Genomic DNA, 114,070 nt, shown 5'->3' on the forward strand with positions numbered 1-114,070 from the left:
GCCACCGGCAGAAACGATCACCATATCTGTGAGGCACTCTTCAAAACCTTCGGTGTCGCTTTCAGAATGGCATCAGAGGAACTGCCCGGACGGACTGATATCCCGAGCACAAAAGGAATAATCTGAACTTTTTTTTATTCTCCAAAAACGTGCATGAAACAGATGTTTCAGGCCCCGTTTTTATGAGACATAATTTTTGAAAAAAGATGTTTAAAGGTTCAGTTCATTGACTGCAAGGTCAACATCTTCTTTCTTGATCGTCTTTCGGCCAGCGTGCTTTGCGTACTTGCTTGCTTCTTTGGTCAGCTCTGCAATGTACTCCTGAGCAGCATCTGCGATTGCCTGTGCGGCATCGCTGCCAACTCTCTCAGCACCGTTGTTTTTTGCAATCCTCACGACTGCAGCGATAGGTAGATCATTCGCCATTTCAATTCCACCTCAAGAAGAAAATTGGCAAGTTAATATAAAAACTTTCTGGAAATCCGGGATAAAATACCCTGTAAAATCAACAATAGAGAGAATATGAACAGTATTTCAATCACCCTTTGCAAATCGGACATGTATTAAATAAAACGATTTTAAACGGATTATTCGTAGATTTGATTGTGTAAAAATCCGTATTTATTTTTTTAACAACGAATTGGCAATGAATACCGAATTGGAATAATCTGAAGAGGCGCGCGAAGTATCGACAAAAATTCTATCGATATTTGCCACCGGTGCTCCATGCGCAAAGCCCTCTCCGAGGAGGCATAATGTACGGAAAATGAGGTTCCCGGATATCCCGTCCGGGGCGATGATAATCCCGTGGGAACAGACCGCCGACTCGATCAGAATCTCTGCATGGAAAGCACCGGTGCGGGCGGCCACCGCCTCTGCATCGGCAATCGTTTTGTCCACCGCCGGATGACGTCCCACGTCTCCGAGGCGGCCCCCGGAAAGGACGGCGACACGGTCGCTCACCCCGAAGGCAGGCGCCATCTTCCGTGCCCGTACAATGAAGGAGACCTTCTCGTCAACGGTCCATCCTTCATCCACCCCGACCGGTGCCAGGAGAAACCGTACCCCGCCTGCCGTTTCAAGAAAGGCGATCCGCTCCAGTCGGGGGACGCCTGCCACCCGTTTCAGTGCAGAGAGTGTACTGTTGGACGGCAGACTCCCCCGTATGGCCGCAGCAATATCGCCTGAGTAGAGGGCCTGCACCAACGCCTCTTCCGGCGTATCGGAAAAGACGGCATCAAAACCGGCAAAGGCATCCCGATTGCGGGAATGCGTAAAACAGCGAAGTGGAATTGTTTCCGAAAGCCTCTCCATGGTCGCCCGGACAGATTCCGGGTCTGTCCCGGCACCAATCCCGATGACCACCGAATGCACCCCCTCAGTTATCAGTGGGAATCCCCATGATTCCCTGCTTTTTCAGGTCAAAGACGGTTGTTTCCGCATCGCCATGACGGATAATGAGTTTCTGCGAATCCGTTACGACCCCGATATCCGCTGCGGCCATGCCGACACCGGAAAAGAGCTCCAGAACACGGTCAACCGATTCGGCAGGGACGGTTACGACAAATCCCATTCCCGGATACATACGCACCCAGTGGTCAAAGGTGATCCCGATGGCATCCAGGTCGGGCCGCGGAATATCATCGAGACAGACAGAGGCACCCTTCCTGCTGGTCTCAAGCAGCATTCCCAGCGTACCGATAACACCGGGATTGCTGATATCCTTCCCGGCACTCACCAGCTTATCGGTACCGAGAGTGTGCATCACACGAATCTGTGCCCGCACCTCCTCTGCCGTTCTGAGCGTGGCGGAATCCCAGTTCAGCGCACATGACGGATGTATCCGCCCTTCAAGGTCAATCGCTGCGACAATCCGGTCACCCTCCCCTGCGGTGTGAGAAAATATTGCATATTCAGGGTTGACTGAGCCGAGGATCGCCACGTCGATGACATTCATCTCCGCATCCGGATGGAGGTGTCCTCCCACCACCGGTACACAGAACTTGGCAGAGGCCTCATACATGCCTCTCAGCACTTCATGACAGACATCGGAATCTTTTACTGACAAAATATCCACAATAGCAAGAGGAGTGCCCCCCATCGCAGCAATATCATGTACGTTTACCAGCACTGCACAGAACCCTGCCCAGTATGGATCCGCATCCAGAAGACGGCTCCAGATGCCGTCAGCTGCAAGGAGCAGGCCGGAATCTCCGTTCTGTATAAGCGCCGCGTCATCCCCGAATGAGACCGGGACGTTTGGTGTCACCAGACGGAGTGATTCAATTATTTCTCCGATTGCACGTTTGCGGGTAACGCCATCATAGGCGCGTATGGCATCAGCAATCTCGTCTGTGGAACATTCTACCACATTAACACCATCTTTGATCAAATCATCAGCGTCAGTTCAGTTAATAATATGCATATTATCCCCGGTTACCGTCGCAATGGCGAACACTGCCACCCCCTCCGGGCAGATACATTTCACTCCGGAAAACGGGTAGACAGGGAGTCTCAGGACGGTGGAAAATCTCCGGGACATTCAACCGGTATCACTGCATTTTTCACCCTTTGCGACAGAGAATATACCATGGACTGGGCTGCACAGTACAGACCTCAGCACCTGCAGGATATTGTTGGCAACGGCTCGGCAATCCGGCAGATCGCGGAGTGGGGACGTTCCTGGCATACCGGCGTGAGGCCACTCATCCTCTACGGAAAACCCGGAATCGGAAAGACAACCGCAGCCCATGCTCTCGCCCGTGACATGGGATGGGACGTCATTGAACTCAACGCAAGCGATCAGCGCACAAAAGGTGTCATTGAGAAGATTGCCGGCGCGGGCAGCACCACCGCAAGTCTCACCGGCACCGGACGGCGGCTCATCATCTTTGACGAGGCGGACAATATTCACGGCAATGCCGACCGGGGCGGCGCCCGTGCAATAGCAGAGGTCATCCGGTCGTCCCTTCAGCCCATCATTCTGATCGCAAACGATCTCTACGGCCTTGACCAGTCAATCCGCCGTCTCTGTGACACGGTGCAGTTTCGGGCGCTAACAACAAAGACCATCGCTGCCCACCTGCACTACATCTGTTCGCGGGAAGGGGTGGACTGTGACGCTGCCGCATTACAGCAAATCGCAGATAATTCCGGCGGGGACATGCGCTCGGCCGTAAACAGTCTGTCTGCTGCGGCAATCGGTACCGACCATGTGAGCACAGCCGAAGTGCAGACTTCACAGAAAGACGAACGCACATCCATATTCGAACTCATCAAAGCGATCCATGCCGGTGCGGACGATGACATCCTGCTGCGCTATGCACGTGAGGTGAACGATACACCCGACACCATTGAACAATGGATAGAGGAATCGATTGGCTCGGTGAAAGACACTGAGGATAAAGCGTATGCCTATGAAACCCTGGCCAGAGCGGACCGGTTTATCGGCCGCACCTACCGCCGTCAGTATTACACACTCTGGAAATATGCATCTGCCCTGATGGTCATGGGCCCTGCCGAGGCCGCCGGAGGACGGGGCATACACGCCCGCATCATGCCGCCGGAACGCTGGCGCAAAATGGGCACCGGACGCAAACAGAAATCGCTGAGAAGCAATATCATGGGAAAGCTCGGGGAGACATACCATATTCCCGGAAATGCACTCCGCGAGGACTTCTTCACCCCCATAACCAAACTCATCGAGGCGGATCCCGAAGTGTACGCACGCGCCCTGTACCTTGATCGCGACGAACTGGAATTCTTTATCGGAGATAAGACGCAGGCAGCCTCTATCGCCAAAACTCTTGCAAAAGAGCGGCGCGAGGAAGAGCGGGGCTACACAAAGAAGAAGGTGAAAAAGGGGCAGAAGGCAGAAAAAGAGACGCCGAAAAAAGCGCCGGACGTGCAGCCGACCCTCACCGCAGAGGATGACCCGCCGGAAGCACCCCCGGCACAGGAGACCGTGAATGAGGTCGCAGACCCGAAACCGGCAGCAGCACCCGAACCCGTGCCGGACACATCACAGAAGACACTCTTTGACGGGTTCTAGATCAGGGAAACACTCCACCCCATGCATCTTTCCAATTTTGACTATTCTTCCCATTTCTGACCACAGACATCACAGAATTTTGTCCAAATTATGTCCATAATATAACAAAAAATGGAGCAAGGGGGAATGCTTGCCCATTCCCCCTGCGACCATCCCCTGAAGGGGTGGGTCTGGCAGGGAGGGGAACCCTCCCTTGCCTCAGGGAATAGGACACTTCAATGTCACACAAGCCTGATTTAATAAAAAGGATTCAATAAAAGAATTGAAAGGCAAGGGAGGGGGTGCCCCCCTTGCTCCTGTATTCATTCAGAGAATCATTAGGATACATTCACCCGCACCAATTCGTAAAGATCCGTTTCATCTACGCGAATAATACTGGTGGAGCACGACTCCGCAGTCAATGATGCGTCCGCCGCGTTCGTAGATCTCATTGCCCAGATGATAGATGACACAGTCCGCATTCACCGACCGGGCGAGCGCGATGATACAGGGCATCATCTCGATCCCCGGACGAACCGCATAGATGAGTTCACTGCCGCGATACCACGCCGTATCGGGTGCACAGACATCATCGCGGAGGAAGGCAATACCCTCCGGCGGCTCCTGTGGGAATATATCCGTTGTCCGAACAGCGACTCCGGCCTTCGCAAGCGACTCGGCCACCGTGAAATTTCTTCCCACCCCTACTTCGGTCGCTGACCGGTAATGTTCGATGATAAACCGGGAAAAATGCTCTTCAATATGCTTATAGTTCCCCATTGACAATGTTATTTCGGATGAGTTTCCTTATCTTTTGGGATAGAACAGCACCAAATGGCCTTCAGGTCCCGGTAGCACAGGCCATCGGGGCAGTTCTGGGAGTCCCCGTCTTACTGGAGGAAAATCCGGTTATGCTCCGTGGCTTCGACCGTGGACGGAACCAGTATAACGCATCAAAAATCCTTACCGACATGCAGGACATCTATACCCGCCAGCACGGCATCGGGGACTACATCCTCATCGTAACCGGGAAAGACCTCTATATTCCGGGCCACGATTTTGTCTTTGGCCTCGCCCGTCCTTCAGTGCGTGCAGGTATCATCTCCACAACCCGGCTGGAAAACAGCTACTATCAGCGGAAAGGTGACATATATGATACGATTGACCGGGCTGTGAAGGAAGGCACCCATGAATTCTGCCACATGCTGGGTCTTGACCACTGCGCGAACAGCGAATGCATCATGTTCTGTCCGACGACACTGGACGAACTGGACCGAAAACGAAAGACCCTCTGTCCGGCATGCCAGAGGAAACTGGAAGCCGCAAAGAAATATTTCTGATTTTCCGTGTTGTTGCTATGGTAACAACACACTTATCTGCTCCGGGGAGAGAATTACCAATATATCCTTTCAGTTAGTCATAGTGTACTAATCTGAGGAGAAAATGCATGGCATACTATCAGGGACTCATTAAGCGTAAATTCAAGGATGTGGTCGGCTCAAAATACGAGACGATCCAGAAGGAATACAGCGAATATATTCTCACAGAAGAGGAGATGCGGCCGCACGAAATTAAAACAGTGCTGCTTCCGCTGGACTATTCTGTCACTGACGTATCGGAATCAATCTGTGAACTGCTTTCAACATACGAAAACGCGACGGTTACCCTGATATATGTCACCGATGCACATATCGCAGAGATCATAAGATCCTCTCTGGATGACGCCGCAGCCGACGAATTTGTCAGGAAAAAGGAGGAATATGGCGCCCGCCTTCTGGATGACTATGAACACTGCCTCACCTCTCGCAGCATTCGCTGCAAAAGGCGCATACTCCACGGAGACAAACAGCAGGACATCCTGAAACTGGCACCTGAGTTCGACATGGTCACCCTTCCGAAATGCTATGCGAGCAACCATCCCGACTCCTGTTCGGTGAGCGCAAACGCCATCCTTCTGGCCCAGTCCCTTACCCAGCCGGCAATTGTATTCTGACGTGATCTACAATGTTAACAACTGTACAGCTCCTTGCACTTGTCGTGTTCATTGCGACATATATCCTCATCATCGATGAGCGCATCCACCGGGCCGTTGCCGCGATGGCAGGCGCCGCGGTGGTCGTATTTCTGGGTATCGTCCCCTGGGAATCGATGCTTGAGCACATCGATTTTGGCACGATATTCCTGCTGATGGGCATGATGATCATCATCAATGTGGCCCGGCACAGCGGCCTCTTCGAGTATATTGCCATCCGCACCGCAAAGATGGCCAAAGGCAGTCCGATCATGGTGCTGATCCTGTTCTCGGTGGTGACAGCCATTGTCAGTGCCTTCCTCGACAATGTTACAACGGTGCTGCTCCTGACACCGATGCTGCTCTACATCACCAAACTGATGGACTTAAATCCCGTGCCCTTCCTCCTTGCAGAGATCATCTCATCCAACGTGGGTGGGGCGGCAACGCTCATCGGTGACCCCCCGAATATCATGATCGCCTCCTCAGCAGGCCTGACCTTCAACGAGTTCATCACCACGATGGGCCCGATTGCCGCAGTCGACATGGTGCTGGTCCTGATCCTCTTCCTCGCCGTCTACGGCAGGTCGATGAAAGTGACACCCGAGGAGAAGGGAATCATCACAAAGACCATCAACAGTCTTGATGAAGAAGGTGCGATCACCGACAGAAAGCTCTTCAAAAAGTCAGTGACAGTCATTCTCCTCGTGGTCTTCCTCTTCTTCATCCACAGTTCCATCGGCGTGTATCTGCACGTGATCTTCCCGTTTGTCGACCCCTCGCTTGCCCTTGAACCCGCGGAAGTCGCCCTCATCGGTGCGGCCATCATCCTGATATGGAGCAGGGTGCAGCCGGACGAGATATTTGAGAAGATTGAGTGGACGGCGCTCTTCTTCTTCGCCGGCCTTTTTGTCATCGTCGGTGCACTCGTGAATACGGGAATCATTGAGATGGTCTCTCAGTTCATGATCAGCATGGTCTCAACCCAGTTTGAGGCGATGTTTGTTATCGCCTGGTTCTCGGCCTTTGCCTCTGCGATTGTTGACAATATCCCGCTCACCGCAGCACTGATACCCCTCATTCACGATATGAGCGGCACGATGGACGTTTACCCCCTCTGGTGGGCGCTCTCCCTGGGTGCCTGCATGGGCGGAAACGGAACGGCCATTGCCGCCTCGGCAAACGTGGTCGTGCTCGGTGTCGCAGAACGGGAAGGAGTGGCAATTACCTTTATGCAGTTCCTGAAGATAGGAATGGCAACGCTGGTGATCACGGTCGCCGTTGGTCTTGTGATGCTCTATGCCATGTTCGGAATGCTCTAGGAGATGGAAAGAATGAAGATACTGGTATTACTGGACGGCTCCATGTGGAGCCACAAGGGAGCGCTCTATGCACTCCGGATTGCACGGGAGAAGAAGGCGGAGATCGTTCTGTTCTCCGTACTTGACAAACGGGACTCAAAGTCCATGGCATTTAATTTCTGCAACCAGTCAAATATGTGCAACAGAATCACAAACTATGAATCCCAGATCTGGCGGGATATGCACAAAAACATCAACGATGAAATGATGCAGCTTCTGCTCTTCTTTAACCGGGAAGGCATCGAGACTGAAACAAAGGTGGTCGAAGGAACAGCAGCGGATGAGATCATCAAAGAGGCGGAAGGCGACGGATACGGCCTCATCGTCATGGGTGCATACGGGAGAAATCCACGATATGGCGGAAACAGCCTCTTCACACAACTGGTATCCGAACTACAGGTGCCCATCTTCCTGGCGCGCTGACCTTTTTTTGCGCAGACAGTTTTTCTTCCTCCTAACCAGGCCCCTTTCAGACGGAAGAGGTATCCCGGCGATGGCATTCTCCCTTCCCGTATTCCCGTCCTTGCCGCTGCACCCTTCTGCACCACAATGGTTCAAGGCATACAAGAGATTGCGCCATCACCCGGATGAAGAGAGATGTTCCGGACGCCACCCCCCAACACATATTTATGCACAAATGTACAAACATATACATTAATGATTACTACACATCCGCACAGACCAACCAATGATACCCCAGGGGCATCATACGGAGGGGATTATCATCAAATCACGTGATATCGCCATTGTCGGAATTCTTCTGGCAATTGGCGCCATTCTCCGGTATTTATTGAATATTCTCCCCACCGCGATTGTATCGAATCCCATCATCGCACTCTACTGCCTTGCAATCATCCTGATCCGTCCAAATGTCAGGGACACCATCGGCATCGGCATCGTGGCAGGGATTGTATCCGCATTGATCAGCCATTCGATATTCCCGCCGGCAAACCTCATCTCGGAACCACTGGGTGCACTCGTCTGTATGGCCCTGTATTCAGCGACACGAAAACACATACCGGTTGCACCCACAGTGGCCACCTTCGGCGCCACTCTCGTGAGCGGATTCACGTTCCTTGCCGTTAGCATCGTGGTCATCACTGCAGGCTTCATATCCGCACCCGGAGACGGGTTTACCGTGAGTGCCTTCATCGTCGCGGTGTCACCCATCGTCATCCTCACCGCCGTTGCAAACGCCATCATTACGCAGGTGCTCTACATCCCGTCCGCAAAGATCCTGATGCGGGGGGCGAAAGGAGAGGACAAACAGGTGCATATGGCGATGGCAGAGGAAGAATCGGATGACCCGGAGACACCGGCATTCCGGTTCGCGGACTTCTCCTATACCTATCCGCAGGGGAACGCCCCCGCACTCAGTGACATAACCCTCACCATACCAAAGGGCGAGTGTGTCCTTGTGAACGGGACCACCGGAGCGGGAAAGACCACTTTCTGTCTTGCAGCAGCGGGTGTGCTCTGCCACGAATACGAAGGAACGATGGAGGGTACACTTTCCCTCTCCGGGCGGGATGTACGCAGCTACGAGGACATGGGAGACATCGGACGCAGGGTCGGCGTTGTCTTTGACGATGCCGATGCGCAGCTGATATTCACCACCGTCGAAGAAGAGATCCTCTCCGGCCTTGAGAACCGTGGACTCCGGCCGGAAGATGTCCGGACACGCCTGGAAGAGATGCTCACCTTCACCAACCTCACCGACCTCCGTTACCGTGCCCCCCATTCACTCTCCGGAGGGCAAAAGCAACGGGTAGCCCTTGCCTCCACTCTTGCATCCGGCACAGAATGCCTGATTCTGGACGAGGCAACCGCAGAACTCGATACCTCCGCAACAGAGAGCATTATCGGTATTCTTGCAAAGCTCAAAGAGGCGGGCAAGACCATCATCGTTGTCGAACAAAAACCCCGCGAACTCGCTTCCATCGCGGACCGGGTCGTAACAATTGTTGGCGGCCGCATGACAAAAGACGAAACAGCAGCGGAATTCTTTGCTACCTATCCCGATGAACAGGAGCGTGAAGAGGAACTGGTGGACACCGCATCGGTTGCCCGCACGGGCGAACCACAGGTTACGGTGCGGGATCTGGTTCACCGCTACGGGAAGGCGGCACCCGCCCTCTCCGGGGTCAGCCTGGACATATACGCCGGTGAACTCACCGCCATCATCGGTGAGAACGGGTCGGGGAAGACAACCCTTGTCAAACACTTCAACGGCCTGTTGCGCCCGACATCCGGAACCGTAACCGTCTGCGGACTCAATGCAGCGGATGAGACAGTCACCCGTCTCGCACAGCAGGCGGGCCTCGTCTTCCAGAACCCCGACACCATGCTCTTTGAAGATACAGTCGTCCGGGAGATGCAGTTCGGGATGAAGAATATCGGGATTGACCCGGCAGCATCCGAGAAACGGATCCGGGAGGTCCTTGCCATGGTCGGTCTCGAAGGACGTGAATCACAGTTCCCCCGCGCCATGAGCAGGGGGGAACGCCAGCGCCTCGCAATCGCCTGTGTTGTTGCAATGAAACCTGACGTCATCATCCTCGACGAACCGACCACCGGGCTTGACACCGAAGAGGCCGAACGGATTATGGGCATCCTGCAGTCCCTTGCGGGTGCCGGACATTCGGTGATCATGGTCAGCCACGACATGTCGATTGTAAAACAGCACGCACAGCGCATCATCCGGATGGATGGCGGGCAGATCATGTCAGACAGCACACGCATGCACGGAGGTGCAGCATAATGGCAGAGATTCTTCAGTATAAACGAATTGACGGTGTCTTTCACCGGATGAACGCACTCACCAAGATCTGCTTCCTTCTGGTGGTCATTGCGATTGCCATCATCTCAACAGAACCACTGGTCGTTGCCGGACTCATCCTGCTCGTCTTCGCCATGGCTGCCATCGGACGCTTCGCACGCGAACTCCTCGCCCAGGTGCCGATGCTCATATTCCTGAGTGCGGGACTGATGCTTCTCACCATCCTCACGATGCAGAGTGGCGATGTCGTCGGATACCTCATCCCCGCAGGCGTCCCGGTCATCGGAGGCCACATCCCCATCACCACCGGAGCACTGCACTTCGCCGCCATACTCTCCCTGCGGTTCTTTGTGATGCTCTTTGCATTCCAGCTGATGATCATCTCCACCCAGCCCCGTGATCTTGTGACCGCCCTGCAGAAGATGCACCTCCCGGTGGACTACTCCCTGATGCTCCTGATTGCCATCCGGTTTATCCCCAGCCTTCAGCTGGAAGGGAAACGCATATCAGAAGCACAGCGTGCCCGGGCATACAACCCCGGCACCGGCCTGAAAGGTAAAGTCCGTGAACTGACACCCATCATCATCCCGCTTGTCGCAAACGCCCTCGGGAAGGCCAATGTGCTTGGACTCACCATTGACCTCCGGGGATTACGGACGATGGCCCGCACCCCCGGACTGGACCGGCCGTTCGGGACACCGGACTACCTGATGGGTGTCGCCATCATCCTGCTGGCCATTGCAGGTGCTGTGGTGACACTGGCCTGAATCTCTTTTTATACATTTTTAATCCTCCGGACTTCCACAGAACACCCACAGCGGGCGTATTACTCATCCGGTTCATGAGAACATCACAACCTCGTGCGAAGATCCCTGCCCAATCTTATATAAAGAGCAGAGGGAGTGTACAAAAAACTCTCCATAGTATTAGCAAAATCGAGATGGGATGAATTCTGCTTCCTTTTATAATTACATACCAAAAAACCCGTGCCCCCCATCAGACGCGCATTTTGGTTCCGGAGGACCACACAGGGACGCAGACAGTGCGAAAAACACGGAAACAAAACCATCAATTTGAGCCCTGCCCGCCTGAGGAATATTCTGAGATGAACAAGGAAGCAATTACGAAAAGAACATCCAGAAGCGAATGAATAAAAATAGTATTATTATTCTCCGACGCCGGAATTGAGACGGAAAAATCGTCCATCACGACAGAAAATATCTTCACCTGGCAGAATGCAAACGGCGAAAATACCTGATGGATCTTTATAAATAGGGAGACCAAAATTTCGTACAGCCCCTCTGCACCATTGTAAATATATATATACTACACCCATATCGTCCATGAATCTGCAATAAAGAGGATATTCCCACCCTAATTTGAAAATGAATAAATAATATAGCTTACAACCTGTATTATCGCATGAATTAGCCCCCATTCATACCACCCAATTATAGTAATATTTATTAATACAATGTTTAAATATCGTATTAAATAGTATACATCATAATTTTAAAAAAAATTCATTCGTATGGAAATATTGATTTTTTAAATAATCCCAATATTTCCATTATTTCACTATAGATCCAATTATTGAGATTATATACACTCCAACACCGATCCGGCAAATAATATTATTCTAGATAAATATTCACACAAATTAAGAAAACTTATATTCTCAATTATGGAAATCATATAGTCTCGCTGCGGGGACCTGCAGTAGAGATCTTCTAAGATACCGGCAGGAGAGTGCCGGTTGATTTCTATTAACCCAATTGCACTAACTGAAAAGGACGGAATAATATGGCAAAATATTCAGAAACAATCGACCTCTACTCAGACGACGGGAAGTTGCTGAAGAGTGATGTATCACTCGACAAGGTTAGCCCACTGGTCAACCCGGCAACCAGCAAGATCGTCGATCTGACAAAGAGAACGATTAACGTCAACCTTGCGGGCATTGAAGCTGCCCTCAAGACAGGAAAGCTTGGCAAAGGAAAGATCAAGGGTCGTGAACTTGACCTTCCAATCATGGAGAACAAGGACGCACTCGTTGCACAGATCAAGGAAATGGTCCAGGTCGAAGAAGGCGACGACACCGAGATCCTCGAGTTCAACAATGGAAAGCTGCTCCTCGTGCAGGTACCAAAGAAGCGTCTCGACAATGCAGCAACCTACGATGCGGCAATCACCGCTGTTGCATCCGCAGCAACCTACGCAATTGTTGACCAGTTTGACATCAATGCATTCAACGCATCAACTGTCAAGGCAGCATGCTGGGGTGGATACCCACACACTCAGGACATGAACGGCGCACTGGTATCCTCGATTCTGAACATCCCACAGAACAACGAAGGTATCGGCTACGCACTCCGTAACATCTCCGTTAACCACTACGTCATGATGACGAACCGCAATGCACTCCAGGGTGCAGCACTTGCAGCTACCCTCGAGACAGCAGGCGAGTTCGAGATGGGAATGGGTATCGGACCATTCGAGCGCAACCAGCTCCTCTGCTACGCATACCAGGGCCTCAACGCAAACAACATGGTCTACGACCTTGTGAAAGCAAACGGTGAGAACGGTACCGTCGGTACTGTTGTTCAGTCACTCGTCGAGCGGGCACTTGAAGACAAGGTCATCATGCCCGGAAAGAAGGGCGACTACTTCCAGTTCTACGACACCAAGGACCCAATGATGTGGAATGCATATGCAGCAGCAGGTTCAATGGCAGCATCCATTGTCAACTGTGGTGCAGGACGTTTCGCACAGGCAGTCTCCTCGACCCTTCTGTACTTCAACGACCTTCTCGAACACGAGACCGGTCTTCCAAGCGCAGACTTCGGTCGTATGATGGGAACCGCAGTCGGATTCTCCTTCTTCAGCCACTCCATCTACGGTGGCGGTGGTCCAGGTATCTTCAACGGAAACCACGTTGTTACCCGTCACGCAAACGGTATCGCAATCCCATGTGTGGTTGCAGCCGCAGCACTTGACGCAGGTACACAGATGTTCTCACCGGAGAGCACTTCCAAGATCATGGGAGAGACCTACGGTCAGATTGACGTGTTCAACAAACCAATGCACCAGATTGCAAAGGGAGTCTGAAATACTAACCGTTGATTCGAATGACAGAAGCCACATATCCACAGTGCAGAATCGTACCTCTTCGCATGCTAAGTCCTGAAACCGCCGAACGTCTTCTCAATGCAGTCGTCGGCATTCCCGGGATCCGGCGATTGATGGTGAACGGACCCAGTCTGCCTACAATAGTCCCATACGGCCCCGCAAGAGGGAAACCGAACCCGAACACCAACCGGAAAACAATCACCGTTGGTGGATCAGACGTGCAACTCCGTGTGCAGGTCGGCATGGTCACCGTAGAGGTCACAGATGAATCCGTTATTGATACGATCAAAGCGGCTTGCGATGGTATCTTCACACAATTCCCGTGCCAGGTACAGGTCGGGAAGTTCATGAAGACCCAGGCCACACTCGTGGACTACGCAAAATACGGACCGGATGCGGATGAGATAATGATCGGGCTCACCGATCCAAAACGAACCGAACCTCCTGTCATCATACAGGGGCTGCACAAATAATCGGAAAACGGCTGAAATCATTCAAACTGAAATCAGGTTTAACAATCAAAACAGGTGAAAAAATAATGGCATACACACCACAGTATGGCCCCGGTACATCCGTTGTCGCTGAGAACAGGCGTAACCAGATGAACCCGGACTATAAACTGGAAAAAGTTCGCGATATCACTGATGAAGATATTGTAATGGTACTTGGTCACCGTGCACCGGGTTCCGCATACCCAACCGCACACCCACCTCTTGCTGAACAGCAGGAGCCTGACTGCCCAATGCGCAAACTCGTCAAACCAACAGACGGCGCAAAGGCAGGAGACCGTGTCCGCTACGTACAGTTCGCAGATTCAATGTTCAACGCACCATCACAGCCGTACCAGCGTACCTACGCAGAGATGTACCGCTTCCGTGCAATCGACCCCGGTACACTTTCCGGTCGTCAGATTGTCGAGTGCCGTGAGCGTGACCTCGAACAGTACGCAAAACTCTTAATCGAGACTGAGATGTTCGACCCGGCCCTTGTCAGCATGCGTGGCGCAACCGTCCACGGACACTCACTGCGTCTCTCAGAAAACGGTATGCAGTTCGATGCACTCCAGCGCTGTATTCTTTCCGACGACGGTGTCGTCAAATACGTGAAAGACCAGATTGGTGTCCCACTCGACCGTGAGGTTGCAGTCGGTAAGCCAATGGATGACGAATGGCTCAAGGCACACTCCACAATATTCCACTCACTCGTTGGAACCGCATTCCGCGATGACAAGGAATATGTCGAATACATTCAGCGCATCCACACGCTGAGAACAAAATACGGCTTCATGCCAAAAGAGGAGTGATTTAAATGGCAAAAATCGAGAGAGCACAGAAACTTTTCCTTGATTCACTGAACCAGAAGTTCAAAGGTCAGGATATTGAAGCAGAGAAAACCACATTCTACAACTTCAACGGTGTCCGTCAGTCTCCGCGTAAGCGCGAATTCATGAAGGCAACCGAGGCAATCGAGAAGGAACGTGGCATTTCAATGTACGACCCGGAACGCTGCCACCTTGGCGGTATCCCAATGGGTCAGAGACAGCTTATGACCTACCAGGTCTCCCAGTCAGGCGTTTACTGTGAGGGTGACGATCTTCACTTCGTAAACAACGCTGCAATGCAGCAGTTCTGGGATGACATCCGCCGTACCGTTATCGTCGGTATGGACATGGCACACGCAACACTCCAGAAGCGTCTCGGTAAGGAAGTTACCCCTGAGACCATCAACGAGTACCTCCACATCCTCAACCACGCAATGCCCGGTGCAGCAGTGGTTCAGGAACACATGGTCGAGACCCACCCGGGCCTTGTCGATGACTGTTACGTGAAGGTCTTCACTGGTGACGACGAGATGGCTGACGACATTGAACCACAGTTCTTAATTGACGTCAACAAACTCTTCGGCGAGGAGCAGGCAGAGGCACTTAAGGCTGAAGTCGGCAAGTCGATGTACCAGGCAATCCACATCCCAACAATCGTCTCCCGTACCTGTGACGGTGGAACAACCTCCAGATGGTCTGCTATGCAGATCGGTATGTCCTTCATCGCAGCATACAGAATGTGCGCCGGTGAAGCAGCAGTCGCTGACCTGTCCTACGCAGCAAAGCACGCTGGCGTCGTCCAGATGGGTTCACTCCTTCCTGCACGTCGTGCACGTGGTCCTAACGAGCCCGGTGGTATCAAGTTCGGTCTCTTTGGAGATATCATTCAGGCAGACCGCAAGCACCCCAATGACCCTGCACGTGCATCCCTCGAGGTTGTCGGTGCTGGTGTTATGCTCTTCGACCAGATCTGGCTTGGTTCATACATGTCCGGTGGTGTCGGGTTCACCCAGTATGCTACTGCAGCATACACCGATGACATCCTCGATGAATTCACCTACTACGGTATGGACTACCTGAAAGACAAGTACGACTTCGACTACACTACTCCATCTGCAACAGCAACCCTCGAGCCTACCCAGGACCTCGTCAACGACCTTACAACCGAGGTCAACCTCAATGCAATGGAGCAGTACGAGCAGTTCCCAACACTCATGGAAGACCACTTCGGTGGTTCACAGCGTGCTGGTGTCATGGCTGCAGCCTGTGGTCTTACCTGTTCCATCGGTACCGGAAACTCCAATGCCGGTCTGAACGGATGGTACCTTTCCATGCTTATGCACAAGGAAGGATGGTCACGTCTTGGTTTCTTCGGATACGATCTTCAGGACCAGTGTGGTTCAGCAAACTCACTCGCTATGGACGCAGACCGCGGTCTCATGGGCGAACTGCGTGGACCTAACTATCCGAACTACGCCATGAATGTCGGTCACCAGGGAGAATACGCAGCTATTGTCTCCGGTGCTCACTACGGACGTGGTGACGAGTTCTGTTACAGTCCTCTTGTGAAGATCTGTTTCGCAGACCCGTCACTCAAGTTCGACTTCTCCGACCCGCGTCGTGAGTTCGCACGTGGTGCAATCCGCGAGTTCATGCCCGCCGGAGAGCGCTCACTCGTCATACCAGCACGGTAAGACGCACAATTTCTCCAATTTTTTTTGCACGTTCCCGCATAAACAATACAAAAAAAATTGAGCTTTCTTACATGAATAGAGATCGGGGTAATCCATTTTACACCCCGATATTGTGAAGAACGGCCTATTTTGTGTTATATTATATTAAGCATTGTTACGGTGTCTGATCAGTGTGGTAAAGCACATATTCCCGGTTCACCGATGATTCAACACCAGAAAACGAGACCGGTATTCTAACCATATATCCATCCCATATCTATCTCCATGCGATCAGTGGTCTGGACAACAAACACTCTGGCGCCTTTTTAACAGAAGATATATCCTGCCGGAAAAATCACCGATATCGTTACACGGAAGAGAACGACAACACGGTTCGGGTATGACATTCTCACGTGACGAGTCCCTTTCGCAGTCTCTTATTCTATTTATTTCCACTCCGGGATACAGTTAGAAGATGGAGGGAATCGATGCGCAGTTTGGGGGAAAAACAAAAGAGAAAGAAGAGAAGAGAAGAGGGAACTCAGTCTTTTCTGCGCCCACAGACAAGAACCGCTCCAACAATGGCAAAGGCTGCTACCACGGGAAGAACAGGTGCAGGACCCTGTGTTGTCGGGGGAACAGCATCAAGACCTACTACCACCGGCGTGCTCTCGCCTCCGGTTACCGTTACCGTCTTTGAGGCATCGGTATATCCGGTCTGCTTCACGGTCACAGTATGTGAGCCTGCGGGGATGTCCGAGAGAGTCACCGGAGTGATACCGCGGAACACATTGTCAAGGTACACTTCCGCTCCGGCCGGTGTTGAGGAGACGATGAGCTGCCCGGTGGTGTCCGGCGTGGGTGACGGTCCATTCGGCGTAAGCTGCGCATTTACGGTCATGACACCCCCGCCTTTCACGTACACAGCCTGGCTGTAGTCCTGGTAATCCGGATGGGTAATGCGGATCGTGTGCGAGCCCTGCAGCACACTTGTCAGATCGAAATAGCTGTTGACCGGGGTCTGCCCCATATACTTCCCGTCAAGGAAGACGGATGAACCGCCCGGCGTTGAACCCACTTCAATAGACCCGAGAGATGAGTGCTGTTGGGTAAATGTGACCGTGATAGGTGTCTGCTGCCCTGCATTCACGGTGACCGTCCGGAGGTACTCATCATACCCTGCCTTGTGCAGGCGCACGGTGTGCGAACCGGGGGCAAGATTGGTAACGACAAACGGACTTTCCGCGAGGAAGTGCCCGTCCACATAGATGTCCGCTCCGCTGGGCACAGTATTGATATTGAGTGACCCGGTCTGCTGAGGATTGCGGGTCAGGTCGGCATTCACGGGGGCAGTCTGGCCTGCATTCACATATACCGATGTATCATACACCTGGTACCCGCTCATCGTAATACGAACATCATGACTGGTTCCCGCACGGACAGATGAGAAGGTTGCTGGAGTTTTCTGCGGGCTCCCGCCGTCAATCGTTACGATTGCACCGGTCGGGCGGGAGGTTACGGTGACTGTTCCATATGTTGGGGTGGGATTCCGGTTCAGGGTTGCATACAGGTTCACGGTCTCGCCATTCCCCGGCCATGATGTTACCGGCCCGGTGACGGTCTGATAACCGGATTTTCGGACGGTAAACGTCTTGTATGGCGTGCTCGTAGTCCCGACTTCAGCATAGCAGTATCCGTCCACAACGGTGTATTCGGTGGAGGATGCGTCAAAGGTAACCACGGCCCCATTCACGTTGCAGTTCACTCGTATCCACCCCTTCTCAGAACCAACTGGTGGCGCAGTAGGTGTCGGAACTGCTGTCGCCTGGGTGGTTGGAACAGGTGTTGGTACCGCTGTCGCCTGGGTCGTCGGAACGGCGGTTGGTTCTGCCGTGACAGGTATCAATTTCAGTGTTGCATCGAGAGAAGCCTGCTCGCCGACACGGAGATCCTTTTCTGCAGTATACCGCTCATATCCCGTCATCGTGATCTCGATGGTATGCGAGCCGGATCCCAGTTCCCTGCTGTTGATTGGAGTGACCCCTGCTGCCTTCCCGTCAATAGAGACCTCAGCTCCGGAAGGCGAGGACAGTATGGTCAGCCATCCCACCTGTGGTCCCGGCTTCTCTGTGGTAGGTACTGTAGTGGCAACCGTAGTCGGTGCTGCTGTGGCCACTGTGGTTGGTACTGTGGTAGGTACTGTGGTGGCTACCGTGGTTGGTACTGTGGTAGGTACTGTGGTGGCTACCGTGGTTGGTACTGTTGTGGCCACTGTAGTTGGTACTGTGGTAGGTACTGTGGTGGCTACCGTGGTTGGTACTGTTGTGGGTACTGTAGTGGCTACCGTGGTTGGTACTGAGGTGCCCGTGTCATTGCCCACAACCGATTCGGCCCCGACTGCCGGGGGAATTATCAGCATGGCAACAACGAGAATTGTAAGAAACACTGTGCGAATATGCATATATCGTCTGATTATTTTTTCGGGTAATGACGTTTAATCATATCTAAATAATGATCACACAGGATTATTGGCGGGTGGACAACCGATCGGCCGAATATTTCCCGAATGAGAATACAAATCGAGGAGAGTAAAGCCCCGGACAGAATAAAAACTCGTGCTCCGACAACCCGGTCCGGGAAACAAGAGAGACAGAAAAGAAATTGAATTATTCCTTCAGACCGGCAATTGCCGCATCTACGATGGCACCAATCTCATCAACCCCCCAGACCTCAGAATTGATGACGAGGTCATAGGGCGTGAGATCATTGATATCAATATTGTAATATTTATGGTATCTGCCAGCCTCACAGTCCTCACGCTCGATCGTGAGTTCAACTGCTGTCTGTGGGTCGATCTCTTCTCTATCAGAGATGCGCACAGAACGGCATTCAACAGACGCCGCCACCCAGATCCGGATATCCGCGTTATCAATCATATGCCCCGCAAGGCGTCCCTCTATGATGATATTATCGCGTGCCTCGCCAATCTCTTTTTGGCGGGCATCAATCATCCGGTCAACGGATTCATCAACTTCCGCAAGCCGACCAAAGTCAGCAAGCTCCATATTGCGCTCAGCAGCAAGCCCCCGAAAGACTTCCCCTGCTGATATCAGACTGAAATTATGTTTTTTTACCAGATATTTGGCAAGTGATGTCGTTCCGCTGCCCGGCGGACCGCTCACGGTAATCCGCATTAGAGCCCTCCGATATTGAGGGCCTTACGGATTACCTGCGAGAGACAGATGGAGCAGATCATATACCAGAGAATCCATGACGGGAGGAAGAATGCAACCGCATTAATCGCAACCTCTCCAATATATGGAAACGTGATGGTCGGCAATGCTGCAATCGTGCCGGCATCAAATGCTGCCTGGAGATCCGACATGGACCAGAGCAGCCAGATAAAGATCGGAACCGTTACAATCAGGATCCATCCCATCGGCTTAAACTGCTCCTGGGACATCTGCATCTGTTCTTCCATCATTCGTGCACGCTTGTCATTGAGTTTTTTAAGTTTCTTTTCATCGCCTGCAAGCTGTGCTTCACGGTAGATCTTCTGGAATTCTTTCATCTTCGCCTGAACTGCCTGCATCTTCTCATAGTCGATGGTATACTTCTGGAGAAGGGATGAATAACAGCCGGTAATCGATGCAAGAATCAGAATCATAATTACCCAGAGCTGGGGATTATTCGTAACACCGATGATACTTGCCATCGGTCCGAAGATATAATTTGCACCTACCCCTATTGCATCACGAACGGGGGGTATGGAATATGCCCCCATCGCAATCAGCATGACGATGAAAAATGAGGTCATGCCACCCATGGCCTTCTTTCCTGCCGATTTGCCGGTTGTTGCGATACGCCTCACCTCAGAATCTCTTTGAGTTCTTCAACTGATTTATCAAGAAGATTATCAGCATTGACAACGATTTTGACCGTGCATCCGGTCAGCATCGCATACGATGCCGCCATTGCACGGTTGAACTGCTGGTGTTCACAGAGGGCACGGTATCCTTCTGCATCACGGACCCGTGTCTCGTCACTCATGCGCCGCATCAGGATCTGGTCCTCATCGGTCTCAACAAGGATGAAGGTATCAGGCATCAGTTCTTTGAGCACCCACTCGGGAAGACCCGCAAGATATCCCTTTGGGGTCTTCACCGTGCAGTGTGTGTCAATGATGACATTTCCTTCTGTCTTTGCGATGAACTGGGCAGCATTACGCTGCAGTTCACGCTGCTTTGCCTGTTCAAGTTTGCGCATCTCGTCACGGTCCTTTACAAGACCCTGACCGGATGCCACCTCGAACATGCATGATCCAAAGTTAATGTCCTGATACTCCACACCCTCTGCTGAAAGTTCCGAGATTGCCTGGTTGATAACCGTCGTCTTGCCGACGCCAGGCACCCCGGTAATTACTACCTTTTTACCCATTCTCCACTTCACTCCTTTCCGAAGAACCCGCGCATGAACGGGTACATCTCCATGATCTGTTCGCTTGCAATCTCCTCATACAGACGGTAGACAATACTGACTGTCAGCAGAAGACCGGTTCCTCCGACCATCCCGATGACACCAAAGTAGTTTGCGATCACACTGAGGAGACCCACAAAGACACCACCAATGACGGTGACACGCGGGATGTAGCGGTCCAGGTACTTGACAAGAACCTGTTCAGATCTCCGGTATCCGGGGATCGACATCCCGCTCATCTGGATCTGCCGTGCCACATGAGACGAGTCAAGGCCAGCCGTCTTCACCCAGAAGAGTGCGAAGATTGCACCACCGACCACCATCACAAAGAGGTCAAGACCCATCCTGATAACAATCTCCCATATTGGGTGACCAACATCATAGGCCCACCACATCCAGTCCGACGGACCGTTGATGGGTGCGAGGTAATACATGATCCCATTCAGCGGGGTATTGCCCTGATACTCACCGAGGATCGTAATCCCAAGATTGTTCAGGAACAGACCAAGCATCTGGATGTTTGCCTGCAGCACACGGACAAGAATCATCGGCAGCACACTGGCATAGATGAGTTTCACCGGGAAACGCCCGCGGGCACCACGCACAGACGCATGGGCAAGCGGGATCTCAATCCGTGTCGACTCCACGTAAACGATCACAAGGAAGATTGCGACAGTCGTAATCAAAGCGAGCAAATCTGTGCCGAAATATTCCAGGAACGGAGCGCCGTCCATAACGACTGAAAACAGTCGTGGGAAGAACCCGACAGGGTATGCGTCCTGCACCGCGTTCCAGTTCAGGAACCCGTTAACAAGACCCTGGGAAACACCAGCGATAATAAAGAGACCGACGCCAGAGCCGACCCCCCATTTTGTCACCACTTCATCCATAAAGAAGATCAGTACCCCTCCGATACAGATCTGCAGGAAGATGAGGAACGTGACAGCACCGAGGCTTCCGCCAAATAATGCATTTGCAACGACCGGGTCTGGTGAAAGGAATCCACCGATAACATTCGGTAGTGCTTCAAGCACGATCATGACAAAGATCAGGAGCTTCTGTAAGCCCATGTACATGACCTGTCCGCGTGCATCGCTGGTATCCAGATCCAGCAGATCAGCACCCTTGAGGAGCTGAAGCACAATGGATGCGGTGACGATCGGCCCGATACCCAGATGGGCAATGGAACCACTCGCACCCGCAAGGAGGGCACGGTAGAACGAGAAAATATCCTGAGAATTCGGATCAAGCCCAAATACCGGAATGTTGGTCAGTACAAAATACAATATCAGAATAGCAGCAGTCCAAATTAATTTGTTTTTAAAATGGACGTGCCCTTCCGGACTTCTCACTGCAGGCATCGCTGCAAGCAGTGGTTCTAATCGATCCAGCATCGCTCCCATAGTACAATTCCCTGAAAAAAAAGAGAATCAGGCGTCCAGTGCCTGGCCGCCATTCTCTTCAATCTTTTGTCGGGCTCTGTCAGTAAATGACACAGCAGAGATGTTCATCTTCTTGGTAACTTGTCCGCCTCCAAGTATTTTATCAATACCGATTTGGCCTGCGTCAATGACGATGGTATCTCCATCCATCTCTGCGTTCCCGGATGCCACAAGAGCATCAGCCATCTGGTCGATATCCCCAATGTCCAAGGCATCAACAGCAGACGGATTTTTGTTCACAAACCCGTGCTTTCCGTTGTGGACCTTGTTGTTGATGAGGAAATGGGAGAACCGGTGGTCACGGTGACCTGCCCGGCCTCTTCCACCACGGTTTCCTGCACCACGACGGTTCTTGTGTGTACCGCCGCCGCATGTCCGTGATCCACGATATTTTGAGCGTTTGTTTACTGGCATCTGATTCACCGCATCCTATAGAGAAGTGAATTGATCTCACTTCCGTAGTTTCCGAGTGCACCGCCCTGCTGGTAGGTCCGCTTAATGGACTTGAATCCCTTTCGCGGTGGGTGAAGCCGAAGAACCGGTTTGAGTTCCGGCACATCTTTCATGGATGCCTCACCTGCACAGAGTGCGGTTGCAAACGCATTGATATCCTCGAATTCTGAGTTCTCCTTCACATACTCATCGGTCAGACGTTCATTTCCGGTCAGTCTGCCACGGGTAGAGAGGACAGTTCCCAGTATTTCAGGGTCAGCTTCGCCGTATGCCACGTAATCCTTAACCTTCCGGATCATCCCGAGGTATTCGGGGGTGTCCGGAATAAGGACACAGTGATTGATATGATGAAGACGGAGCATCTTCAGGGTGTCTTTAATCTCCTTGCGGCAATTAACGACACCACGAACCTGCACTACCACATACATTACTCCATCACTCCTGTCCGGATGAGGTTCGAGTTCTTCAGTGCATCGAAGGTTGCCTTTGCAAAGTTGATCGTCGTCCGGGTCTGGCCGGATGATGACGTCCAGATATCGGTGATACCTGCAAGTTCAAGGACCTTCTTTCCAATGTCACCGGTAACAAGACCGATGCCCTGGGGTGCCGGAATCAGCGTGATGGTCACACTGCCGGACTTCCCTTCGACACGCATTGGAATAGAGTGTCCTTCACCGCAGCCACATTCCCAGCTGCCACATCCGCGCTTTACACAGATGATGTTGATCTTTGCGTGTGCAATTGCCTTCTTGATAGCATTGCCAACCTGTGCGTCCTTTGCCTGTCCGTATCCGATGAAGCCGTCACGGTTTCCCACAACGACAACAGCACGGAACTTGACACGACGACCACTGTCAGTCATTCTCTGAACCATATTGATGTCGAGAACTTCATCTTCGAGGTCGGGAAGGAAATAATCGACAATACCAGGTTCTTTAATAGGTCTGCCGATGTCAAGCACTTCTTTGAGGCTTGTAAACTCGCCGGCAGCAACCCGTCTTCCAAGGCCTGTTATAGGAACCCATTCTTCCTGTTCATAGGCCATTTTACTTCAGCTCCTTCATGATTGCTTCTGCTGCCTGTTCCACATTGGCAACAAGGTCTGCTGCACGCTCAGGTGCATATGCCGCAATGTGTGCGCCCTTTACCCTGTCCTCGTCCGGAAGAATCGACTCACCGTGCGGGACGTCAAGGCCTGCATCCACAGCGCCCTTCAGTGCACCAAACACCTTCCCTCCGGGGGTTGCACGGGTCAGACCGATGTCGAGGTTTGCCTCTCCATAGCCTGCATTCTGTGCACGCACCGCAAAGAGCATGCCAGTGAGATATGCTGCGGGAGTGTTCCCGGCAGCGCCGGTGAAACCGAATTTTTCCAGTTCATTTGAGTATGCCGCAACCAGTGTCCGGTCACCCTCAAGTTCAGCCGCGACCAGCTGAATAATGATCTGCCGGTTGGTCTTGCGTACGACCATACGCGGTTTCTCGGAGAGGAGAAGCCGCATCCGGGCGTAATAATCTGTTTTGCCCTCGTGTCTCCTTCTGAACGGGACAAAATACCGTGGTCCGGTTGCCATTAGTTCATCCTCCCCTGAATCTGCTCAAGCTGTGCTTTCATATGTGCCACACTGCGGAACTGTCCGCCCGCTGCTTTCCGGTACATTTTCCGATACATGGTGACATCGATATTGCCGGTGTCACGCATATCACGGAGTTCGCGACGGATTGCACGGATTTTCTTAATCCATACCCGCTTGGACGGTGTTCTCGCGTTGGAAGCTCCTTTCCTGCGTCCGTGACCCTTACAGTGACCGTAAGAGCGTTTTGCAGTGAGAGCCCGTGCACGACCGCGGCTTACGCCTTTTACCGGCTTTGCACGGATTGCGCCATCCTCAATGAGGCCGCGGATATCCTCACGTGAGATAGCATTTTCAATATCATCCTCGCGTTCGCTGTCCATCCAGACACGGTGTACACCGCACTTCAGAACAGCTGCTGCGATACGACGCTGGTTTTTGAGGTCACTCATCTGAATCCACCTCTTCTTCAACGTCTTCAACGTCTTCTTCAACGTCTTCCACTTCTTCAGGCTCCTCTTCAGCAGCCTTTTTGGATGCATCCTTCAGGTTGAATACCTTAAGACCAAGCCCAAGAGCTTTCTCCTGAATGACTTCGCGTTTCCGGTTTCCAACGGTACCTGCAACACGGACAGCCTGAGTCTCAGGGTTCAGTCCTTCAAGGTCTGCGGGTGCGAATACGAGCACTTCCTCATATCCGCTGGGGTGGAATCCACGTACAGCGGCCGGACCTCCGTACCCGGGTCTCGGGAGACGACCCTTTGCACGGATGTTTTTGCGCAGTTTGCTCTGAAGACCGCGTGGGCGTCTCCATACGTCATCCAGTTTCTTCTTCTGGTGAATACACTGGCGCTTAAAGGTTGCCCGCTTTCCATTGCGTGCACGGATAAGTCTCATCTTTTCGTCAGCCATCTTGGATCACGCCTTCTCAATGATGTATATTCCATCCTGGAACACACGGGGATCACGGTTGCGCACATGCGTAGCCCGCTCAATACGGGCGGCTGTGGTGCCCACGAGTTCTTTGTCGATGCCTGATACGGTGACCTCATCACTACCGGTTGTAACGGTGACTCCCTCTGAAATCCGTGCAACCCGTGGCTGCTTCTCGCCAAGGAAATTGACGATCTCAAGAGCTGTGTCAGTCTTCTTGAGCTGGATCGGGAAGTGACTGTAGACCACTTTCATCTTGTATACGTACCCTTCTGAAACCCCGCCGCACATGTTGCGTGCAAGAGCTGCATAGGTTCCGACCATTGCAGATATTTTCTTCCGTGTTGACGCAGTTTTCGCGGTGAATACCGTGCCATCACAGGAGATGTCAATACCCGGGTAGCGCATATCACGAGTGAGCTTTCCCTTTGGCCCCTCAACAACGAAGGTAGTACCCTCCATTCTTGCGGTAACGCCTTCAGGAATCTCAACAGTACGTTCACTCAGCATTTGAACACACCTCAGTATACATACCCGAGCAGTTCTCCACCGACGCCTGCCTGTCTTGCCTGCTCATGTGACACCACGCCCTTGGACGTGGAGATGAGCAGAAGACCAAAGTTCTTCGCCGGAAGGTACTGTGTCTCCCATTCTTCAAGCTCTGCAACCTTCACGGAAAATCGTGGTGAAATTACACCGCATTTGTTGATGTTCCCGTTCAGTTTCACATTGAACTGGCCACCGCGGCCATCGTCAATGAGTTCAAATTCTGCAATATAGCCCTTCTCTTTCATGATGCCGAGCATTGCACCGAGAAGCCTGCTTGCCGGTTCAACGATACAGTTCGTCTTACCGACATCGGAGGCGTTCTTGATTGTGCTCATTGCATCTGCAATCGGATTTAATCGTGCCATAACCCTGTGCCTCCTAGTTCATCTTTTTAAAGCCGATTTTTGCGGCATTTTCCCGGAAGCACTGACGGCAGAGCATAATATTGTACCGGCGGACAAGCCCCTGCTTTCTTCCGCACATCTGGCACACATTTGCACCACGGCCGAATTTCTTCGGGGATGCACCGGATTTCTTTCCTTCTTCTGCCATTAGTATACCTCCACATTGAATGCTTCACTCATGTACGCCACAGCGTCTGCTTTTGTGACACGCTGCTTTGTCGGGAGTTTCCTCTTCTGAATTGATCTGCGCGCAATGCGGATACCCTTGCGCTCAAGAACAACCGTGACATCCATACCATAGATACCGATCATTGGATCGTAGCTCTGGCCGGGGAAGTCGGTGTGTTCCTCAATACCGAATGAGAAGTTGCCTGTCGCATCGAACTGGGATGCGGCAAGAGAATTCTCCACAATGCCAAGTGCAGTACGGACGAATTCCTCTGCACGGGCACCACGGAGAGTGACACGACATCCGATTGGCTGTCCTTTCCGGACACCAAAAGCGGGCTGGGTCCTCTTCGCATAGGCACGGATCGGGGACTGACCGGTGATTGCCGAGACAATGTTTTCTGCCTTAACAAGTTTTTCACCGGCCTCGCCGACTGCCATGTGAACGACGACCTTATCTACATAGAGTCCCTGCATTGGGTTCACTGTTCAATCCCCCAATCGCTGATAACGGGCTCCTCACGTCCGATCATAAAGACATAGCCTTCAATCGTCTCGAAGACCTCACCAGTGCCTTCCTCTTCCAGGGTGACACGGTTTGGAATACTTCCGGCGATGACATCGATCTTCGTGATCTTGCCGGTCTTTCCGGAGTGGCGTCCGCCGATGACCATCGCGGTGTTGCCCTCTGCAAATGCAAAGTGGTCAATCACTTCGAACTTGTTCTCCGGCTTCAGGGACAGAACCACAGAGTCCTTGGGTGTATAGTCCTGTGTGTCGACGATGATGTTTGCGCCGTAGCGGAGGTTCAGCTGAATCTTTCCGCCTTTAACGATGGTCTTGTCTGCAATCTTGCACAGACGGCTCTCTGCAGCCTCTGCGGAGATCGGAATTGAGACAATATCACCGCGCTTTGCACGGAGAAGACGGAAATACTTGTCCACAGACGGGAGAGCAACGATGTCAAACACACCGAGACCCATCTTCGGGTCAGTGCAGACAGCACCGTTCACAATCACTGCACGGCTCTTGAGGACACGCTTGACCTCTTTCATCGTGAGTGCAATTCCCATATGGTCACGCAGCCACACTGCCATAGGCATTGCGCTTGCATTGTGGGGACCTGCTGCGGTCTTGGTCACAAATGTATTCGTCTTCTTGGCAATACGCCATGAACCCGGACTGTTGAGCCTCTTTAAGTGGTTCGACATTATTTCTTCGCCTCCAGCTTTTCCTCACGGCGTTTGTCTTTCAGATTCAGTTTCACAATGCAGACATTGGATGCTGCAACCGGGCGCGGAACTTCGGTTCCGTCTGCACGGGTTGATGCAACACCGTGGACAATGATCCGTGAATTCTCAAGATCAACGATGTCAACAACGCCCTCGTCACCGGCGAAATCGCCCCGGGTGACACGGACGGTGTCACCGGTGACAACACGCACGTTGCGGCGGCTGTACTGCTCCCGGAGTTCTGTTGAAAGCGGAGCATTCAGGAAACGACCCCTCGCGTGAAGGGGTGCATTGTAGCGGAATTTGCGCTGTTTGCGCGGCTGTTTGCTTGCAATACGTACCATATTTCCTTCACCTCAGACGATAATCGTCGCCATAGAACCGATCTTGGGGAAACGCTCTGCCACTTCACGTGCGACAGGGCCCTTAATCTCTGTTCCCTTGGGTTCTCCGCGTTCGTTCACTACTACCATTGCGTTGTCCTCAAATGACAGACGAAGACCGGAAACTCTCCGGATCTCTTTCTTCTGTCTGATGACGACTGCCTTCACGAGCTTCTTACGCATGTCGGGAGTGCCTTTCTTGACCGTGACCGTTCCCATATCGCCAAGACCCAGTTTGGGCTGGCGGCGGCGTACGCCATGGTAGCGGTCGACAGAAACAATTTCCACCTGCCGTGCACCGGTGTTGTCGGCGCAGGTAAGGCGGCTGCCGGTTGAGATTGCACGGGGTGTACGCGATTGTTTCGCTTTCATTCCGTCATCACCTCAACGACAACAAATTTCTTGGTCTTTGAGAGTGGGCGGCATTCGGCAATCTTTACCATGTCGCCTACTCTGATATCGATGCAGGGGGGATGATGTGCATGAATATTTGAACTGCGTTTTTCGTAACGCTTGTATTTCTTCACATAATGCAGATAGTCACGGGTGACTACTACTGATCCCTGCATCCGGTCACTCACGACCTTACCGGTAATCACCTGGCCGCGCACCGGTAAAGTGCCGTGAAATGGACAGTTCACGTCATCACATTCCTTTTCCGGAATGGGGACGTTCAATCCTGTGTTTTTAGCCATTATTTACCTCAGTTTCTGATTCGCATGCTGATTCTTCTTTCAGGCTTCATAACCAGCACCGACCCATCAACCCTTACCTGGGTATCATCGGGAAGGTGCATGTCAAAGGTTGCATATTTCTTTGCAACCCGGAGGGTACGATCACCGGCACGGATCTCTAACATCTGCCTCGTCTCCCCGCAGACAATACCGGTGATACCGGTCTGTGCGGGGTTCGTGGAGGCATACACCGTCACCGGTAACCCGATGAGTTCATGCCGGCAGATGTTTTGTGCGGTGATCATATCTGTTCCCTTATGTATGCCTGAAGAGAGAATCAGGCGTTGCGGCGCTTGTTCTGCTCAGTGCTGATCCGGGCAATTGTTCTCCGGATTTCACGGATGCGTCCCGCATTCTCGGGCGCGCCTCCAGCACTCACTTTTCCGTTATTCTCAACCAGTTCAAGCCTGAGCTTTGCAAGCTGCTCCTGGAGTTCCACATCACTGAAGTCAGCGACTTCTGCTGCACGAAAGATTGCCATAATCAGATCTCCTCCTGAACGGGGACATCCTCAGCTTCCTCGAGTTCAGCGTCAATCTCTGCACCAATGATATCCTCATCGATATCCTCGCCTTCGTATACCGGCTCTGCAGGAACCTCGGGTTGAGGTTCGAGCACTTCAAAGGTATCGGGGAGACGTGCTCCCGGCGGGATGATCTTGACCTGGACACCAATGGTTCCGAGCTTCTTTACTGCGAGAGCAAATCCATGCTCGACAATTGTCTCGGACGGTTCACCACAGTGCTTGACGTAGCCTTCGGTGAACTTCTGGACACGGGACCGTGCACCAGTTAGTTTCCCGGAGAGGACAACCTCACAGCCGAGTGCGCCGGATTCCATCACACGACGGAGAACACTGTTCCCTGCCTTGCGGAAATACCAGCCGCGCTCAAGTGAGTTGGCAAGTCTCTCTGCCATAATCTGTGCATTGAAACTTGGCTCGTCCACCTGCTGGACTTCAATCTGCGGAGACTCGATACCATAGTCATTCTGAAGGTCAGCGGTCAGCTGGCGTACAACCTTTCCGCCCTTACCGATGACAATACCGGGTTTTTCCGCATAGATGGTGATCTGGGTACCGAGTGGGGTCCTGATAATCTCCATGCCGCCGTAGCCTGCACGTTTCAGCTCTTTTACGAGGAAGTTCTCCACACGTGCTGCGCGGATTCCATCCTCTACAAATCTCTTCTCGATTCCCATATTCAGGCCTCCTTCACTGCAATCTCGATGTTGACGGATTCTGCGTATTTTGGTGTGGCACGCCCCATTGCACGGGGGAAAATGCCCTTCATTCTGCGGCCACGGGCGGCAGAGATGTGTGTAATTACGAGATTCTCGGTGTCAAGACCGATGTATTCTGCATTCTTCTCAACTGATTTGATCAGTTTGATGAAGTAGGAAGATGCCTTGACAGGATACCGACCGGCATCCCAGCCATTCAGACCGCGCTTGTGTGCAACATCTCTGTTGAACCGGCGGAAGGGCACTGCACGCTTCAGTGCGACAACATCCTCAAGGTATGCAATTGCATCCCCTGTCTTCATTCCTCTGACCTCACGGGCAATCTCAATGGAGTGCTTGGGGGAAATCGGAAGCTCGTTCGCTTTTGCACGGGCCGAGTCTGCCTCTGGTTTAATAGAATATGCTGTTCTTGCCATTTCCATCACTTCAGGGGTACGAATTTACTCGACCGGGTTGCACCGATACCGGCACTGCCGTGGCTCACGCGATGACGGGTGAGTGCAAACTCTCCCAGGTAGTGGAAGACCGCCTCAGGCTGAATCTCTACCGGGACAAAGTCCTTACCATCGTGAATCTCGATTGTCTTTCCAACCATCTCAGGGAGAATGATCATATCGCGGAGGTGAGTCCGGATACGCTCCTTGTCTTCCCGGATTTCCCGGAGCAGTTTATCATGTCCGGGGGAGAAGCCGCGGTTGACCCGGCGGCGAATCCGTGCAGGCATAAGAGGCAGGAGTTCGCTCATGCCCATCTGCTGCAGGTCCTCAATTTTGTAGCCGTGGTAGGTGAATTCCTCTTTCCGCCGCGGCAACCTTCTCTGTGTCTTTTTTGCCATATCTGATCACTCCCGCCTATTTCCTTCCGGTCCTCTTCGGGGCGATATGTCCTACTTTCCGTCCTGGTGATGTGCCACGGGAAACACTCTTTGGTCTGCCCACGTGCTGGTGTCCACCGCCACCGAACGGGTGGTCGATAACATTCATACAGACAGCCTTTGAGCGCGGCCACTTCTGTGCCTGTGACTTCATCTTGTGGTATTTCTTTCCTGCCTTGACAAACGGTTTTTCACCGCGTCCGCCACCGGCAACGATACCGACCGTTGCACGGCAGTCCGCATTGAACCACTTGTGCTTGCCGGAGGGCATCTTGATACCGACGCGGCCTTCGTCTTTGCCAATGACCTGTGCCTGAACACCGGATGCACGGATGAACTTGCCACCGTCATTTGGCCGTGCCTCGACATTACATACGTAGGCACCGACAGGGATTGAACCCAGAGGCAGGGTGTTTCCGTTCTTCACCGGAGCTTCAGGGCCCCATGCGACGCGGTCACCAATGCCCACACCTTCGGTGACGAGCATGTACATCTTCTTTTTGCCGTCATCAAGCTCGACCTTAGCAATCGGTGTGTGCCGTGCGGGGTCGTGCTCGATATCGATCACAACACCGCCGACAGTCTCACGGATACTGCCGGGATGCTTGAGTTCAGCCTTATACTTGTGTGACGGTGCACGGTATGTTGGGCCTCCACGGCCACGGTTCTGGGATATAATGCGTTTACCCATTCAAACCACCTCAGAGGATTCCCAGCCGTGAAAGAATCTCTTCACCGGCCTTACTGTCAGCAAATGTAACAGTGGCTTTCTTCTGACCCTTCATTGTCATCATGGTTGTAACAGATGTCACTTCGTGAGCAAACATCTCCTCAACTGCACGGGCAATCTTGGTCTTGTCTGCGTCGCGGCGGACAAGGAACTGAAGTTTGCCGTCAGTGTCGAGCATCATGGATGCCTTTTCTGAGACATACGGAGTTTTAATTGTCATCTCACATCATCTCCAGTTTCTTCAGTGCACCGGCAGTCCAGACGGTCAGGCGACCTGCGTGTGTACCGGGTGCGAGAAGCTCAGCGTTCAGTGCATCGACAGTGACAGTGTCCACACCGGCGAGGTTGGCTGCTGCACGCAGCGGTGCTTCACTGGTGACAATCAGCAGGCTCTTGCGCTGCTTGTACCGGCGGCCACGGGTCTTGCCACGGCCTGCACGCACTTTTTTGCTTGCTGCAGAGCGCTCCACATCGGAGTATACGCCGGCAACGGAGAGTGCGGCGACAACGTCCTTTGCGGTGGTGAGTCCCTCAAATGCGTCATCAAAGACAACGGGAACCGTGCCTTCATAGAGATGACCACGTGCAGAGATCAGTTCCTCGTTCATGGTTGCTGCAATTGCAGACCGGATGGCGAGGCGCTTTTCCTGTTTGTTCATCTTACGGACCAGCTTCTTCTCCACTTTAGGAGGATGAGCTGCGCGTCCACCGACTGACTGCGGGATACGTGCTGCACGTGATCCGTTCTTCAGACGCGGGAGCTGTGCAACACCACGGCCACTTCCCCAGGAGACTGCGGAGGTGTTCAGTCCTGCACGTGGACTGGTACCGTGTGGCTGGTAGCGCTCGCTCTGGAGTGCAAGAACAGCGTTTTTAATAAGATCCGGGCGGTAGCTTTCTTCAAAGACTGCAGGAAGCTCGATTTCTCCTGCTGAACCACCATCAATTGTTGTAATCTGTGCCTTCATTCAGTTCACCCCTGTTTGCTGGCAACGCTCACATACTGGATTGCCGGTACGCGCTCGACGTGTACGCTCTGCCTGATTGCAGGTCGCATTCTGATAAGACGCTTGCATGGACCAGGGACTGAGCCCTTGATTGCAACATATCTGCCCCTGACAAGACCATAGTTGGTAAATCCACCTGCGGGGTTAATTTCCTCACCGGATTCGCCGATCTTTAAGAGGCGCTTGTTGAACTCAGTACGCTGCTGGTATCCCATCTGACCCATCTGCGGGACCTGCCACCTGACGTGGTGCGGGAACCACGGACCAAGGTTACCGATATGACGCTTCTTACCGCCGCGGGAGTGTTTTCCACTACGGGTCTGAATGCCCCAGCGTTTCACAGGACCATTTGTCCCCTTACCGGTGGTAATTGCAGTAACATCGAGGTACTGGCCGGTCTTGAGAACCGAGTCGATCTCGACTTCGGCGCCAAAGAGGGAAATTGCATACTCAACACGTTCTTCAACGCTGCCGCCTGCGACACGCATCTCCATGATGTCGCCGGACTTCTTGGGCACACCGGTAAGGACAGCAGGCTGCGTCCGTGTGATCGCGAATACTTCCGTCACTTTCCCGGATGCTGCTGCATCACGAACTCTTTCGATGCCTTCTTCGGACCAGGCTTCTGCGTATGCACGCTTGCCGTAGGTGTCCTTTGTGTACAGGCGGATGCCGGTCACAACCATCGCCGGAATTTCAACGATAGTAACAGGAACCATGATGTCCTTGCCCTCTGTAGGGCTCTTGTTGTGGTCATCGACCATGACCATGTGAGTCATGCCCACCTTGTAACCGGCAAAACCCTGCAACACCGGTTCCCCGTCATGCTGGGGCCAGGAATGGTATTTTGGTACCTGGCTTTTCGCACGCTTGCGGGGACTGTATGCAAGTGAACCTCTGCGAGGTCTGTTTATCTCGGACATTGCTTAATCAATCCTTATTCTTGGTTTTCAGTTGATGCTTCATTCTGAGAGCGGACAGAAGCCGCCATCGAGAATGTCTCCGAGGAATGAATTGGTTTTCAACTCAGGTATGAGCTGACGCCGAGGTCTGATGGGCCGATGTCGACATGCCTGAACCTGCGGTACGGAGTAAGTTTACCTTCATCCGCCGCCATCTTCAGGCACCGGGGCCCTTCACATATCTGAAAGATTCTTCCGGTGTGAACCAGAAAGACTCATTCTCTCAAATTGATCCTGACAGTTCCCGTTTCTGCGCGCACATCAGTGCGCCAGATTTGGGCTCGTTCCACAAAACGTCCACCCATACGGATCCATCAGATCCTACGTCTTTCACCTGGTGTGTGTAAACACAACCATATCCCGGTACCCCTCCCTGTAGCATGCCACAGGGAAAGTCACCATATAGTGATGTTCCGACGGAAACGGTGATGACAGCACCACCTTCCGTTTATCGGACCACCATATATGTTTCCTAAATATTTCTGTAAAAAGGTAATAAAGGTATTGAAAAAAAGAACTGATTCAGTAGAGAAAATCACCCGAAACAAAGCTCTCCATCTTCGTTGATATAAACCTCAACATCTTCGCGCACAAACCGGCCCTTAAACCTGCCAGGATTTGCCTCTTTCAGGCGATTGATAAGATTGATGGAATCATAGCGGACTTTTATCCTCAGTTTCTCTGCCTCTCCATAAATTTCACCGACCGCGTCAAAGAGATCCGTTCCGGTTTTAATCGTGCACAGATGAGTGGCATCAAGCGTATACAGAAATTCAAGGGTTTCTTTCGCTTTCTCAATATTCTCATATGCCGCCTTTTCAATGGTGCACACATTTGCCTTTGATGTGTGAATAATATCTGCAATCTGCTGTTGAGTCAGGCCCTGTTTCCGGTACCTGAGCACTTCTTTCTGCCGACCAGTAAGAAGACCCTGTTTCATTAACATCAGTATCTATTTCCATAATTTAAACATTTTTCCTTAACTGCCGGAGAAAGATCCCACCCACGAAGGAATTCACAATATTTATTACCGAACATTCTGATAGTAGAATGTTCTCAAATTTGAGAGGTTTAGTTATGGTAGTTAAAGTTGGAGTTGCAAAACTGGGCAACATCGCAAGCGGTGTTATGGTCGAGCTTCTGCTCGACGAGCGTGCAGACCGTGAAGACATGCAGACCTTCATGGCAACAAGCGGAACAAAACTTGAAGTCGAGGATGTCGACCGTGTGGTCAGCAACCTTATCGCATACAAGCCGGACTTCGCAATCGTTGTTTCACCAAACGGTGTCCTCCCTGGGCCCACCGGCGCACGTGAAGCACTGAAAGCAGCAGGCATCCCTGTTGTCGTCATCACTGACGATGTCACCACCAAGAAAGAATGGGCAGACCTCAAGGAGAGCGACTTCGGATACATCATCCAGAAGGCTGACTCCATGATTGGTGCACGCCGTGAATTCCTCGACCCGACAGAGATGTCCGACTACAACGGCAATCTGGTAAAGGTCCTCACCGTCACCGGTGCATTCCGCAAGATGCAGATCGCGCTCGATGCAGTCATCGACCAGGTCAAGGCAGGTAAAGCAGGCGCAGACCTCGAGCTCCCAAAGATCGTCATGACCGCAGACAAGGCAGTCAAGGACGAATTCACCAACCCGTATGCATACGCAAAGGCACGTGCAGCATTTGAGATTGCAGCAGCAGTCGCAATGGTCAACGTCAAGGGTTGCTTCATGACCAAGGGATTCGAGAACTACGTTCCAATCGTTGCATCCGCACACGAAATGATGCGCTCTGCAATGATTCTCTGCGAAGAGGCACGTGAGATCGAGAAGGGCTGTGACGGCGTCGTTCGTATGCCACACAAGAAAGACGGCACCATCGTCTCCAAGACCACCCTCATCTCCAAGCCGGAGTAAAACCCTAATACTTTTTTTTCCCGGTTTCTTTCACACCACAGAAAGAAGAGCCGTAGCCATCAGAATTCAGAGAGACCATGCAGGAGCAAATAATTGAGCCTTTGCCATTCTGGGGGTATTTCGGAAAACGGGGATCCCATACCATACTGAATTCAGCACGAAACCCGAAGTGATTCATAGTGCCGTTTTCAGCACCTACCGGAGCAATGGGGGTGCCGGTCCACCCCCATTGCGACCCATCCTCTGACGGGGAGGGTCGGGCAGGGAGGGGGCACCCCCCTCCCTTGCCTTTCAATTCATTATACGAAATTCCCACAGAAAACAGCAGGGAACCAAAGAGTGGATGCTGAATGTGTCACAGAGGGCGGTTCCCACCCGCACCAACACCCGATTTCACTGCAGAAAATTCCCGACATCTTCCGGGAGGGTCAGCACCACCGGTTCAAGATGCATGCGCTCCATAAACGCGGAGTCGCTCATTGCCGCAGGCCCCGGATTTATCCGTGCAATAAGGGAACAAAATGCGCGGAAGCCCCCGTCCGGCCGGTTTGCCGCATCACAGAAAAGTGCCATATTAAAGGCATAGTGCCCCGCACGCCTGTAGAGGGAGAGCACCCGCCCGATCCCTTCCGCAAGAAGGCCGCACCAGGGTTCCAGTTCATCAACGGTCCTCACCGGAAGGTATGCCCGCACCTCCTTTTCACCCAGCGGAACCGCGTGCGCGAAGAATGGCAGTTCCTCCCCAAAGAGGTGACGAGGGCCGCCCATCTCCTGTTCCACAAGGCAATCCCGGCACATTCTCCCGGTTTTGCTGAAGAAGTTCTCTGAGCGTTCAATCGCAATGCCCGCATGAACGGTCGGCAGAGCATCGGCGATCCCCTGCATATGCGGGTGAAGCATGCTGGCGCCTGCCGACGGAAGAGAATTCCAGTTGCAGGAAGCATATCCCCCATCACCTGAAAGAGCAGCAATCTGTCCGTACAGGGCATCCTCGATCTGCCCTGCCAGAACCTCCGGAGGATTATGTGACGCGGTTATGACGGTCACCACATGGCTCCGGCCAAAAGGATAAAGATTCGGGAATGTGACACTCTCCCCTATTGTGATGCGCGTACCGTCAGAGAAGACCGGCGTCTCAGTAAAAATCCGTTCCGGGCAGAAGACACAGGGAAGATCACCGTCCGATACAGAAGCCCGCGGAGGATCAATACCCCGGTGGGTTCTGCCGGGTGCGATACGGCACTGCAGACCGGTTAAGAGGTCCCTGCGGTACTGAAATACGCCATTATCGGTCTGATATTCCTCAATCTGAAATAATTCATCCATATCATTCACGATTGTCCTTTTGCATCCATGGAGAACCTTTCAGACCCATAAACACACGGGAGAGCACCGGAGAAAGGCACCCCTGCCTGCAAATGTCGCGTAATCGTTAGAACGATAAAAGAAAAGAAAATGGTTTGGATATTGATCCGCAGTTCTCAGATAATGTACTTTCCGAGAAGACGGATAGAGTTTGTCATGTCAGGACCAAGTGGAGAACCGAAGATAATCTGGGTAACACCAGATGCAGTCAGGTCTTCACACTTCTCCTTAACCATCTCAGGGGTACCTGCAATGGTGAATGCGTCAATCTCTGCGTCGCCAACAAGGCCGCCGACTGCACCGAAGTCAAAGCGTGAAAGTGCGTCTTTGATCTTGCCGACATTGTCAAGGTCAAGTCCGTGGCGCTCCAGCAGGGGTGGAGGCGAACCAGCTGCGATGAATGCTGCAACAATCTTTGCTGCATTGCGTGCCTTCTTTTCGCTCTGGTCGATGGACATTGCGGTGTATGCACCAACATCGAACTTCTTGAACTTCTTCTCATCGACTGCATCACATGCTTCTTTGATCAGTGGGATTGCAATTGCAAAGTCCTTCGGGTTGGATGCATTGATAAGTGCTCCCTGACCGATTTCACCGGCAAGTGCGAGCATCTTAGGGCCCTGTGCACCGATGTAGACAGGGATCTGCTTCTTCTTTGCTGGCAGGGTCACACCGGTGAGCTTTGCACCATCGTAGTCGAAGAATTCCATGTCGCCGGTCTTCTTGACTTCCTCTCCGGCACAGAGAGCCTTAATCTGCTGGACACCTTCTTTCAACCGTGCAACAGGCTTTGATGCCTCAATTGCAAGTTTTGGGAGGGTTGACAGGTCACCAGGTCCGATACCAAGGACCGCACGGCCGTCAGAGATCTCGTTTAAGGTGCACATGAAGGAAGCAATTGCTGCCGGTGTGTCAGTAAACGTGTTCATGATACCCGGGCCCATCTTAATTGAGTCGGTTGCCTCAGCAATAGCGGCAAGGGTCGGGTAGCAGTGACGGTTGTTGTAGTGATTAGTAATCCAGGCAAAGTCAATATCTTTCTGCTCTGCAAGTTTGCAGTAGTTAACTACCTGCTTTACAGTGATATTTCCTGGCACAAATTCGATACCATAACTCATAGGTCTTTCACCTCAACTTCATATTAACACACCGAGATTAATATACGTTACCATTTAATGAGAATATCTGAGACAGATTCATAGCTCTTGCATCAAAACCCGAAATATCTATTTTAATTTTTCCTGTGTCTCCATATTTTGGGCAATTTGAAACGAGCATCAACAGATTTTATTATTTACATGAACTTATCATAAACAAAGAGAGTACACCGGTACCAATGGGTCTGCATAATGACATCCAGCACCGGACCGGTGTAACATATACGGAGTAATAATGAGAATACTTGCAATCGGGCTCGGCGGGGCGGGCACACGGATTGTTGATCTTCTGTATAACCACGACATTAAAAGCAGAGTAGGATGCGTTTCTGCAATTGCTGTCGATATAGACGGAAACAGCCTGCGGCAGCTTTCACATATACCGGATAATGCGCGAATGCATTTCCCGGCAATTGACCCTGAGATCCATTTTGATGTAACATCCACCATCAATGTGGAAGAGGTGATGACCCTCATCCAGAAGATGGACACCTTTGAAATAGACTCAATTATGATCTTTGCCGGCCTGGGAGGAAGTGTAATCGATGCCATCCCACAGCTTACCGAAGAGCTGCGTAAATCCTATATCGAACCGATATTTGGAGTCTGTGTTCTTCCGATGCGTAATGAGGGGAAGCGTCGCTCTTCAAAGGCCGCGGACGATATCAAACGGATAAACAGTGTGCTTGATGCGGTAATTGTCTTTGATAACGAGACCTGGTTCGAACGCCTGAAAGCCGAGTATGACGAGTATAGCATGGCAAAGGACGGTCCGTCCATCAGTGCATACAAGCGCAAAGTATTCCCGGAGAATCCACGGGACATCTATGCCATTCTGAATGAGAAGATAGCACGCCAGATCGGCCTTCTTCTCCGCGCGGGCGAATTCAGTGAGACCGGGGTAGAAGCAGCAGAGATTGTCCTTGACGCCGGAGAAGTCTTAAACACCCTTAAGGGGAACGGGCTTGTGGCAATCGGATATGCCACCGAACCCCTGCAGAGCTCATTTCGCGACCGGTTTAATCAGTGGCGATCAGATGCATACTTCTCAGAGACCTCCCATAAGCGGGCAACACGTATTGTAACGCTTGCCAAACGCGCTGTCTATGAGGAAATCTCTGTCCCCTGTGATATTACCAGCTCAGACAAGGCACTTGTCCTCATCGCAGGGCCTTCACAGGAACTGTCCATGAAAGGGTTTCAGACGGTGCGCAAATGGATTGACCGAAGCATCTCCGGCCTTGAGATGCGCTCAGGTGACTATCCGGTGATGAACACACGATTTGTGGGTATTATCATCGTCCTGTCCGGCATTGGAAATATTCCCCGCATTACTGAACTCGGTGAGATCCGTCGCGAATATGAATACGAACAGGAACATGCGCCAGAACCCGTCGTCGATATTCCGCAGGAGGACGAGGAGGACAGGGAGGACATGTACCCGGAGGAAGATGAGGCGGCATGGGCTCCTTCTCCTGTTCAGCCAGAGGACGAACAAAAAGAGGTCCACGATTTTGAGATCAGCGATCTCTTTGAAGATGAGTCGGCCGAAACCGAATTCATGCAGGAGCGGGAATCTGAAAATTCACCCTGCGAAGAATATATCTGCCCTCAGGAAGGGAATGAATATTCCACATATTCCCCGTATCCATCATCGGGAGAAGAAGACGAACTGCAGGACGAACCTAAATATGAGGTGACCATGGCAGCAAAAGATGGCAAACAGGTGCTGAATGATGAAGTGCTTACCCTTGAAGGGGTGGCGCGCCGTGATAAAAAAACCGAAAAGAACCACGATGATAAAATATCCATCGGAGTAAAAGCCCAAAATAACGGTCCTGATGAAAAACTCTCACTTCCGGGACGCGAGGAGAGAACGATCGCTGATATGACACGAATGACAGATGGAGGAGGACAAAAACCACCAAAGAACTCTGTCTTCGGTCTCAAGGACATACCGGGATCGGACAACAGGGGACCACGTGATACCGCGCTTGTCGGTGAGAAATTACGCTTCGGGGAAAAGGAAAAACGACCGAATGATTCATCCTTTAGCGGGAAAGATGTCAAGGTTTCATTTGTCAAAACACCGGACGAGTCCGCATACATGGGACGTTCCTTCTCCGTTACGTCTGCACCAAAGGCAAACGACAGTGCACTCATGGGAAAAAAAATCTCCGTGAAATCCTCCGGAATACGTCCGAACGATAGTGCACTGATGGGAAGTTCTGTACGGCTTTCCCGTGGTCCGCCAAAAACAAAGGAGATCCTCAACGGAGATGTGAAGATGTCTGCACGGGTACCTGCGCCGAAAGACGACCTCCTCACCCGTGCAGAACGGCGGATGCAAAAAACCAAGGACGCAGCAAAAGAACCGGAAACAGAATCACCGTACAGAAAGGGTACCATTTCAAGTGGATATGAAAAGAAGACGGAACCGGAAGAGAACGACCAGGATGACGACCTCTTCTGGATAAAATAGGATTAGCGGCAGGAGACAGCACCATTGCTGTCTTGGTACCGCCCCCCATATTCCCGTCCCCCTGCTTTTACTTCATGCATGATGATCTGCACCACACGTTCACCTACAGAAAGAGAAACATCTTCCGGCCCCTGATTCACCAGACAGAGAGTCAGTTGTCCCCGAAAACCGGGATCAACAAACCCACCGCCGATGAGCACGCCCCGCCGACCGAAGGACGAGCGGCACATGAGGGTTGCGGCCACATCCGCCGGAAGTTCTACCCGTTCAAGCGATGCAACAAGGGTGCATTCACCTTTCCGTAGGAGATAGTCTTCTGCTGAGCGCAGGTCATAGGACGCAGGTTGCTGCGATTCTTCGCTATATGGCGTGATCACAAGATTGTCTGATGCTATTCGTTCACAGATGTCTGACTCCGAGAGAATCATCATATGAAAGTTATCCCTGTGAGGGGAAAACTGCTCTTACCCGGAAGAGAGCATACGGGCAGGAACATACGGGAGAAGGGAGTGTTCATCCAGAATGGTTATCTTCCTGTACCACGAATAAGATGGGTGGATCCATAGGGTAGAGGATATCCTCTTGGGCTTCGAACCCAAGGACGCGGGTTCGATTCCCGCTGGATCCGTTCATTTTTAAACCGTATCTGATCCCGATGAAGTATTGTCCATCATCCCGATCGTACGTTCATATGATGTCCTGATAACCAGGTCAGGTGCTTCCGGTGCACCGCTCCCGCCCCGGATGTAACGTTCCCACAGGGAAATCCAAAACGATACCGTTGACAGGTTTCAGGGCAGGCAGGATCAACGTCCCATATACTGCCACGGCACATCTACACACAGAAATTGTTGTTCCCCGGAAAAAAGGACCAGATCAAATGGTTAGGTTCCGGTAACCATCACACCATGGTATTTTTCAGAAATAAGAAAGGAGAGAGTCAGAGATGCCGGGTTTTCGGTGGACGTTTGCCCCGCCGTTTCAGGGAAATGTTGCCCCGTTTCAGGTAAAGGACCGCCACAACAAGAATCACTGCGATTATTATTCCGAAATATAGTGGGTTAAAAGCTGAATTGATCCCTATATCAACCGTTATCTCTGTGGCACCCAGAGGGATCTCCCGCGAGACAGAAACGGGCGTATACCCATCTTTTTCAACAGATATGCTGTACACCACATTACTCTGCAATGATGTCGTAAATGTGCCGTCCGCCTGGGTTATCCCATAGTATTTGTCATTGACAGAGATGCTGGCGCCGGGAACCGGTTGAAAATCGCTGTCATGGACAGTAAGCGTAACAGCGGTATCTGCATATTCCAGTTCAATGATGACGTCCTGCTGTGTATCATCCGCATCCACCGTTTTTGTGACCGTGGTGAACCCTTCTTTTGCAACCTGTACTTCATGCTGCCCCGCATCAAGATAGACAATGCCTGTCCTCCCATACTCATTCGTTGTACCGGAGTTCGTACCATCAATAAGAATGGACGCACCTCCGACAGGCATCTTGTCCACACCATACACCGAGACTGTTACCGGATAGAGGGTCTTTGAAAGCTCTGTTGTATAGACCAGCATGTCACTCCCGATATAGACCTCATCCGTGTATGCCAGATATTCATCACTGGTTATACGGATGGTATGGGACCGTTCCCGTTCGACAAAGGAGGTCACTTTCCCTTCAGCATTCGTTTCACCATAGAGGAACCCGTCAATATAGACATCCGCACCGGATATGGATGTGCCCGTATCTATGTCCACCACCTCTACGATGAACACATCATTGCGGATCAGGCGGTAGTCAACCGCTTTGGCAGTATTCTCCACCTCAACGGTCTTGTACAGGGGATCATAGTTGGTCGCACGAACTTCTACGTTGTAGATGGAGCCCGCTATAAGATTAAAGACTGCTTCCCCCCCAACCCCTGTGGTAATCGTGTTGAGATACTCTTCACCAGTTACTTTGACCAGTGCATCCGGGACCGGTTCAAGCGTGTCTGCATCATAGACCGTAACCGTGAGTCCGGTTGCCTGCCGGGACATCTCTGCACGCACACTGGTCTGTGTTTCAGATATGAGCGACTGCCAGGGAACGTATCCGGTCTTCTCCAGACCCAGCCGGAATGACTGATCCAGACCATGTTCAAAGACATACTGCCCAGCCGAATTTGTCTCTCCCTCATAGATCCCATCAATATATATGCGGGCACCGGATAGCGGACTCGCAGAAGTGTCGTCGACTGCAGTAACTGTCAGAACAACAGCCTGCCCACACCCACAGAGAACGCCCAGCAGAAGCAATACAGAAACGGTGCGGAACCAGTTCATAACAAAAAATATAATGATACTATAATTTAGTCCATTCGGTCGAGTTCAATAGAATCCTGTGGAATTCTGTCGAGGAGCATCCCTTCCACCACAACCGGATAGAGACGGCGTGCCTCCTCGAGGGCACGGTTCAGAAGTTCCTGACTTTCCGCATAAATAGTATAGATGGTCTCACCTTTCCGTACCTGGGTCCCGATCTTTGCGTTGCAATAGATACCGGCCCCTTTGTCATGCGGTGCACCTGCGATACGGGCGACAGTAACAAGTCCGGAATTGTTGAGACTGACGACATACCCGGATACGGGAGCAGGAATTTCTGCTTGATATGCCCCAGGAATAATGTCTGATGAACGGACATCAGGTTTACCACCCTGTATGGCAATAATCTCACGGAACTTTTCGAGCGCCGCACCGGAGGCAAGAAGGGAGCGTGCCACCTCTTCCCCCTCTCCGCGTTGTGCCTTTCCTGCCATTTCAAGCAGAATGCCTGCAACTGCGACACTCTTTTCAATAAGTGAGTTTGGTGTCTCTGCCCCTTCCAGAACTGAGAGAGCTTCTGCCACCTCAAGGTTCGGCCCGATGGCACGGCCCACCGGCGAGTCCCCATAGGTAACAGCACACTCAACCTGCATGCCAAGACGGCTGCCGATCTCGATGAAATCCTGTGCCAGCCGGCGGGCATCCTGCATGGTATGCACTTTGGTTGTGGGGCCTACCGGAATGTCAATCACCACGATCTCCGCACCCACGGCAAATTTCTTCGCCATGACGCTTGCAATCATCTGGCCCCGTTCATCTATCTTGAAGGGATATTCTACCCGGATGATTAGATCGTCTGCCGGTGCAATGTTTGTTGAACCGCCCCAGACAATAACTCCACCCACACGATCGGTCATCATCTGCACTTCTTCAGCGGTGAAGTTAACAGGTGCAAGGACCTCCATCAGGTCTGCAGTGCCACCTGCACCGGTGATCGCACGTGAACTGGTCTTCGGTATGGTAAGCCCCGCAGCAGCAATGATGGGTACGACGAGGAGCGTGATCTTGTTGCCCGGTACACCACCGATTGAATGCTTGTCCACTACCGGGTGGCCGGCAAACTCTATTTTTTCCCCTGTCTCCACCATTGCCCGGGTTAGTGACTCCACCTCATCAATATCCAGGCCATTGATATAACTTGCAGTGACAAAAGCCGTAATTTCATTGAGGGAAAGGGCCTCATTCACCATATCACGGACAATAGTCAGGACCTCTTCAGCGGTGAGCCGGCCGTTATCCATCTTCTTGCGGATAAAGCGTATTGATGACGGAGGAATCGCCGTGTGTACCTCAACCATATCCCCGTCACCGAGACCCAGATCAGTGCATGTGACATTATAGAGGGAAATTGTCCCGGGAGTAAGGAGGGATGTTGTAATGTCGACTACAATGGGAGTGGATTTCCCGGTTTCCGGGTAAAGAACACGGAGACGATCTCCATCAAAGACACCCAGGCGGCGTGCATCCTCTTCATGGATAAACGCTCCCCGCCCCGCAATATCGACTCGTTGTACTAAAAGCTGCATACCTTCACCTGGCAGGAGTAAATCTCTGCCATCCAGTGAGAGAATTGCAGACGAATGATTATAAGATTACCTGATTGCAGCAGATATGAACGTTCCAAATCTTAAGAAAATCATTGAAAGACGTGAAAGGAAAGACTGCTACCAGAAATGCGGCCAAAAAAAATTTGGGTTAATTTAGTCCTTGCGGACAATGAGAGCTGCTACAGCGCCAAGACCGATGAGTGCAACAAGAACACCAAATCCAGGTGTTGCGGTTGATTCAGGGGTAGGCTCTGCAGTTGGGACCGGGGTAGCGGTAGGCTGTGCGGTCTCAACAGGGGTAGCGGTAGGCTCTGCGGTAGGCTCTGCCTTCAGGACATTGAAGGTCTGGGTTGCAGTCTGCTGTGCCTCAACACCCTCGACGGTAACGATGTACTCGTCAGGAGTGAATGTGGATGCGTCAACTGCGAATTCCCAAACGTTCACGCCATCTTTGTCACCTGCGGTAACAAGGACAGTGCCGGATGCACCGGAGAATCCACCAGCCTGAGTCTTCTCAGTTGGCTTGAATGAGGATGAGGTAGCTTCAACAATAAGCTGGTCGCCAACAGCGAGGTTGGTGGTACCGGTGATTGAGAAGGTCTCTCCAACATACTTGTCGCCGATTGCATCGATCATGATCCAGGGTTCCTCAACCATGAAGGTGAGTTTGTAGTAGGTATCATCGATGTCAGGGCTGTCCATTGCGTTGACAAGAGCGGTTGCTGCGTCAGATCCCTGGAGACTGCCGGTGCCTTCGAGGATGAAGACAGGTGGGAAGTTACCAGTAATCGGGTCAATAAGCTGTGCGTCAAGGATTGGGCGGACAACTGCGGTCTGGCCTCCTGCAGGGTTACCTGCCTGAGGAGCAAGGTCGAACTGGTCGTTGTACATCGGGTGCTGAACGACTACGAAGTACTGTCCTGCTGCAAGGTTTGCAGTGTTGGAGAACTTGTACTCGAATGCACCGTTGTCCTCAACGGTCTCGGTTGTCTGTAAAGCATAGTTCTTACCGAGGATCCAGACTGCAATTCCCTGTGTGGGGTCGCCTTCTGCGTTACCGGTAATGTACATGTCATCTCCCTTTGCAACAGTTGCTGAGGAGGTGGTTGCTGTAACGAATGGTTTCTTGATGACGATGGATGCAGTGCCGTAGGTTGCGTCTGCTGTGCCAAGGTCATCCTTGTTGGTTGCGGTGGTGACTGCGTAGATGGTGTAGGTACCTGCATCGAGGTTCACACCTGCGGTGTCCCACTTGTATTCCCAGGTGTCGTCTGTCTCAACGTTCTCGCCAGTCCATGCGGTTACAGGGACGGTGTCGAGAGTTCCGTCAGGATAGAAGATACTGGTAACGACTGCAGTGTTTACTCCAACACGGGGGTCCTCGATTGAACCGCCTTTGTTAGGCAGGTTTGGACCGGTGATGAACACCCAGGTGAAGTCACTGTCGGTGTTTGTACCGGAGATAACGATCTCCTCACCAATGTAGTATGAGCTGTCGCCGGATGCGGTGATTGTAACGTCACCAGCTTCGACCTTTACCTTGACAGTGTCATAGGTTGGGTTGTTTGCAACAACTGCTGGCTGAGGTACAGATGCATCGAGTGGATAGTAGTCAGTCCGGATGGTGTAGGTCTGATCCTTTGTGGTTTCGTCAGTGCCGAAACCGACTGTGCGGGTACCGGAGCTGGCGAGTTTCACCATTGCATAGTAGTCGTTTGCACCAATAGCGCAGACATCAGCTGCAACAGCCTGTCCTGCACGGAACTGGTAGATACCTGCGTTTGTACCTTCAACGGATGTCGGGTCATAGACGCTGTTCTGGTTCGGTTTGATGTACGGTGCAGTGTCAGGTGCAGTGATACTGCTGGTTCCCTTCACCCAAAGAACGTAGTATTCGTTAGGACGTCCGGTGATGGTGACAGAGAAATCGTTGTTGCGGACAACAGTGTCCTTGTTTGCCTCGATCTTCACGTCATCTTTACCGAGTTCAATGGTGTATACATCTGACTTGGTGACACCGGTAATAGTACCGAGGTTGTCCTTTAACGAGTTCAGGTTAACCTGTACGTAGAAGGTGTAGACACCAGCCTTGTAGTCTGTCCGGTCAAGAGCCCAGTTGGACTGGAGGGGGACACCGGCAATTACAGCACCTGGAAGGTTAAACTGTGAAGTTGTCGGAACAAGATTTGTCAGACCAGTGGTAGTAACTGCAGGTGCAACATCGTTGTAGAGTGCAGTGTAGGTTGTTCCTTCTCCGTCAACAACAACGATCTTGATGTCAGTTTTATCTCCAGCAACGAGTGCACGCTGGGTGACAACTGTGTAAAGGTTACTGTCAACACGGAAGTTGATATATGTGCTATCTTTAACAACACGCTCATTGGTCATGTCCTCTTGTGTACCTGCATTGTATGCCTTAACATCAATTGAGGGCATCTGAACGTTCATAACGACCGTACCAGTGTTTGGTGCAAGATACCAGTTCCCGGTGCGGGTCTGGAATGTGGAAGGGTCAATCACGTTTGCGCCAGCGGCCTGTGTAATATAGGTGTACGCTGGTGTATCTGTAAGTGGATTGGCACCAGATTCGAACCACTCAAGAGTGGTGCCAGCTGGTATAGCACCTAAGGTGAGGCCTTCCTCACCAACTAATGCGACTCCACCCGCTGGGACAGTGCCCACAACAGCAGCTGCAGGTGCAACTGCGACAAGTGCCACTGCCACAAGGGCAAGGAGCATAATACTAATTTTTGCTTTCATTCTAGCCTCCATACGATTAAGTTGAGGAACAGTAACTCAATTTCGTCATATGACGAAAAACGATTCACTTTGCTCCATACTCCGAACGACGGAATATACCACAATATTTGACAAACACTTAATATATCCTTTGTGGTTGGAGAGTTCATCCAAACCCAATAAGGCGGCGAAATCTTCCGCCAAAACTCGAATTTATCGGGTTTTTCACGAACAATGTACTTGCAGGATGCACCCTTCCGACCAGTAGGATGTCAGGAAGAGAGCAAACTGTCGATGAGATGATCAAAACCAATGGGAACATGCGCCCATGAGGGGTAGGAAGACATACCGCAGATATAATTCATTGTACACCCGCCCCCACCCCACGACAATATCGTCAGATTAATTAGGGGACAGTGCCAATTTAGTAGAGCAATACGATGCATTGCACAGTCCGGTAGTGTAGCGGTCAATCATGTGAGACTCTGGATCTTGCGACAGCAGTTCGAATCTGCTCCGGACTATCATTCCTTCTTTTGTGAAAATTATCCACAGACCATTGCACCCGTACTATCCTGTCCATATCTTCCATACCCGGATGTATTCCACCCACATCTGAGAACCTGCAATAAGATACCAACGAATTAATTACGAAAAACATCACAGCGATTCGGGATCATACACAGCGAACATTGTTTTATTCCGGCATAGTGATTTATGCCAGAAATGCCGCGAGAATACCGCTCAGAAATATCCCGTCAAAGGTGCCAGCACCGCCAATGCTTATCATAGGGGCACCAATTTTATCCAGATGCCGCCAGTTCAGGAGATCTGCACCGATCAATGTACCCATCGTGCCTGCAGCAAACGCAATCGGCGGAGCTGCGAGCGGATCACCAAAAGAGAAGAGAATCCCACACAGAAGGGCACAAAGCGGCGGAATGAAGATAGGGGTCGTGATGCCAAGACCGGGAACCACCTTTGCCACACTGTGCGTAATGCCGGCAACGAGAAGAATTCCTGCACCCCCCCCCATTATAACTGCCAGAGGCTGCGGAAAGAACGCAGGTGATGAGAGGACATAGTACACCAGATAGAGCGTCACAAGAAGCGGGACAACCACCCCACCCACATTAACAGCAACAATTGTATCCGGACGGTCGTGCACCGCATATATTCTGCCAAACCGGTCCCGGAACGGATATGCCTGGTTTCGGGCGCCCTCAATCCGGGTTACCGGAATATTGATAAAACTCCCGATAACAGATACAAGAATCAAACAGAATATCGCCCAGCCTGAAAATCCCAGGCTTTTAAGTGCCCCGCCGACAATCCCAAGGAAGAGCAGCGGGAGAAAGAGCAGAAGGAGAAGTATCAGTACAAATATCAGAACGAGGGAGAACGGATTGAAATAATACTGCCTCATTCCACCAGCCCCCTCACCCTATTCTTTCATACAGAGTATGGCCATATGGTCACGATGATACGGATTCAACGTGCCGGTCCAGAGTATTGTCAGGCCCATCTCCCGGAGTGCGGCGCAGGTCTCCTCTGCAATCTCCTCTGTTGGTTTCCGGACATCCACGCTCCGTGCTTTCAGCATCAGGACCGCTATCCCACCGTCTTTGAGGAATGGCAAATTCTTTCTGAGGATATCTGCCTGATTTGGCTGTGCCACATCCTGATAGATCATATCCACCAGCTCCACAAAGCACCCATAAACCTCTGGGCGGTTTACGTCCGCCATAATGGGCACAATATTCGGTCTGCGGCGTGCCACCTCGATAAGGTCCTGCATCGGGCGGGGAGCAAATTCAATGGCATATATCGTCTCAACGTAATCTGCAACGTGGGAGACAGTGGTCCCGTTCGCCGCACCCATATAGAGCACCCGCATGTCTGCGGTAAGATCCAGCGGAGCACCATTAAGGATAGCGGCAGGGAGTTTGCTGCGGTGCGGATCCCATACCCGGCATCCGTTCATCATCCGCTCGCCATAGACGCCGCCTTCCCCCTCTGAAACAATCGTCCCACGGATTACTTTCATTCCTTCTCACCTACCGCATCAATTCTCTGCTGGGCACGTTCAATGAATTCAGGGTCCGGTTCACCCCGATAATAATCAATCCTCGCTGCAATCGCAAGTTTTCCTGCAACCGCACGCGACACCTTGCCCCGAACATTGCGGGGAGCATTATGTACGCGACGGTGCTGGAAGATGATCCCGTGTTTGGGCGGCGGACTTCCTGCCCGGAGATGGGTAAAGAGGGCCCCCTCCGCACCCAGCACCTGAATGGTGGAGGCAGGAAGGCCCGCCAGTGTCGAAAGACCACCGGCACGCTCCATCAGGCGTGCTGCCACAAGCCCGCCCACCAGAGCACTACAGTTGGGCATCACTGCATCAGTTCGCTTTGATATATCCCGCATCAGCGTGGCACGGTGATTTGAGAGGGCATCAATCTCAGCACAAATTTTACCAAGGGGACCCCTCTCTTTCTTCATCACCCCAACCATCCGTTTCGCACTCATTGATTTGTACTTACGGGAGAACCCGGGATTCTTGACAAGATACCACTCCCCTGCCTTCTCGGTCAGGAGGTTGATCACCTCGTCCATCTCATCAAGCATCCGCACCATCTGTATCAGTTCGGCATCGCCTTCACTGAACGCTTCGACAATCTTCTTCCGGGCATCCCTGATAGTGATACTGCGCAGCCGTGCAAGATATTCCGCACGGTCTGCAAAAAAACCGCAGTTACATGCCTCATCCACAGAGAGCGGGACAAAGCCGACATCCACCTTCTCCCGTATCGTATCGCACCGTTCCAGGATTCTGTCTTCATCCCCCTGGGCGGGCGTGCATACACTCCCGTCAATGTCACCGAACCAGTATCTGCGCATCTACCTTACCATTGCATATATGTCATAATAAATAGGTGGGAGAAGGCGGAATTCAGACACAAATAGGCTTAAACCCGGAGCACACATTCTGTTCCCACAGAACATATCCATGATCGCTGCCGCAATACTCCTGTTTCTCTTTGGCATGGGGCTCCTTATCAAAGGAGCCGACTACTTTGTGGAAGGAGGAGGAGGACTTGCTGCACGCTATGGAGTATCCTCAGCCACCATCGGGTTTACGGTGATCGCGTTCGGGACATCCCTCCCGGAATTTGTGGTGAGTGTAAATGCGGTTATCTCCGGCAACTCCGGTGTAGCACTGGGCAATGCACTGGGCAGCAATATCGCCAATATCGCCCTGGTGCTTGCACTCTGTGCCCTCATCAGTCCCGCCATGTTCATGACAGGCCCTTCAGGCAAAGGCCGGGTGCAAAACGAGACCATCCTGATGATCGCAGCGACTGTCTTTTTTGCGCTCCTGGCACTGACAGGGGAGCTGACCCAAATTTCCGGGGTGCTGATGCTCGCAGGATTCGGTGTCATCCTCTATATCATCTGGAAGAAACTCGGCACCGAACCGGTGGAGAAGATCGAGGTGCACGGGAGAATGGACTGGGCGCTGACCGCCGGCGGACTTGTCGCTGTCATCATCGGGTCACAGCTGGTTCTGGACAGTGCAATCACCATCGCAGAGGCATTTGGCATTCCGGAATTTGTCATCGGCATGACCATCGTGGCTTTCGGGACATCCCTCCCGGAGCTCGCCACCTCCCTCATGGCCATCCTGCGTGGTGACCTCGGCATATCCGCAGGCAACCTGATGGGCAGCAATATCTTCAACCTGCTCCTCGTCCTCGGTACCGGTGCCATCATCCGACCGATTCCCATTCCGTCATATACCGATGTCCTTGTCGTGTTGGTCTTCTCGCTTGCAGTCATCCCAATTGTGAAGGGCAAACCAAAGGTGATCCGTGCCTGGGCTGCGATTCTTGTGGTGGCATACTTCACCTATGTGATCAGCCTCTACATCGGGTTCTGATACCAGACGAACACATACTGGCAGAACCGGCATCCAGCAGACACTTTTTTTTGAAAACTCGATTCCGGTTCATCCCGTGAAACATCTGAAAAAATCATCACAGAATATTCAGCGAAAAGAGAATCACCGGTACCATCACCGCACCCATACAGGTGACCCGCCGGACGTTCACGAGGGATGGAACGAGCCCCACCATCGTGGCGCAGACCAGAATGAACATACCAAAGATCCCGGTTAAGAGGAAGGCTAAGAGTGTTACCACCCCTATCACTGCATAACTCATCGCCCGCACCGGGACGCCCCCCAGAAACCGGGCACCTCGCCCACACACCAGTGTGATGACAAAGCCACAGAGTGCCGCAGCGACTCCCCCGGCAATAATCAGGAGTGGAGACGGCATACCGATGGTGTCCAGCACCACCATCACCCCGTTTCGCATCCGCCCAAGGGCGATGAGGGCCGCAAGACCGAGGAAGGCATTCGCCGTGTTCGCCGCACTGGTCGCAATGATATACCCCTTTCCCTCGCTCCCCGCCCGGAAGAGCGGTGAGAGGAGGGCATTCCCTGTGGCATTGGAGAGGCCCGGCAGCCAGCCGACCACCGCACCGGCAGTCGTCCCCAGCCCTGCATGCCATGCAAGGCTTTTACCTGCCACGGACGGGCCACAACGCACCTGCTCCGGCATCTTCCCGCCGGATGCACGCAGCAGGACAGAGATACCAAAGAGCCCGGTCAATAGCGGCATCAGGACCGAAGAGACACCGGAGGTATGGGAGATGAGCCAGGCATACCGGAAGGCAAAAACACCCAGAAGGCCGGAGAGGAGAAATACCGCGGCAGACCATTCCGGCGATTCTGAACTGAGAATGAGCATTCCTGCAATAATGATGAGGATGATGCCCAGCCACCAGTCGATATATCCCTGCAGCCCCGGCAGAAAGAACATAAAGATCGCAAAGAGCGGCATCACGAACGCCATCGAGACCGCACTCCCCAACGCAGAGAGACGCACGGCCTCCTCGCCCCGGCCCTGCATACAGAGGGCATGCGCCGGAAGAACAGAAATCGCCGTGTCTGCGTCCGGGACACCAAAGAAGGTGCTCGGGACACAGTCAGTGAAGGTATGAACCACAAGGGCACTAAAGAGAGCCACCCCCACCGCCGGCGCACCGAGAATCGCGAGCAATCCGCTTTCGGCTGCAACCAGCATGCCTGCCATGGTATTCGCATGAATTCCGGGGATGAGGCCGCTGATGGTGCCGAGAATGGTGCCGATGAGAATACCTGCGATAATCTCTGCTGCCACAGATATTCTGTGGCATGCAGTGAGGGAAAAAGCATCCGATACGCAAAAAGCAATGATACCTCAGGGAGCATGCATATAGTACCATGAAGATTGCAATCACCAGGCTTCCGGAGAAGGCGGGATCAGACCAGTCGCTCTGCCGGGAATTCGGCCACGAATGCCTCATTGTCTCGCCCATGCAGGCACGGGTGTACGACGATGCCGTGCAGGCCTTTATCGCTGCCGCAAATGAGGATACCTATGACTGCATCTTCTTCACGAGTGCGCTCCCCGCCCGTCTCATCGGGCCGCACCTGGAGACTGCTGCACGCATCATCGCGATCGGCCCGCAGACCGCCGAATATTTGGAGATGGCAGGGGTCGCCCCGGAAACCCTGCCATCCCATTACTCCCGCGACTTTGTACCGTTCCTCGGAGACTGGATCGAGGGAAAGAAGATCGGAATTCCCCGTGCGGATGTCCCCAACCCTATTCTTATGAATGCTATCGCAGCGGCAGGTGCTGACGGTTACGAAGTGCCTGTCTATGCATTGGAACCCACAAATGTTCCTCTCGATACCGACGATGCGGAGGCCATCCTCTTCACAAGCGCCAACTCCTACACCTATGCCTCCTATCAAAAAGAGGGACTGCTGCCGATCGCAATCGGCGAGATCACCGCCGACCGGATGCGCGGGGACGGAACCGTGCCGGTGGCTGTTGGGGACGGCACCCTGATGGGAACCCTCGCGGCACTGAACCACTACCTGGAAGAGAACGGGGACTCAGCACCGGGGTTGGATATCGACCTGCCACGGGGAGGTATCATCGCAGTGGATAAACCACGGGGGCCGTCCAGCCACGAGGTGGCCGCCTGGGTGCGTGATATGCTGGGGATGCCCTGCGGTCATGGCGGAACCCTTGACCCGGATGTGTCCGGCGTCCTTCTCGTAATGGTGGGCAGGGCGGCTCGTCTGGCACCGGTGATCCTCAGTCACGAAAAGGAGTACATTGCCCTGATGCGGCTCCACGGCGATGCGACAGAAGAGCAGATCCGGGAAACCGTAAGAGAGTTTGTCGGGAAGAACTACCAGCGCCCGCCCCGCCGGAGTGCCGTCGCAAGGGCCCTGCGGATACGGACGATGTATGAAATCGAGGTGCTCGATATCGACGGCCGGGACGTGCTCCTCCGGGTCCGCTGTGAAGCAGGCACCTACATCAGGTCCCTCTGCCGTCATATCGGATTTGCCGTCGGAACCGGCGGACAGATGGTCGAACTCCGCCGGTCTCGCTCCGGGGGATACGATGAATCGATGTGCTGCACGCTGCACGCTCTCCGGGATTCGGTTGAACAGGCAAAAGAGGGAGACACCGAAGAACTGCGTTCATACATCCGGCCACCGGAATCGGTTTTGGAAGGCATTCCTACCGTCACCATCCGTGACACGGCAGTGGATGCCCTCTGCCACGGGGCATCCCTTGCCGGAGTGGGCATCACGGCCACCGATACCTTCAAAAAGGATGCAGATGTCGCGGTGATGACCGCGCAGGGTGAACTTGTCGGTATCGGCAGAGCACTTGTCCCGTCAGATGAGATCGTGCCCGGTACAACAGGCATCATGGTCCGGCCAAAGATGATCATCATGCAACCTGGCACCTATGAAAAGGGTTGGATCACAAAACCACCTGCGGTACGTCCGGCAAAACCACCGGCACCCACCCCCACCCCCTCCTATCAGGACGGAGTGATAGCAGAGAGCCGGGATACTACGCCCGATAAACGGAAATCGTTACACCCCGGACCGAAGAGACGCCCGGCTGACAGTAAAAAATACCTGAGCACCAGCAAAAACGGCAAACGACGGGGTGCCGGAGAAAAACCGTCCAAAGGCAAAGGAGCAGGGGCAAAAAGTGCACAGAAGGGCCGGAAAGATGAAAAGAACCAGGGAAGTAAGGGAAGCAAGGGCACCTACAACAAAAAGAAATCAATACAGCGCAAGAAGGGAAGCCGCTGAGGTTCTATAAGCCCATCCGGCATTATCCCCCATTTTTGTCCAATTTTCAGCATGAATCCCCCGAATGTTCGGGAACGTCCGTTAACATTGGTTAGGCTTACTGTCAAAATTCATACAGACCTCCCCAGATCTGCGCACACACAATCACAGACAGGAAGACTTTCCGGTTCCGGGTCCGTTTCCAGAGGATTTCACCAGCAGAAAACCCATACCATTAAGAAATGCTGTCCCGAATATAGTAGGGCAGCATTCTGTGCTGAGGTAGTCTAGTCTGGAAGGGCGCAGGCCTGGAAAGCCTGTGGGGTTCTGCCCCTCGGGAGTTCAAATCTCCCCCTCAGCGTTTTGACATTTTTGGGCTTTTTTCTCGCAGTTTTATATTGATCAGTATCGGTTGGTTTTTCAGTTCTGTTCAGCGTCAGGACATATACCCGGCTAAGGAATACAGAGAAAAACCGACCTCACGGGAAGAGCACAATTCCTGCAATCCCTTAGACTCCCTTATTCTCAAAGAAGTCATTTCAGAGAGAAGCTTATTTTCCACACCTGTGAAAGAGCTCCCGCAATCAAAGACCGCATGGGACCCCACCTGAAATAAACGAAAAACGAATTCACCTCAGGCACCTCCATCCGGAACAGGGAATACGGATCTCAAACCGGGCACCTTTCCCTTCAGTTCCCGTCTCAGATATTTCTATATCGGTGACGGAAAGGATTTCAGAAGAAAACGCCAGCCCGAATCCGGTATTTTTTCCGTACCCGAACCGAAAGATCTTCTCCTTCTCGGAATCACCCACCCCAATGCCGTCATCTTCGAATACGACCACCAATGTGCCGTCAGCCTCCACGTTCGTGGAAATAGAGACGCGGGTGACCGTTTCTCCATGCCGAATTGCATTTTCCAGCAGATTGTACATCACCTTTTCAGACAGGGGATCCGCATATATCTCCACCGGGATGATTTCCACCCGTATATCAACCCCCCCATGGGGAAGGTTCTCTACCGCACGGCCAATCATTGTTCCGAGCATCTCCCAGACGGGTTTTTTCGAACCAATCTCCTGATACTCCTGAGAGTACTGCAGGTGCTGAATGATTTTATCGACGATATCAATAGATTGCGAAAGATATTCACCCCTTTCCTCGGCATTGCAGCCATCTTCAAGGATGGTCAGGTACCCGGAGAGGCCGGTGACGAGATTGTTAATGTCGTGCCGTGTCAGTTGGGAGAGCAGAGATATTTTTTCATTCGCGATCCTAAGAGCAGTCTCTGACGACTTCCTCTCTGTGATATCCCGAATGATGAGGACAGTACCGGCAGGCTTCTCATCCCGGTCCATGACCATCGACCCCGCAATACTGACAACACGGGGAATCTCATTGGGGAGAGTCGCTTCGAAGTCCGAAACTCTCGCCCCCCAAAATATCGTCTGCCGAATGTCCTCATAGGCACCATCCGGGATGAGCGACCCAATATCTCTCCCGACAAGGCCGGCCTCCGTGTCTCCGAAGATCTCTGTTGCAGACTGATTCACCGCGATGATATGCCCATTCTGATCCACGAGGACCATTCCATCGGGCATGGTCCCGAGGATCTCGGTGACCGCGGTCTCCGGACTCAGAACAAAGAGCCCGTACCGGCGAATTGCATAGGCAATGAGCATAGAGAATATAACAATCCCAATAAAGACCAGATTGGGTGCATAAATGCCATATGCCGGGAAGAACACAGCTGAGAGAAAGCCAAAGGCGATCACAGTGGCAACGCCGACACAGACAAGATAGTTTTGGCGACGGATCCTCCCGTGAGGTGCCCGCCGCCATGAAAGGAAAATGGCATAGACAGCCCAAACCATGAGACAGATGTAATAACCGATTATAATCTGGCATACGGGATTCGTCAGTACCGGCAGATAGACATATCCGAAACCTGGTTCGTAGGCAGCAATATAGATCCAGTCGGTAAGGATCCCGATAAGGGCAAAAATAACGGCAGGCAGATACAGGCCCGTACCCAGAATAAAAATCCGCTGCATACCCTTCGAAGGGATAGCATCGGTAAATGCAATGATGAAATGGACGGTGAGAGCGAAGACGATAGTCCATACAGAGCTTGCCTTCAGCCAGAAGAGGAAACCATTAAAGTCAGTAGCCTGCCAGATAAAGAACTCCCCGAGGCCCCAGTATGTCGCAGCGAGCGTCAATACGAGAAAGAGGCGATGAATCGGTGACGCTGTTTTTTGCGCATATACAAAGATTCCGAGACTATAGGTGATAATGGCGGAAAGGAGACAGAACCCGACAAGGGCATCTAAGACGAACGGGGAGAGAAGAGGCATCACGCCCACCAGAAACCTGCAGTTTGTGGCCCCATCTTTGAAATGCCCCAACCTGACCAATAAGGAATCTTTATTCTCACCATCCGGCACCTACGCAATACAAAGAGCTCTGTTTTCCATTATGAAAATGCTTTCTTCCTGACGCTTTATTTTATCCGCCAATCAGAAAACGAGAAAATATTCACAGCATAACAAAAATAATGTCTTTTCGTTGAATTGTAGCGCTAATGTACCGGAATTCCCCTTTACACAGATCGGGAACACAATTGCAGCACACGCAAAATACCCGGAATGGGCAGATAGCAAGGATGCCCCGACCCTCCCGGGAACCATCACATCCGGGAAAGGGCTTGTAGCTTGAGGGTGCCCCATCTCACTTTTTGCCGGAACAAAAAACCAACAAAAATCCGGCATCTAAGACACCATGTTGAGATACCTGCGAAAATCACCCAATAGTAATAGACCATGAAATGAAATCAGACTCCCCATCAGACGAAGTAACAGCCGGATATGGACAACCATCGCAATCCCCAGGAGGGCGGGGGAACAACACACACCGAAAGATTGCTGGCAGAGATCCACTCTGCTTTCACACCACCATCACAAAATCCTTCTTATCAGCGCCACACCGGGGGCAGACCCAGGTGTCGGGCAGTTCTTCAAACGGAGTATTCGCCGGGATACCCTGAGACTGATCCCCCGTCTCCGGAAGATAAACATACCCGCATCGTGTGCATTTATACTGCTGCATGCCCCTGAGTTGCCCGGCAGACCAGATATGTGTTTTGAGAAACACGGTGAACATAGGATAGATCTCCCACAGGAGAAAAACAGCACCTCAACTCAGGTTCATCCGTCCAAAATATGTAACCATCTTCAGGATAGGATACAGGAACAGAAAAGCGTCGAACACGCAGAATAGAACTATCAAACACCTTTCAGCAACTGACCGCCAGTAGTGAATCGTGTGTGGTGGCACGGGGATTTGTGCAGTTCTCAGGAATATATGCTGCCTTTCCCGTATCAAGGAGGCAGATGAGAGAGTTGTCCCGACTGATCAGGCATAAGCCACCACATCTTCGTTCTTTTACTAGCCGCACACTATGTGCCATACCCGCATCAGTAATTATTCGAAGAGACAGCCCTAAATGGTTTGTGTGTCAGAGGGAAACAGAGCATGGCAATACTCCATAATCCAGATAAAATATGGAGAGGTTAGATTGCACCATCTCCTTCTTCACCGGTTCGCACCCGGATCGTTCTCGTAACCGGAACAACGAATATCTTTCCGTCGCCGACTTGCCCGGTGCGGGCCGCCTCACAGATTGCGTCAACCACCGGGTCCACATCCCCGTCAGGAACCACAATCTCTATCTTTGATTTGGGGATAAGGTCCAGGACATACTCCGAACCCCTCCACTGCTGCTTAATGCCCTTCTGCTGTCCCCGCCCTTTCACATCGGTGATGGTCAGGGAGACTTTGCCGATGCCTTCAAGCGCATGCTTCACGTCCTCGACTTTGCTGCTCCTGATGATTGCATGAATCAGCTGCATCTACTCCACCTCCACAAATGGTTCGGTTACGACATAATTAGGGTATGCCGACATACCATGTTCACTGATATCCAGTCCTTCAAGTTCCTCTTCAGGTGAGACACGGATGCCGATGGTCTTCCTAAGAATCCAGAACACGAGGACACCAAGTCCAAATGCCCAGGCGAAGTTTACCACTACACTAAGAGCCTGCACGAGGAAGAACCCGGAATCTCCATACAGAAGCCCTGATACCCCGCCGTATGTGCCGTCGGCAAATATTCCCAGCGCCAGAAGTCCCCAGGCACCACAGATACCATGGACACTAACCGCACCTACGGGGTCATCGATATGCAGGACCCAGTCAAGGAACCACACACCCAGAACCACGAGCACACCGGCAACAGCGCCGATGATTACGGACGAGAGCGGAGTCACCCAGGCGCAGCCCGCAGTGATTCCGACAAGACCGGCGATAGCACCGTTCCCTGCCATACCCACATCCGGCTTGCCGTGCCACTTCCAGGTGATGAGCATTGCGACAACAAGACCTGCTGCTGCAGCAAGCGTTGTGTTCGCAGCGATTACTGAGATCCGCAGATCGGTGCCGACAAGGGTTGAACCACAGTTAAAGCCGAACCATCCGAACCACAGGATGAAGACACCCAGGGTGGCCATCGTGATACTGTGGCCGGGTATGGCATTTGGTGTACCGTCCTTCTTGTACTTCCCAAACCGTGGCCCGAGCACAAGAGCACCAGCCAGACCAATCCACCCGCCGAGAGCGTGAACCACACCGGAACCAGCGAAATCGAGTGCTCCCATCTGTGAAAGCCAGCCGCCTCCCCAGATCCAGTGGCCATAGAGGGGATAGATGAACGCCGTGACGACGATACTGATGAGGATATATGTGCTAAACTTACAACGTTCCGCAACGCATCCGGAGACAATGGTTGCTGCTGTCGCAGCGAATACCATCTGGAAGAACCATGACTGTATGGTTACCACATCATAGGCATCCCCCATCAGGAAGAACCCGGACCAGCCCATCAGCCAGTTGAGTCCCTCCATCGTACCATACATGATGGCAAATCCGATTGCCCAGTACGAAAGAGCCCCGATGGAGAAGTCCATCAGATTTTTCATCATAATGTTTGCTGCATTCTTTGCCCGGGTAAAGCCGCTTTCAAGCATGGCAAAGCCAGGCTGCATGAACATCACAAGGAATCCACACATCAGTACCCAGATAAAATCCAGGGGTGCAGAGGGGTTCTCAGCAAGAGTTGTCTCCCCGGAAGGATCAGCAGCTCCAACAGGACCTACGATCATTCCCAGGAAGATGAGAACCATAATAATCAGGAATGGTGATTTATTCGACATGTTGTTTCGTCCCATCCCCATGTAATATATAGGGATAGAAAGAAGATTCCACCCAATAATTTATAAATTTATCGTACAATCCATTCTGAGATATATAGTAATGCAATAGATCTATAGTGGACTATAATTTTTCATCTGCTACCGGATATACTCTTCAGCCCCTGTTCGAATATATTCGATCGCCGTGCGGATCGGAAAGATAAAACAGACAAAATACGATGAAATACGCAGTTATCAGGAAATATAAAAGAGATTACCCGGACAAAATCTTCTCACGGTTCCTGCTGCGTGAAGCGGTGAATGTCCCGCCACCAAAGTTGTGGAGAATTGTTTCAATCATCACAATCCCCCTGTACGGGAAGACCGATTTTTGGACGGCTTCCGCCTGCCTGCCCCGTCCCGAAGGATCTCCGGTATCCCGGCAGAAGAGCACTTTCTGTTCATACGGCAGTTGCACACCACCATTATCACCGGGGAACCCATACCATATAGCCATATGAGCACACCCGTCCCCCTCACAGAACTGCAACAGCGAATGACCCGGTTCCGCGAGAGAATGGATACCAGAGAACCGGACTGGGAATGCACAGTGATATTCAGCAATATCAACCTCTACTACCTCACCGGCACCATGCAGGACGGCATGCTCCTCATTCCCCGGGACGGCGAGCCCGTATTCCGGGTGAGGCGCAGCTATGAACGGGCCTGTGATGAATCGGTATTTCCCCGGATTGCACCGATGCGGAGTTTCCGCGATGCGACAGGAGACATGGCAAAGATGTCTGCCTCCATCCACCTCGAAACAGAGATCGTGCCGCTCGCCCTTCTGGAGCGTTTCCGCAAACACTTCCCGGTCAAAACCATTCTCGCAGCAGACTCCCATCTCGCCGCAGTGAGAGCGGTAAAAAGCCCATACGAACTTGCCAAGATGGAAGCCGCGGGAAAAGTTCACCAGAGAGTGTTTGAAAAACGGGTGCCCGAACTCCTCCGGGCAGGAATGAGTGAAGCGGAGTTTGCCGCACTCCTGTATCCGGTATTCATTGAAGAAGGGCACCACGGCATCGTCCGGTTCGGCATGTTCGAAACCGAAATCATCATCGGCCAGATCGGATTTGGTGTGAGCAGCCTCTACCCAACCGCATTCGACGGGCCGGGGGGCTCACGGGGCCTCTGTCCCGCTGTCCCCCTGCTTGGAAGCCGGAAAAAAACCCTGCAGGACGGAGACCTGGTCTTCGTTGACACCGGCTGCGGAGTTGACGGCTACCATACGGACAAGACCATGACCTATGTCTTTGGGAAAGACCTGCCGGATGAGGCCGTGGCAGTTCACCGGCAGTGTGTCGAAATTCAGGACCAAATGGCTGCAATGCTCAAACCCGGTGCTATTCCTTCAGAAATATACCAGACCATTACTGAATCACTCTCCCCGGAATTCCGGGAGAATTTCATGGGGTTCGGTGACCGCCGGGTGAACTTCCTTGGCCATGGGGTTGGCCTCCTCATTGACGAACAGCCGGTGATTGCTCGCGGATTTGACGAACCCATCACCGAAGGCATGGCCTTTGCCCTCGAACCCAAAAAAGGAATACCCGGAGTCGGCATGGTGGGTATAGAAAACACCTTTCTGGTCACCCCGACAGGCGGGCGGTGCATCACCGGCAGCCACCCCGGACTTCTCCCGGTGCCATTCCGGTAACCTTCCACAGACACCTGATTCCTCCCATTTTTCCCCGTACACCGCCCATCGCCCACATCCCGATGACAGGACCACACCCTCAACCATCGCCACCACTATTAAATATCACACCACCGTATTCCGGGATCATGACGGCACCATCAGGTGCCGGAAGAGAGGTTATACAAATGGAAGAAGGTCCCCGAGGAGCAATCCTCCAGCGCGACAAAGAGTCGTATGCGATCGTCCCCCGTACACCCGCTGGCATCGTCAGCCCCGAGCATCTGGAGAGCATCGTGAAAGTAGCTCGGCGATACGAGATTCCGGTTATAAAGATCACGTCCGGCCAGCGGATGGTTCTGGTTGGTATCAAAGAAGAGGATGTGGAACCGATCTGGAACGAACTCGGCATGACCGTCGGTGAAGCAACAGCACCCTGTGTCCATTACGTGCAGGCATGCCCCGGCACTGTCGTCTGTAAATACGGGCTGCAGGATTCGCTGACCCTCGGGCTTGAACTCGAGGAGATGTACCTGGACATGCATCTGCCGGCAAAACTGAAGATGGGAGTCTCCGGTTGTCCCCGGTGTTGTGGAGAGAGTCACCTGCGTGACGTCGGGGTGCTGGGCAAAAGAAACGGATGGACGGTGATCTTTGGCGGCAACTCCGGCGGCAGGCCACGGATTGGTGATGTTGTAGCAAAAGACCTCTCCGCGGATCAGGTCAAAGACCTTGTGAAACGCCTCCTCGTGTATTACCGCGATGCGGCAAACCCGGGTGAACGAACCGCACGCTTTGTTGAACGCGTCGGGCTGGATGCGATAAAAAGCGATGTGCTCTCACAGGTGCCCTACATCCCAATAGAAGACCTGAACCTGAAATAGGCATCGGGGACCCGACATCCCAAAATCCCAACCCTCATTTTCACCAAAGAGAGAAGGGTGGCACCCCCACATGCTGAACAATCAGGCAGCCCGCCCCCCGTTTTTTGATAAGAAAGCGCACTCTGATGACAATACAGCAGGTCACAACAGTGTACGTTCAGAGCCTGCTTCCATAACGCGCCGTGCATAGAAGAATACCGGAAGAGCGATGCACTGAACCAGTGCCATGATTGCAATGACCAGCGGGACGGAGATCTCATAGACCCACCCCAGAAGCAGGCTGCCTGCAAACCATGACGCTCCATAAATGGTATTGAAGATGCCATATGCCAATCCTCGTTTTGATACTGCGGTATAATCTGCAACAGCGGCCCTGAGGATTGTCTCCTGGATACCCATCACTGCTCCCCAGAGAATGGCTGCAAAGAGCGCCGAACCATACGATGCCCCAAAGGCGAAAAAAGGAATGACAAAGCTCACCACCGGCGCTGCGGCAAGGACAATGAGCCCGTGCCGGTCATACAATCGTCCGGCAACAAGTGCCACTACCGCATCAACACCCATTGCTATCGCATAGAAGAGCGGGATCTGGGCATTCGAGACAATCCCTGTAGATGAATAATGATATGCAATCAGCGGGAATACGGCAAAACCGGCCATTGTCAGCGCCGTAAATATGCCATAGGGCACCAGTGCCTGCGCGGAGAGATGCTTCCCGGACGTACCTGATACCATCTCCATCTCCTCAGGCACCGGCGCCTTCATACGGGTGATATACAGTGCCGCCATCATCAGGAAGAAAGGAATGAGAAGAAGTGCGAAGCCTCCCCGGTAGTCTCCCTGCACCAGAAATACCGCAGAAAATATGAGCGGGCCTGCAATGGCCCCTATCTGGTCCATCGCCTCGTGGATGGCAAACCCCCACCCTCTTCCGACAGTGACCGTCACGTTCGAGAGGATCGCATCCTTCGCGGGTGCCCGGATGCCTTTCCCCATCCGTTCGATTATATAAAGGACAGCAGCAATCTCCCATGACCCGGCAAGAGCAAGGAACGGTACTGCAAGAAGCATCCCATACCCAAGAAAGGTCAGTGTCCAGTAATGACGTGTGGCATCCGCAACATACCCGGAGATGAGACGGAGGCCATACCCGACAAACTCCCCAAAACCGGCAACAAACGCAACAACAAACGCACTGCCCCCAAGGATGTACAGGTACGGGCCTGCCACACTCCGTGCCCCCTCATAGCACATGTCCCCGAAAAGGGAGACAATGCCAAAAAGAAGGATAACAGCATATGCATTCCGCCTTGTACCCGCCGGGAGAGGAGAAAACGGCCCCATACATACTATTCTCAACCACCATCCGTAATCAAACAATGTGTCCACCCTCCAGAACACCCGTACATTCTCACCACCAAACCATTTATGAATCAATACCGAAAATACAGTGACAGGGAGGCCGTTCCCACGGAAAAATCTCAGAACAACCGAACAACGAATATTGCCCCGTCACAAGGGCTGCAACAGAGAGCCGTATTTATCATTGGAATAATCCTGGTTTCGGCCATATTTACCAGCGGATGCATGAATAATACGACAACACCAGCAACGCAAACAGGCGGTATCACTGACTCTGCACCATTCACGGTTGCAGTCACCATCCCGCCATACCGGGAATTCGCGGAAGCCATCGGAGGGGATCACGTCACGGTCATGGTCATGGTGCCCGCCGGGGCAAGTCCCCACACCTATGAACCCACGCCCGGTCAGTTGCGGGCGCTTGCAGATACACCACTGTACCTGGCAGTGGGTTCCGGCATTGAATTCGAGGAGGCATGGATGGAGAGCCTCACCGCAGTCAACCCCGGTATGCAGGTCGTTGATACCTCTGCGGGCATCACCCTTCTCCACACCGACGAGGGGGATGCACCCGTCACTGATACTACAGTAGGTACAGATGGCGACATCCGCTATGACCCCCACATCTGGCTGTCACCTGCAAACGCCCGCGTCATCGCACGCACTATCGCTGACGCCTATATCACGTATGCACCGGCAGACGCTGCATATTTTGAGGGGCAATTTGCATCATACGATGCAGAACTCGAACAGCTGGACCAGGAAATAGAGGAGACTTTTGCCGGAACGGATAAAAAAACGGTACTCGTCTATCACCCGGCATGGGGATACTATGCCGACCGCTACGGACTTGACATGCACGCGGTTGAAACAGACGGAAAAGAGCCCTCGCCAGCCAATCTTCAGAAAATCATCTCCACCGCAAAAGAGAACGAAATCCCGGTCATATTTGCCTCACCGGAGTCCCCGACACGCAACGCAGAGGCCATCGCAGATGAAATCGGCGGGCAGGTTGTCTACATAAGTCCCCTTGCAGAGGACTACACGGACAATCTGGTACAGGTGACAGATGCGTTCAGGACGTGGGGCGTATGAATACGAAACCGCCGGTCATCGAAGTTGAGCAGGTAAACCTCTTCCAGAACGGGCATCCGGTTCTTGAGGATGTCAGCCTGACGGTGAATGAACATGAGTTCCATGCGATCATCGGCCCGAACGGTGGGGGAAAGACCACACTCCTCAAGGTGATCCTCGGCCTCATCCGTCCGGATTCCGGCACGGTCAGAGTAATGGGCGGCACACCCCACGCGATGCGGGCACATCTCGGGTATGTGCCGCAGTTTCGCACCTTTGACTTCCAGTTCCCGATATCGGTAGAGGACATGGTGGTATCAGGACGTCTCGGCCATCTTGATAGTCCCTTCCGGCGCCTGTCACATGTAGACAGGGAGGCAGCGGACGAGGCGATGGCAACAATGGAGATCACCCATCTCAGGGACCGCCCCATACACGACATCTCAGGCGGGGAACGACAGCGGGCAATCATTGCCCGTGCCCTTGCCGGAAAACCCTCCGTCCTGCTCCTTGACGAACCGACCGTCTATGTGGACAGTCCGACCGCAGAACGTTTTTATGATATTCTCAGTCGTCTGCGCGAAACAATGACCATCGTGCTCGTTACCCATGACATCACCGCCCTCTCACCGGATGTCACCCACATCTCCTGTGTCAACCGGCGTCTCTTTACGCACCATGACAACCAGATCACAGAAGAGATGATCACAGGCGCCTACCACTGTCCGGTAGACCTCATCGCCCACGGTATCCCTCACCGGGTCATCCCCGACCACGACAACCGAGTATTCGGGGGCAGATAATGATAGAAGCACTGGGATTTGAATTCTTTCGCAATGCCCTCATCGCAGGGGTGCTTGCTGCGATCGCCTGCGGCGTCATCGGCAGTTTTGTGGTTGTGAAACGGATGGCCTCCCTTGCAGGCGGCATCTCTCATGCAGCATTCGGCGGCATCGGTCTGGGGTATTTTCTCGGAATAGATCCGCTTGCAGGTGCTGCAGCAGTCGCACTCGGCACGTCTGCTGCCACCGCGTGGATACGAATGAAGGCGCACCAGCACCTCGACACCCTCGTTGGTGCAGTATGGGCCACCGGCATGGCGGCAGGTATCCTTTTTATCTACCTCACCCCTGGGTTTGCCCCCGACCTGTTCAGCTATCTATTCGGAAATATTCTCCTCGTCCCGCGTGACACACTCCTCATTATGGCTGCACTCACCGCAGGTATCTGCATCGTTGTGGCGGCCCTCTATCCCCGCCTTGTGGCGGTAAGTTTTGACGAGGAGTACGCCTCAGTAATGGACCTGCACCCCGATTGGATCATGGTCATCCTTCTGCTGTTGACCGGCCTCACGGTAGTGATGCTCATCCAGATTGTCGGAATCATCTTGGTGATAGCACTCCTGACACTGCCGGCGGCAACCGCACGCCTCTTCTCTAATAGTATGAAAGAGATGATCATCAGTGCGTCCCTCCTGGGCATTCTCTTCACCACCGCCGGCATATGGCTCTCGTACGCCTTTGACATCCCATCCGGAGCGACGATTGTAATGGTGAGTGCGTGTGTGTATTTTGGAGCACTGCCCATCCAACATCACATACGGGGCGGGAACCGCGGCGAATCCCAATAATATCATCTATGAAACTCCGGATGGATGAGAACGAACCCGATTAACAGAAAAGAGGGAGACTGATGAAGGTCAGACCTCCTGCATAAACCGGACACAGGTGCTGTCGTCTTCTGTATGCAGTGTCAATTCATTCCCGCTCATCCGGTAGGAGACCGCCTGTTCCAGCGCCGCAAGATACCCACTCTCCTGATCCATCACCCCAACAGGCGTTTCACAGTACATCATCGTCATACCCAGCGGGCCAATGGAGATTGTCGGCCCGTCTGTCGTGTATGAACCAAAATAACTGTTGCAGCCGCTCTTACCCGTCACCTGTCCGTCTTCACCGAAGACTGCGGTCACATCGGTGCCCGCCAGTGCAGATACCGTATTCCCGCCCGCATCCCGGTATGAGACCATCTGCCACTCACCTGCGGTCAGTTTCGGCTGTGCAATGGCATAGGTCACGAGAATACTACCGTCTTCATCCCGCAGGGTGAGCGTCTCCGGCGCCCGTTCAAACGTGGAAACATCACCCAGAAGGGCCAGATACTGAGACTCCTGCTCCATCACTCCTTCAGGCGTTTCGCAGGACATCCGGGTCGAGCCGACAGGGCCGATGGTTAACTCCATCCCACTCACCGAATATGACGCAAAATAATTGTTGCAGCCCGCACTGCCGGTCACCTGCCCGTCTTCACCGAAGACCGCGGTGATGGTGGTGCCCACGAGTGGGGAGATAACACCACCCTGACCATTATTGTAACCAGTCACTTCCCAGTCCTCCCCCTGCGGAGCCGGAGTGTATCTTTTGTATACCGCCATTCGCGTACCGTCTGCATCCGTGATGGTCAGATCACCAGGTCCAACACGGAAGGAGGCAGCCGCCTGCACAGCCGCAAGATACGCACTCTCCTGTGCCATCACACCTTCAGGGTCCATGCAGTACATCTCCGTCATGGCAAGCGGCCCGATGGAGATGGCACTACCGGTCACGACATATGCTCCGGAATAGCTATTGCATCCCGCCGTCCCGGATATCTGCCCGTCTTCACTGAATGCTGCCGTGACAGCAGTCCCTGTGAGAACAGAGACAAAACCGCCCGCCCCATTGTTGTAGCCAGTGAGCATCCATTCTGTTCCACCCAGGTTCTGGTTCACCGCACGGTAGACAAGGATTTCCTGCCCGGATGAGTCCGTTATTGTAAGCTGATCACCTGAGACCATGTATCCTGCCGCTGTCCGGAGGAGTGACAGGTAGCGTGACTCCTGGTCCATCACACCCGACTCACCGCAGTACATCATCGTCACTACTGGCATTTCCACTGTAAGCGACTGCCCATCCGTGACATATGCCGCAGTATACGTGTTGCACCCGGATGTGCCCCCCACAGAACCGTCTGCGAACTCAGCGGTGACAGGTGCTGTTGCAAGCGATTCTGTCATGGAACCGTCCATATTCATATAACTCTCCAACATCCAGACTGTGCCGGTCAGGTCGCCCCCTCCCATCGGTTCCTCTGTACATCCACAGCAGAACACGACGCCAAGGAGAATAAGAACCGTCCCCACAGTCATTGTCCCTCTTCTCATACGTCCCTGAATATCATTCAGACCATATATGTACTATGGTAAAAAGATGGATTTCCGGTTCACACAACCGGTATCAATGACCCATATTCCATCACACACCATGAGGATTTCATGAGATCCCGCACAAGAACAGGAATAACCGAATCTCCAACCATGGAAGAATCGGCCGGATGATATGAAAAATATGGTATGATTATGGATTCAGGGCTTCGCGACCCAGTTCAAAGGCACGGATATTGGTCTCGACGGTCTTTGGCGGGACAGACCGGGAGATCGCTTCCCTGAGGGCCTCAACACTCAGTGGCAGCACGTGTGACGCCGCACCAAGCATCACCACATTCTGTGCGAGAATCGTGCCCGCCTCGATCGCAAGACCTGCCGCATCAATAGCGGTGCAGGAGACATCCGCGAGTCGCTCCATGACTTCAGCCTCTGTCGGCACCTCAGCGCCTGCTGTGAAGGCCGATGTAGGCACAATGACCGAATCGCTCGTCACGATGGTGCCGCCGGGTTTCAGGAAATGGCGGTACCGGAGCGCCTCAAGGAGATCAAACGAGATGATAAGATCAGCAGTACCCGGTGAGATCAGCGGGCCATATACCCCGCCGATACGGATATGGGTCTCCACAGATCCACCGCGCTGTGCCATCCCGTGGGTTTCAGCTCCGCGTACAGGCACTCCCGCAACGAGGCATGCCGTGCCCAGAATGTTTGACGCAAGAATCGTGCCCTGTCCGCCGACACCGACAATCAGCACATCAAAGGATTCGGTCATTTCGCACCCCCCTTGTGAATTGCCCCCGCAGGACAGATGTCAGCACATACCGAACATCCGCTGCAGAGACTCGTAATCAGCGCCTTTCCGTCATGGAATTCAATGGCCGGACACCCGAATTTTACACAGAGGCCACAACCGGTGCAGACCTCCGGGTCCACCACATACGGTTTCCGGCGGATACCCTCACGGCGTGCGGCAATCACACACGGCTGGCGGGCCACAATCACCTTTACACCGTCGCGTCCCTTCGCTGTTTTCAGTGCCTCGAGAAGACCGGTGAGATCATAGGAGCTGACCGTCTCAACCCAGGTCGCACCGACGGAGCGGCAAATCGCTTCAAGGGAAACGGGGGGAGAGGCCACACCGGTGGCAGTCACTCCCGTATTCGGGTTGGGTTGGTGACCGGTCATCGCCGTGATACGGTTATCGAGAATGACGACCGTTATATTGGCACCGTTATAGACCGCATTCAGGAGTCCCTGAATACCGGTGTGCAGGAATGTCGAGTCTCCGATGGTGCAGACCACCGGACGTGTCTCACCAGACTGCGCGATCCCGCTTCCGACAGTGATGGACGCACCCATACAGATGGTAGTGTCCACCACTCCGAGCTGGATGCCGAGGGTATAGCAGCCGATGTCACTCGGGAAGATGCCGTCTTTAAACACCCTCTTCATTGCATAGAAGACCGCACGGTGGCCACATCCGGCACAGAGAAGCGGCGGGCGGGAAGGGATGCCGGCCTCAGGCTCTACCACGGGGTAGGTCTTTGTGGGAACATATCCTGCAGATACCATCGCCTGCGCCACCGCCGCAGGAGATAGCTCCCCTTCCAGCGCCAGATGACCATCCATCTTTCCGTGGACAACCGTTGTCGTCGCAGCCATGCGGACTGACTCTTCAATGACAGGCGAGAGTTCTTCGATGACAAGCACCGTCTCATGCTGGTCCACAAACGCTTTGAGCCATTCGGCATCAATCGGGTAGGCACCGATTTTTGCAAAGGAAACACCCTCGGGAATGAGTTCTTCCACATAAGATGCGGCAATACCTCCACTGATGATGGCTGTTTTCCCGCGCACCTCTGCGGAATTAAACCCGCCTTCAACAAGCATCTTTGCAAGGGGCGCCTGTTTTTCATTGAGCGTTTTGTGCAACACACGCGTATGGACAGGGATGACCACATACTGCTGCGGGTTTCTGACAAACTCACCCGTCCGGTGCCCGGTGCCGACGTCACCGGGTTCAATATCACTTTTCGAGTGGCATATGCGTGTTGTCGGGCGGAATAGCACAGGCAGTCCCACCTTTTCCGATAGAGTAAATGCCGCCTTCATCATTGAATGCGCATCACGGATACTTGCAGGGTCAAGACACGGGATCTTTGCGAAGAGTGCATATCGCCTGCTGTCCTGTTCATTCTGTGAACTGTGTGCATAGGGATCATCGGCAGAGAGAATCACAAACCCGCCTGTCACCCCGGTGTAGGCACTGGTAAGGAGCGGATCTGCTGCCACATTAAGCCCGACATGCTTCATCGTGACAAGAGAGCGGATACCCGTCCATGCCGCAGCAAGGGCATTTTCAAAGGCAACCTTCTCATTTACCGACCATTCAACGTAGAAATCACGGTCTTTCTGGTGGCGGAGGGAATCAATCACTTCTGACGACGGAGTCCCCGGGTACCCGCTTGCAAAGTCAATCTCTGCTTCCAGGCACGCGTGGGCAATCACCTCGTTCCCCAGCATATATCGAGTATTCATACCTGACAGAAGATATGAGTAAGAACCGGTTTATACTATTCTGATCCAATTGGCACTTGCCGCCCGAAAGGGGAAATTTGAGACCGACGAGACGTGAATCAAAACTGTTAATTACCCAGGAGTCCCATCTAATTAGGTAATTCTACGAGTGGGCCCGTAGCATAGTCGGTGGTGCACCCGGCTGATAACCGGGAGGTCGTGCGTTCGAGTCGCACCGGGCCCATTATTCTTTCATATTTTTGGTGATGAGAGTCATCCTTTAATGCATCTTTTCGGATTATGCCCGGTATGTTCGCCATTGTTAATTCATTTCCTTAATAAGGGGGCGCTTCCCAATACACTGTATGGACATACGACAGGCCGCGGCGGTCGCTCTTGCAGGGGTTGTGCTTTTTATATACCTCTCAATCATTGGCCAGTATGCGGCAAGCATCGCAGTTATGATCATCCTGATCATCGGCATGACCATCTACATGACCAGGCTTGGAAAAATAATTGGAGACATACCTGAACTGACCGCAAAACTCAGCCCGGATGCAAAAAGCGTTATCATCAGAAACTCTGGAAATACCAGTGCCGTGCAGATTCATGTCGCACTCGTCCCGCTTGATATTGAATATGATATCACAGAGATACCGGCAGAGGAAGAGCACACACATTCCCTTGACACGATGATCAACGAGGCGAAGGCATTCATCACATGGAAAGATAGTGAAGGCCACACATTCAGCCATGAAAGTGCCATCTCCGCGCTGGGGAAAGGAGAGGACGACCTTCTCAAACCGATGTTCCCGATGTTTGATATCAAAAAGTAATACGGAAGAGAGCAGCCGCTGTCACTGTATTGGTATGGAATCACCTGAAAGGTCTTCTCCTACAGGTTCTGAAACATTCGTTTATCCTTTTTTCCCTGTCTCAGACTGAAGCTTTGAAAAGAGAGGAGGTGGAAATCCCCTCTGAATGATAATCGTATGAAATTAATTTCCGGGATGCAGAATATTGCATTTCCTCTCAGGAAACAATAACCCTGCAGGAAGGATATGTTCTGGTAATGACAGGTATTGCACCGGTGCGATATGCAATCAGGCAATCCATCCGGAATTATCAGGGAGAGATTCCCCGTCCGGCCATTCATCCCGACTGGTATGTACAAATACTGATAGGTATCTGTCCCGGTTCATTTCCGGACTCACTCCAATAAATCCTCACTATTTATATCCGGATACTCTGTAAACCGCTGACATTGGTCATTTCCGGCAGGAAAATCTTCCTGGAGTTCCGTAAAGAACGTGCGGACTGCATCCATATCCCCCCGTTCAAAGGCAGCACGGATTTCTGCCACATCTACTCCCCACTCTTCGAGGATGGAAATATGGCCCTCGATCTGCTCATTACGTTTTCGCTCACCAGTCTGGTCACGGCCACATTCACCGTCTCCGGACCCGGGGTCATGCTCTTCACCGGTACCGATTAGACCCTCATCCTGGAGTTCTTCCACCAGAATATGGATCGCATCGGTGTCTCCCGATTCAAAGACAGCCTGTATTTCTGTTACATCTATACCCTGCTCTTCAAGAAGAACAAGACAATGCACCAGTAATTGATCCGGGTCACTGACACTGTTTGTATCAGTGCCGGGACCTGCGCTCGCCGGGAAGATGACAAGTGCAGAGAGACAGAACGTCACGAAAAGGCCTGCCAGTAGTATCTTCGAATGTCTGATCATCTGTGAACTTCCTTTTTCTTTTTCATTGCCGGGTGTGCCGAACCGAAACATCTCGGACACATCCTGCTCTCTCCATACATCAGTCAGACAAAGGATAAATGAACAAAATGATAATGATTGCACGACAAAACCGGACGGTTAAATTCATCCGCTCTGCGTTCATCAGCGGTGAAAAAAATAGTTTGCAGTATGGACTGCTCTGCTCTGCAAGATTATCAGTTTTCGGCGTCTTTCTGTTCAGCCAGAAGGAACTCAAGAACCGTGCCCATCGCCTCATGCAGACGGGATTCATCCGTTGCATACTGCTGGACTGCCTTATAGAGCATCACAATCGCTTCAAATCCGTACAGGTCGGCGGCATCCTCTGCAGTGAGGTCTTTTTTGTATGAATCGACTAAAAAACCGTCACTGCTGTACATCAGTTCTGAGAATACACCGTCTTCCCCCAGCACAAGATACTGGTTGTCCACCTTCTTTGTCATGTTGTCCGGACGGTAGGGCAGAGGCTCAGTCTTTCCCAAAATCAGCATCTTCTGGTCAAAATAGACAGTATCATAGAGTTCTCCTTTCCCATCCCGTTTTCCCCGAACCATCATCATGAGACCCGCCTGGGGAACAATCTCTGCGGCATCCTTTGTCAGACGCACAATCATGGGCACTACCGCCGCATGCATCTCCGGGGAGAGGGCGTCGACCCCTTCTGTGCTCTTCTTTGCACAGGCAACTGCTGCCTGAAATCCTTCTTCAATCTTCTCCAGATCGCATGAACCCTGCATAGATGAATGATTATTCAAAAGAAGCATTAATTCTTCCCCAACATTAACCGGAAATCCGGAAAAATGAGTGATGAAAATGCCAGATCCAGAACCCGATCAGAGTGGTTCAGCCAGCAGGTAATGGCGGCGGTGCCCGGTCACTTTTACCCGGAGACGGGTCCCCATGGCGATTTCAGTTGGAATGACAATATTCTGATAGGTGGCATCCCGTGCAATGACCGTCCCGTCCTTCTTCTGTTCGGTGACAAGCACCGGGAGTTCGCGCCCGATCCAGCGAAGATTCTCTTCATCATAGATCCGTTCGGTGAGGCGCGTGAGAGCACGGGACCGTTCTTTTTTCACCCAGTCAGGGAGATCACGGTGAAGGGCAGCAGGTGTCCCCTTCCTCATTGAGAAACGCGTGATGTTCACCTTGGTCGGACGCACCCGGCTAATCATCTCAAGGGTTTCGTCAGACTCGCGGCATCGTTCTGTGGGATAACCTGCAATGATATCTGTTGACACACGCACATCCGGAATCTCTTTGCGGAACGCCGCTACAATCGCCTCAAACTCTGCTGCTGTGTAACCGCGGTTCATGGATGCAAGGACCGCATCAGACCCCGACTGCACCGGTAGATGCACAAACCCGAAGATCTTCTCGTGGGCAAATGCGGGCGCAAGTCGGTCAATGATCCGGCCCGCTGTCGCAGGATTCATCATCCCCACCCGGAGGCGGAAATCGCCCTTCGCACCGGCAATCTGCTCCAGCAGGTATGCTAAGTCCAGCCCGATGTCCATGCCCCATGCACTTACATCCTGACCGGTGAGCTGAATTTCATAGGCACCTCCTGCTGCAAGCCGCTCTACTTCTGAAACAATTGCGTCAGCGGAAAAACTCTTCAGTGGGCCGCGGGCCTGCCGGGTGATGCAGTACGCACATGACCCAAGGCAGCCGGTGCCTGTCTGGACGACACCCGTATGGGGGTCGGTCATCGCTCCTACCTCCGGGCATGTCCGATACATCTCCTCCGGCAAAATCAGGTGAAGAGTTGGATCGGTCTCAAGGAGGAGATTACGCTGCACCACCGGCATGCACCCCGTCACAACGATTTCTCTCCCGGCAAATGCACGGATACGGCGCAGCATCGCCCGCTCGGTTGCCCCCACAACCGTGCAGGTGTTCAGGATAATGCACTCCGCTTCCTCAGCAGGCACCTGCACACATCCCTGCCGCTTTGCAACCGCGACAATCTTTTCCGTATCGGCGTGATTGAATGTACAGCCATATGATTCAACGTGGATGGTCTTGTCTCGAAGGGTGTCCATATCTGCTCCGTTTCGTGGAATAACGTTTCACCGGCAGGGTGATAATGATGAGGATAGAGCAGTATCAAGATTTTTTTTCATGATAAGCCGGTCTTCCCCTTCTCCAAAATATGCAGATCTTATCTCTGTGACCATATAGCCGAGGGTGTCATATAAAGAGCGTGCCGGGAGATTTTCGGGATGGACTGAGAGATATAGTTCCCGGATCTCCAGAGCCGCAAAACGCTCTTCAAGGGCCTGCATCAGGGCACGCCCAATTCCCCGGCCACGATGGGACGGCAACACCCCGAGGCGGATGACCCATGCCACGTTCCCGCCGGTTACCGGCGCACCGATGGCATATCCGCAGATCACATCATCACAGACGGCACAGAGAAATGTTCCCCCGTACAGAACCCCCGCCTGACGGACGAAGACTGCTCCCTCATAAGATTCGTGCTGCTCATCCCCGTTGAGGGTCCGGACAGCGCCAAAGTCATCGTCAGTATACTGCCGGATGGAAAAACCACGTTCTTCGGCCATCATCTTCTTCCTCAGGTTATCCACTCCGGGAGCGAAATCCCTGCACAATTGTCTGTTCGCAGAGGGCCTCTGTGAGAACAAGAGCCAGCATACTCTCTGCAACTACCCCTATCCGCGGCACAATACAGGAGTCATGCCGACCCTCAACGGTGACCATCGTATCTTTCAGATCCATCGTGACGGTCTGCTGCGGTTGCGCGATAGACGGGGTCGGTTTCACCGCGATCCTCACAACAATGGGAGCGCCGGTCGAGATACCGCCAAGAATGCCGCCGGCGTTGTTGGATACATATCCGGCAGAGGTGATAGGGTCATTATGCTCAGAACCCCGCATCCGTGCTGCGGCAAACCCGGAGCCAATCTCCACACCTTTCACCGCACCGATGGAGAACATCGCATGACCCAACTCCGCATCCAGTTTCCCGGCCGCAGGAGCCCCAAGCCCAGGAGGACAACCGGTGGCAGTCACTTCCAGAATGCCGCCAACCGAATCGTGCTCCCCTTTCGCACGAAGGATGACCTCTGCAAAACGGTCCGGGTCCGTCTCCCCGCCAACCTCACAGACTCTGCTATCAATGGTGATCCCGCGGGTGGCAAGCACCTGCATTGCAAGAGCTCCGGCCATCACCCGTGAGACCGTCTCACGACCGGAACTTCTGCCGCCACCCCGGTGGTCCCGGTAGCCATACTTCTGGTGATAGGCAAGGTCGGCATGACCCGGCCGGGCAGTATCACGAAGAGTGTCATATGCACTGCTCTGCGCGTCACGATTGCGCACGATCATCGCAACAGGCATACCGGTTGTCTCCCCCTGGAAGATACCCGAGAGGATCTCCACCTCATCCGCTTCATCACGTGGTGTGGAGAGCGGGCTCTTACCGGGCCGTCGTCGTTCCATCAGGGGTTTCAGGTGTTCTGTACCAAAGGGCACCTCCGGCGGGCAGCCGTCAACAACCACACCCAGTGCCGGCCCGTGACTCTCACCAAACATCGTGCAACGAAAATATCGTCCAAAGGTATTCATTCCAGTATCTCCCGTATTAATGCAGCTTCAGCAGCAACGCCGGTGAAAAGGCGCATCTGTTCCTGCGCCTGGTGCACAAACATTTCCGTGCCCCGGATACACCGGCAGCCTGCGTGCCGTGCATTCCGGAGAAGTTCTGTCTCAGGCGGGGTGTAGACCAGGTCAAAGACTGTCTGGTGCGCCCGGAGGGCATTAGCCTCAAGAACCGTCCCTTCACGTCCCTCCATCCCCACCGGGGTTGCGTTCACAATCACATCTGTTTCCTCCGGATCATATGCATCCGGGGTCCCGTATTCACATCCAAAGTGGTTGGCAATCCTTTGGGCCCGTTCCGGGGTCCGGTTCAGCACCGTGACGTCCATCCCGAGGTCCTGCAGGGCATATACTGCCGCACGGGCCGCCCCGCCGGCCCCGAATACCACCGCATGACCGGCCATAACGCCTGCAAGCGGCTGCCGGATACCCACCCAGTCGGTATTTGCACCGACAACCCGGTCGCCGCACCGGACCACCGTGTTCACTGCACCAATCGAATGAGCATCTGCGGTGATCTCATCACAGTATTGCATCACATCCGACTTGAACGGAATGGTCACAGAGAGGCCCTTCAGCCCCGCCGACCGCACCGCAGTCATGATATCATCCAGCACCGGCCATTCAATACGGGTATAGACACCGTCCACCCCGCAGGCGGCGAAGAGGGCGGTAAAGAGTTCCGGGCTCCTGCTGTGCAGGCAGGGATTTCCGATGACTGCATAGAGACCATGGAGGGGCATGCCTGCTGTACCGCAGAGGCGTTCCTCCACGGTCCGCCATTCACGTCTCTCCATCCGGGTCTGCTCCAGAAACGCAACAAACTCCCTGCAGAATGCAGGCGACTGCCGTTCCTCCATGAATTCCGTAATCTGGCGAACAACCATCTCCGGCGGGATATTCCCGGTATTAAAGCAGAGATCTGCTGCTCCCCGGTAGAGGGGCAGTCGAACCGTTCGTACTGTAGCTGTCTCCTCGGCATGGGAAAGCCCCGTTAACGGGGGGCGGGTGCCCCCTGCTGTTCGCGCCGCAAGGACAGACGAATCCGCATCGAGAAACACTGTCAGACTGCCTGCACGGAGTGCCTGCACATTACTGCTTCTGAGGACAGCACCCCCGCCCGTTGCAACCACCACACCGTCCGGCGGCAGTGACCGGATAGCAGCAGTTTCGGCGTCACGAAATGCAGGTTCGCCCCGTTGTGTGAAGATGTCAGGGATAGAGATGCCTTCTGTCTCCTCCACGACACCATCGGTGTCCAGAAACCGCCAGCCCATCCTATCAGCAAGAAGAGCACCAATGGTTGTCTTCCCGCTGCCACGCGGACCGATGAGAACGATTCTCATATCATCCCTCCTTCGCGGAGTGCATCCCAGAAACCAGGATACGATTTATGAACGCATCCGGGATTCATAATGCCCACATCGCCCCGTTTCAGGGCAACCACGGCAGCGCTCATCGCCGTCCGGTGGTCGTCCTCCGGATCAATGATGCCGCCGCCCGGCAGTTTTCCGGGGATAATCGTAACCGTATCATCCGTCAGTTTCGTCTCCGCCCCGCCAAGGGCTGCAATCCGGACCACCGCATCAAGACGATTACTCTCCTTTATTTTCAGGTTCCGTACACCCGTGATCGTGGTCGGCCCACGGGCAAAGGGTGCGACTGCGGCAAGTGTCAGAACAACATCCGGTGCGTCTCCCATAGCTACGGCAATGCCTTTCAGGTCGCCGTCTGATGCAACTGTAACAGAATTTGTACCTTCTGTCACCCGGCAGCCCATCTCTGAAAGCAGACGGAGAAAGACCCTGTCTCCCTGACAGGACGCAGGGTTCAGATGGGTGACCTCCACGGTTCCCGTACATACCGCAGCAATGGCAAAGAAGTATGAGGCAGAGGAGTAGTCTCCTTCCACGGTGTAATCTGCCGGTGAATACCCTTCCGGAGAGACAGTAAAGCGCCGGTACCCGTCCCTCTTCACGGGGACACCAAAAGCGGCCATCACATCAGCAGTAATGTCGAGATACGTGCGTGACGCCGGCTCGCCGGGGGTGGTAATCACCGTGTCCTCTGTACCGCAGGGCGCTGCCATCAGCGCAGACGAGAGAAACTGGCTACTTGCAGAGGCATCAATCTCCAGATGCCCTCCCCGGAATACCCCGTCCACGCAGACAGGGGGATAGCCGGCTTTCTTCAGATACCTAACCTCCCCTCCCACAGTGTTCAGTGCATCCACCAGGGGTGCAACCGGCCGCTCCTGCATCCGCGGGCTTCCGGTCAGGCATACCGGCCCGTCTGCAAGAAGCACCAGGGAGAGGAGTAAACGCATGGATGTCCCGGAATTGTGGCAATCGATGGTGCATCCCGTCGGTGCGTGAAATGCCCCTCCGGTGCCTTCCACTACATAGTCACCGTCATCTGTGAGAGAAATCTCCGCACCAAGCTGTCGGAGGGCGGAGACTGTCACCCCGGCATCCTCTGCATGCAGTGGACGGGAGATGACAGACCTGCCGTCTGCACATGCGGCCGCAATGAGCGCGCGGTGGGTAAAACTTTTCGAGGGCGGTGCTGCAATACAACCATCAATCCCCGAAACGGCAGGCAGGTGCAGGCTCATACGCCTTCCCCCAGTCTGCCGTACCAGCCAAGGTCTTTGACGGATGCAATCCCTCCGACTGCCTCCAGCGCTTCCGTAAGTCCGGGGGCGATCTCCACATCGACAAAGAAGATGTAGTTCCCCATGCCCCGTTTGGACGGACGGGACTCAATACGGGTCAGGTTGAGACCCTGCCTGTCAAACACGCCCAGCAGCTCATACAGGAGGCCCGGACGGTCAGTGGCTGGATCAATGATCAGCGAACATTTGCCCGTCTCCGGCCGGGTTTGCGGGCGCCGCGTGGATATGCGCAGAAACCGCGTGGTATTGTTCCCTGTGTTCTGCACATCGCGCTCTCGCAGGGGCAACCCAGCCATACGGGCGGCGGCCTCGGTCGTAATAGCACCGCTACCGGGATGGGCGGCGGCCATTGCGGCGCTCGCGCTGTTGCTCTCCGTATGGATGACCGCCACCCCCAGCCGGTCAATGAATTTCAGACACTGGTCATGCGCCTGCGGATGAGCATAGAGGGTGGTGATCTCCGCTGCGGGCACGGTTGCGGCAAAATGGTGATGTATTGAGAGATATGCCTCACCAGTGATCACAACCGTGAATCGGGAGAGTCCGTCCATCACCGGCCCGACTGCACCGGCGTCACTGTTCTCCACCGGCACAACACCGTCACATCGGCCTTCTGTTACCGCCCGGAAGACATCCGTCACTGTAGGTAAGAGGAGAATGTCATCACTGTCCTCATCGCTAAGAAGGCGGGCCATCTCGTGGCTGAACGTGCCTTCCGGCCCCAGACAACAGAGACTCATTTCTCAACCAGCCCCTGTATCAGCCGGTTTGTTGTCTCCATGGACTCCGGGATGACTGGTGCAAAAAATGCAGAATTTTCCTGGAAGAATGCGGCAAACCCGTTCTGATCGCGGGTGTAGACAATCTCCTGCAGACGTGCTGCGGCACTGGAAAACGCCGTCACCACCTCCCGCACCTCAGGATTGTCCTGGAGGATAGGGCCGTAGAGATCTGCGTCCTGTCCCAGAATTCTCCCGATAATTGCGGTCTCGATCTGGTATATGGGACTCTGGTACCGGAGGAGTTCCGCCGGTGCGGCACCGACATTTCGCATCGTCTCCGCGACAACAAGCGTGGAGAAGTGCATCAGACCCTGGATGACCGCCATCATCCGGTCATGCTCTGCTGCGGTTGCAACCGTTACCCGGGCTCCCTGCCGGGAGAGAAGCCCCATGATCTCATCACCTGCGGCGGGCATACACCGGGCGGGCACTGCGATCACCGTCTGGCCCTCCAGTGACGAAACACCCGGCCCAAACATCGGGTGCAGACCCAATACCTGTGCGGGTGTCGCAAGCATGGCCTCCATCGCCCCCTGCTTTATTGAGGTGAGGTCACAGAGAATCTGGCCTCCGGAGAGAAACGGGGCAATATCATTGATGACTGCCACCGTATCACGGATAGGGACAGAGACCACAACAATGCGTGCCTGCTGTGCACAGTCACGTGCAGAAAGCGGCGTGGTGCGCCCGGAAACAATGACCCGGTAGCCTTCTTTTTCGAAGATATCACGGAAGAACTGCCCCATAGCACCTCTGCCACCGATGATGCCCACGGTATTGTCGTCAGGTTTCACGTATCGTCTCCGAAACAGCCACCCCGAAATGGCGTCCGCCCTCTTGCCGGTGGCCAAGAATGATGTCCCCGGGTTTCAGGGTAGCAACCGAGACTGCATCTCCGTCGGGACACACCAGACGGACCGTCTCTGCGTTCTGCAGCACAAGAGACGACTTCATTCCGTCCTGCTCAACCTCAACGAGAACCATGGGCCGCCGTTCGGTCTTCACCCTTCCGACCATCGCCACCGTGGTGGAGCCGTCCTCGCGGGCGACAAGCACCCGGTCACCGGCCACCACCTCTGAGAGATATTTGGTCTTTCCGTCCGCCATCATAACGTAGGCATGCACCGCTCCTGCGTTCACCCGGAATGGACGGGGTGCCACATAGGGATTCTCCAGTGTCTCCGCCTGCACCAGAAGAAAGGCTGACGAGGTATTGCCAATAAGCATCCCTTCTCCTTCATGGAGGAGGGAACAGGTATCAATACAGACACGGTCCCCCATAATGCCCGGAGAAATTGCCGTGACGGTGAACGGCACCAGATCATAGTGCGGGGTGATAACACGCACGCGGGCGGCTGTTGCGATGATCTCTGCAGGGTCGTCTGTTACAAGACATATACCGGCGGTCCCGCGTTCAAGTACGGTGAGCGCCATCTCCGCCTCGTCTGCATTTCGGACAACCGCAATGATACGGTCAGACTGTGAAACCAGATTTTCCAGCGGAATAACCGACCAGTCTGTTGTTGTGACAATCACCGGTGTCTTCTCTGCAAAACGGAGGGCATCTTCTTCACCCTCCTTCCCATCAATGCAGACCTCATGCACATCGGTTCCGAGGATCATATCACCGTCCGGTGCGATGACCGTCACCCTGCCAAGGGCATGGAACGGTGCTGCCTCGGCTGCCACCAGGGCATCTGCCCCCTGTTCAATTGCCGTTGTCGCACATTCCTTCCCACAGGAACGCACATCCACCCAGAAGGTCTTCATACATCTCCCCCAAGTGCATCCTCAGGCGTTGCGTTCTGGTGCACCACACGGGTGATAGCACGGATGAACGGTGCCGGGTTGTCACGCTGGAAGGCATTTCTTCCCATCGCGACCCCTGCTGCACCGGCACCCACCGCCTCACGGATCATCGCAAGGGACTCAATATCTCCACCCTTTTCACCGCCTGCGATCAGCACCGGTACTGCACAGGCACTGGTAATTGCGGCAAACGTCTCCGGATCACCAGTGTAACTGGTTTTAATGATATCGGCGCCCAGCTCTTCTGCCACCCGCACACAGAGCCCGATTGCCTCCGGATCTCTCGTGTCAACACCCTCCCCACGGGGGTAGATCATGATGAGAAGCGGCATACCCCATCGGGTACACTGCCGGGAGATGACACCCGCCTCCTCAATCATCTTTGATTCATTCGGAGCCCCCAGATTGATGTGAATGGAGACACAGTCTGCACCAAGGAAGATAGCCTCCTCCACCGAGCATACCGACACCTTATCATTCGGGTCCGGATTCAGCGACGTGCTCGCCGAGAGATGGACGATGAGACCGATATCAGGGCCTGTCTTCCGGTGCCCGTGGCGAACCATCCCCTTATGAAGGACAATCGCGTTCGCACCACCCTCACTCACCGCAGAGATGATCTCCGGCATATCGTGCAGCCCGTAGATCTGCCCGAGAGAGAACCCGTGGTCCATTGGGATGATGACTGATCGCCCGGTATTCCGGTTCATGATCCGCTCCAGACGGATGGCTTTTCCGATCATACACGGGTTCCTGCCCTGAGGATCTCTGCCGCTTCCTCTGCACTGCGGTGTTCATGCACGACCTGTGCCATTGCACGGACAAAGAGGTCAGGGTGCGGGTGCTGGAAGGCATTTCTGCCGATGGAAATACCTGCGGCGCCCCCTTCCATTGCGCCTTCTATCATCTGCAGGGTCGCAAGATCATCCCCGCGTGCACCACCTGCGACGACGACCGGGACGTGGCACCCGGCGGTGACCTCACGGAATGAATCCGGATCCCCGGTGTATGGAGTCTTTACGATATCAGCACCGAGTTCAGACGCCACCCTGGCCGCATGTTTCACTTCATCTTTTCCCTTCTCATTGAGTACATTTGGTCCTCGCGGGTACATCATCGCGAGAAGAGGCATGCCCCATTCCATACACTCAACTGCGATACGGCCCAGGTCTTCGAGCATCCGCGCCTCAGAGTCAGCACCGATATTGCAGTGAACCGACACCCCGTCCGCCCCCATCTTCAGGGCATTTGTGACCGTGTTCACGATCACCTTGTCGTTCGGGTCAGGGCCCATATCAGTGCTTGCAGAGAGATGGAGAATCAGACCGATGTCCGGGCCCCCTTTCCGGTGACCATGCAGGGCAAGACCAATGTGGCCAAGGACTGCATTGGCTCCCCCCTGTGCCACCAGGTTTATGCTTTCATCCAGATCGATGACACCTGCAATCGGCCCGCTCGATACCCCGTGGTCCATGGGAACGATTACTGTTGCGCCCGTGTCACGGTTCATAATTCTTTCCAGTCGGATTTGTTTTCCTCTCATGGTAAGTCACTCCCCGGCAGTTAATGCCAGACAGAATAAATGCACCTACCTCAGAGAATAAACGCAAACCGGTTAAAGATTGCGCTCACTTCGTAGTAGGGCCAAAAAAACTGATAATAACGATATGCGGAATGCTGAGCGCTTGTGCTGGGGTTAAGACCCATAACAGACACCAGACGATCTCCACACATTAGAAAAGTATTGGGTACATATCAGATATAAACATTTGTTCGGTTGCGAGGAGAATGTATACCGATATGTATTGTACCGGCATGTCCCGGTAAAGATGATAAGCAATAAAAACCTATTTTTTAAGTACAAATGCGCAGGATTGGATTACTGGGGTGCGGAAATGTTGGAGAAATCATCGCACACAAACATGAGGGGTTTATTATCGCAGCTCTCCATGACGCCGTATATACCAGAGCACAGGCCGTTGAGGACGCGTGCGGAGCCAGGGCATACGAGTCATTTGATGAGTTTCTTGCACAGGACATCGACATTGTGGTGGAAGCGGCATCGGTTTCTGCGGTGAAGACACACGCCGAAGCAATCCTTCTTGCGGGAAAAGATATGGTTATCCTCAGTGTGGGCGCCCTCACAGACAAACCATTCCGGGACCACCTGAAGGAGTGTGCAGTGTCGACCGGTGCACGGATATACATCCCGAGTGGTGCCATCACCGGCCTGGACAACCTCAAGGTCTGCCAGATTGCGAGAGTAAGTAAAGTGCTGCTGAGGACCACCAAAAATCCGCGTTCACTGGGCATTGAGGCAGACCATCCCATGCTCCTCTTTAAGGGGACCGCACGTGACTGTATCCGCCAGTATCCGAAGAATATCAATGTCGCGGTAGCAATCGAACTGGCCTCAGGGCATGAAACTGAGGTCGAACTGTGGGCAGACCCAAATACTGACCGCAATACCCATGAACTCATCGTAGAAGGTGAATTCGGAGATATAAATATCACGGTGAGCAACCGCCCCAGCCCGGAGAACCCGGCAACGAGTTATCTTGCCGCACTCTCCATCCTGACATTGTTGCGCAACCTCGATAACCCCATCCAGATAGGGACATAACCATGAATTCCGACCAGTTAAAACGGATAGAACAACTTAAAAAAGAAAAGAATGCGATTATCCTCGCCCATAACTACGAGCCTCCGGAGATTCAGGACGCCGCAGACATCATCGGGGACAGTCTCGAACTTGCTGTGAAAGCACAAAGTGTTACAGAGGACACTATCGTCCTCTGTGGTGTCCGGTTTATGGCAGAAACCGCTAAAGTGCTTAACCCGGAGAAGACCGTCATTCTCCCGGCAAAGGATGCCGGATGTCCCCTTGCAGACTTCCTCACCCCGGAGATGGTCCGGGAGGCACGCAGCGCTCACCCCGGTGCGGCAGTCGTCCTCTATGTCAACAGTGATACTGCAGCAAAGGCGGAGGCGGACATCGTCTGCACATCGGCAAATGCCGTTGAGGTTGTCCGCTCACTCAAAGAGAAAACCGTTCTTTTCGGTCCTGACTCAAACCTTGCAGACTATGTGGCATCGCAGCTGCCGGAGAAAACGATCATTCCCCTGCCACCGGAGGGACACTGCTATGTTCATGCAAAGTTCAGCTGCGATGATGTCATCGCAGCAGCTGAGATGGGCTGCACCACAATTTGCCACCCGGAATGTCCCCGTGAGGTCAGAAACGGGGCGGATGTGGTGGCATCGACCGGCGGCATGGTGAAGATGGCAGAGAATGCGGATTCATGGATGCTTCTCACGGAGAAAGGCATTGCTTACCGGCTTCAGAAACTCTTTCCCGAAAAGGAATTTCACGTCCGTGAAGATGCTGTCTGTGATGATATGAAGAAGATTTCGCTTGATATGCTGGAACAGGCACTCATCACCGGTGAGTATGCAGTAGAACTCCCCGCAGATCTGATGGAGCGGGCACGTGGCCCCATCGAAAGGATGATAGCACTCCAACGGAGATAAGGGGACTATGCAACTTCGCGAAGATCTCCTCCGCTACCTGAATGAAGATATCCCCTTCGGCGACGTTACCTCACGGGCTGTTATCCCGGACCGCAGGTGTGCGGCCTACATTACCGGAAAAGAGAACGCAATTATTTCAGGCCTCGCCGAGGCAGAAGCACTCTGTAATCACTGCGACATCACATTCACCAGGAAGGTTTCGGAAGGTGCAGAGATTCGGCCGGGTACCGTTATTGCAGAACTTGCAGGCACCGCAGCAGCAATCCTCATGGTGGAACGCACCATGCTCAACCTGATGAGCAGGATGAGCGGCATCGCAACGGCAACCCGCCGGGCAGTCAGAGCAGCAGAAGCGGCAAATCCTGCCGTCCGAATTGCAGGCACCCGCAAGACCGCACCCGGCCTGCGCCTTTGTGACAAAAAGGCACTCATCACCGGCGGCGCGGACCCGCATCGTATGAGCCTCTCTGACATGATCCTCATCAAGGACAACCATCTGGCACTTGTCCCCTTAGAAGATGCGGTAAAAAAGGCCCGTGCCTATAGCCGCTATGTCAATGTGGAAGTGGAAGTGGAGACCGCATCGGACGCACTCACTGCAGCACGGGCAGGGGCAGACATTATTCTCCTCGACAACATGCTTCCCCGTGACGTGCAGGAAACGCTTGACATCCTCACAGAAAATAATCTGCGGGAACAGGTGATCATCGAAGTCTCCGGCAATATCACACCTGACACCCTCGAGTCCTATGCCGTTTTGGGTATTGACACTATCAGCATGGGAAGACTCACCCATACGGTGAAAAACATCGATCTATCACTTGAAATTATGCCCGCAATGAACACCGTCAAAATATTCTGACAGGTTTCCAACATTTTTTTCCGGCAACGATTCCGCCCAAAGACGAATCGATATGCATACCTTCCGCACCAATATAGTATCACCGTAAAAACACCCCAGTGCAGATACCCCCTTGCGTTTTTTCCCGCAGAGTCCAAAGGAGAATTCTCATATGACCCGGAAATCGGACATTAACGTATCATAAACAATTTTTTCCCAGACGAAGCATGTCCACATTCAGTGACGACTGGTAAGGATTCTGACTGCACAATTCCAAGTGGATGCAGAGATAAAAAAAGCCAAAAAAAAGATATTGGGATTAGACCAGCTTGAAGAGCGGGTGGTCCTCTGTTGCGACGTCCACACCAAGCTCTTTTGCTGCTTCTGCAAGGACAATATCGGTGAATGCGATTGCGGTGGATGCACCTTCACAGTTCTCGATAGGTCCGTACATGATAAGGTCTGCACCAAGGGTTGCTGCCATGATGTTACATCCGATATCAGGTGCTGACCATGCAGCCTGCTTGATACCATCGAATCCACCGAAGTGGTGATGTCCCATCTGCTCAAGAAGAAGGTCCTTACCTTCATACTGGCTGAGAAGCACAGAGGGGTTCTTTGCAGTTCCTCTCCAGCGCTTGAGCCACGTCCAGGAGACAGTCATGTTGTGGTATGCACCACCGGTTGGGAGACCGTGGATTGCCTTGCATGCAAGAATCTCACGGAATGAACCGCCTGACCCGAGACCGAGCGGTGTTGCTGCGGTATCGAGGATAGGCCGGGTAATGCCACACTCTTCTGCGATTGAAAGCATGGACTTCTCCTGACCAGCGACGCCACCCTCTGCGAGGACAGCCTCACGGCCCTTTACACTTGCGTCACCAGGGTTGAATGCGAGCACAATAGCTGCGTCAACGTCACTGTTCTTGAGTGCCTCAATGTTCTCCGGGAGGATTGAACCATTGATAGAGTTGTAGATAGCACGGTCTGCCAGTCCAACCTCGGTCACATACTCACATGCGTGAGCAAGTGCAGGAGGCATGGACGAGTCCATGAGGAATGCCGTCTTGCTGTCAATGGAGTCAAACCATGAGAAGTAGCTCTCAAAAGCCTCTCCTGATTCAGAGATAATCTGGATGAAGTGTTTTACACCTGTCTGGTCAGAAAGTTCCTGACATCTGTTCCAGAGCGCCTCTGCACGATCCTTGTCAATTATGCCTTTCTCATCATCAATAACACACTCGTGCTTGTTATAGAAGATGGATGCACCGAGAACCCGTGGATATTCGCCGGGCTGCCCGCCTATCTTGGTACCGTTGAAATCGTGTACCGCCTGTTCTTTCTCGAATTTGAACATTTTTTCCCCCTCCTCAGATAAATCCGCCTAACTTGGGGAGTAATACCAGTAACATCATGAATACAATCAGACCAGCGACAAGGCCATAGAGAATGCCTATGTCACGGCCGACCTTACGGCCATAGCGCTGAGCAAGTTCTGCATCAGCAAACTCCAGTTTCTTCTCGATAGCGTTGAGTTTGGCCTCAATTTCGAGGAACTGTGGGTTCGCTGTGGCAGCCACTGCACCGCCTTCGGCACCGCCTTCACCTTCGCTGACATCGACGACCATCGCGTCACCCTCGAATGCACCGGGATCCTTCCCTGCACACTCGGTGATCTTTGCGGTGATAGCGCCCATGTCTTCCGATTCCATGATGTCGATAATCTCGACCTGCTGCTGGAACCGCTCGATTGCGGCTGCGTCAAGGTTCTCGATGAATGCGATTGCACCCTGTGAACCGACGATCTTACCGCCTTCGACACCATTTTCGTGCAGAGCTTTCAGTGACTGGGCCGAAAGGTGACCCTTCACTTCTGTTCCACAGAAGATGACGAAGCGGATGTTCGGATTCGAGATGGTGTTTGCAATCAGCTTCTCAAGTCCAAGGTTCTCTGTCTTACAGGAACCACAGATAGCAGCGCCTGCATCACAGATACCCTGTTCGTCAAGGTGAGACCCGAACGTACAGACAGCAACACAGCTCTCTGCACTGCCGGAGTGATAATCACCCTGGATGATTGGCCAGCCTGATGCCGGAGATTTCTTGTCTGCCATTTCACAGACCTCCTATCAGTAGTGCTGGTATCATCACAAGGACGATGGAAATGATCAGACCGAGTGCAAATCCCATGACACCGCTGGCACTTATTGCAGAATCAAGCTTGTTGGTACGCGCAAGAATCTGCCCTTTGTACGAGATATCAGACATCATGTCATCAATCGCTGCAGTACGAATTGTTGTGGGTTGTTTTTCATCTGTCACTTATCTCACCCCATCAGAAGGAAGCCCAAAAGGACAAACGATATGACCAGTCCGATCATTACTCCCTCGACTTTACCGGAATACACACCCGCTGCATAGCGGTTGCGGTATCCCATGTCTGTCACCATCATCTGGATAGCTTTCATCCGGGCATGGATCAGAGCAAGTTCGCCGGACATCTCTGCCTCGACGCCTTCGCCTTCGCCTCCGGCACCGCCATCTTCATCGCTGACTTCGACGACCATCGCGTCACCCTCAAATGCACCGGGATCCTTCCCTGCACACTCGGTGATCTTTGCGGTGATAGCGCCCATGTCTTCCGATTCCATGATGTTGATAATCTCAACCTGCTGCTGGAACCGCTCGATTGCGGCTGCGTCGAGGTTCTCGATGAATGCGATTGCACCCTGTGAACCGACGATCTTACCGCCTTCGACACCATTTTCGTGCAGAGCCTTCAGTGACTGGCCGGATAAGTGGCCTTTCACTTCTGTTCCACAGAAGATGACGAAGCGGATGTTCGGATTCGAGATGGTGTTTGCAATCAGCTTCTCAAGTCCAAGGTTCTCTGTCTTACAGGAACCACAGATAGCAGCGCCTGCGTCACAGATACCCTGTTCGTCAAGGTGAGACCCGAACGTACAGACTGCAACACAGCTATCTGCACTTCCGGAGTGATAATCGCCCTGGATAATTGGCCAGCCTGAGGCCGGTGATTTCTTATCTGCCATATCATATCACCTCATAAGAATCCAAACGCGATTATCCCCGCGATGAAAAGTCCAACGGCAAGACCGTACCACATTGCTGTGACACCACCTGCGTAAAGCAGGGACTGATCTCTTCCGGGGAACGAAGCAAGGAATTCTCCCTCTCCGGAAAGCATGTTGACGATGTCGTCTGCGACCTTGTCGAGTTTTTCGACACGCTCAACAACCGGGCCGAGAGATGCCCCTGCGGTAGTCACAAGACCGACCATGGGGTCAGCGACAAGACCATATTCAGGCAATACCTGGATATATCCCATTACTGTTCACCTCCGACTTCGCGGATAGGCTGTGCGTCAAGCCAGTCATATGCATCACGCTTCGAGAGCTTGATCAACTCACTGTAGGACCATCCCCAAAGGATGATTGAAATAGCAAATGAGATGACGACAGCTGGAATCGAGAGGAATGCAATTGACATAACAGCAACGCCAATCATGCTCAGAGCACCGCACTCAATTGCGCACATCTGTGTACGGTCCCATGATTCATTCGGACCGAGACATGCATTGAACGGGTGCTGGATTGCAATTGCACCAAGCATGAAGATTGTTGCGAGCACACATCCACCAATTACGGATGATGCATAGCTTGCAATTTCAACGCCAAAGACTGATGTTGCACCGGTGATGAGGTCTCCGAATGAGAACGTACCTGCAACCATTGCAGTGAACCCGAGCATTGTCAGTGAACCGACAACGGTGAGCTCTGCAATCATGCGGGTCATAACCGGGATGTTCATGTTGAGAACCTTATCTGAGATGAATCCGAGGATTGCTCCGAGGATTGCTGCAACAACAACACAGCCGATAGGCACGAGAAGCGGGCTGATACCTGCAAGTTTTGTTGCAAAGAGCATGGCAACAACACCGGAACCAAGCGCGATCATACCCGCGGATGGCACACCGGTACCAAGACCATAGCTGCAAAGGTTCTTAATTGAGTCAGTACCCCACCAGAGTACGATGATAGCCGCAAGCCCGCCAAAGAAGGCGAAGACTTCCGTTGACATCAGGGTGTTGAGGTAGACCAGATAGATACAGACCAGTGCGCCAACGACCCCAATGCCAAGCATGACATTGTGGTCCATTCCGCCTTCTGATGCTTCAATTTTTACTGACATTCTCTAACACCTCAGATTACCACCAGAAGAATAGCAACAAGACCGCAGGCTGCACATGCTGCAGACGATCCGATTACTGCACGGGGCCATCTCTTGAACTTCGGGTCGTGAGGACCTTCGATTGTACCGGTAATGTTGTACGCGGTAAGTACTGCTGCTACAAGGAACATTCCGACAGCAAAGATACCTGCAAGGGATACTGCAAGCGTGGTCATGCCCTCGGGGGTCATGCCAAGGAATGACGGAAGTGCCTCCTCGTAGACGGAGAGAAGCTCAAGATAAATGAGTGTTCCACCCATACCACCGAAAATACCACCAATTACACCACCAACGTAGGAGATGAACGGAAGTCCGTGACCCTCTGTTCCCTGAGACTTGTATGCAGGGAAGGTGTCACCGGTGATGGGGTCTTTGTCGATCTTACCGGATGCAGCGGGAATACCCATTGCATAGACGTAGACAACGTTCACCATCAGACAGGTAATTGCCATCAGGAGACCGCCACCCATTGCGCCTGCACCGAGTGCAACCCAGATACCCATCTCAGCTGCCCATGCACCTCCGAAGAGACCTGCAAGGCCACCACCGGCAGCGAGCATTGCAACACCGGTAGCGATACCGGGTGCCTGGCCCATTGCTGCTGGTGCACCACCAACCGGTACGAAGTGCACACCAAAGGAGATGAGCACGCCGCCGATGATGACGCCGATGAGGGGAATGAGTGCCGACGGATAGAGAGCATAGATGATGCCCACAGATACCAGTACGATAACGAGTGCGATCACTGATGCTGCGGGGTTAATACCCTCTCCACCAGCTGAACCGCCACCTAATGCGCTCATGCTGTTGCCTCCTCTTCTGCTGCTGTTTCTTCAGTATACGGGCCGTAGGTCTTACGTGCCCATGTCTCGACAAAGCGGTCGATGACCATGAAGATGATAATGATTACTGCACCGGCGATCACTGCTCCCCAGCCTGCTGCGAATGGCTCGAAGAGAATGGTACGCCATAACTCGAAGAACACAATAAGACCGAAACAGATACCGGATGCGGGACCTGCTCCCTTGGATGTGAACCATCCGTTGTCGAGTGAACTTCTCTGTCCTGCCTCTGCATACCGGACAATGTCACCAGATGCGGAGATAGGTAAACCTGCTCCGAAGTCGTACTTCTGGTACTGGCGTTCTTTTCCGTAGAACGGGTTACCAGTCGCCGACCCTGCTGCTCCCAGTGCAATTCCCCATACAATACCCATCAATGGCAGCGGGAACGGGTGTCCCAGAGCCTCGATGATGAGGAAACACATAGTAACAGTGGTGAAAATCGCCACGAATGCGTGGGCCATAGTCACGGATGTAACCGATTTCAATATATCGATATACACCGGCTGTTCGAATTTTGCGAGACTTGCTGTACGACCGAGATATGCAGTCGTTGCGTAAACGCCCTGCACAAAGACTGCGACCGCAGAACCAATGATGAGAGCAAGAATCGCATTGTACTGAATCGCCATCAACGCCCAGGCAATTCCAGCAGCTAATGCCACCCATAGACCGTACGCAGGGGGTTCACCGGATACTGCTTTATTGTAGATCCTGTGAATATACCCCATCTGCGGAGCCAGCTGAACCTGTGAGTTCGGGTCACCCTGTGATCCGATATCAGATTCAGTGTCCTCCGCAGCGCCAGCCACAGTGGCAAGAGCGCCGGCTAAAGCGCTGATACCGATGCCAAATAGTATTTCTTCCATTCAGGCATCCTCCTGTGTGTCAAAGCACCAGAGTAACACGTTACACAAACCCTTTTTGGTTCAATTAAACCTCGATAGGGATTTTATTAAAGGTTTCGAAAAAAAGAGAATCACGTTTTTACCATAGAAACGGAATGCTGGCTACGTTTCCAAACAATCAATGGAATACTTACATTAATGAAAAAAAAATTGGGTAGATCTTACCGTGCTGGTATGATCAGTGAACGCTCGCCTGCTGGCTTGAACTCGCGGATTGCACCCTTTGCGAATTCGCGGCGGGGCTCTGCAAAGTCGAAGGTCAGTGACGGATCTGCGAAACAGATCTTGATCAGCGGGTCGAAGCAGAATCCGTCGCCGCGTCCGTAGTGTGCACCACCGACGATAGCTGCGTATTCTCCCTGGTGACCGACATTCATGGCGTAGTTCGGGTAGTTTGGTCCACGAAGTTCGCCCATCAGACCGCGGTCAGGCTCCATGGAGAGGGAGTTTGCTGAACCACACTGGTCCTGAAGATCGTATCCGAAGAACCCGAGACGTGACCAGCCTTCCTTGTGCATGAGCATGGAAAGGTACCAGCCGTTCAGACCGGCGTTGGAGTTTCCGGTACCGATGGAACACGTCAGACCACAGGCTGCTGCCATAACACCAGCACGCTGTGAACCACCGAAGTGGTCTTCCATCATGGTTGGATACTGCTCGTACTGCTCCATTGCATTGAGGTTTACCTCGGTTGCAAGGTCGTTGACGACCTCCTGGGTCGGAGCGATGGTTGCTGCGGGGTCAGGACTGGAGTAGTCGAAGCCGTACTTGTCCTTCAGGTAGTCCATACCATAGTAGGTGTACTCATCGAGGATGTTGTCGGTGTATGCTGCGGTAGCGTACTGGGTGAAACCGACACCACCGGACATGTATGAACCAAGCCAGATCTGGTCGAAGAGCATGGTACCTGCACCGACAACCTCAAGGGAAGCACGGGCGGGGTCCTTCGGGTATTTCCGGTTTGCCTGAACAATATCGGAGAAGACACCGAACTTGATACCACCGGGCTCGTTTGGACCACGGGCACGACGTGCCGGAAGGATGGATGCCATCTGTGAGACACCGGCGTGCTTTGCGGCGAATGAAAGGTCAGCGACTGCTGCTTCACCCGCGCACATGCGGTATGCTGCGATGAAGGACATACCGATCTGCATAGCAGACCATCTGGAGGTAGTTCCACCATCACAGGTACGGGAGACAATGGTCGGAATGTGGATTGCCTGGTACATCGATTTGCCTACCTGTGCCTTCAGGGCCTCTGCCTGGTCGTCAGGGAAGAGCTTGTCGATGTTGATCAGGAACTGTGGCTCAATGTCGTCTGCCATGGCGTCGTCGCCGGTGAAGACCTTCACGTAACAGTCATCGACAAGGCCCGGGTGGGTCTCGACCATGTGTTCCTGAACCACTGCTGCACCGGGCATTGCGTGGTTGAGGATGTGGAGATATTCGTTGATGGTCTCAGGGGTAACTTCCTTGCCGAGACGCTTCTGGAGTGTGGCGTGTGCAAGGTCCATACCGACAACGACAGTACGGCGGATGTCATCCCACATCTGCTGCATGGCAGAGTTGTTGACAAAGTGCAGGTCGTCACCCTCTACGAAGATACCGCTCTGGGATACTTCGTAGGTCATGAGCTGTCTCTGACCCATGGGCAGTCCGCCAAGGTGGCAGTGCTCGGGGTCGTACATGGAGATTCCACGCTCCATCTCGATACCCTGTGCAGCCTTCATGAATTCGCGCTTACGCGGAGACTGGCGGATACCGTTGAAGTTGTAGAATGTGGTCTTTACGGACTCAGGATCCTGGCCCTGGAACTTCTCTTTGAGTGCGTCAAGGAAAAGCTTCTGTGATCTCTCAATTTTTGCCATTCAAATCACTCCTCAACCGGCATGAAGCCGTATTTTGTCCTCAGCGTGTGGATGCGCTGGATGTATTCAATGTACTCCTCATCATCACGGTATGCAACGCCCGTGAGTGAGTGGAAGATAGTCGAGTGAGCCTTGACCCATGCGTCGTCGAGAGGCTTGCCGACGGCGACAGCACGATCGAGGGGTTCTCCGATCTGGTCTTTCACGTAGGTAACAACGCCATCGTCACCAAGGATACACCTCTGGAGCATGTCGAACATCAGGCCGTCTTCTGCAAGACGGAGTGAGTGTCCGTGCACGGTTGCACCACGGATTGAGGTCAGGGCGGGCTCAAACATTTCGGTCTCGATGAGCCACTTGGAGTATGCCTCGAGGTCACGCTCACGGCACTCGACGATCTGACGACCGGAGAGTGTACCGGGGTCGATACCACGGAAGCGGTAGCATTCTGTGTAGGTTCGCTGGTATGGCTGGGACGGACCGTCATACATGGAGTCTACAAACTGGATGTAACGGACACGGTCTCCGGCCTTTGCACCCTCGGTCGGCTCGACAATCTTACGGATTGGGCAGTCAGGTTCCTGCTGCTCTGCGAGTGGGGGGTGTGCTGTTGGATATGCGGAACCCGGTGCACGGTGACCGAGGACCAGCACAACATCTTCATCAGTTACGTCACGAACTTTGTCAAGTTCAATGCTCGGGTTCATCTGGCGGCGCCTGTTCTCGGCGACGTGGGAAGTTCCCGGGCCATACTGTGGTGTGTATGCCATAATTTTTTCACCTCAATTTGGTTTTTTCATTTCTTTCAATACTGCCTGAACGACTTCAGCTAGTTTATCCCGCGGCGGAGTCTGACCCCGTGTCACACCGCTGACAATAGCTGCCACCTCTCCTTTCGTCCGGATGTGCTCCGGTGGCGGCCTGACATATGCGGTTTTGACGCCGACTTTTGCGAGATCTTCATAGTCAATTGGTGCCTGTGAGACAACAACTGCGCGGACATCGGCCTGTGAGAGAATAAAACGAACCTTTTCAACCACATGGGAACGTACATTCCCGTGATGTAAAATGGCCACCTTATGCTGCTCAATCTGAGATACCTCTTTTCCTGAGAGACCAAAATATGCCCCCAGGACTGAACCGGCAATCTTCGGAGCATCGGCAGGAACACCGCTTCCGGCATTCAGCACAAGCGTGCTTACCGAAAATTCCACACCTTCTCTCCGCAGGGCGGATGTAATATCACACACCGGTTTTGTCACATGGCGCCTCCCGGGCGACATCCCGACAACAATCACATCAGGATGGCGGCACTCTGATATCGTGCCCCGCTGGGCAAGACCTCCGCCTTTACCCATCCCCATGGATTCCCGGCAGTCAACAACCTGTGTTACTCGACCTATTGGCATGATGTACTATCTTCCCTGAATGATTATCGGTCCTTCTTTATTCCGCGGATCTGTAAGCCCGAGCATGCGGGGGTCCGCGTCAGGACCATATTTGGCGTAGTCCACAATCGTCGGCTGGGTTCTCATGTACTTCTTCCCGGTCTGGAGCTGATAGGGAAATTTTGAAAAGAACCGGTCACATAGTGCACGGATTTCTTCAATGACACTCTCGTCACGCACCTCAAGGATGATCGTTCCTACCTGAACATGAAGCTCAAATTCAGATCCGCCAACCGTAATGATTCTCCGGTTGGTGTTAGGGTTGGGTTTCCCCCGTGCAGGCCCGTAAGGAACCGTACGCGGGAGATTGGGACCATTTATCATCATTCGGACAATTCCGGGGATTTTCACAATCTCATTGAGCAGTGATTCCGCGGAGTCCGGCTTGAGCATGCGAAGGGGTGTGATCCGGCACTGGGGATAATCAACGACAGCTTCAGTCATTCAAATCAATACTCTGTTCAGACACCGTCTGCGATATTCTGGATCGGTTTGTTAAACACGTCAATCTGGCCGTATGTCTCGCCCATGATAGCAGAAGTGCCCTCAGGAGTGAACATCTGTGTACCTGCATCAAGTGCACATGCTGCAACAACACACGGAATTGCACAGCCATTTGCGTGGCGTGTTACGACGTGGTTACCGTTAAAGATACCAGGACCACCGCCACCATAGATGGAGTGGCTGAAGAAGGAGAAACCGACAGCAGTTCCCATCACACGGCCGAAGTCAGTGGCCGGGAGACCGGTCTCGTGCTCAAGCAGGTCGTTGAAGTACAGGAGAGTCGAGGAGACTGCCTGTGCGAAACGTCCTGCACCACAGTTGACCATGGTTGCTGCAAGTGTTCCTGCTGCTGCGTATGCGTTCCACAGCATGGGGTCCTTGGTGTCATAGTACTGGAAGTAGCCGCCCTTCTTGCCTGCAATGATGACCTTGTCCTCAATTGCACGCTCAACAAGGGACTGGACAACTGTACCGATAGTACCGGTTGCACCGTTCTCTTTGGTCAGTTCGTAGACGAGGTTGTTTGCGTTAAGACCCTGGTATGCATACTGCAGAAGCATGTGGCGCTCGAACGGGCCGATTGCGCCGCCCATCTCGAACTCTCCTGCGGTTTCGAGGGTAGCTGAGAGAGCTGCACCCTGCATTGCATTTCTGCCGGTCATCATTACATAGTGGTTGACACCGATGTTACGAAGTGCAAAACCGATACCCTCATTGTTCTGTGGAATGTTGAGGACAGAGGTACATCCTGCGCCCGGCATGTCCATCGTGTGGGGGTATCCGCCCCAGCAGGCTGCCTTGACGGTGGATGCGTTGAATGCATCGATGTTAAACTGGTCAACAATTGCATAGGTGGTTGCTGCTGCAACAGATGAGATAGCTGCATCGTAGGTTGCTGCTGCCTCGAGGCGTGCCGCCGGAACCTCAATGAGGAGAAGGTTGCCGCCCTTAAACTCATTTACAACTGTGTCGCCACCTTCAACGTCAACCATCTCTTTGATCTTTGCGACGATTGCGTCTTTGTTGGCCATAATCGGGAGGTCAAGCTCACGACCGGGGATGGTACCCTTGCCGAGTTTACCGGCCTTGAGTCCACCCTCGATACCACCGAGGTTGACTGCGATTGACCTCTTGGTGAGGTCGATGATCTTCTTTGATGCCGGGTTGACGAGAGGGCTGACCTTGTCGATGGTCACACCGCTCTTCAGGAGCTTTCCGTCATCTGAATAGAGATCGATAGTGTCGGAATATTTTGCCATTTATTTTCCTCCAATTACCTTTTTGTGCAATGCATTTCGTTTTCTGAACACAGACAGGAAAAAATCCTGTCGGAAATCGATGATAGTAACTACTGCACGTCCCCGCATGGGACAAGGAGATATACACAATGTCAACATATAAGTATTACTAATGAAGAGAACCATTAATTTATAAAAATAAATCCACAAATGAGATTCTATGAGAAATCAACGGATATTTCAGCGACTATTTTTACCCAGTATTACAAACACAATGTACTCGTAGCACAATATACAACAAATATTACTGTTTTTTATCATTCATATGATGCGCTCCTTTTAAGCCATTTTTTCAAAAATTAACGCACATTTAGCGAAAAACAATACCTATAAAAATGAGAATGACAGAGGAATCAGACATTCCCCCCTCATCCGAAACGGACACTCAATACTGATCTACCACAGAATCTTGCGGGAGTTTGGCACGAACTGATTTTACAATCAGATCAAATCCAATTTCATCAAGCTGATCTGCAAGGAGATGGGTGCCGACTGCCTGCCGGTAGATGCGATACATTGCCTCATCAACTGCCTTTTCTGCTGCTTCAAGGGAGGTAACTGTTACAAGATGCCGCCCTATCTTCGGATGACGACCGCGTCTGCCGCCAAAGGTAATTTCATAGACCGGATCACCAGCAGTAATCACCCCATACGGACAGGTATGCACACAGGCGCCGCAACGGATGCACCGGTCATCATTCAGCACAACAATGCCGTTTTTCACTTCAAGAGCATCTTCCAGGCAATGTTCGACACAGGCACCACATCCCGTGCATCGTTCCGGGTGACGAACAGGCTTAAGAAGACCGGTTATACCCAGTTCACAGAGACGTTCACTCACACACGAATTGGGACATGCTGAGATACCAATTCGGGTCTTTACGGGCATTTCACGGCCAAAATATTTCTGGTCGATACGAAGAGCGAACGGAATGGAATCAATATTTGCAAGACGGCACCGTTCAGTTCCCGGACACGCAGTCACATTGACCACATTCAGGTGTTCTGCACCAAAGGGCGTCCCATTTTCCTCAAGTACTTTTCCAAGCACCTGCAGGTTTTCCTCCGGCACATGCGGAATTTCTACAGTCTGCCGTGTCGTGAGGTGGATACCATCTCCACCATACTTCTCTGCAGCGTCAGCAATGCCCTGTAGCTGATGCGGAGTAATAATGCCTGCGGGGATGCGAAGCCGAACCGTAAATGCCTCTTCTCCGCTCTCCACAATTACCCCACTCTGAGAATCTGGATCATATGAGTGCTTCATTATCTATACCAGTGCTGTCTCCGGAGTATTAATTTTCACGGCATTACCTGAAGCCCAAAGGTCATCAAAACCAATCTGCGCCTATTCCAGGAGGTCATATTGATTTAATTGACATATTAACCCAATTACACCAATAATAATCAGAAATGTGACCCACAGCAGGACAATTAAAATAGTTTACTTCCAGAATTAATTAATTGAAATACATGAAATTCAGATACAGTTCAACGATCTGTCCGTTTTGTTCAACGGGCTGCTCATTTAATATAGCAGTTCGTGACGGAGCAGTTGTAGCATCCGGACCATACCACCGTTCCCCCGTGAATGATGGTAAGACGTGCCCGAAGGGTCATTATGCATATGAAATGATTTCAGGAAACGAGCGGATATATTCACCTCTTATCCGCAAGAATGGTGCTCTGACTGAGTGCAGCTGGGAAGAGGCACTTGCCTATGCCACAAAAAAATTAGCCGAATATGCAGGCCCCGAGATAGGTATTGTTGCATCAGGACATACGACAAACGAAGATATCTATGCCCTGAAGTGTCTCGCAGACATTATGGGTAGCGATAATTTCACATCACCTGCCGCAGTGGGCATTGATGCCGCTGCAGGCAGTATTGCAGACATTGCTGATGCAGACTGCATCGTCGTAGTCGGAAACCTCGCATTATCACACCCTCTTATTGCACGCAGGGTCGCAAACGCAAAGGATAGGGGTGCAAAAGTGACCGTTGTGGATACCTATCTCAGTCCAACTGCCAGGTTGGCCGATGAATTCATTCAGGCAACTCCGGGCAGTGAATGCAAGGCGGTAAAAGAGGCCGCAAAGTTCATTGAAGGAGAGAATGCCTATGTTCTCTTCGGCATCAGTGCAGGAGATGCAGAGGCATCAATCGCTGCGGCAGCACTGAACGTGGCCGAAGACAAGGGGGTGGCATTCTTTGCATTCCCGGCGCAAAGCAATGGCCGTGGCGCCCTTGATATCGGTGCCTTCACTCCTATTGAACGTGTACTTGCCGATAAAACGATCAAGGCGTGGTATATTATGGGAGAGGAAATGGGCGCTGTTGAGGCTGATTTCGTCGTCGTTCAGGATGCATTTATGACCGTAACAGCACAGTACGCTGATGTTGTCCTTCCTGCAGCCGTCTTTGCTGAAACCGAAGGCACAGCCACCAATGCTGAACGCCGTGTCCAGCGTCTTCACCAGGCTACTGAACCAGCCGAAGGTACGAAACCACACTGGAGAATAGTTGCAGATGTTGCGTCCGGTTTGGGAACAGACCTGGAATATGAAACATCAGAAGAAGTCTTTACAGACATTGCCGCCAATGTCAAAGGGTATGACGGCCTCACCTATGCAGCACTCGAAAAAGACGGATTTCTTATTGCACCCCGGAAGGCTTCTGTTAGTGCAGGACCGGAACCTGCATCTGTGAAGACCAGTGACGAATTTCCCATTGTTCTTTCAATGACCCCTACAATCTGGCATGGATTTGGCAGTGCAGGCACATATTCAAAGAACTGTCCGACTCTGGTACAGGAATCCCCTGGCATATGGATTGGTATCAACCCTGACGATGCCAAAGAAAAAGGGCTTCAAAATGGCACAAAGGTTACCGTATCTTCCAATATCGGTGAACTGACAGCTGCCGTAAAGGTGATGAACAGCGTCGCTGTGCGAACCGCAATAATTCCTGCGATGAGAATGAAAGACATCTGTGCCTGTGCAGTCACCGGCGGAAGAAAAACATGTGCAGTACGTATTGAGGAGGTGGCCTGAACATGTCAGCAAAAGGAGATTTTGTATACGCATGGGCATCTGATGCCGGAATGGCAGAGAGAGGAGAGTGCGGAGGTGCGGTATCAACACTTCTGAAATACGCACTGGAGAGTGGAATGGTCGATGCCGTGCTTGCCGTGAAGAAGGGTGTTGACCTCTATGACGCAGTCCCCGCACTCATCACCAACCCGGCAGACGTGGATGAAACCGCCGGATCGCTGCACTGCGGAACCCTGCTGCTCCCGAAACTCATCAAGAAATACTGCGACGGAGCAAAGGACAAAAAGATTGCCGTAACTCTAAAGGGATGCGATGCAAAGGCGATGTATGAACTCGCCAAACGCAACCAGATAAACCTCGACAATGTCATAATGATCGGCCTCAACTGTGGCGGCTCCGTGAGCCCGGTTCAGGCACGAAAGATGATTGCAGAGAAATTTGAGACCGACCCCGACACCGTTATCAAAGAGGAGATTGACAAGGGCCAGTTCATCATCGTCACCGAAGACCACGAGCATAAGGGTATCAAAATTGATGACCTGGAAGAAGAGGGATACGGACGTCGCCCAAACTGCCAGCGCTGTAAGACAAAGATCCCGCGCCAGTGCGATCTTGCATGCGGAAACTGGGGAGTCATCGGAGATAAGGCGGGCAAAGCCACCTTTGTCGAAGTATGCAGTGATAAGGGTGCTGCCCTCCTCGATGCTGCTGCAAAAAACGGTGCCATCGAGACCTGTGAACCTGTCCCTCAAGGACTGGTCATCCGCGGAAAAGTGGAGAATGCCATGCTCAAACTCGGTGACAGATGCCGTGCAGAACAGTTCGAAAAACTGGGTGACAGTGAAGATCGTCTGAAATATATCATGGACAAGACGTCCCGTTGTATTAAATGCTACCAGTGCATTGAAAACTGCCCGATCTGCTACTGTGTTGAATGTTCGACAAAAAAGCCGCACCTCGTCATACCCGGTGAAGTGAATCCGCCCTTTATGTTCCACCTCATCCGGTTCAGTCACATCTCGGACTCATGCATCAACTGTGGACAGTGCGAAGAACTCTGTGCGATGGATATCCCGAATTCGCTCTTCATGCATTCCCTGCAGCTGGAGATGGAGAAGATGTTCGGGTTTGTTCCTGGCATCAACATGGACCTGCCCGTCCTCGCGCTCGTTGAAGAACCCACTGAACGCAGGCGTCTTTCAGACACCGGTGATGACCAGATATTCAATATCTTTTCATAATCCCTACTATTTTTGAATGAAAACAATGCCAAAAAAAAGTTCTGCACGCAACTTCGGCATTTTTTCAATCTCTCTCATATATCCCCACTTACCCCCACTTTTCGGATAAAACCTATGAATAATATCCCTGAATGCTTCACCGGAATTTATCACGGAGAAGATACTCCTCCGGATGGGTAGTATAACAGCAAATATCCGGACGATATATCAGTCCTTCTTTGAGAGTTCATTCATCCTTCGGGTATATGAACGCATAATATCCGTCGAGGTCACAAATCCCAGAAGGATATCAGGATTATCCCGGTCAACAACCGGGAGATGATGAAGGCTCTTCTCCATCATAATAGAAAGGGCCATTTCAAGAGTGGAATCCGGATAAATCGTATAGAGAGACGTATTCATCACGTCCTCAATTATCGGAACGGACTGCCCTTCCGGTTTCGCACTTCTGTGTGTAACAATACCCACAAGTTTCCCGTCTTCACAAACCGGAAATCCCGTGTGTTGCGTCTGATCCATTATGCTGACCATTTTTGCCCAGGAATCATCAGGTGAAAGACAGATCAGATCTTCCCTTTTTTTCATGGCACTCTCTGCGGAAATATCCTCCAGAATCTCAACCTGGTACTCTCCCCGGTGAGCCGGAGACTGTGCCTTTGTTCTCAATTGTTCGACAAAGATTGTTTTCTCTCCCGTAAGAACGTTTGAAACCGCAACAGCACCCATGGCAGGCACCAACAGGGAAAAGTCGTTGGTCATCTCGACAACCATAATCATCACTGAAATAGGAGAATTGGCAATTCCACCGAAAAGAGCGATCATACCCACGATAACAAATGCAGGAACGGATGCGAGCGGCACAATCTGGGGCACCAGACCATGAAGCGTCATTCCAAATGCTCCACCGGCAGCACCGCCAATGGCAAGCCCGGGGGCAAAGACACCTCCGCTGCCTCCTGAACCAATAGTAAATGATGTGGTGAGTATTTTGGTAAAAGGCAGCAGAAGAAGCACACTCAAAGGCAGCATATTGTACATGGCGAGCTGAAGAAATCCATACCCAGTGCCAAGGCTTCCAAGCGCCGTTATCATGGTTTGCGGTGAGATATAGGCAAGAGACACCACAAGTACAGCAATCAGAAATGCTCCGGCGACCGGTTTGAGATATTTCGGCAACCGGTATTTCTCAAAAACTTTGTTGAACGTTCGTTTCGTTCCATAAAAGGTCGAAATATACAATAACCCGACAAATGCACTGATTGCTCCCAGCACAAGGAAGAGGGGAATCTGTGCAATTTCCCACTGAATTCCCACCGCGCCAAAGACAGGGTCATATCCTTCAAAGAACCCAAATATCGAATATCCAATTATTGATGCCAGAAATGAAGGCATGATTGCTTCTGATTCAAAGTCACGCGTATAGAGAATCTCTGCGGCGAGTATCGCACCACCCAGTGGTGCTTTGAATATTGTACCGATACCGGCACCAATTCCTGTTGCAAGGGCAATTCTTCGTTCCCGGGGTGAAAGTTTTAGTGCATCAGCAGCAATCGAACCGAATCCCGCCGATATCTGTGCCGTAGGACCTTCTCTTCCGGCACTTCCACCAGTTGATATCGTGAGAATGGAGGCAACTGCCTTAACCAAAGGAACCCTCCAGCGTATCTTACCTTCACCGTGAAATGCCTTTATCGCCGCATCGGTACCGTGCCCTTCGGCTTCAGGAGCAAATTTATACACAAGGAGCCCGGAAAGAAAGGCTCCACCACATATTACCGGGAAAATCAACCAGATAAGCGCCGGAGGAGCCCACCCGGATATACTTTCAATTGACTGACCTTCCATGGGATAATGATAGCCAAAAAGACTGTCCATCACAAAATGGGTGCCGAACTTGAGCCCCCAAAAGAAAAGCAATGCACCAATTCCGGAAATGATGCCAACGACTATCCCTATCAGCATTATCTTTCTAAATGAAGAGGAATTGTCAACCGTTGACATAAACTGAGAGATAGTTTTGTTCCCGATATAATTAGAACATTATTATTTTTTTACGCCATTTGTTATGCAATTTCGATGAAAAATATCTCCTTAATACCCATACATCACATGCACAATCTTCCGCCAAATCAGCCTCATCGTTATCGTGTACCGAACATATCCTTTCCGGAAAGAGTGTTCCGGATTCTTCAGAACATGCGTCACTATACTAAAAAATGCAGATAAACTGCAACAATAAAAAAAGGATTTAGTATTTCATGTATAGCTGACCGTAGATGACTTCGCCCTTGCGCTTAGGATGACGTTCGCCCATATCTCCCTCATACAGAGCAAAATGTCCTTCCTCACCATCTACTTCAAGGTCAACATCATTGCGATACTGGAACCCTGGCATCATTACATCAATGTCACCATAGACGTAAATCGTTCCTTTCACCATCTGTCCGCCGACACGACTCTTTGCATCGCCTTTGACGATGATCGTGCCGCCTTCCATGTGTGTTCCGACATGCACGTCGATGTCGCCACCGACAATGATCGTGCCGCCACGCATGAACGTACCGACATCACTGCCGGCATTGCCGCTGACCCGGATCTCTCCGCCCTGCATACCACGCCAGTCGCCACGGTATGCTGCACCGAGATAATTGCCTGCGTTTCCGTTGACAATCAGCTCGCCGCCGGTCATGCCAAGACCTGCGAATGCATCGATGTCGCCATTGACGGTGATCTTTCCACCAGCCATCCAGCTGCCGACATACATGTCTGCATTGCCATTAACAACAACCTCGCCCGCGGTCATCTTCATGCCAATGTATTTCACACGACTGACATCACCATTGATGACAATCGTGGTGTCTGCTGCCGCCTGCCCACCTTCACCCTCAACGGTGAAGTAGTCACCGAGGGTGACTGTGGTCTTGCCAACAAAGGCATGCAGTGCTGCAATCTCCTGTGCATTCTTCCCTGCAAAGACATCGGGTGTGATGTTCTCTGCCTCAAGGAAGAGTGTGGGGGTCTGGGTTGGGATAAGAGTTACTTTTGCCATATCTCCGTCACCTCACCTGGTTGCATCGACCTCGATGACATACGGATTCGGCACAAAGTGGTGTCCCTCAACCGTGTAGTTGTTCTGCGTCACGGTGTAATACCGGCGGAACTTCTCTGCAATGTCGCGCTCGACCATTGGGTTTTCATTGACCTTGGCATCGACCCAGAAGGTACGCTTGTTGCCCATGTCAACGATTTCACCCTCCTTGACAATCATTCTGCCGCCCTTGATGAGATAAGCTGCATTACCGAATGCATACTCAATCTTCTCAGGGTCGTCAGTATCAGTCTCAGGGTTGTACGGATAGACAGCGACATCACCCTCAAGACCTGCCTTGAGTGAACCGAACATGTGACCAAGACCAAGGGTCTTTGCCGGTCCTGCACGGGTCATCATGGCAAGTTCGTAGAGTGAGATCTCACGGTCGATTTCACCGATGTAACACCGCTCGCGGATCTTGTCTCCGTACTTGAGGGTGTTGTCAAGCATGTCGTCACGTGCCTTTGCACTCATGAGCCACTTGTAGACACGCGGGTAGCGGCACAGCGGTCCTGCATTGGGTGCATCGGTTGTGATATATGCACGCATTGGGTCCTTGATGAAGAGACCACACTCAAGACCGACTGCCCACTGGGCACCGGCGATGAATGTCTTCGGGTTGTAGATGAACGGAACAATACCGGACCCGGTCTCAAGCTCCACATCTGTGTTTGCCCACTTGAGGTTGTTCATGTGGGAGAGGTGGTGCTCGAACGGACCGTCTGCTGTCATCGTGGTGGTCTCGTCAAGGGTTACGACACCAAGGTCGTAGCTGATGTTGTCAACAGAGTTGATATACTCAACAACTTCCTTGGACTTGGACTCAAAGGACTTGGATGCATAGCTTTCACCGCCGTAGCAGTGGAACTGCAGGTGCGTGTTGTGCAGCACAACTTCACGGCCAAAGTCATTCTGTGGACTGTAGTCCTCTGCGATCTTCAGTGTGTCAAGGGTGATTTCGTAGTTGCCGGGTTCACCAAGACTGTTGCCATGCACATGCATACAGTGCGGAAGGCCGAGGTACTCGTTTGCTGCGATGAGGCCGGAGACGATCTGGCGCGGAGTCACGTCAAAGTACGGGACCACGTCGTCAACTGTCTCACAGTTCATTCCCCATCCCCAGGACTCGGTACCGCCGGGGTTCACACACTTGACGCCGAATCCCTTGGTCTGGTTGAGAAGCCATGCAATGTATGCGGCGGTATTCTCAATCTCGTTCTCCTTGAGGTACTCAAGGACAAACCAGTTGTTACCAAAGACCGGGAGTGCTCCCTGGTCGATGATTGGGGTGTCGCGGATCTCCTCGTGGGTATGGCGTGCATACAGAGGCGGCATTGCTGCCTCCATGGAGAAGCCAAATCCCATACGTGCATACAGGTATGCGGTTCTGAGAACGGTAGGGACGGAAAATCCACCCTCCATGCGCTTCAAACCGCTGCCTGCAGCAGCATTGAAGAGTTTATCTTCCGGACGGAAATTCCGGCCGACGTTCACCTTAGGGCCTGCAACATGTGCATGAACGTCAACACCTGCCGCCATCACGGTCATACCGGTGGCATCGATGATAGTCGGCTTTGTGACATCGCCTGCATCGACCATCTTGCCGTCTTTAATGGCGACATCAACTTTGTCTCCGTTAATCCCCTGTATGGGGTCGTAGACAAAACCATTTTTGATGAGATACTCTGTCATGATTATGCTGCCCCCTTCAGTTCGCGTACGCGGGTAAGGACCTTCTGGAGGAACTCCTCATCTGTGAGCATTCCCTCTGGGGGTTCGACGACCTTTCTGGTCTCAATCGGGACATTGTCCATACGATATGCACAACCACCGACTTCAACACCCACAAATGCCACCGGGACATGTAGCTTTGAGACAGCGGATGTCGGGGTGATATGTGGGTCGATACAGACTGATGGAAGCTGTGCAATTTTCTTCACGGAACCAACCGGGAAGTGTGCACCGGGGTCTGATCCAAGGACAAAGACCGCATCCACTTCGTCACGAATAAGCAGGTCATTGGATGATGAATCACCGGGGTTGTACCGGGCGAATCCACGGGTCAGGTCAAGACAGAACGGGAATCCGAACTGCCATCCCCATACCTGTCCGGAGCCGGTCACATTGTAATGGCCCCGCATCGGTACGATGGCTGCTTTTGTATAGTCATTGAGGTCACGGGTGACCGCAATTGCAATATCGATGTTGTGATTCTTCCCGAGTGAGTGGGTCACACCCATTCCGAAGAAGATAACCGTAAACCGACCGGACCGAAGAGTCTCTGCGGTCTCGTAAATCTGTTCTTTAGGTATACCTGCAACGAAATCCGGAAGTGCCTCGCCACGGAGAGCAACCCGGATTGCACTCAGGAGCTCATAGTCATGGCCCTGTTCAAGCTGGAGATGTACATCTGCCATCTTGGCGGTATCGGTGTTGCGTGGATCTACCACGAACATCTTCCTTGACTTTGAACCCTTGCCGGTAAAGAAACCACGGGGGAATATTGAGTACCGCGACATGTGACGCGGGTGTGCATGTGCCGGGTTGCATCCCCAGAAGACCACACGGTCTGCACGGTTCGCAATCTCACCGAGAGTCGCTGAGGGTACACCTACATCCTGCACAGCAATCAGGGTTGAACCGTGACAGACAGTAGCGGTGTTGTCCATGCATGCGCCGACAATCTCACCGATCTCTGACCCGGTTCCCTGTGCAGTACAGCTTGTTGATGACCAGCCATACATCAGTGGCTTCTTGGCATCAACGAGCAGATTTGCGGTATATTCAACTGCCTCATCATATGTTACTTCTTTCCAGGAGCCGTCTTCCTGCTTCATCTGTGGGCGGGTTACACGATCCTTTGCCTGGGAATGGAGAAACTTTGTTGCTCCAATGGTGCAGGCATTGTACACCTCGAGGATCTCCTCTCCGTCATCGGAGAGGGCGACCTCAAGATCATCGCAGAGCGTCCCGCAGAACGGGCAGACGACATCTGTTACTATTTTCGCCATTTTTACACCGCCTATAAGCACTCCTCTGTAATCAGAGCAATGGCATCAAGGACCACTTCATCCTCAGCGACGTCAACCGTCACTGGGGTGCCCTTAAATGTTGGCATCCCGGTAGAGTAGGTGTTGGGGTTAACAACTGCATTGGCCCACGGTCCCATAGGGATCCACCCGAGCCCGGGGTGCGGGCCCTGGGTTGCGCCAATTGCCTTGACAACAACACTCCCAAATTCACTGGAAACACGAACATTCGTGTTCTTGAAGCACCCGAGACGCTTAAACTCAGCGTCATCGAGTTCGAGGATCCCGCAGGCATCCCGATAGGCAAGTTTCTCCTTGCCGTTTTCCATCGAGACGCCCTGCTGGATCGTCCTACCTGAAATCAGGTTTATCTGAATAGCTGCCACACCTTCATCTCCGATTCAGTTATCTCTCGTACTTCTTAAGCGGACTTGGGCCAAGTTCTGTGACCGTTTTGACAACATCTTCCATGACCATTCCCCACTTTGCACCCTCGGATGCAGAGACGAAGGTCATTCTCAGACGGTTGTCATCAAGACCGATATTCTTCAGGAGGTTCTTTACGAGGAACATGCGCTTGGCACACTTGTAGTTGCCCTCAAGGTAGTGGCAGTCACCGAAGTGGCACCCTGAGATGAGCATTCCATCAGCACCATCCTGGAACGCCTTCATAATGAAGAGCGGGTCGACACGACCGGTACACATCACACGGATTGCACGGACATCTGGCGGGTACTGAATACGGGCACCGCCGGCAAGGTCTGCACCTGCGTATGAACACCAGTTACAGATGATTGCGATAATCTTTGGCTTCCAGTTCTCATCTGTCATTACTGCTCCCCTCCCTCAAGAAGGAATGCGTCTATCTGAGCACAAATCTGTGGTGAAGTAAAGTGCTGCATTCTGATTGCACCGCCAGGACAGAATCCTCCGCAGGTACCACAGCCCTTACACTTTGCTTCGGTAACTTCCATCACTGTACGACCATTCTTCTCAACAAGATCAAGTGCACCATACGGGCACTGATTCAGACACATACCACAACCTGCACAAAGGTCATCAACACACTGTGCGAAGTACGGTTCAAGCTGCACTTCTCCGGTGTGGATTGGAATCGATGCTGCGGATGCTGCACCCTCTGCCTGTGCGACGGTGTCAGGAATATCCTTTGGTGCCTGACAGACACCGGCGAGGTAAATACCTGCAGTGGTAGTGCCACACGGGTTGAGTTTCGGGTGAGCCTCAAGGAGCCATCCGTCCTGTGACTTGGAGACACCGAACATCTGGCGGATCTTCTCTGCTTCAGGCTTTGGCTGAATAGCTGCGGCGAGGACAACCATGTCCATCTCCATCGAGACAGGTCTGCCGAGCAGTGTGTCTTCGGTATTTACGATGAGGTTCTTTGTGATCGGGTCTTCCAGAATGTTTGCCACACGACCGCGGATGAACTTTGCACCCTCGTTCTGGATACGGTAGTAGAACTCCTCGTACATCTTTCCGAATGAACGGATATCCATGTAGAAGATGTAAGGCACTGCACCGGGGATCTTTTCCATGATCTGATGAGCGTGCTTCAGGGAGTACATACAGCAGAAACGTGAACAGTACGGTTTGTTCACACCGCCGGTGTTGTCACGGGAACCTGCACAGAGCACGAAACCGACCTTCATCGGGGTCTGCCCGTCAGATGGACGAATCAGGTGACCGCCGGTTGGACCGGATGCACAGATCAGGCGCTCGAACTCAAGACCGGTGATGACATTGTCATACTGCTTGTAGCCCCATTCTCTCTTCTCCTCGATTGGGATGTAGTCGTATCCGATTGCAATGATACAGGTACCGACTTTGATCTGCTCAAAGGTGTCGACACTTTCAAGGTCAATCGCACGCTTCTCAGGACCGCATGCATCAACACAGAGACCACACTTCACACAGGAGTCGAAGTCAATGGTGTACTGCAGAGGCATAACCTGCGGGTGGTAAATGTAAATTGCCTTCCTTGGTGCCATGCCAAACTCGAATGGGTTCGGTTTGATGACAGGACAGACTTCTGCACAGTCACCACAGCCGTTACAGCCGCCACCGACAATGCCGCGTGCTTCTGCTTCGGTTGGGTCAAGGACACCACGTGCCTTTTTCCGGAGGGTGATCGTGAAGTTTCCGATGTAACCCTCAACATTCTCAACTTCCGTATAGGTCCTGAGTTCAATGTTGGGGTGACGTCCGACATCCACCATCTTTGGGGTCAGGATACACTGTGAACAGTCAAGTGTCGGGAAGGTCTTGTCGAGCTGGGACATACGTCCACCAACAGTCGGAGCCTTCTCAACGAGATATGTCTTGATACCTGCGCTTGCAAGGTCGAGTGCTGCCTGCATACCGCCGACACCGCCACCAAGGACAAGTGCGGAATGCTCCACTGGAACACTCTTCGGCTGGAGGTCTTCGAGCATCCGGGCCTTTGCGACAGCAATAAGCACCTGGTCCTTTGCCTTGTCGGTTGCGCCCTTCCAGTCGTGCATGTGCACCCATGAATTCTGGTCACGGATATTTGCCATCTCAAACCGGAACTTGTTCAGTCCACCTTCTTCGGTTGCGGTACGGAAGGTTGGCTCGTGGAGACGCGGAGAACATGCTGCAACGACAACGCCGTTCAGGTTGTGTTCTGCTATTGCATCAATAATCTTTGATTGTCCGGGAGTTGAACACATATACTGGTATTCATCCGCGACAACAACACCATCGAGGCTTTCTGCGTACTCTTTGACCTCTTCGATTGAGAGGGAACCTGCGATGTTTGTACCGCAGTGACAGATAAATACGCCAATTCGTGGTTCTTCTTTAGTTTCAGCCATTCATTTCACCTCTCAAAGGATTTTCTCCAGGAATGGTTTACAGTCGATAGCATGCAGATCAAGAGCAAGCTCCTGCGGAGTCATACCCTGTGCAAGACCGAGGAGTTCATTGAAGTGAAGAACCGGAAGGTCGTATGTCTGACCAAACTTCTCCTGAATTTCAACCTGACCACGGTCATACTGAAGCTGACAGAACGGACATACCTCAGTGAGTGCATCCGCACCTACTTCCTGCAGGTTAATGAGTTTCTCATTGGTAATATCCAGTGAGTGTGTCAGATCGTATCCACGGACACCGCCGCCGGCACCACAGCACTGCATCTTATTGCGGTACTGAACTGCCTCTGCACCAAGTGCCTCAACAAGCTCATCGATCCACATGGGGTTTTCGGTATCACCGAAGTGGCGCTCTTTCTGGGGCTTCATCAGGTGGCATCCATAGTGAACTGCAATTTTGGTCCCGGTAAGGGGGCGTGTCACGGTTGATGCAAGCTTGTCAACACCACAGATCTTGTCGTCATAATAGAGTTCTGCAAGGTGCCAGACATCAATGGAACCCTTGAATTCCATGTCGGCTTCTGCAAGCACTTCGTTCACACCGTCACGGAGTTCATCGTCGTGCTTAAGGATGTGGTTGACTTCCCAGATGGACTTGTAACATCCGTTACAGATGAGCGTGATGTCCATGTTCATCTGTTCTGCAAGCACGATGTTGCGTGCAGCGAGTGCGTACCAGACCTTCAGGTCAATGGCACCAAATGCACCAGGTGCAGGACAGCAGCCTGCACCGTTCAGCGGAAGAAGCTCGATACCGACCTTTGCACTGGTCTTGATAGCTGCGGCTTCACAGCCGGGGTACCGGTTGGGTGCGATGCAGCCGAGGAAGAACGCGTACTGACGCATGTTTCCTGACATTTACTGACCCTCCTCTGCGAGAATCCGGTCTGCGTTCTCTTTCATCTTGTAGAAATCCATAATCTTCTGAATTCCAGGAATATACTCGGGGTAACTGTGTGTCGTTGCCGGGTCTCTCGTCAGCCCAAGTTTCTCGCGGGCTGCACGGTTGACGTCATTATTGGGCACACCGTGTCCGGTGTTGTAGATCAGCTGGACGGTTTTGAGGAAGTTGCGTGGCACAATATCATATTTGAACGCAAGGTTTCTCATTGCCATGATTACATCAGTCGGTGCAAGGTCACGCGGACAGCGGTCTGTACAGGAATAACAGGTGGTACAGAGCCACAGGTCCGGGTCATTGAGTGCTTCCTGCTCGAGGCCCAGCACTCCTTTTCTCATAAAGAGACGAATCCGATATGAACTCCGGGGTGCAGACGGACATGAACCTGTGCATGTTCCACACTGGAAACACATATTGGCAGCCGTACGACTGATTTTCTTCACATCTTCGAGAAACTGAGGATTTGAATCATCAGTATAATAACTCGTATCTCTGAGTTTCTCTTCCAGTTCGGCATTGCCGTAATCTTTTACTCTTGCCATTTCCTTTTCCTCACGCGGTTTCCATCATCTTGAGTTCAACCTCGTCACGTGCATCCTCTTTTACTTTAGAGGTACGGGGAGTGCAGAGCTTGTCCTTGATTTTAAGGAAGAGATCCGTCTCTTTGCCCTTCACACGGATGCCAGTACGCTTCAGAGTAATGATGTCCTCACCGGGGCATGCATTCACGCAGGCGCCACAGAGAATACAGAGGTCCTTATTGACTGCAATCACAGGCTCGTTTTCGCCCTTCAGGTCCTTTGCTGCCTTCGGGGTCGGGAGATAGATTGCATTTGCGGGACATACCTCAACACAGGTGGAACACCCGGCAGGGCACTTGTCTGCATTGAACTCGATGTCACCTTCAAAGATCTTCTCAACGGTGATTGCCTCGGCAGGACAGTTGATGTCACACCAGCGGCAGGTACAGCAGTTCTCTTCGAGAATCTCGACCTTTCCACTGAGCTTGGCGGATTCTACCTCACGCTCAACTTTGATTGCATCTTCAGGGCATGCCTCGACACAGACCTGACAGGCGTCACAAAGCTTCTCGTCCCAGACAACATCGCCTACGACTGCGCCAGATTCTGCGGAGAAGGGTTTGCGCTTCACATCAATTGCAGGACAGAGTTCTGCACAGATGCCACAGCGGGTACACTTCTCATCGTCAACGGTGAAAGTGGTCTTTGCTGCGATTGCGGTCTGCTTTCCTGCTGCTCCCTCAACCGTTCCCTCAAACACAGGGACTTCACGGCTGATGGCATCGCGGGGACATACGTCCTCACAGATCGTACATTTAACGCACTTGTCCTGGTCAATCTCTGTGACCATATCATATTCAGGGAACCCTTCGCGCTCAACAATCGGAAGGGCTTCCTCGCCGTCAATTTTGAGTGTCAGGGAATTGAACGGGCACATTACAACACAGACGCCACAGTATGAGCACTTTTTCTCATCAATGTTAATGGGCTCTGCGTAGTCAACTACACCACGACGAACAGCACCTACCAGTCCAAGACTGATTGCTTCCTCTGGGCAGGCTTCTGCACAGATTCCGCATCCGGTACACGTCTGTCCGTTTAGAATCAGGTTGTTAACGTTCTTGAGGAGCTTCTGCTCCATAATGACGTTAACGCCATCTCTCTTTTTGGAGAATTTCGGGAAGAATGTATCCATGTTAAAACCTCACTCCATACCTTCTGCCAGGGATTTGGATTTCGAATCCCACGGTCCTGCCAGCCGTATCACATTAAATGGGCACGCCTCAACACATACGCCACACCCGGCGCAGAGTTCATGATCTACATCGAGAACAATGGCTTTGCCATCCTTCACTTTGTAGATCTTATCATCGGTCACCGGATCAACTGTAAACAGCTCCAGCGCATCGACGGGACATGCCACAACACATGCGTTACAACCGGTACACCGCTCCATGTTAATATGCAATGCAAATGCCATGGTTTCACGCACCAGTATCGATTAAATCGATTACAGGAAAAGTTGTTGAAAAGAATAGATAAAGGTATTGAAGTAGTGTCCATTGTGAAAAACGGCGTACCTCCCTTCTTTCTTGATAGTACTAATTTACAATGCCAAAATATTAATTCTGTATGGTTAATTTCAACGAGCGCAATCCACCAATAATAATCAAAAATTGTCAAAAAAGAAATCCCCGAATTCATTAATTTATTTTCAAATTTCTGTATTGCTAAACCAACAATAATTATGGAAAAACATGTGTTTTCTGACAATTAGTCACAGAAACCGGATTCATGGGGGAAAATCCCGATCTCAGCAATTTCTAATATCCGCTCACTGACATCCCCGTACAGTAAACCTAATTTCAATCAAAAACCACCATAATTATACATGACAGCAGACGACCTTGCAGAGATATTCAAAGAATATGGAATCGAAAATGAGATCACCTGCCCACAGGCATTTGAAATATCAGAAAAATATGGTATCTCAAAGACGGCCATTGCACGCTACTGCAACAGCCGGGACCCCCGCGTTAAGATCAGGGGATGCCAGCTGGGCTGTTTCAAATGAGCATATTTCTGGACCTGATTCCCGTCTCTCGCGCCGAAGAGATCCTGCAGGATATTGCACCACCCATGGAGGAGGAATGGGTCTCCCTGCTTGATGCATACAGGTGTGTCCTCTCCCAACCAATTACCGCACAGGAAGACATACCCGGGTTCACCCGTACGGTTGTGGACGGATACGCCGTTAGTGCGTCGGATACTATTGGTGCCGGAGAGGCATTACCTGCCATGCTCACCATTACCGGACGGGTAGGAATGGGAGATGGGGATGCCGGAATTGTCAGGCCAGGTGAATGCCGGTATGTCCCGACAGGCGCAGTCATTCCCGATGGTGCCAATGCCGTCGCCATGATCGAATATGCAGAAGAGTCAGGCGATGAGGTCCTTGTCTATCGGGCAGTCGCAGAGGGAGAGAACCTCACTCTTCAGGGAGACGATTTCCGGAAAGGTGAAATGGTGTTTCCCGCAGGAAGACGCCTGTCATCACGCGATCTCGGTGTCCTGGGGGCACTTGGCGTAACCATGGTGCCTGTGCGCAGGAAACCTGTGCTCGGAATCATCAGCACAGGGAATGAACTCATCAGTCCGGATAAGACTCCCGGACCGGGTGAAATCAGAGACGTCAACACCTACCTCTGTCGCGGATATGCAGAAGAACGGGGCACTGTCCCACGCATGTATGGCATCGTTCCCGACGAACGGGGCCCTCTCGAGGAGGCCATCCGCCAGGCAGTAGCAGAGTGCGATCTGGTCTGTATCTCCGGCGGCAGCTCAAAAGGAGAACGGGATATGTGTGCCGCCATTCTTGCAGACCTCGGTACGGTTCATGCACATGGC

The 114,070-nt window shown here is 52.6% G+C and carries 119 protein-coding genes and 4 tRNA genes (2 of these 123 running past the window's edge); 34 read left to right on the forward strand and 89 right to left on the reverse strand.

Features of this window, described 5'->3' with window-relative positions; all coding sequences use genetic code 11:
* Positions 1-126 carry the 3' end of an imidazoleglycerol-phosphate dehydratase HisB gene (gene hisB / locus OU421_RS02990; protein ID WP_268187133.1) on the forward strand. Its footprint begins 456 nt before the window's first position, so the window shows 126 of its 582 coding nt (coding positions 457-582); its start codon lies off the left edge, out of view; the stop codon is at positions 124-126.
* A gap of 84 nt (positions 127-210) precedes the next feature.
* Here hisB and OU421_RS02995 read toward each other — a convergent pair whose 3' ends face one another.
* The 3 genes from OU421_RS02995 to OU421_RS03005 all read right to left on the reverse strand — a co-directional run bounded on the left by OU421_RS02995 (position 211) and on the right by OU421_RS03005 (position 2,371).
* Positions 211-426 (reverse strand): histone family protein, encoded by a 216-nt coding sequence (locus OU421_RS02995; protein WP_268187134.1) that lies wholly within the window; start codon positions 424-426, stop codon positions 211-213.
* 195 nt (positions 427-621) lie between these two features.
* Complete coding sequence (gene mtxX, locus OU421_RS03000) at positions 622-1,365, reverse strand: methanogenesis marker protein Mmp4/MtxX (protein WP_268187135.1); 744 nt, start codon at positions 1,363-1,365, stop codon at positions 622-624.
* A 13-nt stretch (positions 1,366-1,378) separates the two neighbouring features.
* A complete protein-coding gene (locus OU421_RS03005; RefSeq protein ID WP_268187136.1) occupies positions 1,379-2,371 on the reverse strand; it encodes a methanogenesis marker 2 protein in 993 nt (330 codons plus the stop codon).
* A 219-nt stretch (positions 2,372-2,590) separates the two neighbouring features.
* Here OU421_RS03005 and OU421_RS03010 point away from each other — a divergent pair, with 219 nt between their 5' ends.
* Positions 2,591-4,051, forward strand: a complete 1,461-nt coding sequence (locus OU421_RS03010; protein ID WP_268187137.1) for a replication factor C large subunit — start codon at positions 2,591-2,593, stop codon at positions 4,049-4,051.
* Positions 4,052-4,408: 357 nt separating this feature from the next.
* On the opposite strand, the gene OU421_RS03015 is transcribed toward OU421_RS03010, so the two are convergent.
* Entirely contained in the window at positions 4,409-4,810 is a 402-nt protein-coding gene (locus tag OU421_RS03015; protein WP_268187138.1) for a UPF0146 family protein, read from the reverse strand.
* A gap of 17 nt (positions 4,811-4,827) precedes the next feature.
* Here OU421_RS03015 and OU421_RS03020 point away from each other — a divergent pair, with 17 nt between their 5' ends.
* The 10 genes from OU421_RS03020 (at position 4,828) to mcrA (OU421_RS03070) (ending at position 16,325) form a co-directional block, all read left to right on the forward strand.
* Positions 4,828-5,370, forward strand: a complete 543-nt coding sequence (locus OU421_RS03020) for an archaemetzincin family Zn-dependent metalloprotease (RefSeq protein ID WP_268187139.1) — start codon at positions 4,828-4,830, stop codon at positions 5,368-5,370.
* A 107-nt stretch (positions 5,371-5,477) separates the two neighbouring features.
* A complete protein-coding gene (locus tag OU421_RS03025) occupies positions 5,478-6,023 on the forward strand; it encodes a universal stress protein (protein WP_268187140.1) in 546 nt (181 codons plus the stop codon).
* A gap of 11 nt (positions 6,024-6,034) precedes the next feature.
* A complete protein-coding gene (locus OU421_RS03030; RefSeq protein WP_268187141.1) occupies positions 6,035-7,363 on the forward strand; it encodes an ArsB/NhaD family transporter in 1,329 nt (442 codons plus the stop codon).
* 12 nt (positions 7,364-7,375) lie between these two features.
* Positions 7,376-7,825: a universal stress protein gene (locus OU421_RS03035; protein ID WP_268187142.1), complete on the forward strand. Its 450-nt coding sequence runs from the start codon at positions 7,376-7,378 to the stop codon at positions 7,823-7,825.
* 265 nt (positions 7,826-8,090) lie between these two features.
* Positions 8,091-10,163, forward strand: coding sequence for an ATP-binding cassette domain-containing protein (locus OU421_RS03045; protein ID WP_326493518.1), 2,073 nt, complete (start codon positions 8,091-8,093; stop codon positions 10,161-10,163).
* Positions 10,163-10,948 carry an energy-coupling factor transporter transmembrane component T family protein gene (locus OU421_RS03050; protein ID WP_268187143.1) on the forward strand — a complete coding sequence of 262 codons (786 nt, stop codon included), beginning with the start codon at positions 10,163-10,165 and terminating at the stop codon, positions 10,946-10,948. The genes OU421_RS03045 and OU421_RS03050 overlap by 1 nt, the downstream gene beginning before the upstream one ends.
* A 1,036-nt stretch (positions 10,949-11,984) precedes the next feature.
* Positions 11,985-13,289 (forward strand): coenzyme-B sulfoethylthiotransferase subunit beta, encoded by a 1,305-nt coding sequence (gene mcrB / locus OU421_RS03055; RefSeq protein ID WP_268187144.1) that lies wholly within the window; start codon positions 11,985-11,987, stop codon positions 13,287-13,289.
* A gap of 65 nt (positions 13,290-13,354) precedes the next feature.
* Positions 13,355-13,783 carry a methyl-coenzyme M reductase operon protein D gene (gene mcrD, locus OU421_RS03060; protein ID WP_326493519.1) on the forward strand — a complete coding sequence of 143 codons (429 nt, stop codon included), beginning with the start codon at positions 13,355-13,357 and terminating at the stop codon, positions 13,781-13,783.
* A 65-nt stretch (positions 13,784-13,848) separates the two neighbouring features.
* Positions 13,849-14,613 (forward strand): coenzyme-B sulfoethylthiotransferase subunit gamma, encoded by a 765-nt coding sequence (gene mcrG / locus OU421_RS03065; RefSeq protein WP_268187146.1) that lies wholly within the window; start codon positions 13,849-13,851, stop codon positions 14,611-14,613.
* Positions 14,614-14,618: 5 nt separating this feature from the next.
* Positions 14,619-16,325 carry a coenzyme-B sulfoethylthiotransferase subunit alpha gene (mcrA, locus tag OU421_RS03070; protein ID WP_268187147.1) on the forward strand — a complete coding sequence of 569 codons (1,707 nt, stop codon included), beginning with the start codon at positions 14,619-14,621 and terminating at the stop codon, positions 16,323-16,325.
* Positions 16,326-16,845: 520 nt separating this feature from the next.
* On the opposite strand, the gene OU421_RS03075 is transcribed toward mcrA (OU421_RS03070), so the two are convergent.
* The 29 genes from OU421_RS03075 to OU421_RS03215 form a co-directional block, all read right to left on the reverse strand.
* On the reverse strand, positions 16,846-18,750 hold the full coding sequence (locus tag OU421_RS03075) for a PEGA domain-containing protein (protein ID WP_268187148.1): 1,905 nt from the start codon (positions 18,748-18,750) through the stop codon (positions 16,846-16,848).
* Between the two features lie 220 nt (positions 18,751-18,970).
* The gene (gene cmk / locus OU421_RS03080; protein WP_268187149.1) at positions 18,971-19,498 is read right to left on the reverse strand and encodes a (d)CMP kinase; all 528 of its coding nucleotides are present in this window, start codon (positions 19,496-19,498) and stop codon (positions 18,971-18,973) included.
* Positions 19,498-20,175, reverse strand: coding sequence for a DUF106 domain-containing protein (locus OU421_RS03085; RefSeq protein ID WP_268187150.1), 678 nt, complete (start codon positions 20,173-20,175; stop codon positions 19,498-19,500). Before OU421_RS03085 ends, cmk begins: the two co-directional genes overlap by 1 nt.
* Entirely contained in the window at positions 20,172-20,741 is a 570-nt protein-coding gene (locus OU421_RS03090) for an adenylate kinase (protein WP_268187151.1), read from the reverse strand. Before OU421_RS03090 ends, OU421_RS03085 begins: the two co-directional genes overlap by 4 nt.
* Before the next feature lie 8 nt (positions 20,742-20,749).
* A complete protein-coding gene (gene secY, locus OU421_RS03095) occupies positions 20,750-22,183 on the reverse strand; it encodes a preprotein translocase subunit SecY (RefSeq protein ID WP_268187152.1) in 1,434 nt (477 codons plus the stop codon).
* A 27-nt stretch (positions 22,184-22,210) separates the two neighbouring features.
* Positions 22,211-22,636, reverse strand: coding sequence for an uL15m family ribosomal protein (locus OU421_RS03100; RefSeq protein ID WP_268187153.1), 426 nt, complete (start codon positions 22,634-22,636; stop codon positions 22,211-22,213).
* 5 nt (positions 22,637-22,641) lie between these two features.
* Positions 22,642-23,103 carry a 50S ribosomal protein L30 gene (locus OU421_RS03105; RefSeq protein WP_268187154.1) on the reverse strand — a complete coding sequence of 154 codons (462 nt, stop codon included), beginning with the start codon at positions 23,101-23,103 and terminating at the stop codon, positions 22,642-22,644.
* Positions 23,103-23,720, reverse strand: a complete 618-nt coding sequence (locus OU421_RS03110; RefSeq protein WP_268187155.1) for a 30S ribosomal protein S5 — start codon at positions 23,718-23,720, stop codon at positions 23,103-23,105. The genes OU421_RS03105 and OU421_RS03110 overlap by 1 nt, the downstream gene beginning before the upstream one ends.
* A 1-nt stretch (position 23,721) precedes the next feature.
* A complete protein-coding gene (locus tag OU421_RS03115) occupies positions 23,722-24,249 on the reverse strand; it encodes a 50S ribosomal protein L18 (protein WP_268187156.1) in 528 nt (175 codons plus the stop codon).
* A complete protein-coding gene (locus OU421_RS03120; RefSeq protein ID WP_268187157.1) occupies positions 24,249-24,701 on the reverse strand; it encodes a 50S ribosomal protein L19e in 453 nt (150 codons plus the stop codon). The genes OU421_RS03115 and OU421_RS03120 overlap by 1 nt, the downstream gene beginning before the upstream one ends.
* Positions 24,694-25,161 (reverse strand): 50S ribosomal protein L32e, encoded by a 468-nt coding sequence (locus tag OU421_RS03125; protein ID WP_268187158.1) that lies wholly within the window; start codon positions 25,159-25,161, stop codon positions 24,694-24,696. The genes OU421_RS03120 and OU421_RS03125 overlap by 8 nt, the downstream gene beginning before the upstream one ends.
* 6 nt (positions 25,162-25,167) lie before the next feature.
* Complete coding sequence (locus tag OU421_RS03130) at positions 25,168-25,692, reverse strand: 50S ribosomal protein L6 (protein ID WP_268187159.1); 525 nt, start codon at positions 25,690-25,692, stop codon at positions 25,168-25,170.
* An 11-nt stretch (positions 25,693-25,703) separates the two neighbouring features.
* The gene (locus tag OU421_RS03135; protein ID WP_268187160.1) at positions 25,704-26,096 is read right to left on the reverse strand and encodes a 30S ribosomal protein S8; all 393 of its coding nucleotides are present in this window, start codon (positions 26,094-26,096) and stop codon (positions 25,704-25,706) included.
* A 13-nt stretch (positions 26,097-26,109) separates the two neighbouring features.
* Positions 26,110-26,283 carry a 30S ribosomal protein S14 gene (locus OU421_RS03140; RefSeq protein ID WP_268187161.1) on the reverse strand — a complete coding sequence of 58 codons (174 nt, stop codon included), beginning with the start codon at positions 26,281-26,283 and terminating at the stop codon, positions 26,110-26,112.
* On the reverse strand, positions 26,283-26,789 hold the full coding sequence (locus OU421_RS03145; protein ID WP_268187162.1) for a 50S ribosomal protein L5: 507 nt from the start codon (positions 26,787-26,789) through the stop codon (positions 26,283-26,285). The genes OU421_RS03140 and OU421_RS03145 overlap by 1 nt, the downstream gene beginning before the upstream one ends.
* Positions 26,786-27,514, reverse strand: coding sequence for a 30S ribosomal protein S4e (locus tag OU421_RS03150; RefSeq protein WP_268187163.1), 729 nt, complete (start codon positions 27,512-27,514; stop codon positions 26,786-26,788). The genes OU421_RS03145 and OU421_RS03150 overlap by 4 nt, the downstream gene beginning before the upstream one ends.
* Positions 27,514-27,879: a 50S ribosomal protein L24 gene (rplX, locus tag OU421_RS03155; protein WP_268187164.1), complete on the reverse strand. Its 366-nt coding sequence runs from the start codon at positions 27,877-27,879 to the stop codon at positions 27,514-27,516. Before rplX ends, OU421_RS03150 begins: the two co-directional genes overlap by 1 nt.
* A 12-nt stretch (positions 27,880-27,891) precedes the next feature.
* Positions 27,892-28,290, reverse strand: coding sequence for a 50S ribosomal protein L14 (locus OU421_RS03160; RefSeq protein WP_268187165.1), 399 nt, complete (start codon positions 28,288-28,290; stop codon positions 27,892-27,894).
* Positions 28,287-28,613, reverse strand: coding sequence for a 30S ribosomal protein S17 (locus OU421_RS03165; RefSeq protein WP_268187166.1), 327 nt, complete (start codon positions 28,611-28,613; stop codon positions 28,287-28,289). Before OU421_RS03165 ends, OU421_RS03160 begins: the two co-directional genes overlap by 4 nt.
* A gap of 8 nt (positions 28,614-28,621) precedes the next feature.
* Entirely contained in the window at positions 28,622-28,897 is a 276-nt protein-coding gene (locus tag OU421_RS03170) for a ribonuclease P protein component 1 (RefSeq protein ID WP_268187167.1), read from the reverse strand.
* Positions 28,898-28,929: 32 nt separating this feature from the next.
* Positions 28,930-29,133 carry a 50S ribosomal protein L29 gene (rpmC, locus tag OU421_RS03175; RefSeq protein ID WP_268187168.1) on the reverse strand — a complete coding sequence of 68 codons (204 nt, stop codon included), beginning with the start codon at positions 29,131-29,133 and terminating at the stop codon, positions 28,930-28,932.
* Positions 29,134-29,135: 2 nt separating this feature from the next.
* The gene (locus OU421_RS03180; protein ID WP_268187169.1) at positions 29,136-29,852 is read right to left on the reverse strand and encodes a 30S ribosomal protein S3; all 717 of its coding nucleotides are present in this window, start codon (positions 29,850-29,852) and stop codon (positions 29,136-29,138) included.
* Between the two features lie 2 nt (positions 29,853-29,854).
* Complete coding sequence (locus OU421_RS03185) at positions 29,855-30,310, reverse strand: 50S ribosomal protein L22 (protein ID WP_268187170.1); 456 nt, start codon at positions 30,308-30,310, stop codon at positions 29,855-29,857.
* A 5-nt stretch (positions 30,311-30,315) separates the two neighbouring features.
* Positions 30,316-30,729, reverse strand: a complete 414-nt coding sequence (locus OU421_RS03190; protein ID WP_268187171.1) for a 30S ribosomal protein S19 — start codon at positions 30,727-30,729, stop codon at positions 30,316-30,318.
* A 16-nt stretch (positions 30,730-30,745) separates the two neighbouring features.
* Entirely contained in the window at positions 30,746-31,459 is a 714-nt protein-coding gene (locus tag OU421_RS03195; protein WP_268187172.1) for a 50S ribosomal protein L2, read from the reverse strand.
* A gap of 10 nt (positions 31,460-31,469) precedes the next feature.
* Positions 31,470-31,718: a 50S ribosomal protein L23 gene (locus tag OU421_RS03200; protein WP_268187173.1), complete on the reverse strand. Its 249-nt coding sequence runs from the start codon at positions 31,716-31,718 to the stop codon at positions 31,470-31,472.
* A gap of 1 nt (position 31,719) precedes the next feature.
* On the reverse strand, positions 31,720-32,466 hold the full coding sequence (gene rpl4p / locus OU421_RS03205; protein ID WP_268187174.1) for a 50S ribosomal protein L4: 747 nt from the start codon (positions 32,464-32,466) through the stop codon (positions 31,720-31,722).
* Positions 32,467-32,471: 5 nt separating this feature from the next.
* The gene (locus OU421_RS03210) at positions 32,472-33,428 is read right to left on the reverse strand and encodes a 50S ribosomal protein L3 (RefSeq protein WP_268187175.1); all 957 of its coding nucleotides are present in this window, start codon (positions 33,426-33,428) and stop codon (positions 32,472-32,474) included.
* Positions 33,429-34,002: 574 nt separating this feature from the next.
* Positions 34,003-34,407 carry a Tfx family DNA-binding protein gene (locus OU421_RS03215; RefSeq protein WP_268187176.1) on the reverse strand — a complete coding sequence of 135 codons (405 nt, stop codon included), beginning with the start codon at positions 34,405-34,407 and terminating at the stop codon, positions 34,003-34,005.
* A gap of 137 nt (positions 34,408-34,544) precedes the next feature.
* Here OU421_RS03215 and OU421_RS03220 point away from each other — a divergent pair, with 137 nt between their 5' ends.
* Positions 34,545-35,384, forward strand: coding sequence for a F420-dependent methylenetetrahydromethanopterin dehydrogenase (locus tag OU421_RS03220; protein ID WP_268187177.1), 840 nt, complete (start codon positions 34,545-34,547; stop codon positions 35,382-35,384).
* A gap of 393 nt (positions 35,385-35,777) precedes the next feature.
* Here the strand turns inward: OU421_RS03220 and OU421_RS03225 are convergent, their stop codons facing one another.
* Together OU421_RS03225 and OU421_RS03230 are read right to left on the reverse strand one after the other, a co-directional pair.
* Positions 35,778-36,710: a galactose-1-phosphate uridylyltransferase gene (locus OU421_RS03225; RefSeq protein WP_268187178.1), complete on the reverse strand. Its 933-nt coding sequence runs from the start codon at positions 36,708-36,710 to the stop codon at positions 35,778-35,780.
* A gap of 155 nt (positions 36,711-36,865) precedes the next feature.
* A complete protein-coding gene (locus OU421_RS03230) occupies positions 36,866-37,867 on the reverse strand; it encodes a 5,10-methylenetetrahydromethanopterin reductase (RefSeq protein WP_268187179.1) in 1,002 nt (333 codons plus the stop codon).
* A gap of 274 nt (positions 37,868-38,141) precedes the next feature.
* Between OU421_RS03230 and OU421_RS03235 the strand changes: the two genes are divergently transcribed.
* Positions 38,142-40,388, forward strand: a complete 2,247-nt coding sequence (locus OU421_RS03235) for a tubulin/FtsZ family protein (RefSeq protein WP_268187180.1) — start codon at positions 38,142-38,144, stop codon at positions 40,386-40,388.
* Positions 40,389-40,390: 2 nt separating this feature from the next.
* Here the strand turns inward: OU421_RS03235 and OU421_RS03240 are convergent, their stop codons facing one another.
* On the reverse strand, positions 40,391-40,816 hold the full coding sequence (locus OU421_RS03240; protein WP_268187858.1) for a dCTP deaminase: 426 nt from the start codon (positions 40,814-40,816) through the stop codon (positions 40,391-40,393).
* 128 nt (positions 40,817-40,944) lie between these two features.
* On the opposite strand from OU421_RS03240, the gene OU421_RS03245 reads away from it, so the two are divergent.
* Positions 40,945-41,016: transfer RNA gene (locus OU421_RS03245), tRNA-Arg, on the forward strand.
* Between the two features lie 312 nt (positions 41,017-41,328).
* Here OU421_RS03245 and OU421_RS03250 read toward each other — a convergent pair.
* From OU421_RS03250 to OU421_RS03260, 3 genes are all read right to left on the reverse strand, one after another.
* The gene (locus OU421_RS03250) at positions 41,329-42,717 is read right to left on the reverse strand and encodes a PEGA domain-containing protein (RefSeq protein ID WP_268187181.1); all 1,389 of its coding nucleotides are present in this window, start codon (positions 42,715-42,717) and stop codon (positions 41,329-41,331) included.
* Between the two features lie 26 nt (positions 42,718-42,743).
* Complete coding sequence (locus OU421_RS03255) at positions 42,744-44,282, reverse strand: AMP phosphorylase (RefSeq protein ID WP_268187182.1); 1,539 nt, start codon at positions 44,280-44,282, stop codon at positions 42,744-42,746.
* A gap of 174 nt (positions 44,283-44,456) precedes the next feature.
* Complete coding sequence (locus OU421_RS03260) at positions 44,457-47,063, reverse strand: MEMAR_RS02690 family S-layer glycoprotein (protein ID WP_268187183.1); 2,607 nt, start codon at positions 47,061-47,063, stop codon at positions 44,457-44,459.
* 430 nt (positions 47,064-47,493) lie between these two features.
* On the opposite strand from OU421_RS03260, the gene OU421_RS03265 reads away from it, so the two are divergent.
* Positions 47,494-47,566: transfer RNA gene (locus tag OU421_RS03265), tRNA-Gln, on the forward strand.
* 191 nt (positions 47,567-47,757) lie between these two features.
* On the opposite strand, the gene OU421_RS03270 is transcribed toward OU421_RS03265, so the two are convergent.
* The 3 genes from OU421_RS03270 to OU421_RS03280 are packed head-to-tail and all read right to left on the reverse strand — an operon-like array spanning position 47,758 to position 49,943.
* The gene (locus OU421_RS03270) at positions 47,758-48,468 is read right to left on the reverse strand and encodes a DUF1614 domain-containing protein (RefSeq protein ID WP_268187184.1); all 711 of its coding nucleotides are present in this window, start codon (positions 48,466-48,468) and stop codon (positions 47,758-47,760) included.
* A gap of 18 nt (positions 48,469-48,486) precedes the next feature.
* Positions 48,487-49,089, reverse strand: coding sequence for a fibrillarin-like rRNA/tRNA 2'-O-methyltransferase (locus OU421_RS03275; RefSeq protein WP_268187185.1), 603 nt, complete (start codon positions 49,087-49,089; stop codon positions 48,487-48,489).
* Positions 49,086-49,943: an NOP5/NOP56 family protein gene (locus OU421_RS03280; protein WP_268187186.1), complete on the reverse strand. Its 858-nt coding sequence runs from the start codon at positions 49,941-49,943 to the stop codon at positions 49,086-49,088. The genes OU421_RS03275 and OU421_RS03280 overlap by 4 nt, the downstream gene beginning before the upstream one ends.
* A 109-nt stretch (positions 49,944-50,052) precedes the next feature.
* Between OU421_RS03280 and OU421_RS03285 the strand changes: the two genes are divergently transcribed.
* On the forward strand, positions 50,053-50,982 hold the full coding sequence (locus OU421_RS03285) for a calcium/sodium antiporter (RefSeq protein ID WP_268187187.1): 930 nt from the start codon (positions 50,053-50,055) through the stop codon (positions 50,980-50,982).
* 97 nt (positions 50,983-51,079) lie between these two features.
* Here OU421_RS03285 and OU421_RS03290 read toward each other — a convergent pair whose 3' ends face one another.
* Positions 51,080-52,288 (reverse strand): tripartite tricarboxylate transporter permease, encoded by a 1,209-nt coding sequence (locus tag OU421_RS03290; RefSeq protein WP_268187188.1) that lies wholly within the window; start codon positions 52,286-52,288, stop codon positions 51,080-51,082.
* An 83-nt stretch (positions 52,289-52,371) separates the two neighbouring features.
* Here OU421_RS03290 and OU421_RS13000 point away from each other — a divergent pair, with 83 nt between their 5' ends.
* Positions 52,372-54,282, forward strand: coding sequence for an RNA-guided pseudouridylation complex pseudouridine synthase subunit Cbf5 (locus OU421_RS13000; RefSeq protein WP_326493520.1), 1,911 nt, complete (start codon positions 52,372-52,374; stop codon positions 54,280-54,282).
* Positions 54,283-54,537: 255 nt separating this feature from the next.
* A tRNA-Ser gene (locus OU421_RS03305) sits at positions 54,538-54,622 on the forward strand.
* 268 nt (positions 54,623-54,890) lie between these two features.
* On the opposite strand, the gene OU421_RS03310 is transcribed toward OU421_RS03305, so the two are convergent.
* The 5 genes from OU421_RS03310 to OU421_RS03330 all read right to left on the reverse strand — a co-directional run bounded on the left by OU421_RS03310 (position 54,891) and on the right by OU421_RS03330 (position 60,027).
* Positions 54,891-56,618, reverse strand: coding sequence for a PAS domain S-box protein (locus OU421_RS03310; protein ID WP_268187189.1), 1,728 nt, complete (start codon positions 56,616-56,618; stop codon positions 54,891-54,893).
* A 589-nt stretch (positions 56,619-57,207) separates the two neighbouring features.
* Positions 57,208-57,369, reverse strand: a complete 162-nt coding sequence (locus OU421_RS03315; protein ID WP_268187190.1) for a rubredoxin — start codon at positions 57,367-57,369, stop codon at positions 57,208-57,210.
* A gap of 464 nt (positions 57,370-57,833) precedes the next feature.
* Positions 57,834-58,172 carry a P-II family nitrogen regulator gene (locus OU421_RS03320; protein ID WP_268187191.1) on the reverse strand — a complete coding sequence of 113 codons (339 nt, stop codon included), beginning with the start codon at positions 58,170-58,172 and terminating at the stop codon, positions 57,834-57,836.
* Positions 58,173-59,531 (reverse strand): ammonium transporter, encoded by a 1,359-nt coding sequence (locus OU421_RS03325; protein ID WP_268187192.1) that lies wholly within the window; start codon positions 59,529-59,531, stop codon positions 58,173-58,175.
* 253 nt (positions 59,532-59,784) lie between these two features.
* Positions 59,785-60,027, reverse strand: a complete 243-nt coding sequence (locus OU421_RS03330) for a hypothetical protein (protein ID WP_268187193.1) — start codon at positions 60,025-60,027, stop codon at positions 59,785-59,787.
* On the opposite strand from OU421_RS03330, the gene OU421_RS03335 reads away from it, so the two are divergent.
* A complete protein-coding gene (locus OU421_RS03335) occupies positions 60,028-61,227 on the forward strand; it encodes a M24 family metallopeptidase (RefSeq protein ID WP_268187194.1) in 1,200 nt (399 codons plus the stop codon).
* A gap of 167 nt (positions 61,228-61,394) precedes the next feature.
* The gene (locus OU421_RS03340) at positions 61,395-62,090 is read left to right on the forward strand and encodes a nitrite/sulfite reductase domain-containing protein (protein WP_268187859.1); all 696 of its coding nucleotides are present in this window, start codon (positions 61,395-61,397) and stop codon (positions 62,088-62,090) included.
* Between the two features lie 141 nt (positions 62,091-62,231).
* On the opposite strand, the gene OU421_RS03345 is transcribed toward OU421_RS03340, so the two are convergent.
* On the reverse strand, positions 62,232-63,434 hold the full coding sequence (locus tag OU421_RS03345; RefSeq protein ID WP_268187195.1) for an MFS transporter: 1,203 nt from the start codon (positions 63,432-63,434) through the stop codon (positions 62,232-62,234).
* Positions 63,435-63,677: 243 nt separating this feature from the next.
* Here OU421_RS03345 and OU421_RS03350 point away from each other — a divergent pair, with 243 nt between their 5' ends.
* From OU421_RS03350 to OU421_RS03360, 3 genes are read left to right on the forward strand one after another with little or no spacing between them, the layout of a single operon-like run.
* Positions 63,678-64,547: a metal ABC transporter solute-binding protein, Zn/Mn family gene (locus OU421_RS03350; RefSeq protein ID WP_268187196.1), complete on the forward strand. Its 870-nt coding sequence runs from the start codon at positions 63,678-63,680 to the stop codon at positions 64,545-64,547.
* On the forward strand, positions 64,544-65,329 hold the full coding sequence (locus OU421_RS03355; protein ID WP_268187197.1) for a metal ABC transporter ATP-binding protein: 786 nt from the start codon (positions 64,544-64,546) through the stop codon (positions 65,327-65,329). Before OU421_RS03350 ends, OU421_RS03355 begins: the two co-directional genes overlap by 4 nt.
* Positions 65,329-66,156: a metal ABC transporter permease gene (locus tag OU421_RS03360; RefSeq protein WP_268187198.1), complete on the forward strand. Its 828-nt coding sequence runs from the start codon at positions 65,329-65,331 to the stop codon at positions 66,154-66,156. The genes OU421_RS03355 and OU421_RS03360 overlap by 1 nt, the downstream gene beginning before the upstream one ends.
* Positions 66,157-66,225: 69 nt before the next feature.
* On the opposite strand, the gene OU421_RS03365 is transcribed toward OU421_RS03360, so the two are convergent.
* The 3 genes from OU421_RS03365 to iorA all read right to left on the reverse strand — a co-directional run bounded on the left by OU421_RS03365 (position 66,226) and on the right by iorA (position 70,269).
* Positions 66,226-67,728 carry an META domain-containing protein gene (locus OU421_RS03365; protein ID WP_268187199.1) on the reverse strand — a complete coding sequence of 501 codons (1,503 nt, stop codon included), beginning with the start codon at positions 67,726-67,728 and terminating at the stop codon, positions 66,226-66,228.
* 193 nt (positions 67,729-67,921) lie between these two features.
* Positions 67,922-68,503 (reverse strand): indolepyruvate ferredoxin oxidoreductase subunit beta, encoded by a 582-nt coding sequence (gene iorB / locus OU421_RS03370; RefSeq protein ID WP_268187200.1) that lies wholly within the window; start codon positions 68,501-68,503, stop codon positions 67,922-67,924.
* Positions 68,500-70,269, reverse strand: coding sequence for an indolepyruvate ferredoxin oxidoreductase subunit alpha (gene iorA, locus OU421_RS03375; RefSeq protein WP_268187201.1), 1,770 nt, complete (start codon positions 70,267-70,269; stop codon positions 68,500-68,502). The genes iorB and iorA overlap by 4 nt, the downstream gene beginning before the upstream one ends.
* 150 nt (positions 70,270-70,419) lie before the next feature.
* Here iorA and OU421_RS03380 point away from each other — a divergent pair.
* The 3 genes from OU421_RS03380 to OU421_RS03390 all read left to right on the forward strand — a co-directional run bounded on the left by OU421_RS03380 (position 70,420) and on the right by OU421_RS03390 (position 71,470).
* Positions 70,420-70,492 (forward strand) — tRNA-Ile (locus OU421_RS03380).
* A 121-nt stretch (positions 70,493-70,613) separates the two neighbouring features.
* Positions 70,614-71,084, forward strand: a complete 471-nt coding sequence (locus tag OU421_RS03385; RefSeq protein ID WP_268187202.1) for a hypothetical protein — start codon at positions 70,614-70,616, stop codon at positions 71,082-71,084.
* Between the two features lie 236 nt (positions 71,085-71,320).
* On the forward strand, positions 71,321-71,470 hold the full coding sequence (locus OU421_RS03390) for a hypothetical protein (protein ID WP_268187203.1): 150 nt from the start codon (positions 71,321-71,323) through the stop codon (positions 71,468-71,470).
* Here the strand turns inward: OU421_RS03390 and OU421_RS03395 are convergent.
* From OU421_RS03395 to OU421_RS03450, 12 genes are all read right to left on the reverse strand, one after another.
* A complete protein-coding gene (locus OU421_RS03395; RefSeq protein WP_268187204.1) occupies positions 71,459-72,055 on the reverse strand; it encodes a hypothetical protein in 597 nt (198 codons plus the stop codon). The two genes, OU421_RS03390 and OU421_RS03395, sit on opposite strands and share 12 nt — an antisense overlap.
* A gap of 155 nt (positions 72,056-72,210) precedes the next feature.
* Positions 72,211-72,771, reverse strand: coding sequence for a hypothetical protein (locus tag OU421_RS03400; protein WP_268187205.1), 561 nt, complete (start codon positions 72,769-72,771; stop codon positions 72,211-72,213).
* Between the two features lie 96 nt (positions 72,772-72,867).
* Positions 72,868-74,079: a tRNA (N(6)-L-threonylcarbamoyladenosine(37)-C(2))-methylthiotransferase gene (locus OU421_RS03405; RefSeq protein WP_268187206.1), complete on the reverse strand. Its 1,212-nt coding sequence runs from the start codon at positions 74,077-74,079 to the stop codon at positions 72,868-72,870.
* 27 nt (positions 74,080-74,106) lie between these two features.
* The gene (locus OU421_RS03410; RefSeq protein WP_268187207.1) at positions 74,107-74,604 is read right to left on the reverse strand and encodes a GNAT family N-acetyltransferase; all 498 of its coding nucleotides are present in this window, start codon (positions 74,602-74,604) and stop codon (positions 74,107-74,109) included.
* A gap of 13 nt (positions 74,605-74,617) precedes the next feature.
* Complete coding sequence (locus OU421_RS03415) at positions 74,618-75,625, reverse strand: chorismate synthase (RefSeq protein WP_268187208.1); 1,008 nt, start codon at positions 75,623-75,625, stop codon at positions 74,618-74,620.
* Positions 75,622-77,004, reverse strand: a complete 1,383-nt coding sequence (gene aroE, locus OU421_RS03420) for a shikimate dehydrogenase (protein ID WP_268187209.1) — start codon at positions 77,002-77,004, stop codon at positions 75,622-75,624. The genes OU421_RS03415 and aroE overlap by 4 nt, the downstream gene beginning before the upstream one ends.
* Positions 77,001-78,272, reverse strand: a complete 1,272-nt coding sequence (gene aroA / locus OU421_RS03425; protein ID WP_268187210.1) for a 3-phosphoshikimate 1-carboxyvinyltransferase — start codon at positions 78,270-78,272, stop codon at positions 77,001-77,003. Before aroA ends, aroE begins: the two co-directional genes overlap by 4 nt.
* Positions 78,269-79,072, reverse strand: a complete 804-nt coding sequence (locus tag OU421_RS03430; protein WP_268187211.1) for a prephenate dehydratase — start codon at positions 79,070-79,072, stop codon at positions 78,269-78,271. Before OU421_RS03430 ends, aroA begins: the two co-directional genes overlap by 4 nt.
* Entirely contained in the window at positions 79,069-79,908 is an 840-nt protein-coding gene (locus tag OU421_RS03435; RefSeq protein WP_268187212.1) for a prephenate dehydrogenase/arogenate dehydrogenase family protein, read from the reverse strand. Before OU421_RS03435 ends, OU421_RS03430 begins: the two co-directional genes overlap by 4 nt.
* Positions 79,898-80,884 (reverse strand): 3-dehydroquinate synthase II, encoded by a 987-nt coding sequence (locus tag OU421_RS03440; RefSeq protein ID WP_268187213.1) that lies wholly within the window; start codon positions 80,882-80,884, stop codon positions 79,898-79,900. The genes OU421_RS03435 and OU421_RS03440 overlap by 11 nt, the downstream gene beginning before the upstream one ends.
* Positions 80,881-81,666: a 2-amino-3,7-dideoxy-D-threo-hept-6-ulosonate synthase gene (locus OU421_RS03445; protein WP_268187214.1), complete on the reverse strand. Its 786-nt coding sequence runs from the start codon at positions 81,664-81,666 to the stop codon at positions 80,881-80,883. Before OU421_RS03445 ends, OU421_RS03440 begins: the two co-directional genes overlap by 4 nt.
* Positions 81,663-82,466, reverse strand: coding sequence for a 2-amino-3,7-dideoxy-D-threo-hept-6-ulosonate synthase (locus tag OU421_RS03450; RefSeq protein WP_268187215.1), 804 nt, complete (start codon positions 82,464-82,466; stop codon positions 81,663-81,665). Before OU421_RS03450 ends, OU421_RS03445 begins: the two co-directional genes overlap by 4 nt.
* Positions 82,467-82,787: 321 nt before the next feature.
* Here OU421_RS03450 and nadX point away from each other — a divergent pair, with 321 nt between their 5' ends.
* From nadX to nadC, 3 genes are read left to right on the forward strand one after another with little or no spacing between them, the layout of a single operon-like run.
* Positions 82,788-83,546, forward strand: coding sequence for an aspartate dehydrogenase (nadX, locus tag OU421_RS03455; RefSeq protein WP_268187216.1), 759 nt, complete (start codon positions 82,788-82,790; stop codon positions 83,544-83,546).
* Positions 83,547-83,548: 2 nt separating this feature from the next.
* The gene (gene nadA / locus OU421_RS03460) at positions 83,549-84,454 is read left to right on the forward strand and encodes a quinolinate synthase NadA (protein WP_268187217.1); all 906 of its coding nucleotides are present in this window, start codon (positions 83,549-83,551) and stop codon (positions 84,452-84,454) included.
* 7 nt (positions 84,455-84,461) lie between these two features.
* Entirely contained in the window at positions 84,462-85,316 is an 855-nt protein-coding gene (gene nadC, locus OU421_RS03465) for a carboxylating nicotinate-nucleotide diphosphorylase (RefSeq protein WP_268187218.1), read from the forward strand.
* Positions 85,317-85,614: 298 nt separating this feature from the next.
* On the opposite strand, the gene mtrH is transcribed toward nadC, so the two are convergent.
* The 14 genes from mtrH to OU421_RS03535 form a co-directional block, all read right to left on the reverse strand.
* Positions 85,615-86,652, reverse strand: a complete 1,038-nt coding sequence (mtrH, locus tag OU421_RS03470) for a tetrahydromethanopterin S-methyltransferase subunit H (RefSeq protein WP_268187219.1) — start codon at positions 86,650-86,652, stop codon at positions 85,615-85,617.
* Positions 86,653-86,665: 13 nt separating this feature from the next.
* Positions 86,666-87,409: a tetrahydromethanopterin S-methyltransferase subunit A gene (gene mtrA, locus OU421_RS03475; RefSeq protein WP_268187220.1), complete on the reverse strand. Its 744-nt coding sequence runs from the start codon at positions 87,407-87,409 to the stop codon at positions 86,666-86,668.
* A 1-nt stretch (position 87,410) separates the two neighbouring features.
* On the reverse strand, positions 87,411-87,617 hold the full coding sequence (locus tag OU421_RS03480) for a tetrahydromethanopterin S-methyltransferase subunit F (RefSeq protein ID WP_268187221.1): 207 nt from the start codon (positions 87,615-87,617) through the stop codon (positions 87,411-87,413).
* Positions 87,618-87,622: 5 nt separating this feature from the next.
* Entirely contained in the window at positions 87,623-88,348 is a 726-nt protein-coding gene (mtrA, locus tag OU421_RS03485) for a tetrahydromethanopterin S-methyltransferase subunit A (RefSeq protein WP_268187222.1), read from the reverse strand.
* An 11-nt stretch (positions 88,349-88,359) separates the two neighbouring features.
* Entirely contained in the window at positions 88,360-88,644 is a 285-nt protein-coding gene (gene mtrB / locus OU421_RS03490) for a tetrahydromethanopterin S-methyltransferase subunit MtrB (RefSeq protein ID WP_268187223.1), read from the reverse strand.
* The gene (gene mtrC, locus OU421_RS03495) at positions 88,644-89,507 is read right to left on the reverse strand and encodes a tetrahydromethanopterin S-methyltransferase subunit MtrC (protein WP_268187224.1); all 864 of its coding nucleotides are present in this window, start codon (positions 89,505-89,507) and stop codon (positions 88,644-88,646) included. The genes mtrB and mtrC overlap by 1 nt, the downstream gene beginning before the upstream one ends.
* Positions 89,508-89,518: 11 nt before the next feature.
* Positions 89,519-90,349: a tetrahydromethanopterin S-methyltransferase subunit D gene (gene mtrD, locus OU421_RS03500; RefSeq protein ID WP_268187225.1), complete on the reverse strand. Its 831-nt coding sequence runs from the start codon at positions 90,347-90,349 to the stop codon at positions 89,519-89,521.
* Positions 90,346-91,257 carry a tetrahydromethanopterin S-methyltransferase subunit E gene (mtrE, locus tag OU421_RS03505; RefSeq protein WP_268187226.1) on the reverse strand — a complete coding sequence of 304 codons (912 nt, stop codon included), beginning with the start codon at positions 91,255-91,257 and terminating at the stop codon, positions 90,346-90,348. The genes mtrD and mtrE overlap by 4 nt, the downstream gene beginning before the upstream one ends.
* Before the next feature lie 200 nt (positions 91,258-91,457).
* A complete protein-coding gene (mcrA, locus tag OU421_RS03510) occupies positions 91,458-93,164 on the reverse strand; it encodes a coenzyme-B sulfoethylthiotransferase subunit alpha (RefSeq protein ID WP_268187227.1) in 1,707 nt (568 codons plus the stop codon).
* Positions 93,165-93,169: 5 nt separating this feature from the next.
* Positions 93,170-93,934 carry a coenzyme-B sulfoethylthiotransferase subunit gamma gene (gene mcrG / locus OU421_RS03515; RefSeq protein ID WP_268187228.1) on the reverse strand — a complete coding sequence of 255 codons (765 nt, stop codon included), beginning with the start codon at positions 93,932-93,934 and terminating at the stop codon, positions 93,170-93,172.
* A gap of 12 nt (positions 93,935-93,946) precedes the next feature.
* Positions 93,947-94,573: a methyl-coenzyme M reductase I operon protein C gene (mcrC, locus tag OU421_RS03520; RefSeq protein ID WP_268187229.1), complete on the reverse strand. Its 627-nt coding sequence runs from the start codon at positions 94,571-94,573 to the stop codon at positions 93,947-93,949.
* 6 nt (positions 94,574-94,579) lie between these two features.
* Positions 94,580-95,056, reverse strand: coding sequence for a methyl-coenzyme M reductase operon protein D (gene mcrD / locus OU421_RS03525; protein ID WP_268187230.1), 477 nt, complete (start codon positions 95,054-95,056; stop codon positions 94,580-94,582).
* 17 nt (positions 95,057-95,073) lie between these two features.
* Positions 95,074-96,375, reverse strand: coding sequence for a coenzyme-B sulfoethylthiotransferase subunit beta (gene mcrB, locus OU421_RS03530; RefSeq protein ID WP_268187231.1), 1,302 nt, complete (start codon positions 96,373-96,375; stop codon positions 95,074-95,076).
* Between the two features lie 424 nt (positions 96,376-96,799).
* On the reverse strand, positions 96,800-97,681 hold the full coding sequence (locus tag OU421_RS03535) for a 4Fe-4S binding protein (protein ID WP_268187232.1): 882 nt from the start codon (positions 97,679-97,681) through the stop codon (positions 96,800-96,802).
* A gap of 206 nt (positions 97,682-97,887) precedes the next feature.
* Here OU421_RS03535 and OU421_RS03540 point away from each other — a divergent pair, with 206 nt between their 5' ends.
* Both OU421_RS03540 and OU421_RS03545 read left to right on the forward strand, forming a co-directional pair.
* Entirely contained in the window at positions 97,888-99,468 is a 1,581-nt protein-coding gene (locus OU421_RS03540; protein ID WP_268187233.1) for a molybdopterin oxidoreductase family protein, read from the forward strand.
* Positions 99,469-99,470: 2 nt separating this feature from the next.
* Positions 99,471-100,709: a Coenzyme F420 hydrogenase/dehydrogenase, beta subunit C-terminal domain gene (locus tag OU421_RS03545; protein ID WP_268187234.1), complete on the forward strand. Its 1,239-nt coding sequence runs from the start codon at positions 99,471-99,473 to the stop codon at positions 100,707-100,709.
* Between the two features lie 207 nt (positions 100,710-100,916).
* Here the strand turns inward: OU421_RS03545 and OU421_RS03550 are convergent, their stop codons facing one another.
* The 11 genes from OU421_RS03550 to OU421_RS03600 form a co-directional block, all read right to left on the reverse strand.
* Positions 100,917-102,710 (reverse strand): chloride channel protein, encoded by a 1,794-nt coding sequence (locus tag OU421_RS03550; protein WP_268187235.1) that lies wholly within the window; start codon positions 102,708-102,710, stop codon positions 100,917-100,919.
* A 247-nt stretch (positions 102,711-102,957) separates the two neighbouring features.
* A complete protein-coding gene (locus OU421_RS03555; protein WP_268187236.1) occupies positions 102,958-103,758 on the reverse strand; it encodes a formylmethanofuran dehydrogenase subunit C in 801 nt (266 codons plus the stop codon).
* A 12-nt stretch (positions 103,759-103,770) separates the two neighbouring features.
* Positions 103,771-105,492: a formylmethanofuran dehydrogenase subunit A gene (locus tag OU421_RS03560; RefSeq protein WP_268187237.1), complete on the reverse strand. Its 1,722-nt coding sequence runs from the start codon at positions 105,490-105,492 to the stop codon at positions 103,771-103,773.
* 2 nt (positions 105,493-105,494) lie between these two features.
* Positions 105,495-106,811, reverse strand: a complete 1,317-nt coding sequence (locus tag OU421_RS03565) for a formylmethanofuran dehydrogenase subunit B (protein ID WP_268187238.1) — start codon at positions 106,809-106,811, stop codon at positions 105,495-105,497.
* 11 nt (positions 106,812-106,822) lie between these two features.
* Positions 106,823-107,215, reverse strand: coding sequence for a molybdopterin dinucleotide binding domain-containing protein (locus OU421_RS03570; protein WP_268187239.1), 393 nt, complete (start codon positions 107,213-107,215; stop codon positions 106,823-106,825).
* Between the two features lie 19 nt (positions 107,216-107,234).
* The gene (locus OU421_RS03575; RefSeq protein ID WP_268187240.1) at positions 107,235-107,660 is read right to left on the reverse strand and encodes a hydrogenase iron-sulfur subunit; all 426 of its coding nucleotides are present in this window, start codon (positions 107,658-107,660) and stop codon (positions 107,235-107,237) included.
* Complete coding sequence (locus OU421_RS03580; RefSeq protein WP_268187241.1) at positions 107,660-109,684, reverse strand: CoB--CoM heterodisulfide reductase iron-sulfur subunit A family protein; 2,025 nt, start codon at positions 109,682-109,684, stop codon at positions 107,660-107,662. The genes OU421_RS03575 and OU421_RS03580 overlap by 1 nt, the downstream gene beginning before the upstream one ends.
* Before the next feature lie 12 nt (positions 109,685-109,696).
* The gene (hdrB, locus tag OU421_RS03585) at positions 109,697-110,599 is read right to left on the reverse strand and encodes a CoB--CoM heterodisulfide reductase subunit B (RefSeq protein WP_268187242.1); all 903 of its coding nucleotides are present in this window, start codon (positions 110,597-110,599) and stop codon (positions 109,697-109,699) included.
* Positions 110,600-111,184 carry a CoB--CoM heterodisulfide reductase subunit C gene (gene hdrC, locus OU421_RS03590; protein ID WP_268187243.1) on the reverse strand — a complete coding sequence of 195 codons (585 nt, stop codon included), beginning with the start codon at positions 111,182-111,184 and terminating at the stop codon, positions 110,600-110,602.
* 10 nt (positions 111,185-111,194) lie between these two features.
* A complete protein-coding gene (locus tag OU421_RS03595) occupies positions 111,195-112,358 on the reverse strand; it encodes a 4Fe-4S binding protein (RefSeq protein WP_268187244.1) in 1,164 nt (387 codons plus the stop codon).
* Between the two features lie 9 nt (positions 112,359-112,367).
* The gene (locus tag OU421_RS03600; protein WP_268187245.1) at positions 112,368-112,643 is read right to left on the reverse strand and encodes an indolepyruvate ferredoxin oxidoreductase subunit alpha; all 276 of its coding nucleotides are present in this window, start codon (positions 112,641-112,643) and stop codon (positions 112,368-112,370) included.
* Positions 112,644-113,054: 411 nt separating this feature from the next.
* On the opposite strand from OU421_RS03600, the gene OU421_RS03605 reads away from it, so the two are divergent.
* Both OU421_RS03605 and OU421_RS03610 read left to right on the forward strand, forming a co-directional pair.
* A complete protein-coding gene (locus OU421_RS03605; protein WP_268187246.1) occupies positions 113,055-113,237 on the forward strand; it encodes a hypothetical protein in 183 nt (60 codons plus the stop codon).
* On the forward strand, positions 113,234-114,070 hold the 5' portion of the coding sequence (locus tag OU421_RS03610; protein ID WP_268187247.1) for a molybdopterin molybdotransferase MoeA. Its footprint extends 366 nt past the window's final position; the window shows 837 of its 1,203 coding nt (coding positions 1-837); its start codon is at positions 113,234-113,236; its stop codon lies beyond the right edge, outside the window. Before OU421_RS03605 ends, OU421_RS03610 begins: the two co-directional genes overlap by 4 nt.

Source organism: Methanogenium organophilum, from assembly GCF_026684035.1.
In the GTDB taxonomy this organism is placed as follows: Archaea; Halobacteriota; Methanomicrobia; order Methanomicrobiales; family Methanomicrobiaceae; genus Methanogenium; species Methanogenium organophilum.

What these genes read in the sequence shown, in the direction of transcription:
- OU421_RS02995 (WP_268187134.1), bottom strand. Translation starts at nt 426, where the DNA reads ATGGCGAATGATCTACCTATCGCTGCAGTCGTGAGGATTGCAAAAAAC.
- OU421_RS03010 (WP_268187137.1), top strand. Translation starts at nt 2,591, where the DNA reads ATGGACTGGGCTGCACAGTACAGACCTCAGCACCTGCAGGATATTGTT.
- OU421_RS03015 (WP_268187138.1), bottom strand. Translation starts at nt 4,810, where the DNA reads ATGGGGAACTATAAGCATATTGAAGAGCATTTTTCCCGGTTTATCATC.
- OU421_RS03020 (WP_268187139.1), top strand. Translation starts at nt 4,828, where the DNA reads ATGAGTTTCCTTATCTTTTGGGATAGAACAGCACCAAATGGCCTTCAG.
- OU421_RS03025 (WP_268187140.1), top strand. Translation starts at nt 5,478, where the DNA reads ATGGCATACTATCAGGGACTCATTAAGCGTAAATTCAAGGATGTGGTC.
- OU421_RS03030 (WP_268187141.1), top strand. Translation starts at nt 6,035, where the DNA reads ATGTTAACAACTGTACAGCTCCTTGCACTTGTCGTGTTCATTGCGACA.
- OU421_RS03035 (WP_268187142.1), top strand. Translation starts at nt 7,376, where the DNA reads ATGAAGATACTGGTATTACTGGACGGCTCCATGTGGAGCCACAAGGGA.
- OU421_RS03045 (WP_326493518.1), top strand. Translation starts at nt 8,091, where the DNA reads ATGATACCCCAGGGGCATCATACGGAGGGGATTATCATCAAATCACGT.
- OU421_RS03050 (WP_268187143.1), top strand. Translation starts at nt 10,163, where the DNA reads ATGGCAGAGATTCTTCAGTATAAACGAATTGACGGTGTCTTTCACCGG.
- mcrB (WP_268187144.1), top strand. Translation starts at nt 11,985, where the DNA reads ATGGCAAAATATTCAGAAACAATCGACCTCTACTCAGACGACGGGAAG.
- mcrD (WP_326493519.1), top strand. Translation starts at nt 13,355, where the DNA reads ATGCTAAGTCCTGAAACCGCCGAACGTCTTCTCAATGCAGTCGTCGGC.
- mcrG (WP_268187146.1), top strand. Translation starts at nt 13,849, where the DNA reads ATGGCATACACACCACAGTATGGCCCCGGTACATCCGTTGTCGCTGAG.
- mcrA (WP_268187147.1), top strand. Translation starts at nt 14,619, where the DNA reads ATGGCAAAAATCGAGAGAGCACAGAAACTTTTCCTTGATTCACTGAAC.
- cmk (WP_268187149.1), bottom strand. Translation starts at nt 19,498, where the DNA reads ATGCGGATTACCGTGAGCGGTCCGCCGGGCAGCGGAACGACATCACTT.
- OU421_RS03090 (WP_268187151.1), bottom strand. Translation starts at nt 20,741, where the DNA reads ATGGGTAAAAAGGTAGTAATTACCGGGGTGCCTGGCGTCGGCAAGACG.
- secY (WP_268187152.1), bottom strand. Translation starts at nt 22,183, where the DNA reads ATGGGAGCGATGCTGGATCGATTAGAACCACTGCTTGCAGCGATGCCT.
- OU421_RS03100 (WP_268187153.1), bottom strand. Translation starts at nt 22,636, where the DNA reads ATGCCAGTAAACAAACGCTCAAAATATCGTGGATCACGGACATGCGGC.
- OU421_RS03105 (WP_268187154.1), bottom strand. Translation starts at nt 23,103, where the DNA reads ATGTATGTGGTAGTGCAGGTTCGTGGTGTCGTTAATTGCCGCAAGGAG.
- OU421_RS03110 (WP_268187155.1), bottom strand. Translation starts at nt 23,720, where the DNA reads ATGGCCTATGAACAGGAAGAATGGGTTCCTATAACAGGCCTTGGAAGA.
- OU421_RS03115 (WP_268187156.1), bottom strand. Translation starts at nt 24,249, where the DNA reads ATGGCAACCGGACCACGGTATTTTGTCCCGTTCAGAAGGAGACACGAG.
- OU421_RS03120 (WP_268187157.1), bottom strand. Translation starts at nt 24,701, where the DNA reads ATGAGTGACCTCAAAAACCAGCGTCGTATCGCAGCAGCTGTTCTGAAG.
- OU421_RS03125 (WP_268187158.1), bottom strand. Translation starts at nt 25,161, where the DNA reads ATGGCTGACGAAAAGATGAGACTTATCCGTGCACGCAATGGAAAGCGG.
- OU421_RS03130 (WP_268187159.1), bottom strand. Translation starts at nt 25,692, where the DNA reads ATGCTGAGTGAACGTACTGTTGAGATTCCTGAAGGCGTTACCGCAAGA.
- OU421_RS03135 (WP_268187160.1), bottom strand. Translation starts at nt 26,096, where the DNA reads ATGGCACGATTAAATCCGATTGCAGATGCAATGAGCACAATCAAGAAC.
- OU421_RS03140 (WP_268187161.1), bottom strand. Translation starts at nt 26,283, where the DNA reads ATGGCAGAAGAAGGAAAGAAATCCGGTGCATCCCCGAAGAAATTCGGC.
- OU421_RS03150 (WP_268187163.1), bottom strand. Translation starts at nt 27,514, where the DNA reads ATGTCGAACCACTTAAAGAGGCTCAACAGTCCGGGTTCATGGCGTATT.
- rplX (WP_268187164.1), bottom strand. Translation starts at nt 27,879, where the DNA reads ATGGTACGTATTGCAAGCAAACAGCCGCGCAAACAGCGCAAATTCCGC.
- OU421_RS03160 (WP_268187165.1), bottom strand. Translation starts at nt 28,290, where the DNA reads ATGAAAGCGAAACAATCGCGTACACCCCGTGCAATCTCAACCGGCAGC.
- OU421_RS03165 (WP_268187166.1), bottom strand. Translation starts at nt 28,613, where the DNA reads ATGGCTAAAAACACAGGATTGAACGTCCCCATTCCGGAAAAGGAATGT.
- OU421_RS03170 (WP_268187167.1), bottom strand. Translation starts at nt 28,897, where the DNA reads ATGATCACCGCACAAAACATCTGCCGGCATGAACTCATCGGGTTACCG.
- rpmC (WP_268187168.1), bottom strand. Translation starts at nt 29,133, where the DNA reads ATGGCAATCTTTCGTGCAGCAGAAGTCGCTGACTTCAGTGATGTGGAA.
- OU421_RS03180 (WP_268187169.1), bottom strand. Translation starts at nt 29,852, where the DNA reads ATGGGAATCGAGAAGAGATTTGTAGAGGATGGAATCCGCGCAGCACGT.
- OU421_RS03185 (WP_268187170.1), bottom strand. Translation starts at nt 30,310, where the DNA reads ATGGCAAGAACAGCATATTCTATTAAACCAGAGGCAGACTCGGCCCGT.
- OU421_RS03190 (WP_268187171.1), bottom strand. Translation starts at nt 30,729, where the DNA reads ATGGCAAAAAAGACACAGAGAAGGTTGCCGCGGCGGAAAGAGGAATTC.
- OU421_RS03195 (WP_268187172.1), bottom strand. Translation starts at nt 31,459, where the DNA reads ATGGGTAAACGCATTATATCCCAGAACCGTGGCCGTGGAGGCCCAACA.
- OU421_RS03200 (WP_268187173.1), bottom strand. Translation starts at nt 31,718, where the DNA reads ATGACAATTAAAACTCCGTATGTCTCAGAAAAGGCATCCATGATGCTC.
- rpl4p (WP_268187174.1), bottom strand. Translation starts at nt 32,466, where the DNA reads ATGAAGGCACAGATTACAACAATTGATGGTGGTTCAGCAGGAGAAATC.
- OU421_RS03210 (WP_268187175.1), bottom strand. Translation starts at nt 33,428, where the DNA reads ATGTCCGAGATAAACAGACCTCGCAGAGGTTCACTTGCATACAGTCCC.
- OU421_RS03215 (WP_268187176.1), bottom strand. Translation starts at nt 34,407, where the DNA reads ATGAAACAGGGTCTTCTTACTGGTCGGCAGAAAGAAGTGCTCAGGTAC.
- OU421_RS03220 (WP_268187177.1), top strand. Translation starts at nt 34,545, where the DNA reads ATGGTAGTTAAAGTTGGAGTTGCAAAACTGGGCAACATCGCAAGCGGT.
- OU421_RS03225 (WP_268187178.1), bottom strand. Translation starts at nt 36,710, where the DNA reads ATGGATGAATTATTTCAGATTGAGGAATATCAGACCGATAATGGCGTA.
- OU421_RS03230 (WP_268187179.1), bottom strand. Translation starts at nt 37,867, where the DNA reads ATGAGTTATGGTATCGAATTTGTGCCAGGAAATATCACTGTAAAGCAG.
- OU421_RS03235 (WP_268187180.1), top strand. Translation starts at nt 38,142, where the DNA reads ATGAGAATACTTGCAATCGGGCTCGGCGGGGCGGGCACACGGATTGTT.
- OU421_RS03240 (WP_268187858.1), bottom strand. Translation starts at nt 40,816, where the DNA reads ATGATTCTCTCGGAGTCAGACATCTGTGAACGAATAGCATCAGACAAT.
- OU421_RS03250 (WP_268187181.1), bottom strand. Translation starts at nt 42,717, where the DNA reads ATGAACTGGTTCCGCACCGTTTCTGTATTGCTTCTGCTGGGCGTTCTC.
- OU421_RS03255 (WP_268187182.1), bottom strand. Translation starts at nt 44,282, where the DNA reads ATGCAGCTTTTAGTACAACGAGTCGATATTGCGGGGCGGGGAGCGTTT.
- OU421_RS03260 (WP_268187183.1), bottom strand. Translation starts at nt 47,063, where the DNA reads ATGAAAGCAAAAATTAGTATTATGCTCCTTGCCCTTGTGGCAGTGGCA.
- OU421_RS03270 (WP_268187184.1), bottom strand. Translation starts at nt 48,468, where the DNA reads ATGAGGCAGTATTATTTCAATCCGTTCTCCCTCGTTCTGATATTTGTA.
- OU421_RS03275 (WP_268187185.1), bottom strand. Translation starts at nt 49,089, where the DNA reads ATGAAAGTAATCCGTGGGACGATTGTTTCAGAGGGGGAAGGCGGCGTC.
- OU421_RS03280 (WP_268187186.1), bottom strand. Translation starts at nt 49,943, where the DNA reads ATGCGCAGATACTGGTTCGGTGACATTGACGGGAGTGTATGCACGCCC.
- OU421_RS03285 (WP_268187187.1), top strand. Translation starts at nt 50,053, where the DNA reads ATGATCGCTGCCGCAATACTCCTGTTTCTCTTTGGCATGGGGCTCCTT.
- OU421_RS13000 (WP_326493520.1), top strand. Translation starts at nt 52,372, where the DNA reads ATGAAGATTGCAATCACCAGGCTTCCGGAGAAGGCGGGATCAGACCAG.
- OU421_RS03310 (WP_268187189.1), bottom strand. Translation starts at nt 56,618, where the DNA reads ATGCCTCTTCTCTCCCCGTTCGTCTTAGATGCCCTTGTCGGGTTCTGT.
- OU421_RS03315 (WP_268187190.1), bottom strand. Translation starts at nt 57,369, where the DNA reads ATGCAGCAGTATAAATGCACACGATGCGGGTATGTTTATCTTCCGGAG.
- OU421_RS03320 (WP_268187191.1), bottom strand. Translation starts at nt 58,172, where the DNA reads ATGCAGCTGATTCATGCAATCATCAGGAGCAGCAAAGTCGAGGACGTG.
- OU421_RS03325 (WP_268187192.1), bottom strand. Translation starts at nt 59,531, where the DNA reads ATGTCGAATAAATCACCATTCCTGATTATTATGGTTCTCATCTTCCTG.
- OU421_RS03330 (WP_268187193.1), bottom strand. Translation starts at nt 60,027, where the DNA reads ATGGCTATATGGTATGGGTTCCCCGGTGATAATGGTGGTGTGCAACTG.
- OU421_RS03335 (WP_268187194.1), top strand. Translation starts at nt 60,028, where the DNA reads ATGAGCACACCCGTCCCCCTCACAGAACTGCAACAGCGAATGACCCGG.
- OU421_RS03340 (WP_268187859.1), top strand. Translation starts at nt 61,395, where the DNA reads ATGGAAGAAGGTCCCCGAGGAGCAATCCTCCAGCGCGACAAAGAGTCG.
- OU421_RS03345 (WP_268187195.1), bottom strand. Translation starts at nt 63,434, where the DNA reads ATGGGGCCGTTTTCTCCTCTCCCGGCGGGTACAAGGCGGAATGCATAT.
- OU421_RS03350 (WP_268187196.1), top strand. Translation starts at nt 63,678, where the DNA reads ATGAATAATACGACAACACCAGCAACGCAAACAGGCGGTATCACTGAC.
- OU421_RS03355 (WP_268187197.1), top strand. Translation starts at nt 64,544, where the DNA reads ATGAATACGAAACCGCCGGTCATCGAAGTTGAGCAGGTAAACCTCTTC.
- OU421_RS03360 (WP_268187198.1), top strand. Translation starts at nt 65,329, where the DNA reads ATGATAGAAGCACTGGGATTTGAATTCTTTCGCAATGCCCTCATCGCA.
- OU421_RS03365 (WP_268187199.1), bottom strand. Translation starts at nt 67,728, where the DNA reads ATGAGAAGAGGGACAATGACTGTGGGGACGGTTCTTATTCTCCTTGGC.
- iorB (WP_268187200.1), bottom strand. Translation starts at nt 68,503, where the DNA reads ATGACCGAATCCTTTGATGTGCTGATTGTCGGTGTCGGCGGACAGGGC.
- iorA (WP_268187201.1), bottom strand. Translation starts at nt 70,269, where the DNA reads ATGAATACTCGATATATGCTGGGGAACGAGGTGATTGCCCACGCGTGC.
- OU421_RS03385 (WP_268187202.1), top strand. Translation starts at nt 70,614, where the DNA reads ATGGACATACGACAGGCCGCGGCGGTCGCTCTTGCAGGGGTTGTGCTT.
- OU421_RS03390 (WP_268187203.1), top strand. Translation starts at nt 71,321, where the DNA reads ATGACAGGTATTGCACCGGTGCGATATGCAATCAGGCAATCCATCCGG.
- OU421_RS03400 (WP_268187205.1), bottom strand. Translation starts at nt 72,771, where the DNA reads ATGCAGGGTTCATGCGATCTGGAGAAGATTGAAGAAGGATTTCAGGCA.
- OU421_RS03405 (WP_268187206.1), bottom strand. Translation starts at nt 74,079, where the DNA reads ATGGACACCCTTCGAGACAAGACCATCCACGTTGAATCATATGGCTGT.
- OU421_RS03410 (WP_268187207.1), bottom strand. Translation starts at nt 74,604, where the DNA reads ATGATGGCCGAAGAACGTGGTTTTTCCATCCGGCAGTATACTGACGAT.
- OU421_RS03415 (WP_268187208.1), bottom strand. Translation starts at nt 75,625, where the DNA reads ATGAATACCTTTGGACGATATTTTCGTTGCACGATGTTTGGTGAGAGT.
- aroE (WP_268187209.1), bottom strand. Translation starts at nt 77,004, where the DNA reads ATGAGAATCGTTCTCATCGGTCCGCGTGGCAGCGGGAAGACAACCATT.
- aroA (WP_268187210.1), bottom strand. Translation starts at nt 78,272, where the DNA reads ATGAGCCTGCACCTGCCTGCCGTTTCGGGGATTGATGGTTGTATTGCA.
- OU421_RS03430 (WP_268187211.1), bottom strand. Translation starts at nt 79,072, where the DNA reads ATGAGTCTCTGTTGTCTGGGGCCGGAAGGCACGTTCAGCCACGAGATG.
- OU421_RS03440 (WP_268187213.1), bottom strand. Translation starts at nt 80,884, where the DNA reads ATGAAGACCTTCTGGGTGGATGTGCGTTCCTGTGGGAAGGAATGTGCG.
- OU421_RS03445 (WP_268187214.1), bottom strand. Translation starts at nt 81,666, where the DNA reads ATGATCGGAAAAGCCATCCGTCTGGAGCGGATCATGAACCGGAATACC.
- OU421_RS03450 (WP_268187215.1), bottom strand. Translation starts at nt 82,466, where the DNA reads ATGAGAGGAAAACAAATCCGACTGGAAAGAATTATGAACCGTGACACG.
- nadX (WP_268187216.1), top strand. Translation starts at nt 82,788, where the DNA reads ATGCGCAGGATTGGATTACTGGGGTGCGGAAATGTTGGAGAAATCATC.
- nadA (WP_268187217.1), top strand. Translation starts at nt 83,549, where the DNA reads ATGAATTCCGACCAGTTAAAACGGATAGAACAACTTAAAAAAGAAAAG.
- nadC (WP_268187218.1), top strand. Translation starts at nt 84,462, where the DNA reads ATGCAACTTCGCGAAGATCTCCTCCGCTACCTGAATGAAGATATCCCC.
- mtrH (WP_268187219.1), bottom strand. Translation starts at nt 86,652, where the DNA reads ATGTTCAAATTCGAGAAAGAACAGGCGGTACACGATTTCAACGGTACC.
- mtrA (WP_268187220.1), bottom strand. Translation starts at nt 87,409, where the DNA reads ATGGCAGACAAGAAATCTCCGGCATCAGGCTGGCCAATCATCCAGGGT.
- mtrA (WP_268187222.1), bottom strand. Translation starts at nt 88,348, where the DNA reads ATGGCAGATAAGAAATCACCGGCCTCAGGCTGGCCAATTATCCAGGGC.
- mtrB (WP_268187223.1), bottom strand. Translation starts at nt 88,644, where the DNA reads ATGGGATATATCCAGGTATTGCCTGAATATGGTCTTGTCGCTGACCCC.
- mtrC (WP_268187224.1), bottom strand. Translation starts at nt 89,507, where the DNA reads ATGTCAGTAAAAATTGAAGCATCAGAAGGCGGAATGGACCACAATGTC.
- mtrD (WP_268187225.1), bottom strand. Translation starts at nt 90,349, where the DNA reads ATGAGCGCATTAGGTGGCGGTTCAGCTGGTGGAGAGGGTATTAACCCC.
- mtrE (WP_268187226.1), bottom strand. Translation starts at nt 91,257, where the DNA reads ATGGAAGAAATACTATTTGGCATCGGTATCAGCGCTTTAGCCGGCGCT.
- mcrA (WP_268187227.1), bottom strand. Translation starts at nt 93,164, where the DNA reads ATGGCAAAAATTGAGAGATCACAGAAGCTTTTCCTTGACGCACTCAAA.
- mcrG (WP_268187228.1), bottom strand. Translation starts at nt 93,934, where the DNA reads ATGGCATACACACCACAGTATGGCCCGGGAACTTCCCACGTCGCCGAG.
- mcrC (WP_268187229.1), bottom strand. Translation starts at nt 94,573, where the DNA reads ATGCCAATAGGTCGAGTAACACAGGTTGTTGACTGCCGGGAATCCATG.
- mcrD (WP_268187230.1), bottom strand. Translation starts at nt 95,056, where the DNA reads ATGACTGAAGCTGTCGTTGATTATCCCCAGTGCCGGATCACACCCCTT.
- mcrB (WP_268187231.1), bottom strand. Translation starts at nt 96,375, where the DNA reads ATGGCAAAATATTCCGACACTATCGATCTCTATTCAGATGACGGAAAG.
- OU421_RS03535 (WP_268187232.1), bottom strand. Translation starts at nt 97,681, where the DNA reads ATGAAGCACTCATATGATCCAGATTCTCAGAGTGGGGTAATTGTGGAG.
- OU421_RS03540 (WP_268187233.1), top strand. Translation starts at nt 97,888, where the DNA reads ATGAAATTCAGATACAGTTCAACGATCTGTCCGTTTTGTTCAACGGGC.
- OU421_RS03545 (WP_268187234.1), top strand. Translation starts at nt 99,471, where the DNA reads ATGTCAGCAAAAGGAGATTTTGTATACGCATGGGCATCTGATGCCGGA.
- OU421_RS03550 (WP_268187235.1), bottom strand. Translation starts at nt 102,710, where the DNA reads ATGTCAACGGTTGACAATTCCTCTTCATTTAGAAAGATAATGCTGATA.
- OU421_RS03555 (WP_268187236.1), bottom strand. Translation starts at nt 103,758, where the DNA reads ATGGCAAAAGTAACTCTTATCCCAACCCAGACCCCCACACTCTTCCTT.
- OU421_RS03560 (WP_268187237.1), bottom strand. Translation starts at nt 105,492, where the DNA reads ATGACAGAGTATCTCATCAAAAATGGTTTTGTCTACGACCCCATACAG.
- OU421_RS03565 (WP_268187238.1), bottom strand. Translation starts at nt 106,811, where the DNA reads ATGGCGAAAATAGTAACAGATGTCGTCTGCCCGTTCTGCGGGACGCTC.
- OU421_RS03575 (WP_268187240.1), bottom strand. Translation starts at nt 107,660, where the DNA reads ATGACAGATGAGAACTGGAAGCCAAAGATTATCGCAATCATCTGTAAC.
- OU421_RS03580 (WP_268187241.1), bottom strand. Translation starts at nt 109,684, where the DNA reads ATGGCTGAAACTAAAGAAGAACCACGAATTGGCGTATTTATCTGTCAC.
- hdrB (WP_268187242.1), bottom strand. Translation starts at nt 110,599, where the DNA reads ATGTCAGGAAACATGCGTCAGTACGCGTTCTTCCTCGGCTGCATCGCA.
- hdrC (WP_268187243.1), bottom strand. Translation starts at nt 111,184, where the DNA reads ATGGCAAGAGTAAAAGATTACGGCAATGCCGAACTGGAAGAGAAACTC.
- OU421_RS03595 (WP_268187244.1), bottom strand. Translation starts at nt 112,358, where the DNA reads ATGGATACATTCTTCCCGAAATTCTCCAAAAAGAGAGATGGCGTTAAC.
- OU421_RS03600 (WP_268187245.1), bottom strand. Translation starts at nt 112,643, where the DNA reads ATGGCATTTGCATTGCATATTAACATGGAGCGGTGTACCGGTTGTAAC.
- OU421_RS03605 (WP_268187246.1), top strand. Translation starts at nt 113,055, where the DNA reads ATGACAGCAGACGACCTTGCAGAGATATTCAAAGAATATGGAATCGAA.